Origin of the sequence: Cupriavidus sp. SW-Y-13 (assembly GCF_009793345.1) — a bacterium.
Classification (GTDB): Bacteria; Pseudomonadota; Gammaproteobacteria; order Burkholderiales; family Burkholderiaceae; genus Cupriavidus.
The window spans coordinates 517,656-632,998 of the sequence record NZ_WHLX01000002.1; the positions used below are offsets into that span (position 1 = coordinate 517,656).

Sequence of the window (115,343 nt, forward strand, 5' to 3'; positions counted from 1 at the left end):
CCGAGCGCCACGCAGCCGCCAGCCAGCCAGCGTTGCCGGCGTCCGCGTTCGGCGTCTGAAGGAATCCGTGCGGCAAGCTCCAGCGCGGTGTACGCGGCCAGGGTTGCCACCATGACGGAAAGGAGCACAAATAGGGGGTGATAGCTGCCGCTCATGCGTCGTCTGCCGTCTGGAAATTCGGACAATGCGCCCGTCCTGAAACCGCCGCGCGGTGCGTCTCCATGAGAAAGCCACCCACGTGACGAGGGGTCCCGCCCAGTATGTGCGGCCACCGGAACCCGGTGAATAACCCGGTTTGGTTAATTTCCGGTTTCTAAGGGTTTCCCTGGGATGCGCTGCGCATTGTCCTGCGGAAGCACGTCAAACGGACGTTTTGCCGTGCGCGGAACCCGAACCAAAAATTCCGAATCCCCGCATTCGTCGATTTGGGGGATCTGTCAATTGGCCGAAAACGTCACCCCGTACGCTGCCGTCCTGTCAGACCGACGATGCCACGCGCCAGTTGGCACGCGCACTACAACAGCGACAGGGAATCCCGACAATGAGCAGAAAGCACCAAGGCCGCGCCGCACGCGTGGCCGCTGGCCTGGCCCTCACCACCGTACTCGCCGCCTGCGGCGGCGGCGGCGGCAGCAACGGCGCCACCACCAGCCCCGCAGCAGACACCCCCGGCACGTCCACGGCACGCAAGGTGCTGCTGATCGGCGTGGACGGTGCTACCTATGCCCAGGTGCAGGCCGCCATGGCGCGCAAGACCATGCCCAACCTGGCACGTCTGGCCGTCATGCCATCCCACACCGGCGGCACGCCGGCCACGTTGACGGCCCAGCCGCCGCTGCCATCGGCAAGCTGGGCGACGGTGCTCACAGGTAGCTGGGCCAACCGCCATGGGATTGCGGATGATGGCGACCTCGCTGCAACCGTCGATGCGCAGGGCAACACGGGTCCGAATGTCCCGACACTCTTCGAGCGTATGCGTATGGCTGACGGCGCACGCAAGCTCGGCGCAGCCACCACGTCGCCGCTGCTTCCTGCATTGCTTGCCAAGGCACGCACGGGCAGTGCGCTCGATACCGCCATCGATTGCGCGGGCGTGGATCGCTGCGTGGCCGAACAGGGACTGACGATGGTGCGCGCCGGCTACGATCTTGTGCTCGCGCAGTTCGGCGCCCCGGCGTTGGCCGCTGCGGCCGACGGTTATCAGGCGGGCAGCTACACCGCAGCGCTTTCCGCATTCGATCAATCGCTCGGCCAGTTGCTCGATGCGGTGGATGCACGCAAGCAGGCCAACGCCGGGGAAGACTGGCTCGTGGTGGTCACCACGCCGTATGGGCTGGACCGCACCGGTGTGCCCACCGCCGTGCCCACCTTGCAGAACCGCACGGCCTTCATTGCGTTGAACCAGCCGGTCGATATCAGCAACAATCGCGTTGCCGCACCGGTGCCCGATAGCGATCAGGTATTGGCCGATACGCCTGCCGAGGCGGACATCCTGCCGACTGCGCTGTCCTTTGCACGCATTGACGTGGCCGCGTCCGCGCGAAATTTCGATGGCATCGCGCTCCAGACACCGCGCGGTACACGCGATATCGGCATCGCGGCCGGGGATTACAACGCTTCGCTCGTGCTGTCGTGGACCAACCCCGCCACGGCGGCCGACAGCATTGTCGTGCTGCGCGACGGCGTGCAGGTGGCCACGCTGGCAGGAAATGCGACGAGCTTCACCGATAGCAACTTCGACCTGCCCACCGGCCTGCATCGCTTCAACTACACGCTGCTGCGCAACGGCATCGCCACCTCGTATCTTGCGCAGTTGAACTACACGCGCCCCATGCTGCTGGCCGATACGCTGCGCAATCAGCTCGCCATCTACTACTCGCTCGATGCGAAGCCGCCGGTGGATGTGAAGAATGGCTCCACGCTGACCGCGGCTGTTGCGGGTATCGACGGGGGCAGCCTGGTGACCGACAACTTCAAGACCAACGCATTGCGTGTGGATTCGCGCACGGGCAGCTATCGCTTCACACCTGCCGCTGCGGATTTTGCGCTGTCGCCCCAGTTCACCCTGGGCTTCTGGTTCCGCACCGACTGCACGCAGGGCAACAGCATCGGCGAGCCGGTCATGTCGAACAAGAACTATGCATCGGGTGGCAATGCGGGGATCGCCATCGGACTGTTCGGCAGTTGCGAACTGCGCTTCAACATCGGCAGTGGCAGCGGCAAGCGCGATGACATCAACGGCCTGAAAGTCAGCGCCAATCAGTGGGTCTATGTGGCACTCGTGGTGGACTCGGTGGCCAGGCGTTTCAGCGGCTACATCATCGATCCGCTGCGCGGCATGCAGAAGGTGGATAACAAGGCGATTGCCAATACCGATGTCACCAAGCTCAACGGGCTGGGCGTGGGCTGGGCGCTGAACAACGACGCCACGTTCAACTACGTGGCAAACAACGCCGGGGCGTTGAACGGTGCGATGGACTTCAACGACGTAGCCGTCTGGACCCGCGCGTTGACCGCCGACGAGTTGCTGAGCATCGACGGATCGCACAAGCCGCTGTCTTCACTGAACCCCTGATCCCCTGATTACCTGCGGCCCCTTGCGTTCTCCGCATGGGGCGCTGCCTCACGGAACTGCCGAACATGAACCTCACTCGTCCTTCGATCGACGCGCGCACCATCTTGCGCCGCATGCTGACCGGCGCGCTGTGCGCCGCCGCCATTGCCACGCTGGCCGCCTGCGGTGGCGACGGTGGCAGCGATAGCGGTAGCGGCGGCACCACCGCCACGCCGGCTTCCGAACTGCGCCCCATCGACGCGCCGGCCCAGAACACGCCGACCACCCGTTGCGCTCCCTGAACAACTCCGAGAATCCAAGAATCATGACAACAAGCAGCAGACGTCAATTCCTGAAGCTGGCCGGCACGGGTGCCGCAGCCGCCGGCCTTACCGCACTTCCGCCGTCCATCCGCCGCGCGCTTGCCATTCCCGCGAACAACGCCACCGGATCGATTCGCGATGTGCAGCACGTCATCATCCTGATGCAGGAAAACCGCTCGTTCGATAACTACTTCGGCACCTTCAAGGGGGTGCGCGGTTTCGGCGACCGGTTCCCGATTCCCACGGCGGGTGGCCGTAACGTCTGGCAGCAGCAATACACGGTGGGCAGCCCCGCGCGCGACATCTATCCGTATCACCTCGACAGCACCGCGGGCAACGCACAACGTGTCAGCGGCACGCCGCACACGTATCCCGATGCACAGGCGGCATGGGACCTGGGTCGCATCGCCAAGTGGCCGGATTCCAAGAACACGCAGTCGATGGGCTACTTCAAGCAGGCCGAGGTGGACTTCCAGTTCGCACTGGCCAACGCGTTCACGCTGTGCGATGCGTACCACTGCGCGTTCCACGGCGGCACCAACCCCAACCGCGTGTTCCACTGGACCGGCACCAACGATCCGCTCGCCACGGGTGGCGGCCCGGTGATCGACAACAGTCAGGACACCATCGGCGCATCCACCAGCGGCTATCGCTGGACCACGTATGCAGAGCGCCTGCAAGCCGCAGGCGTGACGTGGAAGGTGTACCAGAACATGCCGGACAATTTCAGCGATAACCCGCTGGCCGGCTTCGTCAAGTTCCGCCAGGCCAACGAAGCCCGCGGCAATGCATCGAGCGGCAGCCCGTATCCGGCCTGGACACCGGCTGACGATGCAGTCACGCCGCTGCTACGCGGCATCGCCAACACCATGCCCGATAGCGGCTTCATGCAGAGCCTGCGCGACGATATCGCGGCCGGCACGCTGCCACAGGTATCGTGGATCGTGGCACCGGCCACGTACTCGGAACATCCGGGGCCGTCGAGCCCGGTGCAGGGCGCGTGGTACACGCAGCAACTGCTCGACATCCTGACCAGCAATCCCGATGTCTGGAGCAAGACCGTCCTGCTGATCAACTTCGACGAGAACGACGGCTACTTCGATCACGCGCCGCCGCCGTGCGCACCGGCCAGCAAGACCGATCCGCTGACGGGTGGCTCCACCATCGACAAGATGGATGCCGAGTACCACACCGATGGCAAACCATATGGTCCCGGCCCGCGCGTGCCGATGTATGTGGTGTCGCCTTGGAGCCGGGGTGGATGGGTGAACTCGCAGGTGTTCGATCACACGTCCGTGCTGCGCTTCCTGGAGCAGCGCTTTGGCGTGCTGGAACCGAATATCAGCGACTATCGGCGCGCGGTCTGCGGCGACCTGACCTCCGCGTTCAACTTCGTCAATCCAAACAACGAAGTGTTGCCCACGCTGCCGAGCCGCACGAAGACGTCGGCCGATGCGGTACGCGCCGCGCAGCAGGCGCTGGCACAGGTGCCGCTGCCTTCCGCCGCCGCGCAGCAGAGCAACGCGGCGCGCCAGGAACCGGGTTCGCGACCGTCGCGTGCCTTGCCGTATGAGTTGCATGTCAGCGCGCGCGAGAACGCCAACGCCGCCAACCAGATCGCACCGAACCAGCTCACGCTGATTCTTCGCAACACGGGACGCGCTGCGGCGGTGTTCCACGTCTACGACCGTCTGCATCTGGATCGCGTGCCGCGTCGTTATGCGGTGGAGGCGGGCAAGGAACTCTTCGGCGTGTGGGACACGCTGGCCGATGGCGGCTAGTACGACCTGTGGGTGCTGGGGCCGAACGGTTTCCACCGCAGCTTTGTTGGCGATACCTCGGCATCGTCCGGCGCAGGTCGTGCCTCGCCGGAAGTGCGGGTCTGCTACGACCCCCCGCTCGGTACGGTGCGCCTGACGATGATGAACCTGGGCACGGCCACCTGCCAGTTCAGCATCAAGGCCAACGCCTATCGGAACGGAGAAACGCTGACGTTCGATATTCCCGCCGGCATGCAACTGGACCAGAGTTGGCCGGTTGGACGGCAGGGCAACTGGTACGACTTCACTGCGAGCGTGCCGCAGGGCGGCTTCCAGCGGCGCTTTGCAGGCCGGATGGAAACGGGCGCCGATGGCGTGTCTGATCCGGCGATTGCCAAGTCGGTGATTGATGCGACCGTGATCGAGTAAAGCGCGAAGGAAGTTGAGCGACTGGTAGTTTTCCCCTCTCCCTCCGGGAGAGGGGCAGGGGAGAGGGCAAGCGGTTCAAATCCCGAGGCGCTCGGCAAGCAGACCCTCCGGCCCTCTCCCCCGACCCCTCTCCCGCCTTGCGGGAGAGGGGAGCAAACAAGAGGAGAGTTGATGCTAACTCGCATCCGCCAGCAAATGCCCATCCACCTCCACCAGCCGATCCAGCCGAATACTTTCGCCGGAATCCAGCAGCAGGAATTCTTCTTTCTTCAGATTGACGATGTCCGCGATCCTCGCGGTGCATTGCTGAATATCACCGTTGGCGTCGCGATAGCGGATCACTGCCTGTTTGCGCAGCGTGGCCACGTCTTCCAGACGGTCATGGAATTCGCAACTGATCGGGGTGTAGTCCATGGCGAAGCTCCGGTTACTCGCGCGCTTCCACGGCGCGCAGCAGGTTGTTTCGCAAGGCCACGACCGACGCTTGCAGTTCGGCGAAGGCTTTGTCGTCGAGTCCGGTTGCGCCGCCGAGTCCTGTTTCCGACTGTCGTTCGCGCAGCTCGCGGCCGTTCGCGGTCAGCCGTATACGGACGAGCCGTTCGTCGGCCGGATCGCGGCGGCGTTCGACGTAGCCCATGGCTTCGAGTTTCTTGAGCAGTGGCGTTAGCGTGTTCGACTCCAGGAACAGTTTCTGTCCGAGGTTGCCGACGGTCTGGTCGTCTTCCTCCCAGAGCGCAACGATGGTGATGTATTGCGGATAGGTCAGCCCCAATTGTTCGAGGATGGGCTTGTAGGCTTTGCCAAAGGCAAGGTTCGCGGAATAGACCGCGAAGCAGAGAAAGTCTGACAGCCGCGCGGGCTTGGCCTTGGGTACGGACGGTTGCTTGCTGCTGTCAGTCATGATGTATCCCGTTGAGAGTCGGATGCGAGTGTATCGCATCCGACTGATTGGGGTTGATTACGCGGTCACTACGTTGATGGCCACGTCGATGTTGCCGCGGACAGCCTTCGAGTACGGGCAGATGGCATCGGCGGCGTGCGCCAGCTCCGTGGCCTGTTCGTGGGCGATGCCAGGCAGCGTCACGTTAAGGCGAGCCTGGAGAAAATACTCGGCGCCGCTCTGGCCGAGATCCACTTCGATATCGACGGCCAGGCCATCGGGCAATGCAATCTTGCGCTGCTGCGCGGCGAGGCCGATGGCAGCGATATAACAGGCCGACCACGCACCGGCAAAGAGTTGCTCGGCCGTGGGATGCGACTCGATGGATGTGAAGACGTGTTCCGGCGCGGCGTCGCGGCCGGGGGAGAGCTGGATATCGAGCTTGCCATGTGCGCGGCGCACGTTGCCTGCGGCCGGAGTGGTGTGGGTCTTGCCGGTGAAGAGGACTTTTTCGATCTTGCTCATGATGTCTGGCCTACAAAGTATTTCGGGTGGAGTTCCATCGCAAGCGACACAATCGCATACGATGGAAATTATCTTGGTGCATGGCAAAGCCAATGTCAAGGAGGAATTTGCACCGGGCGGCGGACGGCCGGGGCAGGCGCCGCGTCGCTCACGCGAGCGTTAAGCAAAGTTAATCCTCTGCCGCTTCGAGTTCTCTAATAATGCGTTTTTGGCAGACCCAAAGCGGTGGATGCATCGCAGTAACTTCAAAATTAACCCATTTTTCGGTACAAATGAGAATGAGTCTCATATAGAATTGCGACCGAGCTGGTACAGATTGCATCCAATCCAGCCACAAACACCGGGTCGAAGTCGTTGGTCAGCAGGAAAAGGGGGAATCTGTCATGCGCGTTCTGATTGTGGAAGACGATTCGCGAGTGAGTCATTGGCTCAGTGCCAAACTTCAACAGAACGGGCACGACTGCCGCCTGACGAATACTGGCGAGCAGGCGCTGGAATTGATCGGCAGCGAAGCCTTCGACGCCGTGCTGCTGGACCGCATGCTGCCCGGCATCGACGGTATCAGCGTGCTGAACGCGCTGGCCGACTATCCGCATCCGCCGGTGATGGTGCTCTCCGCCGTGGACCAGCCGAGCGACCGTGTAGAAGGGCTGCGCGCTGGCGCTGGTGACTATCTCGGCAAGCCATTCGATTTCACCGAACTGCTGCTGCGGCTGGAAGGCATGGTCAAGTGGCGCGCCACACCGAACGATCCTGACTGGATCACGCGACTGGAAGACCTCAGCATCGACTGGCGCGAGCGGCGCGTGACGCGTGGCGGCCAGTTGATCGACCTCACCGAGAAGGAGTTCGCGCTGCTGCAGGTGCTGGCCACCAATGTTGGCCGCACGGTGACCCGCGCGATGCTGCTCGAAAAAGTCTGGGGATATCAGTTCGATCCGCAAACCAATCTGATAGACGTCCATGTCTCCAAGCTGCGCAGCAAGATCGACCGGAATTTCCCCCGGTCGTTGCTGCGTACGGTGCGCGCGGTCGGTTATGTCCTGGGCTGAGCGCGTTGCCCACCTGCTGGAAACGAGCACGTTCCGCCATGCGTCCATGGTGGCGTTCATCTTCCTGCTGGTGGCCGTTGGCACGGTGCTGCTGAGTGCGCATCAGATCGACGCGTTGCTGCACAGCCACGTGCGCGATATGGTCTTGGCCGACGTCCGCACGCAGGAGCGCAGTCATCATTTCTCCGATGCGCAAAGCATGGCCGTGGCTCTCGCGCGCGACGACAGCCGCGAGCGCGAGGGCAGCAAGTCATTGGTGGTGTCGCCTGCGGGCACGCTGCTGTTCGGAGACCCCCAGGTCAGGACCGCGCTGCAATGCGAGCCGCCCTGTGCCTTGCAATGGCGCAACGTGACCGTCAGCGATACCAGCGCGCGACTCGCGCAATTGTTCGGCGTGCAGGTGCCGCTGGCCGATGGCGGCGTGTTCTTCAGCGGCTACGACATCCTGCCGATGCGCGAACGCCTGCGCGTGATTCCACTGGTGGCGGGCGCTGGCCTGTTCGCCGTGCTGCTGTCGAGCCTTGCGATCGGACTCTATACCAGCGTCCGCAGCATGCGGCGTGTGGACCGCATCCGCAGTGCACTGCGCCGCTATGTGACGGGCGAGCGTGATGCCGTAGTGCCGTGCGGACGCGATGGTGACGAGTTCGACCTGTTGGGTCAGGACATCAATCACGTGTTGCACCGCGTAAATCGGCTGATGGAAGAGGTCAAGAGCGTGAGCAGCCATCTTGCGCACGAACTGCGTACACCGCTGACGCGCCTGCACAACCGGCTGGAAACGCTGACGGAGAAAGTCGATCCCCAGATGCGCGACGATGTGGTGGGCGCGCTGGAAGAAGCCGAACGCATCCAGCGCATGTTCCGTGCGGTCCTGCGGATCGGCGAGGTGGAAGCGGGCCGTTGCGAGCATGCGTTCGAATGGTTCGAAGCCCGCACGCTGCTCGAAGATCTTGCCGAATACTATGCGCCGCTGGTGGCGCTCTCGGACATGGAGTTGCGCATCGAGACCGAGCCGGGGCGCGAACTCTATGGTGACCGCGCGCTGCTATTCCAGGCGTTGTCGAACCTGCTTGAAAACGCCATCAAATACGCGAGAAAAGACGGGGCGGGGAAGGGCGAGACACTCGTGCTGCTGGCGCGGCGCCGTGGCGATGGCATCGCACTGGGCGTGGCCGATCATGGTCCGGGCATTCCGCCCGGGCTGCGCGGGCAGGCGGTGGAGCGGTTCCGGCGTCTGGGCGGGACCACGCAGTCGGGCAGCGGTCTCGGCCTGGCATTGGTCAATGCCATTGCGCGATTGCACGGTGCGCGCCTGTCGCTCGAAGAAAACGAGCCGCATGGGTTGCTGGCCGTGCTGCTGCTCGACCGCCGCCACTGGAATGCAAAGACCGGGCTGAAGGACGCGCTCACGACTTCGTAGCGCGCCCGCCGATCCTGCGATATCAGGCCGTCTCGAACATCTCGGCCAGCAACTGTCCGAATCGATCGTAAGCCGCATTCGCACCGGCGATCACCGCATCGTGCGCCTGTGCCGGCACGGCATCGCTATCGAGCGCGGCCACGAAATTGCGCCATGCTACGGCACGGCCTTCCGGATACGCAGCGAGGTTGCGTGCGCCGAACTCGGCTGACAGGCCCAGGCTTTCTTTCGCGGCCTTGAACAGGAAAGCGGCGCCGAGCGTGGAGCCTTCGGAAACATAGAGCCAGCCCAGTGCCTCGGGCATCGCCACGCCTGCGCTGGCGATGTCGCCCGTCGGCGCGTCCCACTCCAGATCCTTCAAGTCCGCCAGCGATGCCTCGGCGCGTCCACGTCCGTCGAGATCGGGCACCGCAGCGCGCACGGCGGCATCCGCAAACAGGTGCTCCACATCGCGCTGGAACAGATACTGCGCGGCAACAAAGCGCGCATAGCCTTCGCGGCTCGCAAACGGATCGGCGCTTTCCATCAGCGTGTGCATGCGCTCATGCTGTGCAGCGGTCTCTTGCTTGAGGCGGGAAGACAGCGTGGGCTGCGCGACTGGGTTCGTGGTCATCGGCGAGACACTCATAAATGATTCGAGAGGGTGAACAGCGGTCACTCTTTTTACGTGATCGCACTGCGCAAGGCACGTTAACCTTGCTTCATGTTGGATACGTACTTAATTCGCCTGCGACAGTGTGTGTGTCTGCGCGGGCAGGTCGCCCAGCAAGTGCTGGTACTGGTAGCGGAATGCCGTGCCGTCTGTGCCCAGCAGGCGCGGTAACGGCGTGATGAAGTTCTTGCGGATCTCCACGGTGATGCGCCAGACCGGCACGGTGCGCGTCGGCGCCGTCTTGGCCTTGCGCGCGTCGTTGCCATCCAATGCATCGAGCGATGTGAAACTCTCGACGGCAACAGTAGCGATATCGCTGTCACCCAGATAGCCATGCGAGGCGGCGGCCATGCGCTGGCGCACCATCCGCTCCATCTGTCCGGCTTCGATGGATTCCGCAGGGTCCTCGCGGAACTGCGCGATGGCATGCTCCAGTGCCGAACTGCCCATGTTGATGGCCAGGCCGATGTTGCCCAGCTCCATGAACATCATGGCGCCGGCGATGATGACAGGCAGCGCAAACGCTGCCTCGACGGCCAGTGCGCCACGGTTGCGGCTGGTGGGGGGAGTGCGATGACGCATAGCGAGGGAGATCAGCCGTGAAACAGCACGAACGCCGCGCCGGCAGCGATCGCGAAACCATAGGGGATGCCGGGCGTAGTGTGCGAACTGAGCGCCAGCGGCGTGGGTAGCGGCCGATGCAGCCATGTGCCGAGCCGTGACACCCGTGCGGCCAGGAATCGCTCGATCCTGCGCAGCAAAGGCAGGCCAAGCGCCAGCACACCGCCCGCCAGCGATGTGACCACGAGGAACGCGGATACCTCGTTGCCCATCCACAGGCACAGCACGGCCACCAGCTTCACATCGCCCGCGCCCGCCCAGTGCATGGCAAACAGGCCGTAACCGACTATCAGCACGATGGCAGCGGCAAGGACGCCGCGTGCAATGCCGGGCCATGACAATGCTTCCGATCCTTGCAGGCCGAGCCACGCAAGCTGCATCAGCCACAGCACGAGCAACCCCAGCACCAGACGATTGGCAATGCGTCGGTAAAGCAGGTCGGAGAAGCCGACCCAGAGCAGCACAGGCGGCAACACCCACCCGGCGAACGCCAGCGACCCCGTCATCAGCGCACGTGAACGCCACACCGGGCGTACGGAAATTGCGGAAAACGGGGCGACATGAGCGAACTCCGAACGAAACTCGAATGAATAGCGGACCCGGCCGAGACATATCGGCCAAGTCCGTATTGAGAATCAATGTTGTTCGTGAGGCAAGTTACGGATCATTAAGAATTTTTGTGGTTTGAAGCTGGCGGGGGCGCATAGCAGCGGGCGAGGGCTTGTTTGCTCCCCTCTCCCGCAACGCGGGAGAGGGGCCGGGGGAGAGGGCCAGCGGTGCAATCACCAACAGGTCGCAATTTGAACTGCATGCCCTCACCCCCACCCCTCTCCCACTTACGCGGGAGAGGGGAGCGCATAGCGGAGGGTGTCGGTCTCTATGACACGCTCGGCAAGCGCATCACAGAAACATCCCGCCCGACACTTCCATCCGCTCGCCAGTCATCCAGCCCATTTCCGGCGAGAGCATGGCGGCTACTGCACCGCCGATATCGTCGGGCTGGCCGACGCGGCCCAGTGCGGTGTTGGCGGCGACGAGGGCATTGACCTGCGGGTTGTCGCGGACCACCCCGTTGCCGAAGTCGGTGGCGATGGCGCCAGGGGCCAGCGTGTTGACGCGGATGCCGCGTGCGCCGAGTTCCTTGGCCAGGTAGCGGGTGAGCACCTCCACGCCGCCCTTCATCGTGGCGTAGGTGGTCTTGCCCATGCCGTAGAAGCGGGCCAGGCCACTGGAGACATTGATGATCCGTCCGCCATCGGCAAGCATCGGCACCAGGGCTTGCGTCAGGAAGAACACGCCCTTGAGGTGGATGTTCATCAGGTCGTCGAATTCCGCTTCGGTGGTCTCCATGAACGAGACGTTGGAACCCGTGCCCGCGTTGTTGAACAGCGCGTCGAAGGTGTCGCGACCGAACGTTTCGGAGAGCGTCTGGCGCAGCGTTTCCGCGAACGCCTTGAACGTGCTGGCCCGGCCGGTGTCGAGTTGCAGCGCGACGGCCTTGCGTCCCGCGCGTTCCACGGCGGCGACGGTTTCCTGCGCGGCGTCGGCGCGCTGGGCGTAGGTGATGACCACATCCCAGCCTTGTGCGGCCAGATGCAGTGCGGCGGACTTGCCGAGGCCACGGCTGCCACCGGTAATCAGGGCGATGCGCGAGGAGGAAAGGGTCGGGTGGGTCATGGTCGGGCTCCTGGGTAGTGAGATCTGACTGGATCAATTGGGTCGGTCCAGTTACTCTACTGTTCGAGATGGCGCGGATAAATCACGCCACACCGACATCACTGGTCGAATTTCGCGATCAATGGTCTTGCCCCATTTTTCACGCGCCCCCACGCCCCACGCCCCATGACCGCCGAACTTCCGTCCACCGCCGACCTGCGGGTTTTTGTCCTCGTCGCACAGCAAGCCAGCTTCACGCAGGCGGCACTGCGCTTGCAGGTGCCGCGCTCCACCGTATCCACATCGATCAGCCGGCTGGAGAAGCAGCTCGGTGCGCGCCTGCTGCAGCGCACGACGCGTCGCGTGGTGCTGACGAGCGAGGGCCAGGAACTGCTCGGCCGCAGCGAACGGTTGCTGGAGGAATTCGAGGAACTGGCAACGCTGTTCAGCACAAGCCATCAGCAGTTGAGCGGCCTGCTGCGCGTGGATATGCCGCTCGGCATGGCTGCCGGTGTCGTCATGGCCGCGCTGCCTGAATTCATGGCGCGGCATCCCGCCTTGCAGATCGATGTCTGCAGCACGGATAGGCGGGTGGATGTCATTGCAGATGGGTTTGACTGTGTGGTCCGGGCCGGGAGCGTCGTGGACGAGTCACTGGCATGCCGGCCGATTGGCCAGATGCCGCTGGTCAACGTCGTCAGCCGCAGCTATGTGGCAGCGCACGGCGTGCCCGAGAAGTTGGACGATCTCGCCATGCATTGGCTGATCCATTACATGCCCAACCCGTCGAGCACGCCCATGGGATTCGAGTACGAGGAGGGCGGCGTGACCCGCAGCGTGCCGATGGCCCATCGGGTGACCGTGAACAACAGTGCCGCATACAGCGCGGCATGCCGGGCAGGATTCGGCCTGGCCCAGATTCCGCTTGCCACGGCGGCGCCCGATCTGGAGACGGGTTTGCTTGTCGAAGTGATGACGCGCCACGTACCCGCACCGATGCCGATCAACCTGCTGTATCCACATCGCCGTAATGTTCCGGCCCGTGTCCGTCAGTTCGGGGATTGGTTGAGCGAGAGGCTCGGCAACTTGCTGTCCTGAGTGTTAAACCGGAAAGCAAAAACGCCCGCAGCATTGCGGGCGCCTTGTCGTGGCGAGGCGGGTCAGGCGGCCTGACTCACACGCTTCGCCCCAGACAACTGGTTCGCATAGTCATGGTTGACATCCCTGTGCCCGACCTCATCGGCGCGCACTACCAGGACCACATCGCCCGGATAGGGAGGAAAAGGGCAGGAAAATGCCCCGGCCATTCAGCCGGGGCGCCAGACTCACTCGGGCATGATGTCAGGCCGGTCGCGCGGGAACTGCGCGAGGGTTTCGGCGCTGATGTTCAGCGTCTGCATCACCATTTCCGGCGGCGTGTGGGCGAGCCAGTCGGACAGCGAGACTTCCGCGAAGTGATCGGCCTTGAAGACCTCGACGAAGATCAGGTCGGTATCGCCCACGTTCTGCACGTAGTGGCCCAGGCCCTTGCGGACATAGCCGATATCGCCCGCGCGGAAGTCGGCGGTCATCGCCTTCGGTCCCGTATCGAACACGGTCACGCGGCCCTTGCCCTTGACGTAGTACTGCCATTCGTCGGCATTCGGATGCCAGTGCAGTTCGCGCAGCCCGCCGGGATGCACGGTGACCAGCGCCGCCGCGATGTTCTTCGAGATATGGAAGTTGCGGCTGTCTGCGATCTGCACCTGGCCGCTGCGGGTTTTGCGCACCGGCACGGAGTCAGAGAGCGAGAACGTCACGGGGAGCGCCGGCGGACCCTTCTTCGACGACGCCGCGCGCTGGGCCGCGGCAAGGGGGCCGGGCTGCGTGCCCTGGAAGATCCACAGGTTATCGACCGGGATGTTCTTGAACGCTTCCACGGGCACGCCGAAGTTGGCGGCCAGGATCTCGGGCGGTGTGTGCGCAACCCAGTCTGTGAGCAGCAGCGTGTTGAATTCCGATGCCATGCCGCTATCGAACGCGATCAGGAATTCGGCGCCCGTGGTGCCCGCCCCTTGCAGCGAATGGGGGAGTCCGGGTGGGAAGTACCAGAGGTCGCCGGCCTTCACGTCCTGCACGGAAGGACGGCCTTCCTCGTCGAGCGTGGTGATGCGGCATTTGCCGTCGAGCATGATGGCCCACTCGGCCTGCTGGTGCCAGTGCATCTCTCGAATGCCACCTGCGGAGAGCCGCATGTTGACGCCGGAGATGTCCTTGGAAATCGCAAAGTCCTCCTGCGTGACCTCCCGCGCCCAGCCGCCGTTCTGCACGCGCTTGTGCGCGTTGTTGAACGACGCCCAGAACTGCGGCATGCCGTTGACATCGGTAGGCGGCGCGTTCTGCGCGGACGGGAACTGATCCGCCAGCGCGCGGTTCTGCGGGCCTGGGTCAGTGAGGTCCTGCGGATTGCGTGCGTTGATCGCGCCTTCAGGCGGACGATCGGGGTTGCCGAATGTCGCGGCATGCGCCGTGGCGGCCGCGGCGAGCGCGGCGGCCGCCGCACCCATCATTACGTTGCGTCTGGCCAGGTTGGTCATGGTGTACCTCGCGGGAAAGTCAGAGGAGGACAGGAAGCCCTGCGCGGGCTGCGCCGATCAGGCCCCGTTGTAGTTGATCTTCAGCGTCTGGTCCTGCAGCGACTTCTTCACGTGCGTGGCCAGCTTCTGGCCAGGGGCCTTCTTGCAGGCTTCGACAACGTGTTCGACGGTGCGCGGCGTGTCCACCGTGATCTCGTCGTTCTCGCGCACGCCGAGTTTGTCCTTGCTGGCGATCCAGTACACCACGGCGGGCTTGTAGGCCTCGCTGACCGACAGGAATTCCTCGCAGGTCATCTTGAACGGCTTGACGGTCTTCACGTCTGCAGGGGCTGCGGCGCTGGCGATCAGCGGCGTGGCGAGCACGGCGGCGAGCAGGGAGGCGAGGATCGGAGTCGAGGCTTTCATTTGCAGTTCCTTGAAAGTGAATGAGGGAATCTTCGAAGGGAAGGGCATGTCTGCATGGCCATTCCTTGAGACCGATCATAGGAGCGGCGCCGCCACCGACATTGCCCCAATACATGAGCGATTGCCGAAACACATGGTGGTGCCGGGCACGAACCCTGCTATACCTGGCCAGACGTGATTTGATAGGCTGTGGCACGGGTATGTGCGCATTGCAGTGGTGCGCGAGCGCGATACCGTGTTGAAAACAATGACTGAACTGGCGCCGCCATGGCCGCCATCCGCCCCCGAATGGATACACCTGATCGCCTGCTTCGCTGTTTTCTTCGCATTGCCGAACTCAAATCGCTGTCACGGGCCGCCGAGGATCTGGATCAGACGCAATCGGGTGTCAGCAAGCAACTGTCCACACTGGAGGCGCAACTGGGCAAGCCCTTGTTCGTGCGCACCGGGCGCGGCGTGGCCTTGACGGAAGCCGGGCAGAAGCTGCAGGAGGCCATCGAGGGACCGTACCGCGCCATCGATCAGGCCGTCGATGCCATACGCCAGGCGCATGGCACCACGCAGGGCACGGTCAGGCTGGCCATCGTGCATACGGTCAGCTATTACTTCATCGCCGATGTAGTGGCGAGCTTCGTCAGCACGCATCCGAACGTGAATCTATCGCTGATGGGGCGCAGTTCCGCCGATGTCGTGGCGTTGGTGGAGGGGGGCAAGGCGGATCTCGGCGTGGTCTACGACACGGCCGTGGACACCGCAGCGCTGACCGTACATCCGCTGTTCGAGGACGAGATGTGCCTGGTGACGCGGCAACCTTCCCATGGCACACCGGCGGAAGACGGGGTGGACCTGCGGGACCATTCGCTGCGTCTCGTCGGTTTTCCGCAAGGCTATGCCTTGCGTCGAATGATCGAGAGCGCGGGGCTGCGGCCTGTGTACGTGACCGAGGCTGAGACCGTGGATGCGATGCTCAAACTGGTCTCCACCGGCGTGGGCGAGTGCATCCTGCCTTGCCGCCTGCCCGAGCGCCTGCTCAATGAATACGGGCTGCACAAGATGAAGATCCGCGCACCGCTGCTGCGCCGCCGCATGGTGGCGGTCACGCACGCCGCGCGCCACGCGCTGCCGCTGGCCGATACGCTGCTGGAATGCGCGCTGCAGGTCGCACGCTCCCTCGACACACCGACGCAGCCGTGAAGGCTGCTGTGGTGAAAGCCATGACCAACCTGTGACCAGATGAGATAGCTGCTATGAACACCACGTCATAGCACGTGCGAGGTCTGGTTTTCATACTTCTTCCTGCATCGCCGGGTTTCATGCCGGCGAGCCCACCACGGAGAGAAGACATGAACGCCCCCCTCAGAGACAAATCCTACTTCGACACGCGCGCCACGACCGAGATGGCCAGGCACCTGCGCAACAAGCCGCGCACGATGCAGGAAACCATGGCCTATGCCTGCCGCATCCTGGCCATGACCGAGCAGGAAGCCGGCCTGGCCGGGCAGATCAGTGTGCGTTCCGAACGTCCGGGCGCCTACTGGACGCTGCGCTTCGGACTCGGCTTCGACGAAGCCACGCCAGCCGATTTCATCGAAGTGGACCGCGATCTCAATACGCTGACCGGCGACGGCATGCCGAATCCGGCTACACGCTTCCACCTGTGGGTGTATGACGCAAGGCCCGATGTCCATTCGATCATCCACACGCACTCGCCCTGGGCCTCGGCACTTGCCGCCGCGCGCCAGCCGCTGGTGATCTCGCAGATGGACATGACGCCGCTGCACGACGATTGCGCGTTCCTGGGCGAATGGCCCGGCGTGCCCATTGCCGACCAGGAAGGCGTGATCATCTCCGAGGCGCTGGGTGCCAAGCGCGCCATCATCCTCGCGCATCACGGCTACCTCACGGCAGGCAAGAGCTGCGAGGAAGCGACCTATCTCTCCGTCTACCTCGAACGCGCCGCGCGCATGCAGATCCGTGCGCAGGCATTCGGTGCGCTCACACCCGTCGACGACGCACTCGCTCGCGAGGCCCACGACTACCTGCTCAAGCCATCCATCGTCAACGCCACGTTTGCGTACTGGGCACGGCAGACGCACGGCATTGCGCCGTTGCCTCCCGCCTGAACCGCCGCTGTTCACCCAGAATCCAAAAGGAGCGTCACGATGAACACCATACCGACCACGCGCTCACGTCGCGCGTATGTCACGGCGGGCCTCGCCAGCATGATGGGCACCACCATAGAGTGGTACGACTTTTTCCTGTACGGCACCGCTGCCGCACTGATTTTCAACAAGATCTTCTTTCCCGCATTCGATCCGCTGACCGGTACGTTGGCGGCCTTTGCCACGTACTCTGTGGGGTTCTTCGCCCGTCCGCTGGGCGGCATCGTCTTTGGCCACTTCGGAGACAAGGTGGGCCGCAAGTCGATGCTGCTCATCACGCTGTTCATGATGGGCATTCCCACCATCCTGATCGGCCTGATCCCGTCGTACGAGAGCATCGGATACTGGGGCGCCGTGGCGCTGGTGCTGCTGCGCCTGCTGCAGGGCGTGGCAGTTGGCGGGGAGTGGGGCGGCGCCGTACTGATGGCCGTGGAGCACGCGCCGGAAGGCAAGAAGGGCTTCTTCGGCAGCCTGCCGCAGGCGGGCGTGGCGCCGGGACTCGTGCTGTCCTCGCTCGCGCTGGGCATGGTGGCGACGCTGCCGGAGAAGGACATGCTGACGTGGGGTTGGCGTATCCCGTTCCTGGCCAGCGTGGTGCTGTTGGCAGTGGGCTGGTTCATTCGCGCGAAGGTGGCCGAGTCGCCGGACTTCGAGCAGGTGCAGAAGAAGGGCGACAACGTGGAGATGCCAGCGCTGGTAGTGCTGCGCCGCTACCCGCGCCAGGTACTGACCGTGGTGGGCGGTCGGCTGGCCGAGGTGACGTGGTTCTACACGGTGGTCACGTTCTCGCTGGCCTATGCCACCGGCACGCTCGGTATCCCGAAGACCGTGATGCTCGATGCCACGGTATGGGGAGCCGCCATCGCGCTGTTCACCATGCCGCTGTTCGGCATGCTGGGTGACCGCATCGGTTTCAAATGGGTGTTCATGGCGGGGACCGCTGGCATCCTGCTCTTCGCACCGCAGTTCTTCGCGCTGCTGCAGACACTCGATCCGCACAACATCACGATTGCGCTATCGATTGCCATCGGCCTGGTCTACGCTGCCTTGTACGCGCCGGAAGGCAGCCTGTTCTCGGCGCAGTTTCCGGCGGAGGTGCGATACAGCGGGATTTCGATCGCGGTGCAGGTATCGGGCGCCATCGGCGGGGGTTTGGCGCCTATCGTGGCCACGTCATTGCTGGCATACGGCGGCGGCAATCCCACCTATATCGTGTGGTATCTCGGCATCCTGAGCGTCATCGCCTTCTTCAGCGCGGCCTGCATGCGTGGCTCGGATTTCGTCAGTGCGCCCATCGCGGCAGTCCCTGGGAGCAAGCGCGTATGAACCGGCCCGCCATCGACTATTACTTCTGGATGAATTCGGACTGGGCCTACCTGGGCGCGGATCGACTCGATGCACTGGCCCGTCGCCACGACGTGGAGATTCGCCACAAGCCCGTGGACCTGCCCGATGTGTATGCGCGCACTGGTGGCATGCTGCTGGGAAAGCGCTCTGCGGAACGGCAGCAATATCGGGTGACCGAACTGGCACGCTGGTGCCGCAAGCTCGGTATCCCGGTCAATCCGCAGCCACGGTATATGTGTCCCAACGCCGATCTGGCTTCGCGCATCGTCATCGCCGTGGACGCGCAGAAGCAACCCGTGCTGGAGTTGTACAAAGCGATCCTGCGTGCGGAGTGGTGCGAGGAACGTGACATCTCGTCGGAGCAGACGCTGCGCGAGGTGCTGGCCGATCAAGGCTTCGATGCAGATGCCTCGATTGCGCGCGCAAACCTGCCGGAAATCGAGGCAACGTATCGCCGCAACACGGACGAGGCCGTGGCTGCAGGGGTGTTTGGGTCGCCGTCTTACGTGTTCGAAGGCGAGTTGTTCTGGGGGCAGGATCGGCTGGAGATGCTGGAGGAGGCGGTGGTGGCGCGGGTTTGATGTCCTTGCTCACCGCTTGTGTTGCTCCCCTCTCCCGCATGCGGGAGAGGGGTTGGGGGAGAGGGCGAGCGGTGCAATCACCAACAGGTCGCAATTTGAACTGCATGCCCTCTCCCCCACCCCTCTCCCACTCGCGCGGGAGAGGGGAGCGCATAGCGCCGGGTGATGGCTTTCTTGACGTTCTCGTTTACCGTCCCCGCTCCAGAATCTTGTAAAGATGCGAGCGCGAGATACGTAGTTGTTCCGCGGCGCGCTTCTTGTTGCCGCCGTTGCGGGTGATGGCGTCGAGCACCGCCGCGTGGGCAACCTCGTTCATGTCCGTACCGATGATCTGCAACGCATCGGCAGGCGGCGTGATCTGCGGTTGCACGACCTCCGTCACAGCGACGTTCCGCGCTGCATCGCCTCGCGCAAAATCCGCAACCCGAAGTGTCTGTCCATCGCAGAACACCAGCGCTTCCTCGATGCGTTGCCGTAACTGCCGCACATTGCCGGGCCATGGTTGCCCCGCGAGGTGGCGTGCCACGTCGTGATCGATCTGCGGCGCCGGCATGCGGTTGCGCGTGCAGAACGCTTCCACGAAGTGCTGCAGCAGCGCCGGGATATCCTCGCGCCGTTGCCGCAGCGCCGGAATGCGCAACACCACGCCGCTGAGGCGGTAATACAGGTCGAGTCGAAAGCGCCCTGCGTCGATCAGTTCCGAGATATCGCGATTCGTGGCCGACACGAGCCGGAAATCCACGCGTTGCGCGCGGCGGCTGCCGAGCCGTTCCACCATATGGTCTTCCAGCACGCGCAGTAGCTTGACCTGCATTTCCATGGGGATGTCCGCGACTTCGTCGAGGAACACCGTACCGCCTGCTGCCTGTTCGAGCTTGCCCGCCTGTCCCTGCCGCTGGCTGCCCGTAAACGCACCGGGCGCATAGCCGAACAACTCCGATTCGATCAACGTGGCGGGCAGGGCGGCAAGGTTCAGACTGACCAGCGGACGCTCACCTTGCTGTGCGTCGTTGCCCGCCGCATGAATCGCACGCGCCACCAGTTCCTTGCCCGTACCGCTTTCTCCGAGGATCAGCACGGGCACGTCGAGCCGTGCGACGGTCTGTATTTCTCGCCGCAGCCGCTGCATCGGCGCGCTCTCGCCGATCAGGCCGAGGGAGGGCGCATCGTTGCGCACGCCCGGCACGCTGGCGAGAACGTCGCGCAGCACGGTCTCCGGTTCCGCGCGATGCAACACGATCAGCCGGCAAGCGCTGTCTTCGAGACACACGCCAACGTAGCGTTGGTCGTTCACCGTGACGGAGAAAAGCGTGCGGCCATCCTCCGCGCGATCTGCAGTGCGGAATGCTGCTTCGGTGGCCGCCGCAACGGTGGCGTCTGCGCAGAGGCCCATGGCAAAGCGCGGCTGCTGCGGATCGAGGGGATAGGCAAGCACGCCAAGTGCCGGTGCGGCCTCCTGCGTCGATGCCTTCGGTGTAGTCAATGCGGACACCGTGTCTCCTGAAGCGTCCTGTGCGCGGACACTTTTCTGTCGTTGTGGCGGACATGGTAGCGGCGGCTGGCAGAAACCTCAATGAAATCAGCACACGGCACGCCTGGCATGACTCATGCGCTATATGGCAGACGGAAGATCGTGAAGACAGGGAGACACATGTGAGCTGGCAGCCTGAAGTCGATGAACTGGCGCACCGCCGGCGGTTAGCCGCGCGGATGGGCGGCGAGGACAAGGTGCGACGGCATCGTGAGGCCGGCAAGCTCACCGTGCGCGAGCGCATCGATCAATTGGCCGATGCGGAATCGTTCCGCGAAGTCGGTGGCCTGAGCGGCAGTGGACGTTATGACAGCAACGGCCGCCTCATGGACATGACCCCGTCGAACCTCGTCATGGGCCGTGCGTGCGTGGATGGGCGCCCCGTGGTGCTGGTGGGCGACGATTTCACCGTACGCGGCGGCGCCAACGACGGGGCCGTGGGCGACAAACTGGTTCACGCCGAGAAGATGGCGCACGACCTGCGGCTGCCGATGGTGCGGCTCGTCGATGGCACAGGTGGCGGCGGGTCGGTGCGCAACGTCGAGATCAAGGGCCATACGTTGATTCCGACCATGAAGGTGTGGCAGCACGTGGTGGAGAACATGGCGGTGGTGCCGGTGGTATCGCTCGCGCTGGGTTCCGTGGCGGGCATGGGTGCGGCGCGCGTGGCCGCCAGCCATTACTCGGTCATGGTCAAGGAGACCTCGCAACTGTTCAACGAGGGGCCGCTGTCCGTGGAGGCGCGCGTGGGCCAGACCGTGACCAAGCATGAACTGGGCGGCAGCCAGGTGCATACGCGCAATGGCGTGGTCGATGACGAGGTGGCCACGGAGCAGGAGGCCTTTGCGCGGGCGCGGCGCTTTCTCTCGTACCTGCCGCCGTCGGTGCTTGAACTGCCGCCGCGCGTGGCCGTCGAGGACAGTGCGACGCGTCGCGACGACTGGCTGCTGTCTGCCATTCCCCGCGACAGCCGCGCCGACTATGCGATTCGCCCGATCATTCAGGCACTGGTGGACCACGGATCGTTCTTTGAAATGGGGCGGCAGTGGGGCTGCGCCGTCGTGACCGGGCTCGCGCGCCTGGATGGCTGGCCTGTGGCCGTTATCGCCAGCGATCCTTCCTTCCATGGCGGCAGTTGGGATAGCGCCAGCGCAGACAAATTCACGCGCTTCGTCGATCTGGCGCAGACGTTCCACCTGCCCGTGGTGAACCTCGTCGATACGTTGGGGTTACAGGTCGGTCTGGAAGCGGAGATGGCAGGCGTGATGCGGCAGGGTGTGCGTGCGCTGGCCGCCGTCTACCAGACCACCGTGCCGTGGTGCTCCATCCTGCTGCGCCGTGCCTATGGCGTATCGGCCGCCGGCCACCAGCATATGGGCCGCTTCAACTTCCGTTACGCATGGCCATCTGCCAACTGGGGCGCGCTGCCCATCGAGGGTGGTCTCGACGTGGCCTACAAGGCCGAGATCGAAGGCGCCGATGATCCCGTGCAGAAGCGCGCAGAGATCGAGCAGCGCGTGCGCAGCCTGAGTTCGCCATTCCGCAGTGCGGAAGCCTTCGTCATCGAAGACATCATCGATCCGCGCGATACCCGCACGTTGCTATGCGAGTTCGCCAATCTTGCGGCGCCATTGCGCGAGGCCGGCGAGAGCCGCTTCGGCATCCGGCCCTGACACCACACACATTAGAAAAACGGAGACAACCGAATTGAAAAAGCTCTTGATTGCCAATCGGGGGGAGATTGCCCTGCGCGTGATTCGCGCCGCGCGCGATCTCGATATCGCCACCGTGGCCATCTACTCGCAGGATGACGCCACGTCGCTGCACCGCATGCTGGCCGACGAGGCCGTGGCGCTGAACGCATCCGGGCCTGCGGCCTATATCGATATCGCAGCCGTTATCGCTGCGGCGGCATCCACGGGTTGCGACGCAGTGCATCCCGGTTACGGCTTCCTGAGCGAGCGCGCGGACTTTGCGCAGGCGTGCAAAGCCGCGGGCATCCGCTTCGTGGGTCCTGATGTCGAGCACCTGGCGCTGTTCGGTGACAAGGGACGTGCGCTGGAACTGGCTGCGCAGAACGATGTGCCGGTGATGCCGGCCACGCATGGCGGGGCATCGCTGGACGATATCGAAACATTCTTCGATGCCCAGGGCGGTGCGGGTGTGGTGATCAAGGCCGTGGGCGGCGGCGGTGGCCGTGGCATGCGCGTGGTGCGCAAGCGCGAGGATCTCGCGGAAGCCTATGCACGCTGCCGTTCCGAGGCTGCATCCGCGTTCGGTGTGGAGGCGCTCTATGCAGAGCGCTTGGTGGTGCGTGCACGCCATATCGAAGTGCAGATCGCGGGTGATGGTGAACAGGTCATCGCACTGGGCGAGCGCGACTGCACATTGCAGCGGCGCTTCCAGAAACTCGTGGAAATCGCACCGAGCCCGGTACTGAAGCCGGCGTTGCGAGACGCCATCATCAAGGCGGCGTTGCGTCTGGCCCGTCGCGTGAACTACCGCAGCCTGGGCACGTTCGAGTTCCTGGTGGAAGAGACCGAGCGCGGCGAGCAGAAGGATTTTGTCTTTATCGAAGCGAATCCGCGCTTGCAGGTCGAGCATACGATCACCGAGCAGGTGACTGGCGTGGACCTCGTGGCGCTGCAACTTGCCATCGCCGCAGGCGGCACGCTGGCCGATGCGGGTCTCGATCCGGCAGCGCCGCCGCAACCGCGCGGCTTTGCGATTCAGGTGCGGATCAACGCCGAGACGACCGATGCGCAGGGATTGGCGCGTCCGGCGCACGGACGACTGGAGCGCTTTGACGCGCCTTCGGGTCCGGATGTGCGTGTCGATTCGCACGGTTATGCGGGCTATGCGCCGTCGCCGAACTTCGACACGCTGCTGGCCAAGCTCATCGTGCGTAGCGCCACGCCAAAGTTCGAAGCGGCCGTCCGGCGCCTGCAGCGCAGCCTTGCCGAGTTCCGTATTGCCGGTGTGCCGACCAACCTGGAGTTGCTGCGTGCGCTGGTGCAGCGCGATGACTTCCTCGCGCAGGATGTCCACACGCGGCATTTCGAGGCGATCCTGCCCGAACTGACCGCAGCCGCCGAAGCGATTGCCAATGCGGATCGCGCGCAGCATTCGCTGTTCAATGCCCCGGATCGCGCACAAGCGACGACGCACCACGCGCATCCCGAAGAGACCGTGGATGAAGGACTGGTTGCCGTCCGCGCGCCACTGACGGGGCGCGTGGTCGAGATCACGGTGCAGTGGAGCGATGTGGTCAAGCCGGGCCAGACCGTCGCGGTGCTCGATGCGATGAAGATGGAACACGCGATCGTTGCCGAGGGCCATGGCCGCGTGGTGGATCTTCGGCTGGAGAAGGGCGCCATGGCGTCCGAGAACCAGATCCTGATCGTGCTGGAAGAGGCCGAAGGCGACGGCGTGGCCGTGGACGCCACGGGCAAAGTGGATCGCAATGCCATCCGCGCGGACTTGCAGCGCGTGCTGGATCGACACGCATGGCTCGACGATGCCAATCGTCCGCAAGCCGTGGCGCGTCGCCGCGCACGCGGGCAGCGCACTGCGCGCGAGAACGTGGCCGATCTCTGCGATGCGGATACGTTTGTCGAGTACGGTGGACTGGCGCTGGCTGCGCAGGCATCGCGCCGCAGCCATCAGGACCTTGTGGAGAACACGCCGGCCGATGGCCTGATCACCGGCATCGGCAATATCAACGGCGATCTCGTGGGACGCGAGAACGCGCGCAGTGCGGTGATGGCCTATGACGCCACGGTGCTGGCAGGCACGCAAGGCAAGCGCAACCATATCAAGACCGACCGTATCGTCGAGGTGGCATTGCGCGACGAACTGCCGCTCGTGCTGTTCGGCGAAGGTGGTGGCGGACGACCCGGCGACGTGGACTTTCCCTCGGTATCGGGCCTGTATCAACCTTCGTTCGCCGCGTTTGCCGAGTTGAGCGGCAACGTACCGGTGGTGGGCATCGTGTCGGGCCGCTGCTTCGCAGGTAACGCCGCATTCGTGGGCTGCTGCGACGTGATCATTGCCGACAAGTCCACGAACATCGGCATGGCAGGACCCGCGATGATCGAGGGCGGTGGTCTCGGTGTTTATCGTCCTGAGGACGTGGGGCCGGCTGCCGTGCAGTATGCAAACGGCGTGATCGACGTGCTTGTCGAGAATGAAGCCGAGGCGGTGCGCGTGGCGCGTCACTACCTGTCGATGTTCCAGGGACGCGTGGCGGACTGGAGCGCCCCGGACCCGATGGCATTGCGACACGTGGTGCCCGAGAACCGGCTGCGCGTGTATGACACGCGCAAGGCCATCGAAGGCATTGCCGACGTGGGCAGCGTGCTGATGCTGCGCGGCGGTTTCGGCGCGGGCATCCACACCGCGTTGGCGCGTGTGGAGGGGCAACCTGTTGGTGTCATCGCCAACAATCCGTACCACCTTGGCGGGGCCATCGACGCCGATGCGGCAGACAAGGCCGCGCGATTCATGCAACTGTGCGATGCCCATGGCCTGCCCATCGTGTCGCTGATCGACACGCCGGGGTTCATGGTGGGGCCGGATTGCGAGGCGCAGGCCCAGGTGCGCCACGTCTCGCGCATGTTCCTGACGGCGGCCAAGCTGCGCGTGGCGCTACTGGCAGTGACGTTGCGCAAGGGCTACGGGCTGGGCGCGATGGCCATGGCGGGTGGCGGATTTCGCTCGGCGAGCTTCACGGTCTCGTGGCCGACGGGCGAGTTCGGGCCGATGGGATTGGAAGGTGCGGTGCGCCTCGGCTTCAAGAAGGAACTGGAAGCCGTACCGGACGGCCCGGAACGCAAGGCACTGTTCGATCGATTGGTGGCGCAGTCTTATGAGCGCGGCCACGCAGTCAACACGGCGGCTGCCGTGGAGATCGATGCCGTGATCGATCCGGCCGAGACCCGCAAGTGGATTGCGCAGGGCATGGCATCGGCGGCATTGCGCGGCAAGCGGGAACGTCGCGGTTTTGTCGACGCCTGGTAAGCGGGGGCGATGCCATGACACATCAGGTTCCTGATCTGGATGCGCTCGCACTTGGCGGCCTGCGCGTGCTCGAAGTGGGCACCGGTCCCGCGCTGGCCTATGCGGGCAAGCTGTTCGCGGACTTCGGCGCCGAGGTCATCAAGGTGGAAAGCCCCGCCGGCGATGACTGGCGCGGCATGCCGCCGTTGATCGATATACCCGGTGCCCAGCCGCAGAGCGCGCTGTTTGCGTGGCTCAACACGAACAAACGGAGTGTCACGGCCGATGCGAAGGATCGCGCGTGGCTGGCGCAACTCGCGCAGACCTGTGATGTCGTGCTCGATGGTCGTGCGCTGGGCGAGGGCTTGCAGGTGCTGGCCGCGCCCGTTTGGTCGGACGCCGAAGCGGCGCCACCACGGCACACGCCCATCGACATCGTCCTGACGTGGTTCGGGGAAAACGGACCCTACAGCGAGTACAAAGGCAGCGAAGCCATTTGCCGCGCGCTGGCGGGCGCGGTGCATGGCAGTGGTCCTGTGGAAGGGCCGCCGCATATGCCGCACGACATGCAGAGTGCGATCGTGTTCGGTCTCACGAGTTTCTCCGCTGCGGTGGCGGCGTTGATCGGGCGGGCCGATGGCAGCCGCCGCTACGTGTTGAGCGCGCACGAATCGATCTTCAGCGTGGTGGAGATGGAAGCGGGCATGGTGCAGGACAATCGCCACCCGCTGCGGCGTCTTGGCGTGAACCGTTTCTGCGGCACGCATCCGGCCGGCATCTACGAGACTGCCGAAGGGTGGATCGGCATCTTCACGCATACGTTGCCGCAATGGCAGGCGCTGTGCGAAGCCATCGGTCGTCCGGATCTGGCCGGCGACGAACGCTACAGCAACGGGCCGGAGCGCATGGCGCGCGCCGACGAGATCGATGCGCTGCTACGGCCTGCGATGTTGCATCGCACGGCCCGCGAGTGGTTCGAGATGCTTGGGGAGATGAAGCATCCGGCCGTACTCGTGCCGACCATGGCGGAACTGCTGCAGCAGAAAGTCCACAGGGAACGGGGCGCCTTTGTGCCGGTGGAGACTGGCGGCGTGACGTTTGAAGGTCCGGTAGTGCCGCTGCGGCTCGACACGGCCGGTCCGCTGCCGGGTGGCAAGGTGCCGAAGCTGGGCGCTCACGACGCGCTGTATCGCGCCACGGGTCTGGATCACCCCCCATTTGCTGCACTGCAACGCACGGCGGCCGGAAAGCTCCCGCTCGAAGGTATTCGCGTGATCGACCTGACGATGGGATGGGCGGGGCCGCTGGCATCGCGCACGCTGGCCGATTTCGGTGCCGAGGTCATCAAGGTGGAGAGCACAGGTTACCCGGACTGGTGGCGCGGCGCGCATTTCACCGAGGCGTTCTATCGCGACCGGCTTTACGAAAAGAATGGCAACTTCAACCTGATGAACCGCAACAAGCGGGGCATCACGCTGGATCTGACGCGTCCCGAAGGCAAGGCGCTGCTGCTCGACCTCGTGGCGCAGGCCGATGCGGTCATCGAAAACTACTCCGCCGAAGTGCTGCCGAAACTGGGCCTCGACTACGCCGCGCTGCGTGCGCGCAACGAGAGACTGGTAATGGTATCGATGCCCGCGTTCGGCCTGGGCAACGCGTGGAGCAATACGCGCGCCTACGGCGGCACACTGGAGCAGGCCAGCGGGTTGCCGCTCTATACGGGGCATCCGGATGGCCCGCCCGCGATGACGTCCTACGCTTATGGCGACCCGGTCGGCGGCCTCAATGCCGGCGCAGCCATCCTGCTGGCGCTGTTCGCGCAGCAGACCACGGGCAAGGGGCGGCACGTCAACCTGTCGCAGGTAGAGGCGATGCTGTCGATGGCAGCACCGTTCATCGTCGAGCAGTCGGTCACCGGGAGCGTCGCGCCGAGACAGGGCAATCGGCATCCGGTGAACGTGCCGCACGGTTGCTTCCGGACGGCTGGCGACGATGCATGGGTGGTCCTGAGTGTCACCGATGCGCAATGGCCCGCGCTGTGCGAGGTCATCGGTCGCGCCGATCTGGCGGCGGATGCTCGGCTGGCGAGCGCATCGCAAAGACGGGAAGCGGCACGCCGGATCGATGAAGCCATCGGTGCATGGTGCGGCACGCTCGGCGCCGATGCAGCCATGCAGCGCCTGCAAGGTGCCGGCGTGCCCGCTGGCGTAGTGCGGCCCATGTGGCAGGTGCTGCAGGACCCGCATCTGGTGGCGCGGGGCTTCTGGTGCGGGCTTGAACGCCAATACGGCGGCCCCTATGCGGCCAGCACCGCATGGTTTCGCGAGACGACCGAGGCCATGCCCGTGCGGAATCCGGCGCCGACGCTGGGCGAGCACTCCGACGAGGTGCTGGCACGCGTGCTTGGCCTGAGTCCGGACCAATTGGCGGCACTCGACGCAAAGGGCATCACAGGCACGGCCGCGCGGCCCAAGGGCGCCCGTAACGCTTGATATCCGTATTGCACATAACAACGAAGGAGACAAAAGATGAGCGAGAAAGCACTGGCACGGAAGTGGGGCATGGCGATGGCATCGGCACTGATGCTCGGCGGGATGATGCCGGGGGCAGTCATGGCGCAGCAAGCCGCCTGGCCCGGCAAGCCGATCCGGCTGATTGTGCCGTTTCCTGCGGGGTCGTTCACGGACACCGTGGCGCGCGTGGTGTCGGAGCGGCTGACGAAATCGCTTGGCCAGCCCGTGGTGGTGGAGAACAAGGCGGGCGCCAACGGACTGATCGGCGCCACCGAGGTGGCCCGTTCGGCGCCGGACGGGTACACGGTGATGGTGACCAATTCGAGCAGCGTCACGATCAATCCGCAGGTGTACAAGAAGGGCGGCTACAAGCCAAAGGACTTTGCACCGGTCACGCTGATCCTCGAAGCGCCGTTCATCCTGGTCACCAACCCGGACTGGGCGCAGAAGCATGGGGTGAACACGGTGCAGGACCTGGCGCGATACGCGGCGCAGCAGCCCGGCAAGATCAGCTACGGCTCGGCGGGGCCCGGCAACATCGCGCATCTGAGCTTTGCCATGCTCAACAACCGCGCGAAGATCCAGACCACGCACATTCCATACAAATCGGCGGCGCAGGCACAGATGGCGGTGATCAGTGGCGAACTGGACACCGCCTTCGATACCTGGAGCGCGCTGCCGCAGATCAAGGCCGGCAAGCTGAAACCCATTGCGGTCAGCGGCGTGAAACGCATGGCCCAACTTCCGGACGTGCCCACCGTGGAGGAAGCGGGCTACAAGCCCTTCGACGCCACGTTCTGGATCGGACTGCTGGCCCCGGCCGGCACGCCGCCGCAGATCGTGCAGAAGCTTTACTCCTCAATGCAGGGCATTCTGGAGGATGAAAAGGCCCGCGCGGCCTTGAGCCAGCAGGGCGAAGTGGTGATGATCGATCCCGCCCGCTTTGCGAAACGCGTGGAGCAGGAGGAAGCCAGTTGGGGCGCCGTGATCCAGAAGGAGGGGATTACGCTGGATTAAGGAGCGGCTCCGCTGATCCATCCTCGATCGCCGCGCCAGTGTGCGAGAATGTGCGCGTCCTGGCGCTGGAGCATTGCCTCCGGGCGATTGAGAGAGGCGTTCGTGGAAGTATTTCGTTTTTTCCGCAGGAAGCGATCCAAGCCTGCACCCGTGTCCAAGCCCAGACCGGCAATCGTGCCGGCTGCTGGGACGGAGAGCCGTTCCCGGGATTTCCAGGACACGGCAGGCTCTTATGACCGCGTCTTTGCGCGGGTCATGGCCACGGTGGAGGGCATCTCCGAGGCCGAGTCGCAGGAAATCCTGGCGTTCGTGAAGAGTAGCGGTTCCGACGGCCTGAACCTTGCCGGCTACTTCGAGCAGGTCTATGCGCGCTATTTCAAGGGCCGCGCGTGGACCTGGACCGAGTACGACGACTGGGCGCGCATCTTTGCCCAGATGGGCCAGTTTCCCTCCACCTGGACGGATATCGACAAACCACGCAAGCCCAAGACCCGTGCCGAGGAACTGCTCGGGCAGCGCACGGCGGATATCCGGGCCTTCCTGGATGCCGAGGGCGTGCAGTACCTGCCGACGGCAAAGAAGGAACAGCTTGTTGCTATCGTGGAACTGACGCCGGCGCTGGCGGACTCTGCGCTCTGGCAGGCGGTGCTGGCGAAACGGCGCGAGGAAGCCGATGCCGCGCTGGAGCGTCGGCCCCGCCTGCTCTATGACCTGCTTATGCGGACGATTGCCTATCGCGCCAAGAGCGAGCGGGAGTTGCAGCGCGCCAAGGCAGCGGGTGTCAAGCGCTTCGATGTCATGCTGGCCATCGAGGCGGACCGCAAGTTCGTGGAGATCGCGCGCCAGAAGGACCCTCAGGCCGTGCCCCCGTTCTATCCCAACGATTTCACCTTGCTGCGGCCCATCATCGATAACAACAATACCGGCCGATAGTTAGGTCCAATCGTTCGGCCCAACAGTTTTTTTACGTGATCGCGCCGAGCGTCACGCGTGTGGCAGTTACAATTTGGCGATGCATTGTTATCTCGCCGCCTCTCGCCTTACCTGCCCCCGCTGACACATGGATCACAACCTAAGCCTCATCACCACCCTCGCTGCCGGCTTCGGTATTGCACTCGTCCTGGGATTTCTCGCCGAGCGCATGAAGATTCCGGCCCTGGTCGGCTATCTTGTGTCTGGCATCATCATCGGCCCCGGCACGCCCGGTTTTGTCGCCGATGTCGACCTCGCTTCCCAACTTTCCGAAATCGGCGTGATGCTGCTGATGTTCGGCGTGGGCCTGCATTTCTCGTTGCGTGACCTGCTGGCCGTGAAGCGTATTGCGATTCCGGGTGCCGTGGTGCAGATGGGTATCGCCACCGCGCTGGGCATGCTGATTGCCTGGGCGTGGGGCTGGAGCTGGGGCACCGGGCTGATCTTCGGCCTGTCGCTGTCGTGCGCCAGTACCGTGGTGCTGCTCAAGGCGTTGGAAACCCGGGGTGTGCTCGAAACGATGAACGGGCGCATTGCGGTGGGCTGGCTCGTGGTGGAGGATCTGGCCACGGTGCTGGTGCTGGTGTTGCTGCCGCCGCTGGCGGGGTTGCTGGGCGGATCGACGGAAGGGCATGCGCAGAGCACGCACGGGATCGGCATGACGATCGTGCTCACGCTGCTGCAGGTGGTGGCCTTTATCGCGCTGATGCTGATTGCTGGCCGACGCGTATTGCCGTGGCTGCTGTGGCAGATCGCCAAGACGGGCTCGCGCGAGCTGTTCACGCTGTCGGTTGTGGCGGCCGCCATCGGCATTGCCTTCGGCGCGGCGCAGATTTTCAGCGTGTCGTTTGCGCTAGGTGCATTCTTCGCGGGCATGGTGATGCGCGAATCGGAGTTCAGCCACCGGGCCGCCGAGGAATCTCTGCCGCTGCGTGACGCATTCTCGGTGCTGTTCTTCGTATCGGTCGGCATGCTGTTCAAGCCGGCGATCCTGCTGGAGCAGCCGCTGCATGTGCTGGCCGTGGTGGCCGTGATCATCGTGGGCAAGTCGCTGGCCGCGTTCGGTCTGGTGCTGGCCTTCCGCTATCCGCTGAATACGGCGCTGACCGTATCGGCCAGCCTGGCGCAAATCGGCGAGTTCTCCTTCATCCTGGCCGGCCTCGGCGTGGCGCTCAAGCTGATGCCACCAGACGCCATGAGCCTGATCCTGGCCGGTGCGCTGATTTCGATTGCACTGAATCCGCTGCTGTTCGCGGCGATCGAGCCGGTACGGAACTGGATTCTCTCGCGCTCGGCCCTGGCGCGCGACCTCGAGCAGCGCGAAGATCCGTACGCCGAACTGCCGATGACAACCGAGCGCCGGTTCCTGGAGGGGCAGGTTGTGCTGGTGGGCTATGGCCGCGTAGGCAAGCGCATCGCCAAGGCCATGCAGGAGCGGGGCATTCCGTTCGTGATCGCCGATGAGAACCGCGAACGCGTGGAGGGCCTGCGCAAGGCCGGGTTTGCGGCAGTATCGGGCAATGCGGCGGACCCTGCCGTGCTGATCCAGGCTCACATCGCCAATGCCGCCATGCTGGTGGTGGCCGTGCCCGAGCCGCTCTATGTGCGGGCGATGGTGGAGACGGCGCGCACGCTGAACCCTGGTATCGAGATCGTGCTGCGCACGCACAGCGAGGATGAATCGGAACTGCTGCGCAAGGAGAATCTCGGCGCGGTGTTCTATGGCGAGGAAGAACTCGCCAAAGGCATGACCAGCCATGTGCTGGGACGTTTCGTGCCCGCGGAAGCGGCGGCCGGCGCCCATTGAGGGACTGGCATCGAGCCTTCAACGATGACGGCGGCTGACGAATTCCGCCGTCATCACTCTCCTGTCATCTAAGTCGTTCACCATGTGCGCCCGTAGAACCAGCCTTGCCAGCGCGGCAGGACCGGCGGGCGACTGATGCGAGGGACCCCCTGGCCGAAGACGCGCGGCACTACGGGTCAATCAGAACTCAAGCATCAGGGAAGTCTCAATGCGTTACCTCAAGTCTGCAATCGGCATGGCAGCAGCCATGACCGTCGCCTTTGCGTTTTATGGCTGCAATGGCAGCGACGACAACACCAGCAGCAACAGCGGCACCACCACGCCGCCTGCAACCACCACGCCCACCCAGCCGACCAATCCGGCGCCCACGCCCGAAGTGACGGGCCGCTGGACCACGGGTGACCTGCACGTGCACACCACCCAGTCCGACGATGCGCGCAGCAAGCTTGTCACCGTGCTGGACGAGGCGCTGGTGAAGAACAGCCTGGACTGGACCGCAATCACCAATCACCTGCGCACGGCGCTGCGCGACGACAACGACGTGGCCATCGTAGGCGGCCCGGTGGCGTTCTCGAAGGCAATGGCCGATATCGAGATTCCCGCCGTGAAACAGTTGCAGGCCAACGGCAGCTATCCGAACAAGCTGATTTTCTCGGCGTTCGAATGGGACATGCCCACGCACGACCATATGAACGTGGGCATCTTCACGGGCGCGCCGCTGGCCACCGCCACGAAGGCCGCCAACCAGTTCGAGTACTACTTCACGAATCGTGCCGCTTCGTTCTTCAATGCCGCTGACGTCGCCGCCTGGGATGCCGCCGGCACGCGTGCCTACACCACGCATGCGGATGCGGTGAAGGCCGTGGCCTGGCTGCGCGACAACTATCCGGACACCAGCTACGCGCTGATCAACCACCCGTCGCGCAATAGCGGCAAGTACACGGTGGCGGACTATCGGGATTTCAACGATGCGGCGCCGCGCGTGGCATTTGCCGTGGAAGGCATGGTCGGTAACCAGATGGAACCGGATCGCGGTGGCTACACCACGGCCTATGTCGATGCCAATCTCAAGAATCGCGTCTACGGTGGCGTCGATTACGTGGTGGCGCAGGTCGGCGGCATCTGGGATGCCCTGCTGGGCGATGGCCGCCGTTTCTGGAACGTCGGCAATTCGGACCACCACTTCAAGACCGTTGGCACCAACAGCAGCGGCTATTTCCCGGGCGAGTACTCCAAGACCTATGTGTGGCTGGAGAACAAGTATTCGGGCGTGCAGGCTGTGTTGGAAGGCGTGCGCTCGGGCCGCATGTTCTCCGTCTACGGTGACCTGATCAATGCGCTGGACTTCAACGCTTCGGGTGCTGCAGGCAAGTCCGAGATGGGCGGTGAACTGAAGGCCAAGGCTGGCGAGACGGTCACCATCACCATCCGCTTCAAGAGCCCCGAGCGCAACAACTACCAGTATCCGATCGACAGCGGCATCAATGTCAACGTGAAGCCCACGGTAGACCACGTCGACCTGATCGCCGGCGATGTCACGCCGCGCGCGGCAGTGGGCACGCCAGGCTACAGCAAGGAGACCAATGATTCGACCAAGGTCATTGCCACCTTCACGTCTGCCGACTGGAAACTCGATAGCGAGGGGTACAACACGGTCACGTACACCTTCAAGGCAGCCAGGAATCAGTACTTCCGCCTGCGCGGCACGAACCTGGGCATGAACGTGGCCGGTGAAACGCTCAACGGCAACCCGCTGCCCGATGCCAAGGTAACGGTGGCCGAAGATCCCGCACGCTTCAACGCGATCAACGCGCGTAACTACAACGACCTGTGGTTCTATTCGAACCCGGTGTTCGTGAGCATCGGCTCGTAAGATCGAGTCTGACTGTTGGCGGCCCGTTCCGGTTGCACCGGGGCGGGCCGTTTTGCTTTCCACGACGCAATAAGCGAACGGCAACGGACCGCTTGCCAGTTTGCAACCCGCCTGGCGCCTCGTCCGCGCATCCTTGAAGCGTTGGTCCCCTCGCCGACGCATACCCATAACGACCACCGCATGGAAGTGGGCGCATTGCCCCTGCCATCGATCCGGGTCGAACATTCAAGGAGACATCCATGAGAGACCGACATGGTTGCGGGCTACGTGCGCGCGCCAGTTCCCGCGTGCGCCCGCTGCTCGCGTATTTCGCGATTTGCGCGCTGACCGTCGCGGTCAGCGCATGTGGCGGCGATGACAATAGCAGTAGCACATCGGGCACCAGTACTTCGACGGGATCGGATTCTGCCGGCACCACGACGACAGCCACGACGCTGGCGGTGGTCAAGCCCGTAGTGGACTGCTCGCAGCTTGCTGGCGTCGATCTCACAGGAATCGGTGGTGTGGGCAGCACGATCACGTCGGCCACGGTCACCACGGCCACGATCAACGGTGCGGCGGTGCAGTACTGCATGGTGAAGGGCACGCTGGCCCCTGCGAACACCTTCCAGGTGGCACTGCCGGTCAGTACGTGGACACAACGATTTGCGGCGCTGGGCTGCGGCGGCCTGTGCGGCAGCGTCAGCGATCCGAGCCAGGATACGTCGTTCAGCTTCAGCTACAAGTGCCCGCTGGTGCAGCAGGGCGGCTTCGTGACGGCGGCGACCGATATGGGGCATACCTCGTCCGATGCAACTTGGTCGTCCGATCCGCAGAAGCAGGCGGATTTCGCCTATCGCGGACAACACGTCACCACGCTTGCGGCCAAGAAGCTGATTCAGGCGTACTACGGCCAGGTGCAGAAATACGCGTACTTTGTGGGTTGCTCCGATGGCGGTCGCGAGGCACTGATGGCTGCGCAACGTTATCCGTCCGATTACAACGGCATCATCGCCGGTGCGCCGGCCGCCCACTTCCAGACGCAGAACTCGCTCTATCACGGCTGGAACGTGATCTCGAATAGCACGACCGGCGACAACACCGGTAATGTGGTGCTGTATGCCGACAAGGCCAAGGTGCTGCACCAGGCAGTGGTGGCAGCGTGTGGCGGCACGAGCGGTGCGCCGGACGGTCTGCTGGCAGACCCGCGCGTCTGCAACTTCAACCCCGTCTCGATCCAGTGCGCGGCGGGTGCAACGGATACCAGCAACTGCCTGACCGCGGCGGAAGTCACGACGGCCAGCCGCATCTATAGCGGTCCGCTTGACACCACCACGGGCAAGCGCATGCTGGCGGGCTCGCCGCAGTTCGGCTCGGAGGCGAACTGGATCGGCGTGGAAGTGCCGAACTCCAATTCGACTGCCGCAGCCGTACCGGTGACCGGCCTGTTCAGCAACATGATCGTGACGGGTGCGTATAACCTGATCTTCACGGGTTCGCCGACGATGCCGAACATCAACACCTTCGGCTATCACGACGGGAATTTCTTCCTCGACTACCTGCAGGCGAACCACTCGCTCAACGATGCCACCAATCCGGACCTCTCGGCATTCAAGCAGGCGGGCGGCAAGCTGATCTTGTGGCACGGCTGGGCAGACCAGCACATCTCGCCGCTGTTCACGATTGCCTACTACGAGGCGATGCAGGGGACCATGGGCAACGCAACCGTCGACGAGTTCACGCGACTCTATCTGGTTCCGGGTGTCAGCCACTGTGGCGGTGGTGAAGGCAATCCGAACATCGACCTGGTTTCGCGCATCACGGCGTGGGTGGAGCAGGGGGCCGCGCCCAGCGATGTGATGACGTACCAGACCGATGCCACGAATGCCGTCACCGCATCGCGGCCTGTGTATCCGTACCCGGCCGTGGCCAGGTACAAGGGGTCAGGCGATTGGCACGATGGTGCGAACTACGTCTCGGGAGCTGCGCTGTATAACGTGGCCACGGCAGCGTGGGCGGGTTCGAGTTTCTACACGCCGTACTCGGCGAAGACGCAGGGCGTGGCAGCGCCTTAATTGTTGGGCTTGTTTTTCTCCCCTCTCCCGCTTGCGGGAGAGGGGCGGGGGAGAGGGCCAGCAGTGCAAGTTGCGACGATTTTGGCAAGCAGAGCCTCCGGCCCTCTCCCCCAGCCCCTCTCCCATTTCATGGGAGAGGGGAGCCCAACCCCAACCGCACCATCATCCCCGCAAGCACCAGCATCGTCACGCCGATCAGTCCATCCAGCACTCGCCATGCAGCGGGACGCGCAAACCAGGGCGCCATCCAGCGTGCGCCATATCCCAGTGCAGTGAACCACAGCACACTGCCGCTGCTCGCGCCCGCGATGAACCAGCCGCGCATTGCAGCGGGCTGCTGCGCGCCGATGCTGCCCATGAGTAGCACGGTATCGAGATAGACGTGGGGATTCAGTAGCGTGAAGGCCGCCGCCTGTGCCAGCGCTGCGCCACGGCCGATCCGCTTGGCGCCGGATTCCGCAGTGGCCTGCATCGCCTGTGGCCGACGCGCGCGCCGGAGTGCCTGCCATCCATAGAACGCGAGAAATGCCGCGCCCGCGAACGCCAGTGCCCGCGCCAGCCCGGGCCGATCTCCAAGAGCTGCCGCCATCCCCATCACCCCAGCCGCGATCAGCAAGGCATCGGCCACGGCACACCAGAGCACAACGCTTCCCACATGTTCGCGGCGCAGTCCCTGGCGCAGGACGAAGGCGTTCTGTGCACCGATGGCGATGATCAGGCCAAGGCTCAATACGAGCCCTTGCAACATCACGGCAGAGGCAGAAGGCAGGAAATCAGGCAGGTTCATGCCACGCAGCTTGCTGTGCGCATGCGCTTCAGTCCAGCGCCCGGTTTCGCGATTCCACATTGACCGCTGCCACCGCAACGGCTGCCGCCAGCAACATTGCCGAGATCATCGCCAGTGCCAGCGTGAAGTGGGTCGCCATCACAGGCGCGATGATCGACGGTGCGAACAGTCCGCCGAACCGAGCGACCGCGCCTGCCGTACCCATGCCGGTTGCGCGCAAGGAAGTGGGAAACACCTCGGGTGTGAACGCGTAGAGCCCGCCCCAGGTGCCCAGCAGCGCAAAGCTCATCAGCAGCGTGGAGCCGATGACTACCACCGGCGATGTACCGAGGCTATACAGCAGGCAGCCCAGCGCACTGAGCAGCAGAAATCCGATCAGCGTGGGCTTGCGTCCCCAGCGTTCCACGCCATACGCCGCCAGCGCGTAACCCGGCAGTTGCGCCAGCGCCAGCACCACCAAGAAGACCTGTCCGCGCATGAACGCGAAACCCTGCGTGCTCAGTCGGATCGGCAGGTAGACGAATACGCCGTAATACGCGATGGAAATCAGCAGCCACGCCAGCGCGAGCGCAATCGTGCGGCGTCGCAGCGTCGTGGTGAACAGCGCGAATACCGATTGTTTGACGCTCGTATCGGCCTGCAGTGCCGGGATGTCCACCGTGCGTCCGTTCTCGCGGGCCACGCGTTCGAGCACGCTGCGCGCCTTGTCCGGTTGCCCATTGCGATTCAGGAACAGCGGCGATTCCGGCACGTGAATGCGCAGCACGATGCCGATCAGCGCGGGAATCCCGGTCACGAAGAAAATGATGCGCCACGCATCGTTGCCATAGTCGCTGGCCACCAGGGCGAGGACGGCGAGACAGATCGTGCCAAGTGCCCAGAATGCCTCCAGCAACACCAGCCAGCGTCCGCGCCGATCCTTCGGCAGAAACTCGGCCATCATCGTGTAGTCCACCGGCAGCGTGCCGCCCACGCCAATGCCGGTCAGCAACCGCAGCGCCAGCAGCCAGGTGAGATCCGGCGCGAAGGCCGATGCCACGCCACTTACCGCGTCGATGCAAACCGCAAGCAGCAGCGCAGGCCGGCGACCCACGCGATCGGCCAGTCGCCCGAACGCAAAGGCGCCCAGCACCATGCCGATAAAGAAGAACGTGCCAGTCTGAAGCGCCTGCGGCACCGTGATGCCGAATGTCTTGGCGATCGACGGCGCGCTGAAGCCGATGGATAGCACCTGCATGGCGTCCGCCGCCCAGACGAGTCCGAAGATCACGAAGAGGCGGCGCTGGAATTTACCGACACCAGCGGTTTCAATGGCCTGGTCGAGGCCCATCAGGGTAGATGACATTGGAGGCGGCATGTCAGGTTGTTGCGGCAGGCAAACATTCTAACTCGCGCCCCTTACATCGGCTTCATCACCATCAACGCAAAGACAACCACCATGGCGATGAAGGCCGGATAGCCCAGCAGTTCCCAGCGGCGCGCGTAGCGCCAGTACAGATCGGGCAGTGCGGTACCCTGCGCGTGCGCCTCGACAGCCATGCGATGCATGCGGATCTGATACCAGACCACGGGCAGCCAGCAGATGCCAGCCAGTGCATACAGTGCGGCTGAAGCCACGATCCAGAACGCGTTCAGTGGATACCCGGCCAGATGAAGCATGTAGGCACCGGACAGCGGCTGGATGATGACGGCCGGCGTGGTGAACCACCAGTCGGCCCGCACCACGAGCCGTGAGACGACGGCAATGGCTTCCACGGATCGCGAGCGGTTGGCAAAGAACAGGTAGAACGCCGTGCCGAATCCCGTACCGACCAGCAGCACCGACGAAATGATGTGAACGACCTTGATGGCTAGGTATTCCATGATGGTTGCTCCGTGTAGAGGATCAGAAGGATGGCGAGGATCGGCAGGTTCTTGAGCACGGGTCCGAACGGGTGCCACAGGAACTCGGGCATTGCGATGGCGATCACGAGCGAGTAGCCCAGCACGATTGCCGCCTGCAGCGCCCAGAGTCCGCGGCCCCGATAGAAGAGACAGGCCATGCCCATCGCGGCGTCCACACCCACCGCGCCGTAAAGCGCCACGGTGGCTAACGTGCCGTCGAGTCCCACGGCGTGGAGCATCGCGAGGCTGTCTGCAATCGGATAGGCGAACAGCGTGACGAATGCGGTTGCCAGCCAGATCATCGCCATCACGGCGCGCAGCATCGGCAATCGCCACGCGGCCATAGCGTGCTGGCGCAGTGCCGGTGCGTCGTTGCGCGATATGAATTGATCGATTGCCAGCGGCGGACGGCCGAGCGTTTGCGTCATCGGTGCAGCATCGGCATGACAGCCGTACTGCAGCATCCGCCAGTTGTCAGTTGTGAGCTTCGAGCCAGGTACGAATCCCGCCACGCGGGCTGCAATCGTCATGACGGGGCGCGGGATCGTGATCCAGCGCGCAGGCGGGAATTGCATGCCTGCGCGGTAGGCGTCGAGCATCGCGCGATAGGAAACCGGGTGCAGGCCTACGACGTCAATCGATGAGGCCGAGGCAGTTGAGGATGCAATCGCCAGCATCGCAGCGTCCACGACATCGTCCACATGGACCGGCTGGAACTTGGCATCGCCCAATGCGGGCACGGGAATCAACGGCAGGCTGGCAAGCGTGCGGAACATCCGCGCGGAGTCACCGTCTTCTGCGTAGACGAGCGAGGGATACAGGATGCGCGACGACACCGGCAACTGGCGCAGCACATCGTCGGCGGCGCGCTTGCTCTGGAAGTAGGGCGTGTCACCGTCGATTGCGCCAAGCGCCGACACCTGGACGATCCGTGTGACGCCGGCTTCGGCACTGGCACGAAACAGGGCGGCCGGTGCGCGGTGATGGATGGCGTCGAAGCGATTGGCGCCTGTCTCCACGATGATGCCCACGGCATTGACGACGACATCCATCCCTTTCACGCGCGGCAACCAGTCTTCGACGCTGAAGTCGCTGGTGTAGTCGATCGCTATGTCGTTCGCAAAGATCGGCGTCCGCATGCCGCGAAATACTTCATGACCGCTTGCTTCCAGGCGCGCACACAGTGCCCGACCAATGAGGCCCGTCGCCCCACACACCAGAATCCGAAGCCGTCCGTCCGTTGCCATGTTGGCTATCCCCTGAAAATACTGTTGTTTCTGTAAAGACAGAAATCTATCGACAAAAAGAAACGGGCTGACCATGCCCGTTACCGCTGTTTCCGTGTCTTCAGTTTCGTCTGCGTACCGCGTTGCTGATCTTCGCCGTCAGGCCCAGCGTCTTCATCAACGTCTCGGGTTTCAGACGCAGCATTTCGTCGGACAGCGTGCTCATGGTGTCGATGAACTTCAGCGTGTCCTCGATCCGCTCGCGCGTGCCGTCGTCTTCATCGGCCATGCCGGGATTGTCGAGACATTCACGCAACGCCACGGCAGTGGGATCGATTTCGCGCTGCCGGCGACCTGCCACGATCAGCTTGAACAACTCCCAGACATCCGTCGACGTCTCGAAAAAATCGCGCCGCTCACCCTTGATATGCACCACCTTGACCAGATGCCACGACTGCAACTCCTTGAGGCTCGTGCTGACATTGGAGCGCGCCACACCCAGCGTATCCGTGATTTCTTCGGCATCCATGGGACGCGCGGCCAGGTAGAGCAGGGCATGAACCTGCGCCACGGTGCGATTCACACCCCAGCGCGAACCCATCTCTCCCCAGTGCAGCACAAAGCGTTCGGCAATCGGTTTCAGTTCCATGTGCTGAAGTCTATACCTTCAGTTGTTTCTGTCAAGACTGAAATTACCAACTCCACCGCACCCCCAGATTCCCGCCGATGTTGTTGCGGCGTACGCCATCGCCGCTCGCTCAAGCGGTCACGCGTACCCGCCCATCCTCCGACCACAGCAGTTGCACGCGCTGTCCCGGGTAGAAACTGCCTTCCGATGCCGGCTGCGTGATGGCCTGCAGGCGGCCGTCGGGAAGCCGGACGGTGATTTCGTAGCCGGGATGACGGTCCACGGCGGATTCGATTTCGTGCCCGGCGAGGCCGCCGGCGAGTCCACCCGCCACGCCTGCCAGCAGCGAACCATGGCCGTGACCGATGGCGCTGCCCGCGACCGCACCAAGCAGGCCGCCGCCGAGTTCGCCGACGAGGCTTGAGCCCTGGCTGCTGTCGTTGATCTGCACGCTGCGCACGCGTTCGACCGTGGCCATCGTCACGGTTTGGGGCAGCGAGGTTTGTCCCGCGCTGTAGACGCTGCCGGGCGGCGCGAATTCGGCGCAGCCTGTGGTGAGCAGCGCGCTTGCCACCAATGCGGCAGCAAGCGGCAGGTTCAATGATGCGAGGCGACGTGTGGAAGGCATGACCGGCTCCTATCCCGATGATCCGATGTTTGATAGGAACCACTCTACGGCGCGCCGTTGTGCCGACATTTCCGGAACGCCGGGGTTTTGCGCGTCTGCCGCATGCATGGCGATGCATCGGCAACAAAAAACCCCGGCGCCAGGCCGGGGTCGGTACGACGGACTATCGGTGGATCAGGCGCGGCGTGCCGTCAGCCACTGGTTCGACGCCAGCGGCTCGGTGCACATGCGCACTTCACCGATCTGGCCGAGGAAGCCATTCGACGTCACGTTGTTGTAGACACCACCGCCAATCAGGAAGCGGCTTGCGGCGCTGACGGTGGCAATGCCGCGCGTGTTCGACGTATTGCGCAGCACGGGCGCACCTTCCACGTACATCACGGTCTCGTTGGTCGCGGGATCGTTGACCACGGCCACGTGTACCCATTTCTCGGCAATGATCTCGCCGGACCAGCTTGCCGCAGCGTTCCTGGTGCCTGCCGTGCTGGGCGTGACTTCCCACTGCACTTCGCGCAGGCTGGAAATCGCGAAGATCAGCGGGCTTTCGTCGCCATCGCCGCTGACGGAGCCGGCGATATCACCGCGCCGGCCTTCGCGCTCCATGATGTTCATCCACGCGTTGTTGCCGGCTGTCCACGAAGCGGGCACCTTGATGAAGGCTTCGATCGTGTAGCCGTTGTCGAAGGTCTGCGCGTTGAGCGCCGCAGTGGTCTGCGTGGCGAAGAAGCTCATCCGCTTGGGTGAGTTCGTCGAGTTGGCAAACTTCACGCTGCCCGGCGCCGCCGACAGGTAATGGTGGTCGTTGGACCACGTCATGTCGCCCAACTGGGCCGTGCCGCCGTTTGCCAGGGCTTCACGCGAGATCGGATTGGCACCCGTCTCGTCGTTGATGACCTGCCCCACCGGCACTGCTGCACCATCCGTGCCGCCGAAGAAGCGCCAGTGCGCCACGGTGGATGCCACAAGCGGGTAATCGCTGCTATCCGCAGGCGCTTTCTTGTCCGTTGTGCTGGGCTCCGTGTAGTTGGCCAGGATGGCGGCCTTGGCGCGATCGTTGATCGGATCGTTGCCGGCAGTCGGGGTGGTGAAGTCGGGGTTGAAGCGTGCGAAGCGCTTGCGGAAATCGAAGTCGATCTCGAACTGCTGGTTCTTGTCCGTCAGCACTGCCACGTCGAACTCGTTGAGCGTCTCGGTAGGCTTCTGCGGCACCCACGGCGAGAACGAGATCACCTTGATCTTGTTGTGGGTGAGATCGAATTCGTAGAGACGCATCAGGCCGTTGCCGCCCATGTACGCCATCTGGTAGTCCACCACCATTTCCTCGACGGGGTTGCCGAAGTCGTTGGTCTTCGTGAGATGCGCCGCGCCGTGGTAGTGGCCGTTCAGCGTCATGAAGATCTGGTCGTTGTCCTTGATGAGCTTGTCCCAGAGCATCAGGCCATAGGGCACTTCCAGCGGGCTGACGCCATCCGGACCAATGTTGAGCAACTGGTGCGTGGACAGGATCACCGGGACTTTCGGGTAACGCTTCAACACATTGCGTGCCCACGTGATGGCCGCATCGGAGGCGCGCCACGACATCGACAGCACCATGAAGCGGTTGCCGTCCACTTCGAAGAAGTGATACTCGTGGAAGCCCGACGGATCGCGGCCGCCGAAGGTAGCCTGACGCTGCGCGCGCGTGGTCGGGAAGGTCTTCAGGTACGGCTCGTTGGCGAGGTTGCGCTGTGCATCGGTGTTCGATGCCTGGCTGCCAGCGTTGACGTAGTCCACATCGGAGATCACGTCGTGGTTGCCGGCCAGGATCGAGTACGGCGCGCGAGCCGCCTCCATGACTTCCATGGCTTCGTCGGCAATCTGCCATTGCAACGGCTTGGACTGCTGGTCTACCACATCGCCCAGGTGAATCGTGAACGGGATACGCAGGGCAGAAGCGTTCTGCGTGATCCACTTGGTCTGCGCGAGGAACGGCGTGGAGCCGTATTTACGCTGGAACTGCAGGTTCTCGTCGGTGGTGGCGTAGCGCGAATAGAACTGGGTGTCCGGCAGCACGGCCAAGGCGAAGCTCGATACCTTGCCATTGGGTGCAGTGCCGCCCGGGGTCGTACCCGGCGTGGTGGCCGGCGTACCCGGTGCCGCATCGTCACCGCCGCCACACGCAGCCAGCAGTGCCGAGCCGCCGAGTGACAAGCCCAGACCCGCCCTCAGCAGCAGACGGCGCTGCCGGTCCGGAATGCCTTCGAGCGTTGCGGTATCGATGGCGGCGTGCTGCTTCCCCGTTGTCTTGCTTTGCATTTCAACTTCCCTGTTGACCCACGAAAACCGAAGATTCTGTGTGGCTTGCGTGACAGGGTGTTGATTGGAATGTGAAGGTTTGGTTGCGGTGGGCTTTCGGTTTGCTTGTGTTTGTTTCCCCTCTCCCGCGAGCGGGAGAGGGGTTAGGGGAGAGGGCAGGAGGTTCTGCTTGCCGACTTGTCGAAATTTGAACTGCTGGCCCTCTCCCCCGCCCCTCTCCCGCAAGGCGGGAGAGGGGAGCAAACAATCGGAGTACGAATATCACTCCGGCTGAATATTCGCCTCCTTCACAACCTTCCCCCACTTGTTCAGGTCCGATTGAATCAGCGCTGCGTACTGCTGCGGCGTGCCGCCCTGTACCTCGATCCCGGCAGACTCCAGCTTCGCGCGAACTTCAGGCAGCTTCAGCGCCGCATTGATCTCGGTGTTCAGCTTCGCGACGATGTCCTTCGGTGTACCGGCCGGTGCGAGGAAGCCGCCGTTGGTGTTGGCATCGTAGCCCTTGAGACCCTGCTCTTCGGCGGTCGGAACGTTCGGCAGCGTCTTGGAACGATTGCGCGTGGAAACGGCCACGGCGCGTACGTGTCCGGCGCGTACCTGTTCCTGAATGGCGCTGATGGTGTCGATGTAGAGCACGGTGCGCCCCGCGATCAGGTCGGGATGCGCGGCGGACGAACCCTTGTACGGCACCAGCAGCGTGGGCGCGCCGCTGACCATGTGGAACATCTCGGCGGCCATTTCCTGTGCGCTGCCACGGCCCGACGTGGCGACCTTGGCCTCATTTGGATTGGCCTTCATCCACGTGACCAGTTCGGGCAGCGTCTTGGCGGGCAGCTTGTTGTAGACCGCGAACACGAGCGGAATCTCGTGCGTGTAGACAATCGGCTCGAAGCTCTTCTGCGGGTCCCAGCCCAGATTCTTGAACAGGAACTTGTTGATGTTGTGGCTGCCGCCGACGATGCCGATGGTGTACCCATCGGGCTTGGCATTGGCGAGCAGTGCAGTGCCCAGGTTGTTCGATGCGCCGGGGCGGTTATCCACCACGAACGGCTGGCCCATTTTCGTCGTCAGCTTCTCGGCTACCACGCGCGCAACGAGGTCGATGCCGCCGCCTGCCGGTGCGGGCACGATGATCGTGACGGGGCGGGTGGGATAGCTGCCTTGTGCTGACGCGATGCCAGCGGCCATGCACAGTGCGGCGGGCAGGGCCAGGGTCTTGATGAGGGGAAGGATTCGCATGGTTGTCTCCGATTGCGTACTGGTGTTCTGGTCAACTTGTGTCAACTCTGGTCTGCGCATCGGGCTCACCCGATGCGCATGAATAGGGGTGCGGTGCGTCAGCCGCGTCCGACGTAAGGCATGTGGCTCGCCATGACGGTCATGGTCAGCACATTGGCATCGAGCGGCAGCGATGCCATGTGGCGCACGGCGTTTGCGACATGGCGTGCATCCATCATCGGTTCCGGTGCTGTCGTGCCATTGGCTTGCAGCACACCGCGCGTCATGCGCTCGGACAACTCCGTCAATGCGTTGCCGATGTCGATCTGGCTGGCGACGATGTTGAACGCGCGGCCATCGAGCGCCAGCGCCTTGGTGATGCCGCTCACGGCGTGCTTGCTTGCGGTGTAGGGTGACGTGAACGGACGCGGCACATGGGCCGAGATCGATCCGTTGTTGATGATGCGGCCACCTTGTGGCGATTGCCGGCGCATCAGGCCGAACGCGGCGCGTGCGCACAGGAAGACGCCGGTGACGTTGGTGTCGATGACGCTGAACCATTTTTCCAGCGGCAGTTCGTCGATGGGCACGGCGGGTGCGTTGACACCGGCGTTGTTGAACACCATGTCGAGCCGTCCGAATTCGCGTTCGATGGTGTCGAACAGTGCCTGCACGCTCTCGGGATTCGTGACATCGGCGGGCACAGCCATGGCGGTCTGGCCGCGCGTGGCGGCATCGGCCACCAGTGCCTGCAGCGGTTCCGCGCGACGGCCCGCCAATACCACGGTCCATCCATCGTCGAGCAGGGCCAGCGCGGTGAGCTTGCCAACGCCGCTTCCGGCGCCGGTAACGAGTGCGATCTTGCGAGGGGTGTTCAAGGGTGTCTCCTGTATTTGTTCTGGATGTTCTGCAAGGTTGTCAGTGGCCCACCGTCATCGACAGGTCGCCGATACCTGCCACGCAGGCGGTGATCACGTCGCCGGGTTCCAGCGCGGCCACGCCCGATGGCGTACCCGTGAAGATCAGATCGCCGGGCATCAACGTCACGGAGCGCGACAGCATTGCCACGAGTTCGGGTATCGGGAACAGCAGTCCCGACACATCGCCGCGCTGACGCTCCACGCCATTGACCGCGAGCCGGATCGTCCGCTCGCGCGGATGGCCGCAGACGGCGGCAGGCACGATGGGGGTGCAGGGCGCCGAAGCATCGAATGCCTTCGAAGGCTCCCATGGGCCGCCAACTTGCTTGGCTTCGAGCTGCAGGTCGCGCCGCGTCATGTCGAGCCCCACGGCGTAGCCCCAGATATGGCGGGCTTCCACGTGCGAAGGATCGATGTCGCGTCCGCCCTCGCCAATCGCGACGACAAGTTCCACCTCGTGGCAGAACGATGTCGTCTCGGGCGGATAGGGCAGCGTGCCTTGCGCGGGCACGATGGCCGTGGCCGGTTTCATGAACCACGCAGGCATTGCCGTGGGTGCGGGTTCGTCGGGCTGCCAGCGGTAGTTGCGGCCGATGCAAAAGACGCGCGCCAGCGGAAAGCGCGCAGTGCTATCGGCCACGGGAAGCCAGGGCTGTGCGGCGGGCGGAAACACGAAGTCGGTCATGTTGATGTGTGCCGTGCGCGTCAACGTATCAAGTGGTCAGGCTCATGGCCGGACGCTCGCCCGCAAGCGCCTGCGCCACGCTGTCGAGCACCATCTGCGCCATGGCGCCGCGTGTTTCCCACGTGGCGCTGGCGCGGTGCGCCTGCAGCGTGGTGCGGTCGGAGTCGCGCAGCGTCTGCGGTACGCGCGGTTCGTCCACGAACACATCGAGACCGGCACCGGCGATGCGGCCACCTTCGATGGCTGCCACCAGATCGGTTTCATTGACCAGTCGTCCACGTGCCACGTTGACGAGGAAGCCTTGCGGACCCAGTGCATCGAGCACGGCGGCATCGACGATGCCTTCGGCCTTGTCGGCGGCAGCGCATAGTACGAGTGCGTCGCTGGCACGCGCCAGCTCGCGCAGGTCGGCCACGAATTCGTACGAGAGATCGTCCATGCGACGCAGGTCGGTGTAGCGGATCGGGCAGCCAAAGGCTGCAGCGCGTGTGGCCACTGCACGGCCCACACGCCCCATGCCGACGATGCCGATGTTCATGCCGCTGAAGCGGCGCGCCAACGGAATCGCGCTCGGTTGAGGATGCAGTTCCCACTGACCGTCGCGCACGAATCGATCGCCCGCTGCGATGTTGCGGCACGCGGCAATCAGCAGGCCGATGGCCAGATCGGCCACGTCCTCGGTCAGCGCGCCCAATGTGGCAGTCACCGGCAGACCGCGCTCGCGGCAGTACGCCAGGTCCACCGCATCGGTGCCCACGCCGTTGACCGCCACCACCTTCAGGGCAGGCAATTGTTCGAGCATGGCCCGCTGGATACCCGTATGGCCGCCCGTGATCACGGCTTCGACGGCGCTGCCATGCTCGCGCAGCCACGCTGCCTGATCGGCGATCTCGAAAAACTTGTGGACGGTATAGCGCGCGGCCAGTTGTTCGTTGGCGGCCGGGATGAGGATGGGATTGAGCTGCAGTACCTGGGGCTTCATGTCTCTCTCGTGTGGATCGTGGCGTCTTGCACGTTGAGGGACATAGTAGTGATGACTTGATTTATGACGCAATATTGATCTATAAAATCAACATAACTTTTTTTTGGCGAGTGATGGGATGAGTTCCTGGATTTCGATGGATGAGGTATGCAGCCGCCTGGGTGTGCGCCCGCAGACCATCTATGCGTATGTGAGTCGCGGCAAGCTCGAAGTGATGTCCGATCCATCTGATTCCCGCCGCAGCCTGTATCGTGCGGAGGATGTGGCGGGGCTCGCCAGGCGCAAGCAGGCGGGCCGCAAGCACGAGACGCTGGCAACCAATACGCTGTTTGGCGCGGAGCCGAGCATTCCCACCTCAATATCGACCTTCCTGCGTGAGCGGCTCTACTACCGGGGGCAGGATGCAGTGGCGCTGGCAAAGACGGCCAGCGTGGAAGAGGCGGCGCAACTGTTGTGGAGCGCGGGGCAGCCCGTGGATTTCTCGTGCGGGGATCGCGTCACTACGCCGGGACGCGTCGCTGCGTTCACGATGCTCGCGGGCCTCGCCGCGACGGGACATTCGACCCATGGCCGCATGACGCGGGTGCTGCATCAGGAGGCGCAGGGTCTGGTGGGGAAGATCGCCAATGCATTCGGCGCGGCAAAGGTCGCGCAGCCGCTGCATCTGCGATTCGCGCAAGGCTGGAAGCAACCGGCGAAAGTGGCCGAACTCCTGCGGACGGCCATGGTGCTGCTCGTCGATCACGAACTGACGAGTTCAGCGTTTGCATCGCGCATCGCGGCGTCTACGGGTGCCTCGCTCCCGGCGTGCTTGTTGTCGGGCATGACCACGCTGTCGGGGCCGCTGCACGGCGATGCCTCAGGGCGGGTCAAGGCATTGTTCGACGAGGTGGAGCGGCAGGGCGAGGATCACGTGATCGCGCATCACCTGTCCACCGGCGTACCACTGGCCGGCTTCGGCCATCACCTCTATCCGGATGGCGATCCACGCGCCACGGCGTTACTGGCGATGATCGATTTGCCTGAAAACATTGCGCGCTTTATCGAGAAAGCCAGCGGCCTGACGGGCCTGCAACCCAATATCGACGTGGCACTGGCCGCGCTGGTCACGCACTACGGATTACCGGATGACGCGGCGTTCGCACTGTTTGCCACGGCGCGAAGCGTGGGGCTGCTGGCACATAGCCTGGAACAGTTGGGCGTGGCGCAGGTGATACGACCGAGAGGACGGTATGTGGGGGTGATGCCGGAGCGGTGAATGAGTAATGCGAGGAGGGGGTTTTGCTCCCCTCTCCCACTTCATGGGAGAGGGGAGCAAACCTGCAGCGGGGGCAAGCCTGCAGGTTCGCGCTATCAATAACTCGCCGTCAACCCCAGCCTGAAACTACGCGGCGCACCATAAAACGCCGAGCCGGTGCTGGTGTAGTAGTTCTTGTCGAACAGGTTGTACAGGTTCAGCGTGACGGCCACCTTCTTGGTGATCGGATAGCGCGCCATCAGGTCGACGATGGAGTAGCTGCCTTGCGTGAATCGCACCTTCTGCGGGCCCTGGTTGTTGGCGTAGATGCTGCTCTGCCAGCGCAGGCCGCCACCCACCGTCAGGCCATTGCCGATGGCGGCGATGCGGTAGGTGGTGAACAGCTTGAACGAGTCTTGCGGAATCGTGGTGTTCAGCGGTGCGCCGTCGCGGTCTGACGAGATGTTGCGCGTGAAGCCGGCGGACGCTTGCCAGTCGGTGGCAAGGCGGCCCGACAGTTCCAACTCATAGCCCTTGGTCTTGGCGCCCGATGCCCCGTAATAGGCTTGCGAGCCGTCCGGTGCCAGCACGCCCGGCAATGCCACGGCCAGGTTGTCCTGCTTGACCAGGTACGCGGCGGCGCTGGCGTTCAGTGCGCCGTCGAAGAAGCTGGCCTTCGTGCCGACTTCGTAGCCATTGCCGACGAGCGGATCGAGGAAGCCGCCGTTGACGTCGCGGTTCGACTGCGGCTTGAAGATGCTCGTGTAGCTGGCGTAGGCGGAGAAGTTCTTGTTGAAGTCGTAGACGATACCTACGTACGGCGTGATCTTGCCGCGCTCGGAGCGGTTGCTGTTTTCCGACGGCGAGCCGTCGAGGTACGACTGGGTCGTATCGTTCTTCCACGAAGTGATCCGCGTACCCAGCAGCACCGACAGCGAATCGGTCGGACGCAGACGCGCCGTGGCGTAGGCGCTGGCCGTCTGTTCGAAGAAGTCATAGGTGCCCTGGCGCGGGTTGTACGGAGCGGCCGGGTCCGTGCCATTCCACGTATAGATGTTCGGTACCGCGCTGCTCCAGTCATCGAAGAACCACGCGCCGAACGTCGGCGCAGCAAACACGGTACGCGCCAGCGTCGTCCCCACCACCAGTTCATGCGTGCGGCCGAACAACTGGAACGGACCCGTGGCGTAGAGGTCGAGCGAGGTCTGTTCGGGTTTGCCCATCCAGCGCGACGCCCACAGGTTGACACCGGAGCCCGTGGCGCGGTCCGGATAGCCGCCGGCTGCGTAGCCGAGCACTTCGTCAAAGGTGTTGCGGTCGTGGCTCAGCGTGCCCTTGATACGCCACCCATTCGTGAAGCGATGTTCGAGCGAGCCAAAGAACGTCTGGTTCGAGCGGTACGAGTAAGCCCAGTCCGCAGCAGCCGATTTGGAGCGTGCCCAGTTGGTCGTGCCGCCATCGGCAAAGAACAGCGGCAGTCCGGAGCGTGCGTGGCCGGTCAGGTCGAAGCTCTGCCAGGAGAAGCCCACTGTGGCCAGCGTGCGCGGTGTCAGGTCGGCTTCCACTACGCCATAGAAAATTTCGCGACGTTCGTGCAGGCGCTCGATATAGCTGTTGTTCTCCTGATACGCGGCAACAAATCGGCCGCGTACGGAGCCGGACTTGTTCAGCGGCGTGGAGACGTCGGCCTCGGCGCGGCGGTAGTCCCATGATCCGCCTTCCACCGAAGCGGATGCTTCGAATGTCGACGTGGGCTTCTTGCGTACGAGGTTGATGGTAGCGGCGGGCGAGCCCAGGCCGTTCATCAGTCCCGTGGCGCCGCGCACCACTTCCACGTGATCGTAGATGGCCATGTCGGCCGACTGGAACAGCGAGTTGTAGTTGCTGTTCAGTTGCGGCACGCCATCGATCTGATAGTTCTCGACGGCAAAGCCGCGCGAATAAATGGCGCTCGAATCCGAACCCAGGTTGCCGCTCTGGTTGATGGTCAGGCCGGGCGTTTGCGCGACCACATCGGCCAGTTGCGTGAGGCCCTGGTCCTGCATCTGCTGGCTGGTGATGATGCTGATGGACTGCGGCGTTTCGCGCGGCGAGAGACCGAGCCGCGTAGCGGTGCTGGAATAGTCGCTGGTGTAGGAGCCGGTGCCCTCGGTCACGCCGTCGCGTAATCCCGCCGCGCTGACCGTCACGGGCGCGAGCATCACGCCACCTTCGCCGGACCCCGCACCCGCACTGGCATCCACGGCACCGCTTGCGGCTTCCGTGCGGCGCAGGCGATAGCCGCCGCTGGCGCCATGCACGGCCTCCAGTCGATGTCCAGCCAGCAACGCGGACAAACCGGCATCGACGGAATAGCTGCCCTGCAGCCCGCCGCTTTGCAGGCCCTGCGTGAGCGCGGGATCGACAGCGATCAGGATGCCGGCTTCCCGGCCGAAGCGTGTCAGCGTCTTGTCCAGCGGACCCGCCTCGATGGCGTACGAACGGGCGCTCGGCTGGGCGTCCTGGGCCATTGCCACGGCGGGCAGGAGCGCCGCGCCGCCAACGGGCATGGCCAGCAATGCCGCCTGCAAGGCGCGCACGATCGGCTTGCGGGCAAATCCGTGGCCGGGAAGTCGATGAAGCATGGTGCAGTGTTCCTCTGTGTTTGGGTGTCGGCGACCTGCGTGGCTCCGCAGAGAGGTCGCTATGTACTTGACCCGCGAATCGAAGAAACCTGCCGAAGAAAATGAAAAATTCTTGAACGCCGCCTAGCGCGGCAGCACCGTGACCCAATACCGCGTCACCGAACGCGTGCGCACGGGCAACGCTTCCTGCAGCAGCGCGAGCACTGCGTCGGTATCCTGCAGCGGAAACGCGCCCGATACCGTGAGGTCGGACAGCGCGGGATCGCAGCGCAAGATGCCACGGCGATAGCGTCCCAGTTCGGCGATAAAGCGCGGCAATGGCATGTCGCTGGCGACGATCATGTCGTCGAGCCATGCGGCGTTGGCGGGATCGAACGCTGCCGGAGGCTCCACGGCAGTCGCCGTGAAGCGCGTCTGCTGACCGGCTGGCAGGCGCAGCGTGATGCCACCGAGTTTGGGCGATATGGCTACCGCACCTTCGGTCACGGCCACCAGCACGGGATTGTCGTGCGACTGGCCCGCGTCCTGGTTGACATCGCGCACCGTGAAGCGGGTGCCAAGCGGCGCGATGCGGCCGAGCCGGGTGGCCACTTCGAACGGACGCCCACGCGGATCGTGCGCAGTGACGATTTCGATCTCGCCTTCGCGCAGCACAAGCTGGCGCTGCGTGGCGCTGAAGCGGACATCGATTGCGGTGGCGGTGTTGAGCGTCACGCGTGTGCCATCCGCCAACGTGACAGTGCGCTGTTCCCCGGCGCGCGTAGCGTGATCGGCGGTCATCTGGCCGAACGGCAGCGGGTCTGCCACTATCCACGCCCCGGCACCCGTCAACGTCAGCGTGCCGAGTCCGGCCAGCGCCTTCATGGCCTGACGGCGCGAGGCCTGGTTCTTTACAGTGTCCAGTGTCTGGCGTGCCATCTCAGGCGGTACGTGCCGAAGTCCGCTGCGAAGCTGCTCACCCATGCCTGACATGCGTTGCCACGCAAGTTCGTGCGCCGGATCGGCTTCGCGCCAGCGCGCGCAAGCGGCTTCATCGTCTGCGGAGGCTTCGCCCGACTGCAGTACGGCCATCCAGTGCGAGGCCTGGGCGATAACGGTGGGGGCGGGTGCGTTCATCCGCTCAGCCGTACACCGCGTGATAGCAGTGTTCGAATGCCTTGCCCATCGCCTTCTGCACCACGTTGACCGTGACGTCGAGCACTTCGGCAATTTCGCGATAGGTCATGCCATCGAGTTGCGACATCAGGAAGGCGTCGCGCGTGCGCGCCGGCAACTGGTCGAGCACGCAACTCACGGCGGTCAGCGCTTCGAGGACCAGCGCACGGGTCTCGGGGGATGGGGCAGTGGCTTCCGGTTGCAGCGCCAGCGCATCCAGGTAGGCACGTTCGAGCGCGAGCCGCCGGAAATGATGGGCGGCCAGGCGGCTCGATACGGTAGTCAGATAGGCGCGCGGTTCGCGCAGCGCCGAGGCATCGTTCGCGAGCAGCAGACGCGCGAAGGTGTCCTGCGCGAGATCTGCCGCATTGTCCACATTGCCGAGCTTGCGCCAGAGCATGTTCACCAGCCAGCTGTGGTGATTGCGGTAGATCGATGTGAAAGCATGCCCCGCGGATGCGGCGCTGAGGTCAGCCAAGGCCATGGCGCACGTAACGATACCGGCGTCAGGCGCCTGTCGTAATTGAGAATTATTTGCATTCTAATTCCATCGTTCCGATGCCACAAGCGCCGTGCAGCCGGTGTCGTAAGCAGGTGACAGACGCCATGTTTGTCTTGTTGCTTCAGACCGGACGCTGCCATCCGCCGCCAAGTGCCTTGTACAGCAGCACGGATGCCTGCAGCGCGGACAGACGCAACGTTGCAGCGGCATCCTCGGCATCGTGCAGCGTGCGCTGGGTGTCGAGCAGCGTCAGCAAGGTTTCGGCTCCGGCGCGGTAGCGATGCTCGGCCAGCACGAACGCGCGCTGTGCCTGCCTCAGTTCCTCGTCCTGCTTCTCGCGCTGTGCGGCGACCCCGTCGATCGTATTGAGCGCCAGTTCCACGTCGGCCGTGGCGGCGACGATGGCACCCCGGTAATCGGCGAGCAGTTCCTCGCGGCGAGCTTCGGCCCGATCCTTGCCCGCCGACAGCCGGCCGGCGTTGAAGATCGGCGCGAGCAGGCCAGCGGCGAGTGCGTAGGCCGGCTGGTCGAACATCATGCGCGGACGATCCGCAGAACCGGACGCGCTGGCCGTCAATGTCAGGCGCGGCAACATCAGCGCACGGGCCACGGCGATATCGGCCTGCGCCGAGGCCAGCCGTGCTTCGGCAGCCGCCAGGTCGGGACGGCGAGCCATCAAGGTGACAGGCAGGTCCGGCGAGACGAGCGGCGCGCGCAGACCATTCAGCGATGCGGTTTGCATCTCGATCTGCGTGACGGGACGGCCCAGCAGCGTGGCCAGTGCCACGAGGCTGTCGTTGGCGCGCTGCCGCAACAGCGCTTCCGAACGCGCCTGACGCGCCACGAAGCCACGCTGCTGCGCGAGTTCGAGCAACGTGGCTTGTCCCGCAGCGCGGCGCGCTTCGACGATACCGAGCACACGCTGCGCGTTTTCCGTCAGACGCTGGGCGATCACCACGCGTTCGCGCAGGCTCGCGGTTTGCAGCCATGCCAGTGCCACTTCACTGGTCAGCGCCAGATGCGTGGCGTCGCGGTCGAAGCCGCTGGCACGCCATGTTTCCAGCGCGGCAGTGCGACCCGCGCGCACGCCGCCCCAGAGATCCACTTCATAGCTGGCCGCCAGCCCCAGCCGGAAATCATTGGACGTGGTGCCCACGGCATCGGAGCGATAGTAGTTGCGGCCGGCATCGGCATTGGCATTGAGCTCCGGCCACAGCGGCGCGGCAGCGATGACCACGCCCGCGCGTGCCTGTCGCAGGCGCGCTTCGGCGGCGGCGAGTCCGGGATTGTCGGCCAGGGCCTGCTGCACAAAGCCATCGAGTTCAGGGCTGCCGAGCGATTGCCACCACGCGGCGCTGAGTGCATCGCGTCCGCCTGCCGCACCAAAGCGCCAGGCGTCAGGCAGGGTGACGGGTAGCGGAGCAGGATCGGCAGCCTGCGTGGCACAGCCCGATACTGCCGAGAGGAGCGCGGCCATTGCCGCCGTCTTGCGCAGGAACATCATCATCAATCTTCAATCGCTGTTGAGTGCCTGCACGGGGTCCAACCGTGCGGCATTGCGGGCCGGCATGTAGCCAAACAGGAGTCCCGTGGCCACGGCGCAGCCGAACGCGCCGAGGATGGCCGTCAGGGAAAGGATGGCCGGAATGCCCGCCAGTCGTAGCGCGATGCCGACCAGTGTGCCGCCCACCACGCCGACCACGCCACCGATGACGGAGACCACCACGGCCTCGGTCATGAACTGGCGCAGGATGTCGCGCTGGCGCGCACCGGTGGCCATGCGGATGCCAATCTCGCGCGTGCGTTCGCGCACCGTCATCAGCATCACGTTCATGACGCCGATGCCGCCAACGAGCAGCGAGATCGCGGCGATCAGTCCGAGCATCATCGTCATCGTGCGTTCGGTCTCCGCGCTGGCGCGGATCGATTCCGCACGGTTATAGACGCGCACATCGCGCTGGCCGCGCTGCACGGCCATGGCGTCGATGATCGCGTCTTCGGTCTGCTTGGCAAGCTGGAGCTTGCGAATGGCCACGGCCACCCACGTGGGATATGGCGTGCCGAAGATGCGCGCGCTGGCCGTGGAATAGGGCACCACCACGCGGTCGTCCTCGTCGGCGTTGCCAGCCAGCGCGCCTTTCTCCTGCAGCACGCCAATGACCTGGAAGGGCACGCTGTCCAGCAGGATGGTCTGGCCTACCGGATCGGTGCCGTCCTCGAACAGCGCTGTGCGTACGCGCTTGCCGATGATTGCCACCTTGGCCAGCGTGCGTTCGTCTTCGTCATCGAAGAACACGCCTGCGGCCAGGGGCCAGTCAAGTGCGGCCTCGAACTGCGTGGTCACGCCGCCCACCTCGGTGCGATGGTCGATATTGCCGCGACGCGCGATGGCGAAGCCTTCGAGATACGGCATGGCGATATCGACATTCGGTATCTCGCGCATGGTCTCCACATCGGCCAGCGACAGTGGCCCGGTGCGGTCGCGGCTCGTGGCCGGTGTGGCCGCCACGTACATCTTGTTGGCGCCGAACACCGCCATTTTCTTCATGACCTGGAACTGCGAACCGCTACCCACCGCCAGCATCACGATCACGGACGCCACGCCGATGATGATGCCGAGCAGCGTCAGGCCCGTGCGGAACGGGTTGATCCATAGCACGCGCCACGCCGCGCGCAGGGCTTCGTGCAGGTCGCCTACCAACCCGGTAAAGCGCGTATCGGGATGGTTCGATGCGCCGAATAGCGGCGGCCATGCATCGGCCGCGCGTGCAGCGGTGTCGGCCACGGGCGCGGGGCCGGTGTCCGCGATGATCTCGCCGTCGCGGATTTCGATCACGCGGCGCGCCCGCGCGGCGATTTCGCGGTCGTGCGTGATCAGGATGACGGTGTGGCCGGCATCGGCCAACTCCACGAGCAACTGCATCACCTCGGCACTGCTGTGCGAGTCGAGTGCGCCCGTTGGCTCGTCGGCCAGGATGATGCGGCCGCCGTTCATCAGCGCGCGGGCAATCGACACCCGCTGTTGCTGTCCGCCAGATAACTGGCCCGGACGATGATCGAGCCGCTGTCCCAGCCCGAGCCGGGCGAGCAGCGCCGTGGCGCGGGCCTCGCGTTCGGATGCGGGCGTTCCTGCGTAGAGCGCGGGAATTTCCACGTTTTCGCGTGCGGATTCCGTCGCGATCAGGTGATAGCCCTGGAACACGAAGCCGAATGCCTCGCGCCGCAACCACGCAAGCTGGTCCGCGTCGAGTGCAGCCACATCGCGGCCAGCTACCTGATATGTGCCGGAAGAAGGACGGTCCAGCGCGCCGAGCAGATGCATCAGCGTGGACTTGCCCGAGCCGGAGCTGCCGACAATGGCGACGAACTCGCCGGCATGGATATCGAGCGACACGCCGCGCAGCACTTCGGTGGCCGGCGCGCCATCGTGCCCGCCATAGTGCTTGCGCAGGCCGCGCAGCGACAGCAGGGGCGTGGAATCGGTATCGGTCACAGATTCGGTCACAGGCGGAACCCCGGCATGTCGTCGTCGGGCTGGCGCTCGCGTACCACGACCTTGTCGCCTTCGCGAAGGCCATCAATGACCTGCCCGTTCAGGCGATCGCGCACGCCCACGCGCACGGTGCGCTCCTGTGTGCGTCCGCTGGCATCCATGACGCGCGCGGTGAAGGTGTCTTCCTTGCCGGTGACAGGACGCAGCGCCACCATCGGCGCCACGGGCACGTCGCGCGCTTCGTTGACGACGAACGATACCTGCGCAGTCATCTGCGGCATCAGCGCGTCGTCGGCATTGTCCACATCGAACAGGGCCGTGTAGAGCACCACCTTGCTGGCCGGCGTGGCGGGTTGCGAGGTCTGCGTGGAAGCGGCCGGTGTGGCGGTGAGCGGCGGGGCGGGCAACACTTGGCGCACCGTGCTTTCCCATTTGCGCGTGCTGGCGCCCAGCGTGTTGAATCGTGCGCGCATGCCGGGCCGCACGCGGCGCACATCGGCCTCGGAGACCTCGGTCCAGACGGTCATCGTGGACAGATCCGCCACGCGCAGCAGCGTGGGTGTCTGATAGGTGGCGTTGAGGGTCTGGCCGAGACGCGCTTCCAGCGTGACCACCGTGCCCGACATCGGCGCGTAGATGCGCGTATAGCCCAGCCGCGCAATGTCGCCGTTCAGCGTGGATTGTGTCTGCTCGATCTGCGCGCGCAGGCGGTCGATGCGTGCGGCGGTGGCGCGCATATTGGCCGTGGCGGTCTGCACGTCTTCCTCGCGCGTGGCGTCGTGGCTGGCCAGGCTGCGCTGGCGCGTATCCTGCTGCGTGGCCAGCCAGTGCAGCGCCTGCTGTTCTGCGAGTTGTGCCTTGAGTCCTGCAAGCTCGGCGCGGCCTGCATCCACCGTGGCGCGCGGCACGCTGGGATCGATCTCGGCCAGCAACTGGCCTTTCTTGACCTGATCGCCCACCTTGACGTGCAGTTGCGTGATCTGGCCGGAGACCTGCGCGCCCACATCGACATAACTCAGCGGATGCAGCGTGCCGATGGCGGTGACGCTTTGCGTGACGGTGCCCTTGGCGATGGTGGCGGTGTCGTAGCTGGTGCGTTGGCCGTTCTGCCACCACGCGAGCGCGCCGGCCGCTGCCAGCAACAATGCCGCGCCGAAGGCAAGGCGGACGGTCTTACGGGAGGTTCTGATGTTCTGCATGATGGGTAGCTCAGGCGGCAAGTTCGGGCAGCAAGTTCGGACAGGAAGTTCAGGCGGCAAGCAGCCATCCGCCACAGCCCAGCGCCGCCGCCACGGCGCCAGTGAGCGGAACCAGGCGCGGCGTCCACGTGAGTAGCGAGGTAGCGGCGAGCGCGCCGAGGGACACGCTGCTCACCCATACGATGATCCCGATGCTCAGGCCCCATCCCTGCACGCAGGGCACCAGCAGCGCGGCAAGACAGGCCCACGCGGCCAGACGCAGACCGCGCACGGTGGTGTCGGACGCAGGCTGCCCATATACGCGCTCGAAATGGCGGTCCATGGCCAGCGCGAAGCAGATCGTGCCGGCCACGGCGCCACCGAGTACGCTGACGATGTGAAGGGTATTGGCGCTCATCGGCGGCCTCCGGTGGCGAGACGAGGTGCGGACGCGCCCGTACCGAGGCGATGGCGCAGATACGTGGCGGTCCACAGCAGCGCTGCGCCGCATGCCAGCGCACCGAGTTCCACGCCCGCAGCGCGCCAGTCGCCGTGATAGAGATAGCGTCCGAGGTGCCACGGCGTGGTGATCGCGTTCAGTACGGGCAAGGCCACGCAGAGCAGGCCCGCGCCGCCTAGCTGGAGCCGCCACGCGCGCGCGGGCGGCGTGACCGCTGCATGGAGCGCGGCGGCCAGCCAGATCGCGAAGAACGCGCCGATCTCCCATTCGTGGCGCTCGTCGAGCGATACCGGCAGAAGACGGTTGGCCCACAGGAAGCCGATGCACGCGATGCACAGGCTGGCCACGGCGGCCACGTTCAGGCGATCGATGGCGTCGTAGACGCGTGCGCTGTGGCGGCCGAATTCTTCGAGTTTGCGATTGCGCCGCTTGACCGAGAACAGCAGCAGGCCGGTGGCCATCACGCCCGCACCCGCCAGGCCGCTCAGGAAGTAGAGCCAGTCCACCATCGTGCCGCCGAAGCGCGCCAGATGCAGCGATCGCAGTACGGAGCCGGCGATCAGCGGCGCTGGCGCGTCGCCGTTGCCCACCATCTCGTCGTCGAATTCGGCGGAGCGGAAGGCGCCGGTGGCGGCGTCGTAGTGATAGTGGCGCGCGGCGGCAAAGTCGATGCCGTCGTAGTGGTAGGGGCCGCTGAACTCCACTTCGGCATTGGCATGGCCCGGGTGCGTGATCGATACGCGCTCGATGCTGTCGTTGCCCTGGCTGTCACGCGAGAGCCTGGCTTGCGCGTCCGCGAACATCGCCGGCAGATTCGGCAGCGCACCTGTCCGCGTGCCTGCGGATCTTGACGCGGCTTCTCGGAAGTGCGCGCCACCCATTTCGTCGAACAGGGCGCGCTGGTCGGTATAGAACATGCGCACGCCGGCCGGCATCGTGTCTGGCCACCAGATGATCAGGCCCGTGTACGAGATCACGAACAGGAAGGGCAGCACCAGCACGCCTAGCGCGTTATGGGCGTCGAGCCACGAACGCTGCCCCTTGCGCGGCCGGAACGTGAAGAAGTCCGCAAAGAAGCGCTTGTGCGTGACGATGCCGCTGACCAGCGCCACGAGCAGCGCCATCGTGAAGAAGGCGACGATCCAGACGCCCACCATGCCGCTGTGCAGCTCGTAGTGGAAGGTGATGAAGTGGCGTCCGCCTGCCGTATCCCGGGCGGGCGGCAACAGTGCGCCCGACTCCGGGTCCATGCGGATCTCGGGGCCACGCTGGCCATCGTAGTGCAGGTGAACGGCGTAGTCCTCGTCGCCCGGCAACTCGATCTGCCAGTGCCCGGCATCGGCGGCGTTGAGTGCCAACAGGCGCTGGGCATTGGCCAGCGCGCGCGGGATATCGACGGCAGGGCGTGCCACCGTCTGGCGCTCGGGCTGCATCCAGTGCGTGATCGGTTCGTAGAACACGCTCAGGGCGCCGGTCAGGAATACGGCGAACAGCAGCCAGCCCATCCAGAGTCCGACCCACGTATGCAGCCACGCCATGCGCTGGCGGAAGCCGCCGGTCATGCCAGCCCCCGCGCGATCCAGGCCACGGCGGCAACAGCCAGCACCAATACCGATGGGGCCAGCACGCCGAACCAGGCGCCGCGCGTGGTGCGGGCGGCGAAGGCCCAGATCACCGCTGCGGTGTAGATAGCGTAGCTCGACAAGCTCGACGCCATCACGGCACTGGCGCGTTGGCCGGGTAGCAGCGCGGCGGAGGCAACGATAATCGACGAAGCCAGCAGATAGCCGCCGAATACAGCGGAAAATAGTCTGGAAATGACAGGGAACGCAGGGTTGGACGTCATCGCGGGAGTCAGGCGGCACCCGTCGATATGACGGGTCTCACCTTACATGACCCGCGAGATGGCGAAACCTGCCAACCGTTCTTGAAAAAAGTGGTGCCCGGCGCGCTCGGTGCGGTGTTCCTTCATTCCAGATTCAGCGCGTCCGGGTAACATTCGCGCTGACATAGATATCGGGGCCAACGTCCGTATCGATCCCGCACCCATGAAAATCCTTATCGTTGAAGACGACCCCATGCTTGGCGACGGCCTCCAGCGTGGGCTGAAGCTGATCGGGCATGCCGTGGACTGGTTCCGCACGGGTGCGGAAGCGGACAGTGCCATGGCGGTGATGCACTACGACGCGGTGGTGCTGGACCTCGGCCTGCCGGACGACGATGGCGTGGCGCTGCTGACACGCTGGCGCCGCCAGGGGCGCCTGACGCCGGTGCTGGTGCTGACGGCGCGTGACGCCGTGGCGAGCCGCATCGGCGGGCTGGACGCCGGCGCTGACGACTACCTGATCAAGCCGGTGGCGCTCGACGAACTGGCGGCACGCTTACGCGCGGTGAGCCGTCGGACGGCAGGAATGCCCGAGCCGGTCTGGAGCCATGGTCCGCTCGAATATCATCCGGCCGCGCGGCTGGCGCTCTGGCACGGCAAGTCGGTGGACCTGACGAGCCGGGAGTCTGAACTGCTGGAAATCCTGCTGAGTCATCCGAATCGTGTGCTGACCCGGGATTTCCTGCGCGACAAGCTCTATGCGTGGGACAAAGGTACGGAGAGCAATACGCTCGAAGTGCATATCCATCATCTGCGCCGCAAGATCCATCCGGCCATCGTCCGCACGCTGCGCGGCGCAGGCTACACGCTGGGCGCGCCCGATACGCTTGACGCGCCGCCAGCGGACCTTGCCGAGGGAGGCAAGACATGACGCTGCAGCGCCGGCTGATACTGGCCGTGCTGGCGGCGGTGGCCTTTGCATGGCTGCTGACGAGCGCGCTGGTCTACCTGAGTGCCCACGAAGAAATCAACGAGTTGTACGACACCGCCATGGTGCGCATGGCCCAGCAGATGCAGGCGGTACTGCCGTTGATGAACGCCAACGCGAAATCGCCGCTGCCATCGAGCGGGCCGCAACCAGGCGATACGGATCTTGGCGATCTGGGCGACGCGGGGCTGGGCGACCTCGCCATTGCCGCATGGCGCCCGGGCGGCGAAGCCCTGCACATCGATCCCGATGGCGACCGACTGCCCCGCATGCCCGCGATTCACGGTTTCACCAACATGACGATCGATGGAGCGAAGTGGCGCCTGTATTACCTCGACGATCCCGCTGCCGGCTGGCGGGTGTGCGTGGGGCAGATCGTGGCCGAGCGCAACGAGCTGGTGGTGTCCTATGTGCAGGCGCAGGCCCTGCCATGGCTGTTCGGTCTGCCGCTGCTGACCACGCTGCTGGTCTGGGCGATCCGGCGCATGTTGCGTCCCCTCCTGGCGCTCTCCCACGCCATTGCCGCACGCACGCCGGGCGATCCCACGCCGATGTCGCTGGAGGGTGCGCCCCCCGAATTGACGCCATTGGTCCGCGCGATGAACACGCTGCTGGAGCGGGTTTCCACGCTGCTCGAACATGAGCGCCGCCTGACCGCCGATGCCGCGCACGAGATGCGCACACCGCTGGCCGCGCTGAAGGCACAGTGGGAGGTGGCGCGCCGCTCGCCCGATACGGAAGAACGCGCGCGCGCTGCGGTCAATGTGGAAGTCGGCATCGAGCGGCTGAGCCATCTGGTGTCGCAGTTGCTCACCATGAGCCGGCTGGAGGACGAGGAACCGCTGGCTGCGGGCGAAGCCGTGGATTGGCAGCAGATTTCGCAGCAGGTTTTCAGCGATTGCCTGCAGCTCTCCGACCGGCGCCATGTCGATATGGAAATCCTGTGGCCCGCGGATGGCGGCAAGCCGCTGGAAATCTGCGGCGATCCGGTGCTGCTGGGTACGATGCTGCGCAACCTGCTTGACAACGCGCTGCGCTACAGCCCGTGCGGGTCCGTGGTGACGCTGGCCTTCGGGACCGACCATATCGAGGTGGCGGACCACGGCCCGGGCGTGGCGCCCGAACATCTGGAGCGTCTCGGCAGCCGATTCTTCCGGGCTGCTGGCCAGCAAGAGCAGGGCAGCGGGCTGGGTATTTCGATTGCCCGGCGCGTGGCCTATCTGCATGGGCTGACTGTCGAACTGTCGAACCGGCCGGCTGCGGCGGGCACCGGGCTGGTGGTGCGCATACGCCGGCTACTCCCGGAAGCCACGTGACCGCTGTGCCTCCGGGCCGGTGGGTGCTCTCGGTTTCCGTCAGTCCGGCTTGATACCCGCGCGTGCCACGATCGGCTTCCAGCGCTGCTGCTCTGCGGCAATGAATCGGGCGAATTCCTCGGGTGTACTGCCCACCACCAGCGCCGCGTCGGCGCCCAGGCGCTCCACGGAAGACGGGCTCCTGACCGCCTTGATCGTGGCTTCGGCGAGCTTGGCGGCAGCCGGTTGCGGCAGCGTCGCGGGCGCCATCAGTCCATACCATTGCGTCATTTCAAAGCCGGGATACCCTTGCTCGGCCACGGTGGGCACGTCCGGCAGTTGCGGGATGCGCTGGGCCGTGCCCGTGGCGATGCATCGCACCTTGCCCGTCTTGATGAACTGGAGAATGGCCGGTGCACCGATGGCGGCGGCATCGAGCCGGCCCGAGAGCAGGTCGGTGATCTGCGGACCGCTGCCGCGATACGGCACGTGCGTGATAAACGTGCCCGTGGTTGCTTTCAGGTATTCGAACGCCAGGTGCCCGGCGCTGCCATTGCCCGCGGAGCCGTAGTTCAACTTGCCCGGCTTGCTCTTGGCGAGCGCGACGAACTCCTTGAGGTTTTTGGCCGGCACGTCCGGATGTACCACATACAGGCTTGGCACCTTCGACAGCAGCGAGATGGGCCGGAAATCCTTGACCGGGTCATAGGGCAGCTTCGGAAAAATGTACGGATTGACGGCGAGCGTGCCGATATGGCCGAGGATCAGCGTGTGGTTGTCATCGGCGCGCGCCACCTCGCCCATGGCGATATTGCCCGCGCCGCCCGGCTTGTTCTCGACGAACACGGACACGCCAAGCAGCTTGGTCAGTTCTGCGGCCGTGGAGCGCGCCACGATCTCGGAACTGCCACCCGGTGCAAACGGCACGACGAAACGGATGGTCTTGGACGGCCACGCCTGCGCGCGGACCAGGGACGGGGCGAGGGCGCTGGCGCCAAAGGCGGCGAGCAGCGACAGCGCGTGCCGGCGATCGGACTGGAAATTGGACATGGTTGCTCTGCCAGGTTGTCTTACTCGGGTTTGACGTTGCCGTCCTTGATGACCTTCGCCCATTTCCGGGTCTGTGCGTCGATGAAGCGCGCGGCTTCGGCCGGAGGCGCGGCCACCACCTCTCCGCCGAGTTCGGCGACACGCTGCTTGATTTCCGGGCTGCCCATGACCTTGTGGAGCGCATCCGAGAGCTTCGCCACCACGGCATCGGGCGTGGCGCTGGGCAGGAACGCGGCGTTCCATTCGTAGACTTCGTAGCCGGCCACGCCGGCCTCCTGCATGGTCGGCACGGACGGCAGCGCGCTGGTGCGCGTGTCGCTGGTCACCGCGAGCGGGCGCAGTTTCCCGGCCTTGATGTGTTGCAGGCTCGACGCCACGTTGGCAAAGAACAGCGGTACCTGGCCCGCGATCACGTCGGTCATCGCGGGACCGCCACCCTTGTACGGCACGTGTAGCAGATCCACGTTGGCGCGCTGCTCGAACAGCACGCCGGAAAGGTGCTGCGCCGATCCATTGCCCGACGATGCATACGCCACGGTGCCGGGTTTCTGCCGGGCCAGTGCGAGCACTTCCTTCACGCTGCTCGCGGGAAACGAGGGGTTGGCGACCAGCACGTTGGGATAGCGCGCGAGCACGCCTATCGCGCGGAATGCCTTGGCCGGATCGTAGGGCAGGCGCGGATAGAGGCTCGGATTCACGGCATAGGACGACGCATCGACCATCAGCGTGTAGCCATCGGGCGCCGCCTTGGCTACGTAGGACGCGCCGATCTGGCCGCCCGCGCCGGGACGGTTCTCCACCACCACGGTCTGTCCCAGTTCGCGTCCCAGCGCAGGGGCGATCAGGCGCGCCATCAGGTCCGCGCCACCGCCGGGTGGGTAAGTCACCACGATGGTGATGGGGCGCGCTGGCCATGGTGCGTCGGCGGCATGCAGCGGGGCAGCAGGCAGCGCCAGGCATGCGCCGCTGGCGAGCGCGAGGTGGGTGAAGTAACGCATGGTGTCTCCGTCGTGTTTTATGGATTGCGGTGGGCGGTGGGCGGTGGGCGGTGGGCGGTGGGCGGTGGCGCGTCAGCGGATATCGGCCGTGTAGCGGAACGCGTAGGCGTCGCCACGGGTGAGCCGGTACTCGACGCATTGGCCCTGGATGTCATAGGCCTGCCGGGTCACGAGCGCGCAGGGGTGGCCGTCGGGCAAGGCGAGCGATGCGGCCTCTTCGGCGTCGAGCGGGCGGAACGTCACCTCGTCCATCGCGCGATGCACGGTGATGCCGCATTGCTGCCACAACAGCGGATAGAGCAGATCGCCCCAATCCGAGACGGGCAGGTCCTGCAAGGGGGCGCAACGCGGCAGCGGCAGCCAGATGGATTCGATCAGGCGCGGTTGCTCCGCCACCCAGCGGCGACGCGAGATGGCCAGGCCACGTGCACCGGTCTCCAGCCCGAAGCGGCCGGCCATGGTCTTGTCGAGGCGCACCGCGCGGCACGACAGGATTTCCGAACGCGGGATGGCGGCGGATGCCGTTTCGGCTTCGCTGCGGAAACGGAAGAAGCGCATCATGCTCGCGCCACTGAGCCCCGTGCGCACGAAGGTGCCCTTGCCCTGCAAGCGTTCGAGCAGGCCCTCCTGCACCAGCACGGCAATCGCTTGGCGAATGGTGCCGAGCGCGATGCCGAACTCGGTGGCCAGCGCACTTTCCGCAGGAATGGCCGCGCCGGGCATCCATTCGCCCGAGACGATCTTCTGCTGTAGCCGGGCAGCAATCTGCCCATAGCGGCTTAATCCGGGGGCAGGGGTGGCAAGGTCTGGCATAAGGTTGGCGTTGTGAAGTCTGGAGCGTCCGTGTTAGATTCGACTCCTATAGAGGACTAGAGTACCCGGATGGGCCGTCGATGCCATATCAGGGCTTACCCGCACAGGAGATTTCCCCGTGTCCGAGACGAAAGACGCCACGCTGCTGGTCGATTGCCATTTCCATGTGTTCGATGCCGGCATAGCCGTGGCCGGCGCGCGCTATCGCCCACCCTATGGCGCCACGCTGGAGGGCTGGCAGGTGGCGATGGGGGGGCATGGCGACCTGCATGGAGTGGTGGTGCAGACCAGTTTCCTCGGCACGGACAACGGCGCGTTGCTTGCGGCGCTGCGCAGCATGCCGGAGCGGTTGCGAGGCGTGGCGGTGGTCGATCCCGGCATTGAAGACACGCAACTGGCCGTGCTCGACGAGGCCGGTGTGCGGGGCATCCGCCTGAACCTGTACGGTGACGATGGCTGGCGACGCATCGCGACTGCGCCGTGGCGCGCGTTGTTCGGCCGGATTCACGAACTCGGCTGGCATGTGGAAATCCATACGGGCAATGGCGAGGGTGCCGCCGTGTTGTCCGCGCTCGATGCTGCATTGGGCGCGACGCGCGTACCGGTGGTGCTCGACCACTTTGGCCGGCCCGGTCCGGCGGGCGCGGATGACCCTGTGTTCGACGTGGCGGCTGACGTGCGCACGCGCCGCGCGCTGTGGGTCAAGATCAGCGCGCCCTATCGACTGGCGGATGTGCAAGGCTGGCCGATGCTGATCGGGCGATGGGCCGAGGTGGCCGGGACCAATCGTCTGCTATGGGGCAGCGACTGGCCGTGGACCAACCACGAAGCGCCGGCCCGCGCCGACGAATGCCGCGCCGTACTGGCGTGGATCGCCGCGCAGCCTGAACTGGCCGACGCACTGCGCTGGCGCAACGCCGCCGCCCTCTATGGATTTGACGGAATTGCCGGATTTGCACGGCGTGGGGACGCGCAGCGCCTATAATGCACCGGCTCCCCGATTCCCCTTCGCGCCATGCCTGATTTGCCGGTTTCTCCCATTCGCCATGATGGCGCCATCGTCATCGGTGGTGGCCCGGCTGGCCTCATGGCGGCCGAGATGCTCGCCGCGCAGGGCGTGTCGGTGGAGGTGTACGACGCCATGCCATCGGTGGGGCGCAAGTTCCTGATGGCAGGCCGGGGCGGGATGAACATCACGCACGCCGAGGCTGCCGACGCCTTTCTTGGCCGCTACGGTGCACGCGTGGACCGGATCGCGCCGCTGCTGGAGACTTTCGGCGCCGACAAGCTGCGCGCCTGGGTGCATGACCTTGGCATCGACACCTTCGTCGGCAGTTCCGGGCGCGTGTTCCCCACCGACATGAAAGCAGCGCCGCTGCTGCGCGCATGGCTGCATCGCCTGCGTGAAGCGGGCGTGGGCATTCATACGCGGCATCGCTGGATCGGGTTTGCGGATGCTGTCGATGGCTGGCACGTGCTGCGTTTTGCCAGCCGCGACGGCGAGATCGAAGTGCAGGCGCGCGCCGTGGTGCTCGCGCTGGGCGGCGGCAGTTGGGCCCGGCTCGGCTCCGATGGTGCATGGCTGCCGATGCTGGCCGCGCGTGGCGTGGATGTGGCACCGCTGCAGCCCGCCAACTGCGGCTTTGATATCGCGTGGTCCGAACTGCTCCGCACGCGGCATGCGGGCGAGCCGGTGAAGGCCGTGGCGATGGATGTGACGCTCGACGATGGTACGACGCTGCATCGGCAAGGCGAATTCGTGATCAGCGAATCGGGTATCGAAGGCAGTCTTGTCTACGCACTCTCCGCGCCGATCCGCGATCTCATCACGGCGCACGGTTCCGCCACCATCACGCTCGATCTCGCACCGGGACGATCCGCCGAGGCGGTAGCTGCCGAAGTGGCCCACCCGCGCGGATCGCGCTCGGTGTCGAGCCATCTGCAAAGCCGGCTGGGCATCACCGGCGTCAAGGCGAGCCTGCTGCGCGAGGTGCTGTCGAAAGAGGCCATGCACGATCCCGTGGCGCTGGCCGCAGCGATCAAGGCACTGCCGCTGCGCCTCGAGCGCGCACGGCCCATCGACGAAGTCATCAGCACGGCCGGCGGTGTTCGTTTCGAAGCGATGAACGACCAGTTGATGCTGACCGCGCTCCCCGGCGTGTTCTGCGCCGGAGAAATGCTCGATTGGGAAGCGCCGACTGGCGGCTACCTGCTGACTGCCTGCTTTGCGAGCGGGCGCGTGGCGGGGGCAGGGGCCGGACACTACCTTCGAGGGTGATGCCGACCCGCAGCCGTTAGCGCACCGGACGGAACGCTTTGCGCAATTCCTCAGCGAACAGTTGCGGCTGCTCCCATGCCGCGAAGTGGCCGCCCTTGCTCACCTGGTTGTAATAGTTGAGCGACGGGTAAGCCTGCTTGCTCCAGCTCTCCGGCGCCCGGTAGATTTCATGCGGGAAAACGGTGATGGCAACTGGCACCTTGATCTCGCGTGTCTTCTGCGCATCGGCGCTGAAATTGTTGTTGTTGTTCTCCCAATAGAAGCGTGACGACGCGGCGCCCGTGTTCGTGAGCCAGTACAGCGTGATGTCGTTCAGGATGGCATCGCGCGTCAGCACATTTTCCGGCACGCCATTGCTATCGCTCCAGGCGGCAATCTTTTCGTACGTGAACGATGCGAGGCCAGCCGGCGAGTCGGAGAGCGAATAGCCGATGGTCTGCGGACGCGTGACCATCATCGCGCCATACGCGGCGTTGCGGCCGAAGAACGTGCTCAGCGATTGGAAGGCGTCGCGCTCGGGTGCCGTCAGGCTAGCCGGCGCCGGATCGCCCGCGAGGATCGACTTCATCAGCGGTCCGGGCACGGTAGCCGGCATGTTCAGGTGAATTGCCAGCAGCCCCGGAGGCGCCAGACGCGCCAATGCATCGGAAACCACCGAGCCGTGATCGCCGCCCTGCGAGACGTAGCGCGTGTACTTGAGGCGCTTCATCAGCACGTCCCAGGCACGCGCGGTGCGATCCGGACCCCAGCCCAGTTCACGCGGAATGCCCGAGAAGCCGTAGCCCGGAATCGACGGGATGACCACATCGAACGCGTCTTCGGCTCGGCCACCATAGGCTGTCGGGTCCGTGAGCGGGCCGATCGTCTTGATGAACTCGAAGATGGAGCCGGGCCAGCCGTGCGTCAGGATCAGCGGCATGGCGTTGGGATGCTTCGAGCGGACGTGGATGAACTGGATATCCACGCCATCGATCCGCGTGACGAACTGGGGCAGTGCATTCAGTTGCGCCTCGGCCTTTCGCCAGTCGTAGTCCTTGCCCCAGTACTCCACGAGCGATTTGACCCGCGCAAGCTGGATACCCTGCGAATCGTCTGCAACGGTTTCCTGGTCAGGCCAGCGGGTGGCGGCGATGCGGCGGCGCAGATCGTCGAGCTGCGCTTGCGGGACATGAACCTTGAACGGGCGGATGCTTTCGTCGCCTGCCGCTACCTTGCTGGCGGGCGGCGTGGCCGAGTTGGCGGGCTCTGCCGCGTGAGCGTGCGGTGCGTGGGCAACCAGCGCCAGGCTGGCCAGTGCGGCGCTGACCGCGAGGGCAAAGCGAGTGGAAGACGTGCGAGGGATGCTGCGGATCGAGACGCGTGACATGGATGGGCTCCTTCCTGAACTGCGCGTTGTGTTGGTGTTGGTTTTCGACCGTTGGGATCGTTCACGAACTGTCGTGACGGACGGAGTCTAGGGAGCCAGTGGTTGTTGAACGTGTCGCGTTACGCACGATTTGAACCGCTGTGTATCTATCCGAGGCCGAGATACAGAGCGATACGGAAGTGCAATGGCAGGCGGTCGTTTCGCCATAGGGCAACGGGATTTGGCTTTTCGCAACGCTCTTGGATCTCCATCCTTTATCTGTAAATGAGAATCGGTTACATTGTCGGGACTTGTCTCAGGTTGTCCTGTCATGACCGCCATCGATCCCGGCGCGCACTCCCACGTTGAATCCCTGTACGGACGCCATCACCAATGGCTGCAAGGCTGGCTGCTGCGAAAGATTGGCAATGCCTGCGATGCGGCCGACCTGGCGCAGGACGTGTTCGTACGCGTGCTGCACCGGAAAGTGGCCGACATCCGCGAACCGCGCACCTATCTCGGCACCATCGCCAACGGGCTGGTGATCGATTTCTGGCGGCGGCGCGAACTGGAACAGGCATGGCTGGAAACACTGGCGCATCTGCCCGAGGCCCACGCGCCATCTCCCGAGAGCCGGCTGCATTTCCTTCAGACCCTGATGGAAATCGATCGCATGCTCGACACGCTGAAGCCGCGTGTCCGCACTGCCTTCCTGCTTGCACAACTGGATGGGCTGACTTGCCCGCAGATCGCCGAGCACATCGGCATGTCGTTGGCCACCGTCGAGCGCTACATCGGCCAGGCATTGCGCCGATGCTACGAACTGCGGTTCGGCACCGAGTAGATGCCGGCTTCGCAGGCAGACCTTTCTTCGGAGATCGTCGATCAGGCCATCCAGTGGGCTGTGCGACTACTCTTCAATGATCCGAGCGATGACACGCGGCAGCGCTTCCTGGCATGGGAAGGCGCGGACCCTCGGCACAAGCTGGCATGGCAGCGCGTGCAGTCACTGCGCGAAGATTTCCCGCGCATTCCCGCACCGCTCGCGCTGGAGACGCTGCAGACCGCCGATGCCATCCGTGGCCGCCGACAGACCGGGCGCCGACAGGCGCTCAAGGTGCTGGCACTCGGTGGCGTATCGGTACTGGGGCTGTCCACCGGCTACCACTACACGCCATGGCAACGCTGGCTGGCGGAAACCAGCACCGGCGTGGGCGAGCAGCGTACGTTGACGCTGGATGACGGCACGGTCATCGTGCTCAACACGGACACCGCAATCGATATCCGCTTCGATGCCGAACGGCGGGACGTCCTGCTCCGTCGCGGCGAGATCCTCGTCACCACCGGCCACGACGCCACGCGACCCTTCCGCGTCCGCACAGCGTTCGGCACGATGCGCGCGCTTGGTACACGCTTCACCGTAAGACTCGATGAGGACGTGGCGCGCGTGAGCGTGCAGGAAGGCGCCGTGGCATTGCATGACGGCACCGCTGCGACGGCCGTTGCCCAGACAGGTACGACCTGGGACATGTCGCAGGTCACCAGCACGGAACGCCCCGCCTCCGCCATATCGCCCGATAGCTGGGCCAACGGCCAACTCTCCGGCAGCAACATGCGCCTGGCGGACGTACTGGCCGAACTGGCGCGATACCGGCATGGCCGCATCGATTGCGATCCCTCGGTGGCAGACCTGACGGTGTCAGGCGCCTACCGCATCGACGACACGGACCGGACTTTGCGCTTCCTGGAGAAGGCGCTGCCGATCAAGGTGTCTTATTTCACGGGGTATTGGGTGAAGGTGGGGAGGGGGTGATGGCCGTCCGCATGGACCAACGCCTGTCGCCATGCGCTCCCCTCTCCCATGAAGTGGGAGAGGGGTGGGGGAGAGGGCAGGAGGTTCTGCTTGCCGACCACGTCGCAATTTTCATCGCTGGCCCTCTCCCCCTGTAGTGGTCCAATAAACCTGGACACCTCAAAAGGTAGACTTCGAGTCAACTGGAGAGGTGAAAAAATGGCACGCAAGGGCTTTACGGAAGAGTTCAAGGCTGACGCCGTGAATCTGGTACTGGAGCAAGGCTATTCGGTTACGCAGGCGGCCAAGGCGCTCGGCGTGGGTGAGACGGCGCTGAGACGCTGGCTTGGCGACCGGCAGCCGAAGGCAGCGCCGGTGGTTGTTGGACCGACGAACATGTCGCCAGACCAAGCGCGTATCCGCGAGCTGGAGAAGCAAGTGGCACGACTCGAACGGGAGCGTGACATCCTAAAAAAGTCCACGACCTTCTTCGTCAAGGAACTCGATCGCAATACGAAGTGATCGAGCAGGCGGAGAAGGTCTGGCCGGTGGCGGTCGTGTGCAAGGCGCTTGGCGCGCCGCGCAGTAGCTACTATGCGTGGAAGGCTCGGCGAGCCAGGCCCAACATGCAGAGCGAGGCGCTCGTGGATAAAGTCAGGCAGATACACGAGGAATGCGGTCAAAGCTATGGGACGCGCCGCATGTCTAAAGAGCTTCGCCGCGCGGGGCACAAGGTGGGGCGGCATCGGGCCAGGAGCTTGATGCAGCAAGCGCAGGTGGCGGTGCAGCGCAAACGGCACCACTACTACTCGAAAGGCGGCAAATCCTCGGCAATCGCGCCGAATCGGCTGAACCGGCAGTTCATGGTGTCGCTACCCAATCGGGTGTGGGCGGGCGATATCACGTTCGTGTGGACGCAGCAGGGATGGATGTACTTCGCTGTGGTGATCGATCTGTTCTCGCGTCGAGTGGTCGGCTGGGCCTTCTCGGCGTGCGCCGACACCAGCCTGGTCACACGGGCACTGAACGTAGCCCTCGGCAACCGAAGGCCAACGGATGGATTGCTGTTCCATTCGGATCAGGGCAGTCAGTACTCAAGCCTGTCGTTCCAGGCCAAACTGCAGAAAGAAGGCATTACGCCAAGCATGAGCCGGGCGGGGAATTGCTGGGATAACGCGGTGGTGGAGCGATTCTTCTGTGCACTCAAGGGCGAGCGCATCAGGGACCGTGCCTACCGCAATCACGCGGAGGCGAAGGCGGACATCACGGACTACGCGTTGTTCTTCTATAACCATCGCAGGCTTCACTCGGCGACGCAAGACATGCCGCCGGCCGAGTACGAGGCTTTAAAGAGTAGGTCTGCCTGAAAAAGTGTCCAAGATTACTTGACCACTACACCCAACCCCTCTCCCGCACGCGGGAGAGGGGAGCAAACAGGCAGGAAGCTCCAGCGTCGTTACAAATTTATTCGCTATGAATTGAGGGGATTGGCTTGGCTGTCCGGCTTGGTAGGTAGGAACACCCTTCAACCTGCCTGGACTCCGAACCATGTCGCAACCGCAATTCCGCCGTCAGCTTTCCCGTTTTCCTTCCTCATGTCGCTTTCCCCTGAAGCCTGTCACCGCCGCCGTGTATCAGGCGATGCTCTGCCTTGCCGTTGGCTCGGGAGCGGTGTCCTTCGATGCCTACGCGCAGACCACGGAAGCCACGCTGCCTACGGTCACAGTGAGCGCCGCAGTGCCCAATGAAGCCAGCGAGTTGCCCGCACCCTATGCCGGTGGCCAGACCGCACGCGGTGGCCGTCTCGGCATGCTGGGAAATCGCGGCAACATGGATACGCCGTTTTCCACAAGCAGCTATACCGCGCAGCGTATCGAGGACCAGCAGGCTGTGACGTTGGCCGATGTCCTGAATGCGGACCCGTCGATTCGATTCACCGGCCAGACCGGTGGCGTGACCGATTCGTTCATGATTCGCGGCTTCCCGATCAACGAGGGCAATCTGTCGGAAATCGCCTTCGACGGCGTGTACGGTGTCTCGCCGAACTATCACCTGTTCCCCGAATACATCGAACGTGTGGAAGTGCTCAAGGGTCCGGCTGCGTTGCTCTATGGCATGTCGCCGAATAGCGGCGTGGGTGGCGTGGTGAACGTGGTGCCCAAGCGTGCCGGCGATGTCGATCTGAACCGCTTCACGCTCGACTATGGTTCGGACGCACAGGTGGGCGGTGGTGTCGATCTGAGCCGTCGATGGGGCAAGGACAAGGAGTGGGGCGTGCGATTCAACGGCCTGCATCGGCAGGGCGGCACGGCGCTGGATAACCAGAAGTCGCGCAGTGAAGTGGCTGCCGTGGGGCTCGACTATCGTGGCGAACGCCTGCGAGCTTCGCTGGATCTGATCGAGCAGTATCAATGGATCGATGCACCGACGCGGCCGTTCCTCGTGGCGTCCGGCATCAAGGTTCCTGCGGCGCCGGACGGGCGGCGCAATGTCACCCAGCCGTGGACCTGGTGGAAATCCAACGATGTCTCCACGCTGCTGCGTGTCGAGTATGACGTGGCCGACAACGTGACTGTCTATGCCGATGCCGGCGGCACGCGCTCGGACGTCTCCCGTCTCTCGGATCAGACCCCGACCATCCTCAACGCCGCTGGCGATACGTCTGCAGCGGTGCAGAACTGGCGCTTCCAGATCAACCGGATGTCGTTCGATACCGGTGTGCGTGCGAAGTTCGATACGGGTCCGGTCAGGCATTCGTTCGCCGTGCAAGGCAATTTCTATTCAGACCGTATCGCCAATGCGAACGTGGCGGGCACGCCGGTCCAGTCGAACATCTACAACCCGGTGGTACGCCCGGCGCAGTCCATTGCGCCGCCGAAGTATGTGCCGAAGGTGTCGGACTCCACGCTGTCCGGCGTGGCGCTGGTGGATACGCTGAGCGCGCTCGACGACCGCGTCGCGCTGACGCTCGGCCTGCGCTATCAGCAGGTAGAGTCGAGCAACTACAACACGGCGACGGGCGCGAAATCCGCCAGCTACGATGAAAGCGCCGTGACGCCGCTGGCCGGCATCGTCTTCAAGCCGTGGCGTAATGTGTCGTTCTATGCGAACTACGTGGAAGGGCTGAGCAAGGGCGATATCGCACCGGCCACGGCGTCGAATGCCGGGCAGGTGTTCGCGCCGTACAAGACCAAGCAGCAGGAGGTGGGCGTCAAGGTGGATTCTGGCTCGCTGCTGGCAACCCTGTCCGCGTTCCGCATGACCAAGCCCAGCGGCCAGTTGTACGGCACCGTCTATGCGATCGACAGCGAGCAGCGCAATCAGGGTCTGGAGTTGACCGTGGCCGGTGAAGTGGTGCGCCGCGTTCGCCTGCTCGGTGGTGTGACGTGGATCGACGGCAAGCTGACGCAGACCAATAGCCCGACAACGCAGGGCAATCGTCCGGTCGGCGTGCCAAACGTCATGGCGAACCTCGGTGCCGAATGGGATCTGCCGTGGCTGCAAGGGCTGACGCTGACCAGCGGGATGAACTACACGGGCCGCGTCAACGTCAACCAGGCCAATACTCAGCAGGTGGCATCGTGGACGACGTTCGATTTCGGTGCGCGATACCGGACGAAGGTGGCGGGCAAGGCCACCACGTTCCGCGCCACGGTTATCAACGCCTTCGACAAGAACTACTGGGGCGGCGTGGCGTCGTACAGCACCATCTCGCAAGGCGCACCGCGTACGTTCCTGGGTTCGGTCACGGTGGACTTCTGATGCAAGGTCCATGTCGATGAGCTATCGCGCGGTCTTCGGCGCGATCGTTGCCACGATGCTCGTTGCCGTGGGCACGCCGGCATGCGCGGCTGCGGAATCCGTGCGCGACGGTGCAGCGGAGGTGCGTTTGTACGCGATACCGCCGGGGCCGCTCGACAAAGTGCTGATCCAGTTTGCGTCGGCTTCGAAGATCGATCTGGTCTTCGAGGCTGACGCGCTGCCCAAGCGCCAGAGTGCCGGGCTGGCCGGGCGCTTCGGCGTGCTCGAAGGCATACGCAAGCTGCTGGAGGGCACGGATCTCGACGTGGCCGATCTGCGCGACGGCGGTTATGCAATCCGCAGGACGTCTGCTGCGTCGACCAATGGCGTGGACGCACCGCTGACGCTCCCTACCGTGACGGTGTTTGGCCGGCGCACGCCCGTGCGGGTTGTTGAAGGAGGCGAGGCTGGTCTGGGACTGCTGGGCAATGTCGATGCATTCGACGCGCCCGTCAGCACGCGAAGCTTCGATGCACGTGCCATCCAGGACCTCCTGGCGTACAGCGTTGCGGATGTGGTCGAGACTGATGCGTCGGTGCGCTCGGTCAGCAAACCAGGCGGCATTCTCGACGCCTTCACGATTCGCGGATTTCCCTATAGCAACGGGAATTTCGGGGAGATCGCGTTCGATGGGGTCTACGGCATCGCATCGAACTATCGCGTGGCCACAGGCTATGTCGAGCGCATCGAACTGATCAAGGGGCCGACCACGCTGCTGTACGGCATGTCGCCGGGCGGTGCCATCGGCGGCGCCATCAACATCGTGCCGAAGCGCGCGGAAGAAGATCGTACCGAAGTCGGCGTGGACTACGGCTCGGTCAATCAATTCGGCACCTCGGTCGATGTCAGCAAGCGGTTCGGCGACGATCGGGAAATCGGGGTGCGTGTGAATGGCGGGTATCGGTTGGGAGACACCGCGCTCGACAATCAGCATCGCAGTGCAGGTTCGGGAGCGCTGGCGCTCGACTATCGCGGCAGCCGCCTGAAAGCGAGTCTCGATGTGATCGGCCAGCACGAAACAATCTCGGCGCCGTTCCGGCTGGTGCATATCGTGCCCGGTATCGCAGTGCCGGCCGCGCCCGACGGACATCGCAATATCTCCCAGCCTTGGGAGACCTCGCGCATCAACGATGGCTCGGTGCTCGCCCGCGTGACCTACGACGTGGACGATCGCTTCCAGCTCTATGCCTATGCGGGCGGTGGCCGCACGCGCGTGGCCCGTGTGTTCCCTATCACGCCGACCATCCTCAACGAGACCGGCGATGTGTCGGTCTTCGATACGAATTACCGGTTCGAGGTGGATCGATCCAGCGCGGAGGCCGGTGGACGCTGGAACTTCGACACCGGCCCGCTGAATCATCGGCTCGCGCTCGCGCTGAGCGGCTACCGGGATCAGCTCAACCGGGGGCTGGTGAATTCATCGATCACCTCGCTCACCAACCTCTATGCGCCGGTTGCCTTGCCGCAGCAATTCATTCCCGAACCGGCCAGCGTGCCCAAGGTGTCCTCGACGTTCCTCACCGGCATCTCGCTGGCTGACACCATAGCCATGCTGGATGGCGCGTTGCAGTTCACGGCCGGTTTGCGCTACCAGCGGATACGGTCCGACAACTTCAATCCGGATGGCGGCACCATCGCCCAGTACGACAAGGGCGCCGTCTCGCCAATGTTCGGTATTGTGTTTCGGCCGAGCCAGTCGGTGTCGCTCTATGCCAACCGCGTCGAGGGCCTGAGCAAAGGCGAAGTGGCGCCGACGAGTGCCTCGAATGCAGGAGAGGTGCTTGCCCCGTATCGCACGACGCAATACGAAATTGGCTTGCGGTTTGCGCGGCAGCAATTGGCGGCCAGCTTGAGTGCATTCCAGATCAGCCGTGTAAGCGGCGTGATGTCGGGCACGCGCTACGGTGCCGATGGAGAGCAGCGCAATCGCGGACTGGAGTTCGCGGTGCGCGAAGAGTTGCTGCCCGGTGTGCGTCTTAGTGCCAGTGCCATGTGGGTGGATGCCGCGATTACCGAAAGCCCGGCATTGAGCGGGAAGCGCCCCATCGGCGTGCCGTCATGGCAAGCCAACGTTGGCGTGGAACTGGATGCGCCACCCGTTCCGGGACTGACCTTCACGACGTTCCTGACCTACAGCGGATCGCAGTATGTGGATGCGTCCAATACGCAGCGCATCCCGTCGTGGACGCGATGGGATCTCGGCCTGAGATATCGGCTGGAAGGCGGGCGTTATCCCACTACGCTGCGCCTTGCCGTGCGCAATGTCCTGAACCGGCGTGGATGGGTGGCCGTGGATGCGTATGGCGGGTTGGCGCAGGCTGATCCGAGGACGGTGTTGGCTTCGGTGACGGTGGGGTTTTGAGGTGGGTATTCAAACACCGCTGGTTTGCTCCCCTCTCCCATGTCATGGGAGAGGGGAGCAAACCGAGAGATGACGTCGAACGTCTTCTGGCGGAGCGCCGCGCGCAGCGGTCAAATGTCCAAAGTGTCCATACACGACATTTGTACCGTGCCGTTCAATTGCCCCCCACCAACGTCCGCGCTTCCACCACCTTGTCGCGATACGCTTCGAAGATCCGGCGCAGCGCCTGTTCCATGTTCAGTTCAGGCTTCCAGCCCAGTTCCTCGATGGGGTTGTCGATCTTCGGCACGCGGTGCTGCACGTCCTGGTATCCCTTGCCGTAGAACTCGCCCGACGAGGTCTCCACAATCTTCGTCTGCTGCGCGTACTCGGCGTATTCCGGATACTCGGCAGCCATCGACAGCATCATCTCGGCCAGTTCGCGCACGGAGTGGATATTGGCCGGGTTGCCGATGTTGAAGATCTTGCCGCTGGCCACGCCGTTCTTGTTCTCGATGATCTGCATCAGCGCCGAGATGCCGTCCGAGATATCGGCGAAGGCACGCTTCTGCGCACCGCCATCGACGAGCTTGATCGGCTCGCCGCGCACGATGTGACCCAGGAACTGGGTGACCACGCGCGAGGAGCCTTCCTTCGATTCGAAGATCGAGTCCAGCCCGGCACCAATCCAGTTGAACGGACGGAACAGCGTGTAGTTCAGGCCCTGCTCCATGCCATAGGCGTGAATCACGCGGTCCATCAGTTGCTTGGAGCAGGCGTAGATCCAGCGCGGCTTGTTGATCGGGCCGTAGACCAGCGACGAGGCTTCGGGGTCGAATTCGTCGTCGGTGCACATGCCGTAGACCTCGGAGGTCGAGGGGAAGACCAGATGCTTGCCGTACTTCACGGCGCTGCGCACGATGGGCAGGTTGGCCTCGAAGTCCAGCTCGAACACACGCAGCGGGTTACGCACGTAGGTGGCCGGGGTGGCGATGGCCACGAGCGGCAGGATGACATCGCACTTGCGGATGTTGTACTCGACCCACTCCTTGTTGATGGTGATGTCGCCCTCGGAGAAATGCATGCGGGGGTGGTTCACCAGATCGCCAAGGCGGTCGGAGGCCATGTCCATGCCGTAGACCTCCCACGAGGTGGTTTCGAGGATGCGGCGCGTCAGATGGTGGCCGATGAAGCCATTGACGCCGAGGATCAGGACTCGCTTTTGCTGCATAAGAAATTCGAAAAAATGGAGTGAACAAAAAAGAATTCAGCGGGAGGGGAGCGGTACGGGCCTGTTGCTCACGACCACCCGGCGCCAGTCGCGGTCCACGACGTAGAAGCGCAAGGCTGGCGAGAGTTCCAGGTAGGTCTGGGGCGACATCACGGCGAGCGCCGGAGCCTTGCCGGCCCAGTCCTTCGCAAACGTGGCAATGTCAGGCACTGCACGTTGCGGTTCCATCTCGGCGCCGAAAGTCAGCTCGTCCGCCGAGCCCACCATGGTGAGCGGATGCCCGACGTAGAACGGCAATGTATGGTCCAGCATTTCCAGGGCATAGAGCTTCATGCCGGGTGTCAGGATCTGCTTGACCTGGGGCGCAAGGCTGGCGCCGGAGGCCGGCCCGCCTACGGTCTCATGACCCAGCAGCGCCACGGTGAAGCCAACGTACATGCCGAGCGCATACACCGCCACGCTGCGCAGCACGCCACGATGGAGCAAGAGGAACGAGACGGCGATGGACAACAGCATCAGCACAAATGCCAGCGCGGCCCAGATCGCATAGGCGCGCCAGAACATGTTGGGCGTGTGGTTGGCGTTGAGCGTGGCCACCACGGGGCTGGCCAGCAGGCCACAACTGGTCAGCACGGCCATGCCCATCAACTGCTTGCGCCATGCGCGGGCGTCGATCTTGTCGAGCGCCACGCCCGCCAGGATGCCCAGTGCCGGAAACACGGGCACGATATAGCCGGGCAGCTTGGAATGCGACAGGCTGAAGAACGTGAAGATCGCGATGGCCCAGACCCCGGCCATCAGGGCCGGGCGGAACGTTGTCCGGCGATGCGCGGCGGGCAGGCGGATGGCGGCACAGATGCGCGGAAACAGGCCGATCCATGGCAGGAATCCACCAAGAATCAGGGGTACGAAGTACACGATCGGTCCGCCCCGCGCATGCAGGTTGGAGGTGTAGCGCTGCCAGTGCTCGTGGATGAAAAAGAAGTGCAGGAACTCGGGATTGCGGGTGGAAACCAGATAGAACCACGGTGCACTGATCGCCATCATGAGCGCGGCACCGGGCAGCAGGTACAGGCGTCGCCACAGGTTCCAGTCGCGCGTGATGCAGGTATAGACCACAAGGACCAGGCCCGGCAGTGCGATACCGACAAGACCCTTGGTCAGGATCGCCACCCCCATCGCCGCCCAGCTCGCCAGCATCCATGTCCTGCGTTGGGACGCGGTGTTATCGGGGTGTTGGGCGATCAGCATGCAGGCCAGGATGCATGACATGACGCCGGCCAGGGTCATGTCGAGCGTATTGAAGTGCGCCGCCACGCTCCACATGGGCGCGGCCAGCAGCGCCAGGCCCGCAAACGCTGCGGCACGCGGGCCGAACCAGCGCCAGGTGGCAAGCATCGTCATGACAATGCCCAGCAGCCCGGCCAGTGCCACGGTCAGACGCGCCTGCCATTCGCCGATGCCGAACAGCGCGTAGGCGACCGCCGTTGCCCACATATGGAAGGGCGGCTTCTCGAAGTACTTGAGTGCGTTGTAGCGGATGGTCACCCAGTCGCCGGTGGTGAGCATCTCGCGCGAAATCTCTGCGTAGCGGCCTTCGTCCGGACCCACCAGATGGCGCAACCCCAGCGTGCCAAACCAGAGTACGAGCGCCACGCCGACAAACACCGCAATCCACATCAGATAGGCGTTGCCCGTTGCGAGCGGCCGATAACGGGGCAACGGTACGTCATGCGAAATAAGCGGGGGGCGCTGGGCCTCTCGTTGCAGCATCGATGAGTGTCAGGAAACGGTGATGTCGATCGCGACGGACCCGTGAGAACACAGGCCGGCACGTTTTTCCCGAGACTATCGAATGGACCTTAATCGAACATTAAGCTGTGTGGTTTCCAACACCAAAGCATCAGACCGTGACAGGAACGGCGCGCTTGCGTGCTCCCTGTACGGCGCCAGGCGCGTCGGCGCGGCATAGTAGTTAAGCTAGAATCGCGAGGAATGATTCTTATTTGTAAGTTCGAGGGGTATGGACGCGCGTCCCAGCATTCTGATCGTCGACGATCACATCAATATTCGTGACCCATTGGCCACATACTTCCGCCGCTTCGAGTTCGAAGTCGAGACCGTGGGCGACGGCAAGGCCATGCGGCAACGGCTGGAGGAACGTTCTTTCAGCCTGATCGTGCTGGACATCATGCTTCCCGGCGAAGACGGCCTGTCGTTGTGCCGCTTTGTGTCCGAGCGTGTGGGCACGCCAGTCATTCTGCTGACGGCGGTGGCCGAACAGGCCGATCGCATCGCAGGCCTGGAAATCGGCGCGTCCGACTATGTGGTGAAGCCTTTTGATCCGCGCGAACTGGTGGCCCGGATTCGCAGTGTGCTCCGGCGCAATCGACCCGCGGAACATCGCGATATGGCGCTTCCTCCTGCGCAGCCCGAGTATCGATTCAGCTTTGGCGGATGGACGTTTGATACGCGATCCCGCGAACTCCGGAACCCCTCCGACACCGATGTGCCGATCAGCACCGCCGAATTCCATCTGCTCCGCGCGCTGGTGGAGAACGCCAATCGTGTGCTGAGTCGCAGCCAGTTGCTGAATCTCACGCAGCGGTCCGATACCGCCACATTCGATCGCAGCATCGACAGTCAGGTCAGCCGCCTGCGCAAGAAATTGGAGCCGGACCCCCGGCGTCCGGAAATGCTGAAGACGGTGCGCGGCGACGGCTACCTGCTGACGAGCCGGGTGCTGGCCGAGCCGGTATGAAGTGGCTGCCGCGCAGTTTGTCGGGGCAACTGATTGCGCTGTGGCTCCTCGCGCTCGTTGCCGCGCACGTGATTGCCGTGGTGGCGCTGACGTGGTGGCGCGCGGACAACGCGACCATCCATCCGCTATCGATTCGCACCATCGAAACACGCGTGCTGTCGGCCTATCGGGTAGCCGAGCGCTCTGCCGACGCCGAGGCCGTGCTCAAGGACATCAGCCTGCCCGATACCACGTTCACGCTGGCCATCCATCCCTTGGCCGGCTTTCCGGAGACTGGCGAACAGGAAGCGGCGATAGCCAAGCGACTGCGCACGTTGCTGGGGATATCGAACGATGTGCCGGTGTATGTGCGGCTGGAGCGGGTGGGGCCGGGCGCGCTGGAAGGCGGGCGTCCCGCGCACCGGAACGGGCTCGACCATGCGTTTCGGAGCGATCACGCATGGGGACTCGACATCGACGTCAGGCTGCCGAATGGCCAATGGCTGTTGAGCCGCAGTCTGCCGACGATGTTGCCTGCGCACTGGTCGCGCGTATTGAGTTTCTCGTTGCTCGTGGGCATGTTGCCCACCGCGCTGATCGCGCTGCTGTTTGGCCGTCGCATCATGCGTCCGCTCAGGAATCTGACGGAAGCATCGAAGCGCGTGAGTCGTGGCGAACAGGTCATCCTGCCCGCGCCTGACGGACTCAGCGGCATCCGCGAGATTACGCAGGCATTCAACGACATGCAGGCCAGTCTCACGCGCTTCGTGAACGGCCGCACGCAGATGGTGGCGGCCATTGGCCACGATCTGCGCACCCCGCTGACGTCTTTGCGCATTCGCGCGGAGTTCATCGATGATGAGCCGCTGCGCGATGCCATGGTGCAGACGCTGGACGAGATGAGCATCATGGTCGAGGAAATCCTGGGCTTTGCGCGTGACGATGCCCTGCGCGAGCCGACGCAAGACGTGTGCTTCGAGGAACTGGTCCGAGAGGTAGTCGATCAGCAGACCATTCAGGGACGATCAGTGAGCTTCAAGAGCGAACTGGCCTCTGACGTGTTGTATCGCTGCCGCCCTGTGCATCTGAAGCGTGGACTGGGCAACATCATCGACAATGCGACGCGCTTTGGCGAAGTTCGCGTCAAGGTCCGGTCCGATGCTGTACCGGGAGCGTTGCGCATCGAGGTGGATGACAGCGGGCCGGGTATCGATCCCGAACATCTGGAACAGGTCTTCGAGCCCTTTGCGCGGCTCGATGCGGCCCGCAGCACCGAGACCGGCGGTCTTGGCCTGGGCCTGGCCATTGCACGCTCGTGCATTCGCGCGCACGGTGGCGATGTCACGCTGCATAACCGGGAACCAGGCGGCTTGCGTGCCGTGATCGAGCTACCTGCCTAGGCGGCGATTGTGGCGAAACGTGGTAGTCGATCCGGCGTTGCCACATTTCGCCACAATTCAACAAATCCCAGCAACACCAAATAGTAATCATTCGCATTTTGACGGGTATGCCCGCTGTCTGGCGGCGTCGATTTGCAGTGATGACCTCTTTTGACGGGGAGGGTGATTGCTCCAGCGAAGGCTCGGCTGCACGTCAAGACCGAATGTCCTTCCTCTGGAGTTTTCCGTGCAGCAAAGAAAAATAGCCAATGCCATCCGCCTGCTGGTCTCGGGCGCGTCCGCCGGTCTCGTCCTGTTCCCGCTCGCCGTCCATGCCCAGTCCGCCACCGAATCGGTATCCGGCGCGGCCAGCGGCAACGTGCTGCCGCAGGTCACGGTCACCGGTCGTGGCATTGAAAACACGAACGATGCATCGCTCGGCATTTCGCGGCTGCCGGAAACGGTCAAGGAAACGCCCAAGACCATCAACGTGGTGCCGAGGGAAGTCATCGAGCAGCAGCACGCCACGTCGCTGGAGCAGATCCTCAAGAACGTGCCGGGCATCACGATCTCCACCGGCGAAGGCAACGGCGGCCAGAACGGCGACCAGTTCCGGATTCGCGGCCTCTCGGCCAAGGGCGATATCTACGTGGATGGCCTGCGCGATTTTGGCGCGTACAAGCGCGATGCGTTCAATACGGAAAGCGTCGAAGTCATCAAGGGGCCGTCGGGCGAGAGCTTCGGCGTGGGTAACGTGGGTGGCCTGATCAACCAGACCACCAAGAAAGCCAACCTCAACACCAGCACCAGCATCGATCAGGGCATCGGCTCCGATGCCACCTATCGCACGACGCTGGACAGCAACTTCAAGCTAAACGACACCTCGGCCCTGCGCATCAACGGCATGTTCCAGAACGGACGCGTGGCCGATCGCAACAACGTGGACGATGACCGCCGCGGCGTCGCCATCGACTTCGGTACGGGCCTGGGCACCAGCACGGAATGGCACCTGAACTATTCGTACCTGCATCGCAGTGGCGCGCCTGATTTCGGCGTGCCGCTGGCCGCGGGGTCCGATGGCATCCTGCGTCCGCTCACGCAATACGGCGTGCCGGGTATCTCGTCGTCCACCTCGTACGTGCGCAACACCGACCGCGATACCACCGATGCGCACATCGTCTCGTCGAACTTCTCGACCAGGCTCGACAACGGCATCACCATCAGCAACGACACGCGCTTCAGCTTCTACGAGCGCGATTTCTCGTCAACCAATCCGGCCTCGCTGACGTACGCCAACCTGCAGACGCTGCTGTCGGGACGCAACGTCGCGCTGCCGTATGGCGCGGGCGGAGGCACCACCTACCTGCAGCGCGGCTGGGGTGTGCAGAACGTGTTGAGCGCCAAGGGCGAGTTCATGACCGGCAGCATCCGCCACAAGGCGATGGTCGGTCTCGACACGATCTACCAGCGAGATCATCGTGACCAGGGTAGCTGGACGGGCCGCAACAACAACCAGACCGTGGTCAACCCGGTGTTCTACAACAGCCCGAATGCGACGGTTGCCTACAACAACACGCGCGACGCCAACGCCACCAACGTGGGCGTGTTCATGAGCGACCGCGTTTACTTCAACGACCAGATCTCGCTGCTGGGCAGCTTGCGCTGGGACTACTTCCGCAGCGAATACGCCACCAGCGCATCGACGCTGGGCGGCAGCGCAGACTCGAAGAAGCTGAGCCCGGCCATCAGCGCCATCTGGGAGCCGACCAAGGACTACATGTTCTACACGTCGTTCTCGCGCACGTATCGTCCGGTGGGCACCGACATCGCCGTGGCAGTGGGCGGCGTGGGTTCCGAAGTGCCGCAGAACGGCTTCAGCAACGAGCCGGAACGCGCGGACACCATCGAAGTGGGCGCCAAGCTGGACTTCCTCGACAAGCGGCTCGGCCTGACCGGTGCGCTGTTCCAGACCAAGAAGAGCAATGCGTACACGGTGGACCCGGCCACCGGCGACATCACCAATGGCTTCTCCGATTCTGGCGAAGGCCGGCGTATTCGTGGCGTCGAGCTTGGCCTGAGTGGCCGTATCGTCGGTGGCTGGACGGCTAGCGTGGCGTATGCCTATCTGAACGGCGAAGTCACGTCGGCCTCCACGGCGACTACCGTCGGCAACACGGCGCCGGGCGTGTCGAAGCACAACATCACGCTGTGGACGGCGTATGACATTCCGCACTCGCTGCTGCCGGTGCCTGGCCAACTGACGATCGGCGGTGGACTGCAGTACGCCACGGGCTACTGGGCGGATTCGGCGAACACCGCCAAGATGCCGGACAACTTCTCGCTCGACGCAATGATCGCGTACAGGCAGGGCAAGTACCGTATCTCGCTCAATGGCTACAACCTGACGAACCATCTGAACTATCAGTCGTCGTTTGGTGCCGTGCGTGCGGTTCCGACTTCACGTCGGACGGTGCTGCTGAACGTTGGCATGACGTTCTGATCACGGGCAACTGCGTGGCGATTGTCGGGCTTTGCGCAGACGCAAGGCCCGGGGGGGCGGAGCCGCTACCATACGGAGTCCGCGCCCCTCCACCTGCTTACCTCCGAACGCATCATGCTCGTACAGATTCCAGATGTCCTGACGCCCGAACAGATCCGCTATTGCAGGGAACGGCTCGAAAGCTCGCCATGGGTGGACGGGCGCGTCACGGCGGGCGATCTCGCTGCCAAATCCAAACACAATCTCCAGTTGCCGGTGGACAGCGCCGAGGCACGCGAACTCGGGGAACTGATCCTTACCGTGCTGGGCGGGAATTCCACCTATCACTCTGCGGCATTGCCGCTGCGCGTGTTGCCGCCGATGTTCAATCGCTACGACACCGCGATGACGTTCGGCAGTCACGTGGACAACGCGATCCGCACCGTGCCGGGCTCGGGCGGCATGCGTATCCGTGCCGATGTATCGAGCACGCTGTTTCTCTCCGATCCCGATGAATACGAGGGTGGCGAACTGGTCATCAAGGATCTCTATGGCTCGCACACCGTCAAGCTGCCGGCGGGGCACATGGTGGTCTATCCTTCGTCCTCGCTGCATGAGGTCACGCCCGTGACCAAGGGCGCGCGATGGGCATCGTTCTTCTGGGCGCAGTCCATGGTCAAGGACGATGGGCAGCGCAGCATGCTCTACGAACTGGATCTCGCGATCATCGATATTCGCCAGCGGCTCGGCGATGACCAGGCATCCGTGCTGGCATTGGTCAACCACTATCACAACCTGCTGCGTCGCTGGGCCGAACTGTGAGCAGCATGCACATTCCCCCTGACACCGTTTCGCTGGACGACTACGAACGTCGCTTCCACGAACGCGTGGACGCGCCGATACGAGCCTACATCTCGGGCGCCGCCGCCGATGGCGTGACGCAGCGCGACAACCGCGCCGCGTTCGACCGGGTCAAGCTGATGCCGTGTGCGTTGGCCGATTTCTCCAATGCTTCCGCACGATCGATTCTGCTGGGTGAAGTCCTCGAATCGCCCATCCTGATTGCACCCACCGCGTATCACAAGCTGGTGTACCCGGCGGGCGAGTTGGCAACCGCGCAGGCCGCATCGCTGACGCGCACGTGGATGACGGTCAGTACGCAGGCCAGCACGCCGCTTGAGGAAGTGGCGCGCATCGGCAGTGCACCCGTCTGGTTCCAGCTCTATTTCCAGCCGCGATGGGAAGACACGCTGACACTGGTGAGACGGGCGGAAAACGCGGGATACAAGGCGCTGGTCCTGACCATCGACGCCACGATCAGCGGCGTGCGCAATATCGAACAACGCGCGGGCTTCCGGTTGCCGCCCGATGTCCGCCCCGTCAATCTCGATGGCATGGCGCCGATGCCGACATTCGATGCGCGCAACGGCAGTCCGGTCTTCAAGGGGTTGCTCGACAACGCGCCCACGTGGGCCACCCTGCAGGCGCTGTGCCGTGAAACCCGCTTGCCCGTGGTGGTGAAGGGCCTGCTCAATCCGCTGGATGTGCCGCGCGCCATCGAGGCTGGTGCGGCAGGCATCATCGTGTCGAATCATGGAGGCCGCACGCTCGATACCGTACCGGCGACGCTGGATTGCCTGCCGGGTGTGGTGGCGGCGGTCAACGGCGCAGTGCCTGTACTGCTCGATGGCGGTGTCCGACGCGGGACCGATGTGTTCAAGGCCATCGCGCTCGGCGCCTCCGCCGTTATGATCGGTCAGCCCGTGTTGCATGCACTGGCCGTGGGTGGCATGCCGGGCGTAGCCCACATGCTGACGTTGCTGCAAACCGAATTCGAAATCGCCATGGCCCTGATGGGTTGCGCGACGCTCGATACCATCGATCGGTCGAAGGTCATCACGGCGCTGTAGGTCCTGCCATATGTCGATGCGATCGATGCAATAAAAAAACGCCAACCCGCGAAGGTTGGCGTTTTTCTTGGAACGTACTACCGGAACAGACGCGATCAGAACTGGTTCATCGTGTTGTCCTTGCCCGCTGCCTTCAGGGCGGCGTCGCCGCTGAAGTATTCCTTGTGGTCGTCACCGATGTCCGAGCCGGACATGTTCTGGTGCTTCACGCAGGCGATGCCTTGGCGGATTTCCTTGCGCTGCACGCCAGCCACGTAGCCCAGCATGCCCTGGTCGCCGAAGTATTCCTTGGCCAGGTTGTCCGTGGACAGTGCGGCGGTGTGGTACGTCGGCAGCGTGATCAGGTGGTGGAAGATACCGGCTTCGCGTGCGGCATCGGCCTGGAACGTACGGATTTTCTCGTCGGCTTGCTTCGCCAGTTCCGTGTTGTCGTACTCCACGCTCATCAGTTGGCTGCGTTCGTAGGCCGACACATCCTTGCCTGCGGCTTGCATCGCGTCATAGGCTTGCTGGCGGAAGTTCAGGGTCCAGTTGAACGACGGGCTGTTGTTGTACACCAGCTTGGCGTTCGGGATCACCTTGCGGATTTCCTTGACCATGTTGCCGATCTGCGCGATGTGCGGCTTTTCGGTTTCGATCCACAGCAGGTCGGCGCCGTTCTGCAGCGCGGTGATGCTGTCCAGCACGCAACGTGCTTCGCCCGTACCGGCGCGGAACTGAAACAGGTTGCTCGGCAGGCGCTTCGGACGCAGCAGCTTGCCATCGCGCTTGATGATCACGTCACCGTTGCCCAGTTGGTCCGGGGTCAGTTCTTCGCAATCGAGGAACGAGTTGTACTGGTCGCCCAGGTCGCCCGGCGTGTGGGTCACGGCGATTTGCTTGGTCAGGCCGGCACCCAGCGAATCGGTACGCGACACGATGATGCCGTCGTCCACGCCCAGTTCCAGGAACGCGTAGCGAATGGCGCGGATCTTGGCCAGGAAGTCCTCGTGCGGCACGGTGACCTTGCCGTCCTGGTGGCCGCACTGCTTCTCGTCGGACACCTGGTTTTCAATCTGGATGCAGCAGGCACCGGCTTCGATGAACTGCTTGGCCAGCAGGTACGTTGCCTCGGCATTGCCGAAACCTGCGTCGATGTCTGCGATGATGGGCACCACGTGCGTCACGTGGTTGTCGATCTTTTCCTGGATCGCAGCCTTGGCAGCGCCAGTGGCAGCGTCCAGTTCGCGGAACAGACCGCCCAGTTCACGGGCATCGGCCTGGCGCAGGAACGTGTACAGCTCGCGGATCAGCGCGGTCACCGACGTCTTTTCGTGCATCGACTGGTCCGGCAGCGGGCCGAACTCCGAGCGCAGCGCAGCGACCATCCAGCCCGACAGGTACAGGTAACGGCGTTCGGTGCTTTTGAAGTGCTTCTTGATGGAGATCATCTTCTGCTGGCCGATGAAGCCGTGCCAGCAACCCAGCGACTGCGTGTACTTGGACGAGTCGGCATCATAGGCGGCCATGTCGGCGCGCATGATCTTGGCCGTGTACTTGGCGATGTCCAGACCCGTCTTGAACTTGTTCTGGGCGCGCATGCGTGCGGCGTATTCGGGATTGATGGCATCCCAAGCGCTGCCCTGCATTTCCTTCAAACCAGCAACTGCCTTGATGTCGTCTTGATATTGGGCCATGTGTCTCTCCTAAGGGCTTGAGCGCTTCCGCAAAAAGTTTTTGGGGGTGCTTCACGGTTTGTCGAAGCGAACCGCATGGACAAAATTGTAGTCCTCGCTTGATGCGTTGCAACAAGGTCTTATATAAGACATAAGACTTAATTTATCGTTATATTTCAACGGGATAGCTATTGTATTTCGCGATGTGGAACGATTTTTCAGGCCACGAAAACATCGCGCCGGAGAAATCCGGCGCAAATCCCGCAATGTGAAACGTGCTTTCAGGTGTCGAAGCGCGGAGGTCAGGCGGCCATGCGTTCGGTCACCTCGCAGGAAGGTCCGTCGGTAAGGGCGAGCTGGTCGGCCAGTTTGCGCAATTCGAGAGGATCGGGGCGAATCCGCAGCCAGAGTGAACGGCTGCGCGGCTAGTGAATGTGGCTGCGCACGAGGAACGATCCCCAGACCCAGCCTCCCTCGACGCGGCACCAGTCGTCGGCCTTGCATTCGTAGAGGCGCAGGATCTGGCCTTGTCTGAGGATGCCGATTACCCGACCGACGCCGCCTGGGATGTCATAGAGATCGACGTCCGAGATGATGAACGTGTTCGTCTGCGGCGAGGCGCTTCGACCCAACGCCATCATCGGGGCCAGTCCCTGGATGGGTTTCGGCACGTTCTGAGCCAGCACGCCAGGTTCTGCGGCATTGAAATTTCCGGTCGGGTCATATTCGCAGGCCCAGAGCGTGCCTTGCGTCTGACCCTGCGAGCAGGTGTTCTTGGCGCAGCCCAGCTTCGTGGTCGCGCGCCATATCACCTGAGTAAAATGGCCGGTCACTTTCTTGGGGTTATTCGCAGGGTTGCAGGCGTCTCCGAATACCGATCCGGAATCGTCTTCCCCAGCCAGTTTCGGTGAGGGGTTGTCGAAGTTGTAAACATTGCTCTCGCAATACCACTGCCGGGCAGCCTCCTTCGCGGTGCGGCTGGGCCATCCGAATGAGAGATTCTCGCCATAACGATAATTGGGATCGGCCCCACATCCGCGCGGACTCTGGTGGCAGAAATACTCGTCGTTATTGGCGTTCTTGGCCTTGTGGCAGCCGGCCACCCATGCCTTCGCGTTATTGGCCAGTTCGGTCGACCATGTCAATGGCGCCACGCCGTGCCTGGCGCGATAGGTATTGTGCTCGGTGCACATTTCCAGGTCGTCGCCGGACAGGCCCGCGCATCCTGTTCCGGTCGACCCGGTTGATCCGGTCCCAGGTCCTGTACCGGGAACCACCTGCGCGAAAGTGCCGCAAATCAATCCCAACGCATTGACGTGCCGGCCGTATCGACCTTGCACACCGACGGCCGCCTCGCCGTTCGGGCACGGCTGAATCTCGGTGGGGAAACGGGAAAATCCCGGAGGCTCCTGACCGAGCCTGAAATTGCTGCGATCCGGGCCAGTGGTGGAGCGGCAATTCAGATCGATGGTCAGGACCTGACGATTCCCCTCAGTGAATAACATGCCGAGGCCCGACACGATTTTGCCGGCGCCGCACGTACCTTGAGAGGGGCCGCCCCCATTTCCGCCGCGCGTTGGCCCATTCGACTGCGTGCCGATCGAACCGTCAGGGTTGATGGCGCCGCAGGTAATCGACATCTGATCCATCCACGCACCCGAACGCACGCGCATGCCAATCAGGAACTGGCCGGCAGGGCATACATCCCGGGCACTGGAGTCGCCGCCTCCGCCCACCGGCGCATATTCCTTGGCGGCGAGGGCGGGAAAGGAGTGGAAGGCCGTGAGCCAGACCAGAAGGATCATCGAAACGATCGCAATCCGGTTTGGCGAGGTGGTGTCTGCTGCCGTGCGCGTTGTCATCGCAGGCCCCCCATTTGTTGTTTCTTGTTCTTGCACGCGGGACATGTGGATGCGGGTCCGGGCAATGGCTCCAGCCTAGAAACGCGCGTTCGAAATGCAAATGCACTTCGCTTCCATCTGATCTGCAAGACGTTTCAACGATAGATATCTGTCGGGGTGTTGCTGTGCGGTGAACGGCGCATCAAATATCGTGCGGCGGTTCTGATACCGAATCATTCTGTGTAATATCGCCATTACTCAATTTCTGACCTGACCGGGGTATGGCGGATCTTTCAGGCGAATCGTCGCTGCTCGAGATCGCGGATCGTTCGATCCAGAATGTCTTCCTGGTAGATGCCTCCGGGAAGATTCAGTACGTCAACCGGAACTGCTCGGCCACGCTGGGTTTTGCGGCGTCCGACCTCATTGGTCTTCCCATCCTTGATCTCGTGGTCCCGGGCGATCGTACAAAGACGCTGAACGAGGCCCAACAAGTCCTGGCCGGCAAGCGTCGCGAGGGATTCGAAAACCGCTATCAGCACCGCAGTGGTGCCGATGTTCATTTCCGATGGTCCGCGCGATGGCTGGAAGCCAACCAGCTACGACTCGGCATCGCCCAGGATGTCACGGACCTGCACCACAATCGCTGCGGCTTGCTACTGCCCGATACCGTGGTGGACGCATTGGCGTCTTCCGAACGCGATGTGCTTTTTCTATTATTGACGTCGGCATCCGAAGCGCAGATTGCGGATCGGACAGGCATGAACCAGCGCGAGGTGCTGACGTGTGTTGCCAGCATTTATCGCACGCTCGGTGTCAGAGGCAGGCTGGGATTGTTCACGCTCTGCCTGGGCGGACTGGAGTCCGCGTCGCCGCATGGTGGCTAGCGTGATCGATGGTTGTGCTTCAGTAGTGACGCATCAGGCAAATCAAGCGGACCGAACGCGGAAAGGCCATGTGTCCTGTCCCATCGCCGCACAGAAAGGATGGATATGGACTATCAACTTCAAGGCAAGTTGGCGCTGGTCAGCGGATCGAGCAAGGGTATCGGATTTGCCATCGCGGCAGGACTGGCACGCGAAGGCGCGGAAGTCATCCTGAACGGGCGATCGGATCGTTCCGTGGCCGAGGCGCTCGATAAACTGGCGGCCACGGTGCCCAACGCGCGCGTGCACGGCTATGCAGGCGACCTGTCGACCGTTGCAGGCGTGGAAGGTCTGGTCGCAAAGTTTCCCACGGTCGACATCCTCGTCAACAACCTCGGGATGTTCGACCCCAAGCCGTTCGAGGACATCCCCGACGCTGACTGGCAGATGTTCTTCGACGTCAATGTCATGTCTGGTGTACGGCTGTCGCGCGCCTACCTGCCTGCGATGAAGAAGAAAAACTGGGGACGCATCGTATTTATCAGCAGCGAGAGCGGCGTCCAGATTCCCGTCGAGATGATCCACTACGGCATGACCAAGACCGCACAGCTCGCCATCTCGCGCGGCTTGGCGGAATCGTGCGCGGGCACGGGTGTCACGGTGAATGCCGTGCTGCCAGGACCGACAAGCTCGGAAGGCGTCAGCGATTTTGTGGAGAAGCTGTCCGGTGGCCAGTCGTTCGAAGCCTTCCAGAAGCAGTTCTTCGAACAGGCTCGTCCCTCATCGCTGCTGAAGCGCTTTATCACACCGGAGGAAGTGGCGAACCTGGTCGTCTATGTCTGCTCGCCCGCATCGGCGGCCACCAATGGCGCGGCATTGCGTGCCGATGGCGGGGTGGTGCGCTCGGCGTTCTGACGTTGGCCCGAGTCCGCGCCGAGGCCATCGGCGCGGGTTACCCTGCGGTGCGCTTCATGCGCGTGGTGACCGAGAACGTCTCTGCCGGATGGATCGTTACCGATACCTCGAACGTTTCACCGGCCTCATCGAAATAGCGACGCACGATCTTCAGGACCGGCGCGCCCAGTTCGAGCCCAAGCGCATCGCCAATGCGCACATCCTGCAGCGTCGAGGCGCGCACCTCCTGTTCGATCTCCGCAATCGGGCGGCCATGACGTGATTCGATCAATGAGCTGACCAGCACGTCGGGTGTATCACGCACAGTGGCTCCGATATCGGCATAGCTGGCATCGACATAGATGTCGGTCCACGCCATCGGCGCAGCACTGTCACCATCGTCCAGCCGGACGCTGGAAATGCGCAGCCACTGCGTATCGGGTGCGCCGCCCAGGTCGGCTGCCACTTCGGCTGGCGCGGTCACAGTCTCCACCGACTGCACCACGCGGCGGTGCGCTTCACCAAATTGCATCAGGTCTTCCACCGACGCCAGGGTCGGCTTGAACACGGCTTTCGGCCGGGTGGCCTCCACGCGCGTGCCCACGTTCTTGCGGCGCGACACCAGCCCCATGTCCTGCAACTCCTGCAACACCGCCCGAATCGTGTAGCGGCTGGCCTGGAATTGCTCGCATAGCTCGAACTCGGTAGGCAGCAGGGCGCCTACCGGGAAACGGCCCGTGGTGATGCCGTCCAGCAGCGCGCGGCTGATCTCTGCGGAATTTGTCTTGCTCATTGGCCCTTTCACTGCACGTGCACCATTTCAGGGTTAACACTGATTTCTCAAATATGTTCGAACATATTTAATGGCGTATATGTTCGAACATATACGAATTTCTGCACGATTGCCACAAGGTCGCACCATGCCCAACTACACGATTCCCGCCGCCAGCACCGTTGTCGATTCCGCGTTGTTCCGAGATGCCTTCGGCACCAAGGCCATGCGCGAGATTTTCTCGGACGGCGCGCTGGTCCAGCGATACATCGACGTCGAAGTCGCCCTGGCCAAGGCCGAGGCCCGCGTCGGCGTCATTCCCGCGGATGCCGCCGAAGCCATCGCCCGGGAATCGCGCATCGAGCGGATCGACTTCGACCACATGCGCGAGGAAACCGACATTGTCGGCTATCCGATCCTGCCGCTGGTGCATCAACTGGTGGAAATGTGCGGTGAAGCCGGTCGCTACGTCCACTGGGGTGCCACCACGCAGGACATCATGGACACCGCCGTGGCGCTGCAGGTGCGCGATGCGCTCGACAGCATCGATGCCGATATCCGCGAGCTGCGCCGCATCCTGGCCGACCTCGCCGTGAAGCATCGCGATACCCCGATGGCTGGCCGTACCCACTTGCAGCAAGCGCTGCCGGTGACGTTCGGCTACAAGGTGGCGATCTGGCTGGCGATGTTCGATCGCCATCAACAGCGACTGGCCGAACTGCGCCCGCGCGTGGCCGTGGTGGAGTTTGCCGGTGCTGCCGGCACGTTGGCGTCGCTGGGTGACAAGGGGTTCGACGTGCAGCGTGCGCTGGCTCAGGAACTGGATCTTGGGGTGCCGGCAACCACCTGGCACGTAGCACGTGACGGGTTTGCCGAAGCCGTGAACCTGCTGGCGCTGATCACCGGATCGCTCGGCAAGATTGCGCTCGACATCATGATCATGGCCTCCACGGAATTCGCGGAGGTCTACGAGCCTTTCGTGAAGGGGCGGGGCGCCAGCAGCACCATGCCGCAGAAGCGCAACCCGATTTCGAGCGAACTGATGCTTGCCGCATCCAAGGCCGTGCGCCAGCACGCCGGCCTGATGGTGGATGCCATGGTGCAGGACTTCGAGCGCGCCACCGGCCCGTGGCATGCCGAGTGGATCGCCATTCCCGAGAGTTTCATCCTGACTGCCGGCGCACTGCATCAAGCGAAATTCGCGCTGGGCGGCCTGATCGTCGATGTGCCGCGCATGGCGCAGAACCTCGGCATTTCCAAGGGTTTGATCGTGGCCGAGGCCGTGATGATGCGCATGGCGCCCCATATCGGCCGCCAGCAGGCGCACGACGTGGTCTACGACGCTTGCCGCACCGTGAACGAGAAGGGCGGCACGCTGGCCGAAGCACTGCTCGCATTGCCCGCTGTCACGCAGCACTTCGACCGTGCGGCCATCGAACACATGGTGGACCCGGTGAACTATCTGGGCCTCGCGCCGCAAATGGTGGATCGCGCCATCGCGCTGTCTGGCGAAGTGGCCTGAGGGCCGGCATTCGGCTACCCGTCCAGAGGAGACAGACATGAATACCGCATCCACACAGATTCCAGACGTTCCAACACCCAGGCGCCTGCCCTGGTATCGCCGCCTTGGCATGCAGGTGCTGGTGTCGCTGATACTCGGCATCGCGGTGGGCTTCGCGTTTCCGGCATTCGCGGCCAAGCTCAAGCTGCTGGGCGACATGTTCCTGTCGCTCATCAAGGCCGGCGTCGCGCCGCTGGTATTCCTGACCATCGTCCATGGCATTGCTTCGGCGGGCGACGTCAAGAGTGCGGGGCGCGTGGGCTGGCGATCCATTCTCTACTTCGAGGTGATCTCCACCATCGCGCTGATCCTCGGCATGGTGGCTGGCAACCTGCTGGAGATCGGCAAGGGCATGAGCAGCGTTGGCGCGGCCAGTGCGGCGCCAGTGGTCAAGGCGGCTGCACCGCAGGGCTTCCTGGAGTTCATGGCGCATATCGTGCCGGACAACTTCGTGGGCGCATTCGCCAAGGGCGAACTGCTGCAGGTCGTGGTGCTGGCCGTGATGGTCGGTATCGGCATCCTGGCGATTCCCGAGACACGTCGCGTCAAGATCAATGAAGGGCTCGACAACATCTCCGAGGTGCTGTTCTCGTTCATCAATCTCGTGATGAAGCTCGCGCCGATCGGCACGTTTGGCGCAGTGGCCTACTCCGTGGGCAGCAACGGCTCCGCCGTGCTGCTGGCGCTGGCCGAGTTCGTGCTGAGCTTCTATGCCGTGGTGATCGTGTTCATCGCCGTGGTGCTTGGCCTTGTGGCGCGACTGGCAGGGTTCAGCCTGTGGCGATTCCTGCGTTACATCAAGGACGAGATCCTGATCGTGCTGGGCACGGCATCGTCGGAGAGTGCGCTGCCTCGCCTGCTGATCAAGCTGCAACGCCTGGGCTGCGCCAAGCAAACGGTTGGACTGGTGCTGCCCACGGGTTATGCCTTCAACCTTGATGGCACTTCCATCTTCATGGCGATGGGGGTGATGTTCATCTCCCACGCCTACGGTGTGCCGTTGTCGCTCGATCATCAGCTTGGCATTCTGGTGCTGATGCTGCTGACGTCGAAGGGGGCCGCAACGGTCTCCGGTGGTTCCTTCGTCGTGTTCGCCGCCACGGTGACATCGACGGGCGTGTTGCCGGTGGAAGGGCTCGCGGTGATCTTCGGCGTCTACCGTTTCCTGTCGATGGCGATCTCCACCTGCAACACCATCGGCAACAGCGTGGCGACGGTGGTGGTAGCCAAGTGGTCCGGCACGTTCGATGCCGACACTGCGAAACGTCATCTATACCCGGAGCTGTATCCGAATACCGCGCAGGCCGATGCCGCACTCGACGACGGCAACCTGCTGGGCGAGGACGCCGATCAGGTCGGCCCGCATTCCAGCGGCATACCGCTGGCGCGCGCCACGGCCCGCTAATCCCATTTCATAAAAAATTCAGGCAGGAGACAACCCATGCAACCCTTCACTCCCTTTGTGCGCGCCGCACTGGCAGTCGTCACGCTTGCTGCCGCTACGTCGGCCCACGCACAGGCGTGGCCCAACAAGCCGATCACATGGATCGTGCCGTTCGCGGCGGGTGGTCCCACCGATGCACTGGCGCGCAATATCGCCGAGCGCGTGTCACGCGAGGTGGGGCAGTCGATCATCATCGACAATTCGCCTGGAGCGGGCGGCACCGTTGGCGCGACCAAGGCTGCGCGCGCACAGGCAGATGGCTACACGATGCTGGTGGGCCACATGGGGTACATGGGCGCAGCGCCCGCGCTGTACAAGAAGCTGCCCTATGATCCGGTGAAGGATTTCGCGCCGGTGTTTCGCTTCCCGGACACGCCGATGGTGCTGATGGTGCGCAAGGACCATCCTGCCAAGGACGTGAAGGCGCTGGTCGAGTACGGCAAGCAGAATCCCGGCAAGCTGTTCATCAGCAATGCGGGCATGGGCTCGACGTCCCACCTCATCGCGGCGATGTTCGCGTCGGCGGCGGGCATCAAGGTATCGCTGGTGCCGTACAAGGGCGCAGGACCGGCGCTGATCGATGTGATTGGCGGTCAGGTCGATGGCATGTTCGACCAGACCAACACCGCGTTGCCGCAGATCACGGAAGCGAAGGTGCGCCCGCTGGCGGTGACATCCGCCACGCGCGTGTCCCAACTCAAGGATGTGCCGACCCTGGCTGAAACCGTGGTCCCTGGCTTCGAGGCCGCTACGTGGTACGGCATCTATGCACCGAAGGGCACGCCGCAGCCGGTGATCGACAAGGTGCAGGCGGCCTACCTGAAAGTCATGAACGACAAGGCATTCACGGATCGACTATCCGCCCAGGCTATCCAGATGCTGCCGGCTGACAAGTACACGGCCAGTGCGCTGGGAAAGCACACGGAAACCGAAGTGGCGCGCTGGAAGGTGCTGGCAGCCAAGGCGAACATCTCGCTGGATTGAACGATGACGATGACGCGCACAGAGCACGACGCCTTTGGGCCAGTGGATATTCCTGCTGACCGGTACTGGGGTGCCCAGACCCAGCGCGCGCTGGCCGTGTTCGATATCGGCACCGAGCGGCTTCCCGAGTGCCTGATCCATGCATTCGGGCTGCACAAGATGTCGGCGGCAGTTGCCAATTTGCAGTGCGGCCAACTCGACGCCGATATGGCGCAGGCGATTGTTGCGGCAGCGGCCGAGGTGCGCAGCGGTGCATTCGATGCGCACTTTCCGCTGACGATATGGCAGACCGGGTCCGGCACACAGACCAACATGAATGCCAACGAGGTCATCGCCAATCGCGCTAACGAGCGTCTGGGCGAACCGCTCGGCACCAAGCGTCCGATCCATCCCAACGATCACGTCAATCGTTCGCAGTCGTCCAATGACAGCTTTCCGACCGTGATGCACCTGAGCGCCGTGCTCGAAATCGAGGATCGGTTGCTGCCTGCATTGGCTGCCCTGCGCGATAGCCTGCAATCACGCGCGGTGGCGTTCGCGGACATCCTCAAACTGGCGCGCACCCATCTGATGGATGCGGTGCCCACTACGCTGGGCCGCAGCTTCGAGGGGTTCGCGGCGCAGGTCGGGCATGGCATCGAACGCGTGGAAGCCACGATGCCGCGCCTGCTGTCGCTCCCGCAAGGCGGCACGGCGGCGGGTACGGGACTCAACGCACCCGCAGGATTCGCGGAAGCATTCTGCGCGGAGGCGAGCCGCCTGACTGGACTGCCATTCCGCCCGAACCCGTGCAAGGTGGAGGGCATGGCCGCGCACGATGCGTTGCTGGAGCTGTCCGGCGTGCTGAACGTCATCGCGGTCTCGTTCATCAAGATTGCGAACGACCTGCGATGGATGAGTTCCGGGCCACACTGCGGAATCGGCGAACTGCTGATGCCCGATGACGGCCTGACCTCATCCATCATGCCGGGAAAGCGGAATCCCACCATCCTGGAGGTGATGGTGCAGGCCGGCATGCAAGTCGCTGGCAATCACGTCACGGTCACGATGGCGGGGGCATCGGGCAGCTTCGAGCTGAATGTGGCGAAACCAGTGCTGATCCACAACGTGCTGCAGTCGATCCGTGTACTGGCCGACAGCGCGCGCGCCGTGGCGGAACGCGTGATTCCCGGACTGGAGCCGGACCGCGAGCGGCTTGCGCGCCAGCTCGACAGCCCGCTACTGGCTGCTACAGCGCTCAATCCACACATCGGCTACGACCAGGCCGCGCGCATCGTGGCATACGCCAAGGCGCATGGCGTGGCCGCACGTGAAGCGGCCATTGCGCTCCAGATCCTGAGTGGCGACGAGTATGACGCGCTGGTGGATCTGGAGCGGATGGCGCGGGGAGGCGGCTGAGTGCTTTGGCGAAGGCGTATCTAAACTTCCTTCGTCTCGAAAATCAGCAACTCCATCCCGGCCTGTGCGAAGTTTGCCAGGTCAGCCACTGCGGCAGCACCTTCTGGCGAAGCAAGCGATGCCTGAAGGTCTGCCATCGAATCGAAGCTCAGTATCGCTGCCAAATGGAACGGACCATCCCCTCCGATGGGCCCGTCGTTGACCTCGTAGCTGCGCAGGCCGGGCATCGTCTTGGCGATGGGGATGTGTCGGGTGAAGTAGTGGGAATCGAACTCGGCCGTGTCGGCGGGCGTCTTGTATAGCGCGATGAGCTTTGCCATTTGCTTTCTCCAGTGACGAAGCGCACTTGGGTGCGCGCTTCCTGGAGCGAAGCATAGGGGCGTTCACGCGGCTGGCGTATGCGCCGTCCGCATGATGATTGACGATGGTCAGAGGAGCCCCAGAGCGCGCAGCCTGGCATGAACGCGATGATGGGCGACGTCATCAATGTGGCCGGATGGACATCGGGTCTGGCGCCGCGGTGGGAGGGCGTGGCGAAAGACGCCAACATCAGCCTCGATTGACTGCCTGCGGCGCGTTACAGCCGATATTGCTGCGCCTGCAGATAAGCGTCGCGGGAGGGCAAGAGATGCGCGGCGCAGAGGGACACCAAGGCATCGATATCTCCCTTCTGCAGCGCCGCGATCATTTGCCAGTGTTCCTTCTGCGCGCGCTCGCGATACTCGGCAGAAACAAGCGAGGCAAAGCGGATCGGGTGGGTCTGTCGTGCAAACTCGGCAATCGCCTTTTGCAGCGTCTGGTTGCTGCAAAGGCCGAAGAGTTCGCGGTGGAAGGCCAGGTTGACGCGGAACACGGTGCGCGCATCGCCTGCTGCGACGGCGGCATCGTGTTGCTTCTGGATGGCAATCAGATGCTCGATGCGTGAAGGGACGCGTTCCATATCGATGCGCCTGGCCGCTTCGGTCTCCAGCATGGTCCGGACTTCGTACAGTTCCTTGACCTCCTGAGCCGAGAAGGATCGGACGAGCGCGCCCACATTCTTGCGCCGCTCGATCAGTCCCATGCGATCCATGGCGGCCAACGCATCGCGTACGACGTGACGTTTGACGTTGAACCTGACCATCAGGTCGTCTTCGACCAACCGCTCTCGCGGATGAAGCCGGCCGAAGACGATGTCTTCCTCAAGGGCGGCAACCATGCCGCTCAGCACATCCAGCGTTGTAGGAGAGGCTTCACCGCCCGTTTCGATGGCGGCGCTCAGCGTGTCGGAGATGGACATCGGGCGAGTCGCGCCGGGCCAATGGCCCGGCACAGGATGACGTGGCGGAAGGAAAGCCGTCATTTTGACCTATTTTTCGATGCCCCAAGCGTCGCGAGGTTACTCTGCCTTGCCCGGTACTTTCCCTCGCGCTTCCACCGCTCGCAGGAAATCAAAGTCCACGCCCTGATCCGCCTGGTTCACGCTGGTGAGAAACAGCTTGCGATAACCACGATCCGCAGTGGGTACGGTCACCGGGTTTTCCTGCTGCCGCCGGGCCAGTTCTTCGTCGCTGACATCCAGCGTCAACTCCCGTCGCGCTACGGACAGGCGAATGCGGTCGCCGTTCCGGACCTGAGCCAGCGGACCGCCAATCGCGGCTTCCGGTGTGACGTGCAGCACGATAGTGCCGAAGGCCGTGCCGCTCATGCGGCCATCCGAAATCCGCACGATATCCTTGACGCCGGCCCGCGCCAGTTTGCGCGGAATGGGGATGTAGCCTGCCTCGGGCATTCCGGGCGCACCCTTCGGGCCGATGTTCTTCAATACGAGGATGTCGTCGGCGGTGACATCGAGATCATCGCTGTCGATGCGGTTTGCCAGATCCTCGGCGTTCTCGAAAACCACCGCACGACCCTCATGCTCCATGAGCTTCGGATGCGCGGCCGACTGCTTGATGATCGCGCCACCGGGCGCAAGATTTCCTTGCAGCACGGCGATGCCACCTTGCGGATAGATGGGGTTGTCGCGCGAACGCACAACGTCCTGCTGGAACCCCGGGCCGGCTCGTTCGATTTCTTCGCCCAGCGTACGGCCCGTCACCGTTAACGCATCGAGCTTGAGCAGCGGCTTCAACTCGCGCAGCAGCGTTGCCATGCCCCCGGCATGGTGGAAGTCCTCCATGTAGTGATCGCCGGAAGGTTTCAGGTCCAGCAGCACCGGCGTATCGCGCCCCATCCGGTCCAGGGCGGCCAGATCGATGTCATAACCCATGCGCCCTGCGATGGCTGCCAGGTGCACGATGCCATTCGTCGAGCCGCCAATCGCCAGAAGCACCCGCATCGCGTTTTCAAAGGCAGCGGGGGTGAGGATCTTGTCGATGGTCAGCCGCTCCTTCGCAATGCGGACCGCTTCGGTTCCCGTCTGCTCTGCCACGCGGATGCGGTCGGCTGTCACGGCTGGCGGGGACGCACCACCCGGCACGGTCATCCCAAGTGCCTCGGCAATGCAAGCCATCGTGCTGGCCGTGCCCATGACCGAGCAGGTCCCAACGCTGGCCACCAACTGATTGTTCACGTCCGAGATCTCTTCCGCATCGATTTCCTCCGCGCGGAACTTGCCCCAGTAGCGTCGGCAATCCGTGCAGGCGCCTACACGTTCGCTGCGGTGCGAGCCGGTCAGCATCGATCCCGTGATCAGTTGAATGGCAGGGATACCGGCGGAGGCCGCGCCCATCAACTGGGCAGGCACGGTCTTGTCGCAACCGCCGATCAGCACCACGGCATCCATCGGCTGCGCGCGAATCATCTCCTCGGTGTCCATCGACATCAGGTTGCGCAGATACATGCTCGTGGGCGCCGAGAAACTCTCGTGAATGGAAATCGTCGGGAAGTCCATCGGCAGGCCGCCGGCCAGCATCACGCCGCGCTTCACGGCCTCGATCAGTTGCGGCGCGTTGCCATGGCAGGGGTTGTAAGCGCTGCCGGTGTTGACGATGCCGATGACAGGACGATCCAGCGCGGCATCGGTGTAGCCCGCGCCTTTGATGAACGCCTTGCGCAGGAACAGCGAAAAACCGCGGTCGCCGTAGTTGGTGAGGCCCTTCGATATGCCGGTGGCTGCGGCTTCGGGAGCGATGTCATGGCGCGAGGCGGCGCCTTTGGGGTCTTGGTCTTCGTTGGGCATGGGGTTTCCTGCTGGTACTGGGGACAGGCTCGCACCTGATGTTTCGTTGGACTGAAGCATAGCCCATGTCCCCTCAGATTGTCGTCAGTGATATCACCTATATTATTAATAATATGGTTGACTAGGATTCGGCCTAGCCTCGGCGCCTGGCCGAGTGCGCTTCTATACATAACGACATGGAAGGAGATCCTATGCATCGACCATCTAAATCAGGCGGTATTCACCGTCGACAACTGCTGGCAGGGGCGATTGCCCTGGCCAGCACCATCGCGTTTCCTGCGCTGGCAAGGGCCGACTATCCGGAGAAGCCCATCAAACTGGTGGTGCCCTACACCCCAGGAGGTGCGACGGATGTCATCGCTCGCGTGGTGGCGCAAAGACTGACGGTTTCGCTCGGGCAGCCGGTCGTGGTGGAGAACAAGGCTGGCGCTGCAGGCAACCTGGGTGCTGCCTATGTGGCGCGAGAGAAGCCCGATGGCTACACGCTGATGTTGGGCGCGCTGACCAGTCACGCCATCAACAGCGTGTTGTTGCCGGCGTCCGCAGGTTTCACGATGGACAAGAGCTTTGCGCCGGTTGCGGTGGTGGGGCGCGTGCCGCTGGTCGTGGCGGTCGGGCCTTCGTTCAAGGGCAAGACGCTGGCCGACTTCATCGGTACGGCAAAGGCGAAGCCTGGCGGTTTGAACTATGGGTCGTCGGGCAATGGTTCACCGCAGCATCTTGCGGCGGAACTGTTCAAGCGCCAGGCCGGTGTCGACCTCACCCACGTGCCATACAAGGGCAGCAGTCCCGCGCTGAACGACTTGATGGGTGGGCAGGTGGACGTGGTCTTCGATACGCTGCCCGCCACCCAGTCGTTCATCAAGGGTGGCCGGTTGCGTGCGCTGGCTTCGGCCACGCCCCAGCGCGTGCTGCCCGATGTCCCCACGGCAGGTGAGGCGGGGCTATCGGGGTTCGAAGTCAGTTCGATGTTCGGCCTGCTGGCGCCTGCAGGCACGCCGCCGCCGGTCATCGGCAAGCTGAGCGCCTCGCTGAAAGACATCATGGCCCTGCCGGAGGTCAAGGCCGCGCTGATTGGCCAGGGTGTCGTGCCGGTCTACACGACACCGGACCAGGCCCGCACGCAGATTGACGAGGAGGTGGGGCGGTGGGCCAAGGTCATCCGGGAGTCGAACATCCGGGCCGACTGAGAGGCCGACTGAGAGCCTGACCGAGTGGCCGGCTCAGACCGAACGCATGAGTCCACCGTCGATGCGGATGTTCTGGCCCGTGATGTACCCCGCGCCCTCGGACAACAGGAACGATATGGTCGCGGCCACTTCCTCGGCGGTGCCATATCGTCCCATCGGTACGGACTCCCTGCGCGCATCGACCTCGGGAAGGCTGTCGATCCATCCGGGCAGCACGTTGTTGATGCGGATGTTCTTCGGCGCATAGGCGTCGGCGAACAGCTTCGTAAAGCTGGCCAGACCGGCGCGGAACACGGCGGATGTCGGAAACATCGATGCCGGTTCGAACGTCCACGCGCTGGTGATGTTGACGATCGCACCGCGGCCTTGTGCTTCCATGAAAGGCGTCACCAGACGGATGGCACGGATCGCGCTGAGAAAGTACACATCCATGCCGATGTGCCAATCCTCGTCGGTGATGTCGAGTACCGGGCCTCGGGGGCCGTGTCCGGCGGAATTCACCAGCGCGTCGATCCGCCCCCACTTATCCATGGCCAGGTCCACCAGGCGCCGAACATCGTCATTGGACTGGTTCGATCCGGTGACACCGATACCGCCCAGCTCTTTGCCAAGGGCTTCGCCCTTGCCGGATGAGGACAACACGGCAACGTGGTATCCGTCCTGTGCGAGCCGGCGCGCGGCTGCTGCGCCCTGGCCGGAGCCACCGGCAGTAATCAAGGCAACCTTTGAAGCGGTCATTTCCTCTCCTGAAATATTCGAGGATGGTAGCGCTATCCGGCCAGCCTTTCACGCGTCACTCCGGGTGCACACCCGCTTCTCGCGTGACCTTGCCCCACTTTGCTATCTCCGCCTTCTGAAAAGCGGAAAAGGTGGAAGGGGTCATCGCGTCAGGTTCCACGCCGAGCGCGCGCAGCCGCTGCAGCACAGCAGGCGTGTTGACGACCGCGGAAATCTCGGCGGACAACCGCTCGACGATTGGCTTCGGCGTGCCAGCCGGCACGAAGATTCCCTGCCACGACTGCATCTCGAAACCCTTGAGACCCTGGTCGGCCAGCGGCTGGATGCCCGGCAAGCCCGGCAGCGGATGTTTGGATGACACGCCAATGGCTCGCACGCGTTTGCCGTCGAGCATCGGCTTGGCAGCGGCCACCGTTTCGAATACCAGATCGATCTGGCCGCCGATCAGGTCGGTCATCGCTGCGGCGCCACCTTTGTAGGAGATCTGCTGCAGCTGCGTGCCGGTGATGCTCTGGAATAGCTGCCCCGACAACTGCTGCGAGCTTCCCGGTCCTGCCGTGCCAAATGTCAGCGAACCGGGCTTGGCCTTGAGTGCAGCAACAATTTGCTCGACTGACTTGTAGGGACTCTCGTTGGCTACGACCAGCACGTTGCTGACCGTGCCGACCAGGTTCACCGCGATGAAGTCTTTCAACGGGTCATAGTTGAGCTTCTTGTAGAAGAATGGATTCACCGCATGCGTGGTGATCGTGCCTTCGATGATCGTGTACCCGTCCGGCTCGGCCCGTGCAGCCAACTGCGTGCCCAGGATGCCGGACACCCCCGGCTTGTTGTCGATAACCACCGGCTGCCCCAGCCGCTTCGACAAACCTTCGGCCACGATACGCGCCGTGGCATCCGTCACGCCGCCCGGCGAGAACGGCACGACGAGCTTGATGGGCTTGCTAGGCCACGTATCGGCCCGGACGCCTGTTGCAACTGTCGCCAGCGACATTCCGGCCATTGCCAGGACAATGCATACGGCACGACGGCCCAGGGTTTTCATGATCAGTCTCCATCTTGTTATAGGAAGGTGTTGAAGGGGTTTGCCCGTCAATACTGTGGCCGTCCGGCGTCCCCGCCTTGCGCGGCCTGGCGGAACGCCTGCGTGATCAGGCTGGTGGCGACCGTGGCGAAGTAGCGGGCGCCGAATGCGCCGTAGTGCCGTTCGTCCTCGGGGGTGAGCGCAATGATTCCCGCGCATTTGTCCTGCGCCTGGATGGCACGCAGCGCTTGTTCGATGGCGGCCGCCACGGCAGGGGCTTTCCAATCGTTGCCGTAGCCCATTGCATGCGCCAGATCGTTGGGGCCAACGAACACGGCGTCGATACCGTCCACGGCTGCGATGGCTTCGGCATTCTCGATGCCCGTTGGGGTTTCGATCATGGCGATGATGGCCACGCCCGCGTTGCTGCGCGTCGTGTGTGCCGCGCCGGGAAAGGCGCCGTAGCCTGCCGCCCGTCCACTGAACGCACTGCCGCGTCGGCCGATGGAGGGATAGCGCACGCGTTGCACCAGTTCGCGCGCATCGTCGGCTGTCTCGATCATGGGTATTTGCACGCCACTGGCGCCCATGTCCAGCACACGCGGGATGTCTTCCAGGAAGCAGCGCACGACGGGGATGATGCCACTGCCCCGCGCTGCGCGGAGCATGTGCTCGGTGGTCTCGAAGTCGGCTGCGCCGTGTTCGTTGTCGATGATGACGAATGTGAAGCCGGCATAGGCGCACATTTCAACGATGGCGGGACTGGGCAATGCGGTGAAGATGCCGCGCAGAGGCTGACCACTGCGGAGGAGCGCCGGAAAGCGGTCGTCAATGGGATGCTGGATGGTCATGTCTCGCGCCTTGTCGGATTGCCGCGGCTCGTGGGTGGCCGGGTGAAGGCATTCTGCGACGAGGCGAGTTATATTTCCAATATTACTTCTGTATCTGATTTATACAGTTCCTGTATATGTACAACCCCATCGAACTCCGCGTCCTGACCTCGTTCCTGGTGCTGGCCGACGAACTCAATTTCACGCGGGCCGCGCGCAGGCTCAACATGACACAGCCTCCGTTGAGCCTGCAGATCAAGCAGCTCGAGGCGCAGCTCGGAGCGCAGCTGTTCGAGCGGACCAAGCGCAGCGTGCGGCTGACGCCAGCCGGGCAGGTATTGCGCGCCGAGGCGGAGAAGCTGTTCGACATCGAGCATCGCGCACGTCAGATGGTGATGCAGGCCAACCGCGGCGAGGACGTAGGCCACCTCGGCATTGGTCTGACGGCGATCTCGGCCATCGAACTCGTACCGGACATCCTGCGACGGTTCTCGGCGCGTGTCCCCGGCGTCCTCTACTCGCTACGCGAAATCAGTTCCGAAGCGATGATCGAGGCACTGCTGCGCAACGAACTCGATGTCGCCATCCTGCGGCCACCCGTCACGGACCCTCGTTTGCAGGCACGGCGCCTGATGTCGGAACCGTACGTGCTGGCCGTTCCCGTCGATCATCCGCTGGCGACGCAGCGCAAGGTTTACGCGCGCGATCTGGATGGTCAGAGCCTGGCCACGCTGGAGCGGCGCTTCGGCCAGTACGCCCACGATCTCATGATGACCTGGCTCGCCGAACACAACGTGGTGCCGGCGCGCATGCATGACGCCGCCCGCCACCACGCCATGATGTCCATGGTGGCAGCCGGCATTGCTGTGTCGCTGGTGCCGGCATCGGCCGCAGCGCAGCCGATCAAGGGCGTGATGTATCGCCGGCTGGCGGATCGGGATGTGCCTGCGCTGGAGTTATGGGTGGCATTCCACAAGGAAATCGGCAATCCCATGACCCTGCCATTCGTCACGCAAGCCGTCGAATCCGCGTCAACGTACAAGGTTGCTGCCAAGTAATGGTGTTGATACGGCTTGGCGAGCAGGTGGGATTCGCTAGGAAGCCGACTTGCGACACAGGCAATAGACGAACTCCTGGGAACTACCCCATGGGGTACGGTGGTACTCGGTTTTGTGTTCCACGAGTTCGAACGAATCGCCAAACTGGCTGTGCAGCGCTTCGGCGGAGTACCGTTGGACTGGCAGGCCGCTGCATTGCGCAGGGCCGTTTTCGCCAAACGATCCGACGATGGCCCACCCGCCTTGTCGAAGTGCGCGCATCACTTGTTCCACATACTCGATACGCTGTGCAGGGTCCGTCAGGAAATGGAATACGGCGCGATCATGCCAGACATCGAAGTGGTTGGCAGGAAGGTCGAGCTTGAGTACGTCGCCTGCCAGCCAATGAACCTGGCCGGCGCGGGGGCCCAGACGCATGCGGCAGACATCAAGCGCTTTTTCGGAAATGTCGTTGACCGAAACATCGCTGTAGCCGTTGTCGAGCAGGTCATCCACGAGTGTCGATTCACCACCGCCAATGTCCAGCACGCGGGCAGCAGTCGACGGGCTTGCGGCGCGAATGTAATCCAGCGAGGTGTACAGGTGCGGCGCATACCAGCTCACTTGGTCCGCCGCCTTATGCTCGTAGACATCTTCCCAGTGCGATCGTTCGGTCATGGCGTTTTGAGTGTGTCCTGGCGGAGCGCAACGCCCTCGTCAGCCTGTTCAATCCTGAGCCAGTCACCCGACGGGCGCCCGTGCCAGCCCTTGCGCCGCTGCGCGGCCAACCAGAGCAGTGCAAGTGCCGCTGCGCCAAGCCACGGTAATAGCAGGAGATTCATTGTCTGCCAGCCGAGTTCTCTCAGCAAGCCTCCCGCGCCGAACGAGCACGACAGTCCGACGGCAAAAATGGTCATGTCGTTAGTCGCTTGGGCTCTGCTCTTCTCGGCGGCCGAGTAGGTCTCGGTCAAGAGGCTGGTGCCGCCGATGAACAGGAAGTTCCAGCCTACGCCGAGTAGTACGAGCGCACCTGCGAACGATGCGAATCCCGTGCCGGTCCAGGTGGCAAACACATGAGTCGAAAGCAAGCAGACGCCGGCCAGCATCACGCGGATGGCGCCAAACCGCGCGATTAACGTGCCGGTGACGAAAGAGGGCAGGAACATGCTCAGCACATGGAACTGAATGACAGTTGCCGCATCGCTGATCGCGTGATGATGGTGGATCATGGCGAGCGGCGTCGCTGTCATGGCCAGGATCATGATCCCGTAGCCAGTGGCGGCGCCGAACAGCGCCACCAGATAGGCCGGTTGGCGAACGATCTGGCGCCACGTACGCGCGGCGGTGGCGCCCACCTCACGCGTTGCGATGTCCGGCGGCATATGCAGGAAACCCAGCACGCCGATGGCCACGGCGGAAACCGCTGAGAGCAGCACGAACGATCCAGCGAACATGACGGGCAGCATCGTGCCGCCCAACCTCGCCAGCGCAGGGCCGAGCAGCGCTGCGATTACCCCGCCTGCCATCACCAGCGCGATGGCACGTGGACGAAACGACTCGGTCGCCACTTCGCTGGCTGCAAACCGGTAGAACTGGGCGAACGCCTGGTAAGCCCCGACGAGGAACGTCCTGATGCTGGTGGCCACCCGGCGTGGCATCGCGGTGTTGCCACGATGGGCCGTGCAGAACTACCTGCAGAGGCAGTACGTCACAGCCAAACCACTGACTCGCGACGGATTGATGTCAGAGATCTGGGCGGCTACCCTGCCGGCCAGCGACACCCGTCCCTATATCGCGGAGTTCGTGGCATTGATCCGTGAAACCGGTGCAGCGGCGTTGCCGGACATCGAACTGACACACTGACGGGATGCGGCACCACGGCGCCACGCAGCGGGCGGCATAATGAGCGATCGCAACTTTGTCCCGGCCTCCCATGCGCATCCCACCCATGAAGTCGATCATGGCCTTCGAAAGCGTTGCCCGCAACAAGAGCGTGGGCAAGGCCGCGGAGGAACTGGGGCTGACTGCCTCCGCGGTGAGCCACCAGCTTGGAAACCTGGAGGATGTCATCGGTCAGCCGCTGTTCTTCCGGCAGGGGCGTGGTCTGGTTCTCACGCCAGTCGGTGAACAGTATCTACGGGATGTGACGGGCGTCATCGCGGAACTGAACCGCGCCACGGAACGTGCCGCCACGCCGTCTGCCATTGAAATCCTGCGCGTGCATACCAGCCCGAGTTTCGGGCTGATGTGGCTGCTGCCCAGGCTTGCATCGTTCCAGGCGGACAACGGTGACATCCAGTTGAACCTGTCGTGCTCGTACGAGGATGTCTCGTTCACGGCCGGCTTTTACGATGTGGATGTGCGGCACGGCCACGCGCACTGGCGTGATACGGAAGTCAGGACGTTGCGCAACGAACGCATACTGCCGCTGGCCTCACCGGACTATCTGCGCAAGCATCCGGTGAAAGATCCATCGGCGCTGATCGGACATCGGCTCATCCATTCGGAGACGCCGCTGGTGCGCTGGCACCAGTGGTTCGCGCGCCATGGTGTGGCGGGTGCGCAGAAGACTTTCGATTTCTCGTTCGACCGTTCCTACATGTCGTTGGAAACCGCCGCGCTCGGTCTTGGCGTCGCACTCGAAAGCTCCTTGCTGGCGTCCGTGCTGTTGCGCAAGGGAGCATTGGTGCCAGTGTTCGAAGCCCAATACGCGGTGGAAGTCGCCAGCCATCACGTGGTGTACCCCGCTCAGAACGCCGACCTGCCTCGGGTAGCGCGCTTCCTGTCGTGGCTGGACCGCGAAGTCGGCCGGCCACAGGAAGGCGTGGCGATCTAGCGGAGTACTTAGGGTTTTCGCTCTGCTCCGCAACCCTCGATATCTGAAAATTTCTCAACGATAGTTGAGCCCGAATGCGTTGATCGGCGCCCTGCGCCAGACAACACTGGATCCATCGTCAAGTCGAAACAAAGGAGACACGAGATGCTGGTCCAGAACAAGGTGGTGATCGTCACAGGTGCGGCTTCGCCGCGCGGTATTGGCAAGGCCACGGCCCGCGCGTTGGCCGAACAGGGTGCCAAGGTTGTGATCGTCGACCTGCAGCTTGGCGCCGCACAAGATGCCGCGGCGGATCTGGGCGAAGGCCACCTTGGCCTGCGCTGTGATGTGACGGACAAGGCGTCATGCGACGCTGCTGTCCACGCCACGATTGCCCGATACGGGCAGATCGACGGCCTGATCAACAATGCCGGTATTACTCAGCCGATCCGCACGCTCGACATCGGCGCCGTCAATTTCGACGCCGTGGTCGATGTCAACCTGCGTGGCACGCTCTACATGTCGCAGGCAGTGCTGCCGCAGATGAAGGAACAGAAGCGCGGCAGCATCGTGTGCATGTCGTCGGTGTCCGCCCAGCGAGGCGGGGGCATCTTCGGCGGTCCGCACTACAGTGCGGCCAAGGCCGGCGTGCTGGGGTTGGCCAAGGCGATGGCCCGCGAGTTTGGCGGCGATCACATCCGCGTGAATGCCATCACGCCTGGCCTGATTCAGACAGACATCACCGGCGACAAGCTGACGCCGGAGATGCGCGCGGACATCATCAAGGGCATTCCTCTCGGCCGTCTTGGTGACGCAGGTGATGTCGCCAACGCTTGCCTGTTCCTGGTCAGCGATCTCTCTTCCTACCTGACGGGCATCACGCTCGATGTCAATGGCGGCATGCTGATCCATTGAAGCCACGCGGCCGCGGGCCGCGCCTAACATGTCAAGGCACCCGGGACCACCCGGGGCACCGGCAGGAGACATTCCATGAAGACCAAATACGCAGCGTCGCCCGTTGGGGCTGACGCAGTGATGCCGCACGCCGCTCAGGCGTCGTTCGAATCGCGCACCTATGGCAAGGTGATGCGGCGCCTGATTCCATTCCTGATGCTGTGCTATCTCGGCGCATACCTGGATCGCGTGAATGTGGGTTTTGCCAAGCTGCAGATGCTCAATGACCTCCAGTTCAGCGAAACCATCTATGGCCTGGGCGCGGGCATCTTCTTCCTTGGCTACTTCATCTTCGAAGTCCCGAGCAACGTGATACTCCACAAGGTCGGTGCACGTAACTGGCTGGCGCGCATCATGCTGACTTGGGCGGTTATCTCGGCGGGCTTTGCGTTCGTCAGTACCCCTACGCAGTTTTACGTGTTGCGCTTCCTGCTCGGCGTGGCCGAAGCTGGCTTCGCGCCAGGCGTGATCCTTTACCTCACGTACTGGTTTCCGTCGGAACGCCGTGCCAAGGCGCTGTCGCTCTTCTTCATGGCCATCCCGCTCGCAGGGATCGTCGGCGGGCCGCTGTCGGGCTGGATCATGCATGCCTTCCATGGCGCGCACGACCTGGCCGGCTGGAAATGGCTGTTCCTGATCGAGGCATTGCCGTCGCTGATGCTGGGCGTGGCGATCCTGTTCTACCTCGACAACGGTATCCAGGGCGCAAAGTGGCTGACCGACCAGGAGAAGGCGCTGCTGCAACGCAACGTTGAAGGCGACAACGCGCAGAAGGTGCAGCACGTGTCGATCCGCGCCTTCATGGCCGACCGTCGTCTCTGGCTGATGTCCGCGATCTACTTCTGCGTGGTGTTGGGACAGTATGGCCTGACGTTCTGGCTGCCTACCATCATCCGCAAGACCGGTGTGGCCGATCCGGTCTGGGTGGGCATGCTGACGGCGGTGCCGTATCTGTGCGCCATCGTTGCGTTGCCGCTGATCGGCCTGTCCGCAGACCGCCGCCGCGAACGCAGGTTTCACCTCGCCATTCCCATGCTGGTAGCTGCCGTGGGATTCGCGGCGCTCCCGTTGCTCGGCAGCGTGACCGCAGCCATCGTCTGCCTGTGTATCGCTGCAGCCGGAATCATGGCTTCGTCGTCCCAGTTCTGGGCGCTGCCCACCGCCATGCTGGGTGGCATGTCGGCGGCGGCTGGCATTGCGGCTGTGAACTGTGTGGCAAACCTCGCAGGCTTCTTCTCCCCGGCCATCGTCGGCTATCTCAACGATCTGACCGGCAAATCCACCGCGGGGCTGCTCTTCATCTCGGCAACGGTCGTATTCGGCGCGCTGCTGGTGTTCTTGGTGCCGGCCAAGGCCGTCAACCGCTGATCCCATTTTCTGTCTGGAGTCATCATGAGTCTTACCAATCTCGATGTGGAGGTGCCCGTCTCGTTGGCCGAGCGCGCCTACCGTATCCGCCGCAACGCCATTCTGATGGGAGAAGTGCAAGGGCAGGGTTATGTCGGCCAGGCGCTCGATATCGCTGACGTGCTGGCGGTGTCCTACTTCGGCGCCATGCGCTATCGCCCCGAGGACCCCGAGTGGGAAGGGCGCGACCGCTTCCTGCTGTCGAACGGCCACTATGCGATTGCGTTGTATGCAGCGCTGCTCGAAGCCGGCATCCTGCCTGCAGAAGAGCTTGAAACGTACGGAAGCGACGACAGCCGCCTGCCGATGTCGGGTATGGCGAGCTATACCCCTGGCATGGAGATGTCGGGCGGCTCGCTGGGCCAGGGCCTGACCATCGCCGTGGGTCGCTGTCTGGGCCTGAAGCGCAAGCAGTCGGATGCCTTCGTCTACACGCTCTTCTCCGATGGCGAGCTTGACGAAGGTGCCATCTGGGAGGGCCTGATGTCCGCAAGCCACTGGAAGCTCGACAACCTGATCGCGATGGTCGACGTCAACAATCAACAGGCTGACGGCCCCTCGACACAGATCATGGCGTTCGAACCGCTCGTGCCCAAGCTCGAAGCGTTCGGGTGGTATGTGCAGCGAGTGGATGGCAACGATATCGACGCGGTAGCCGCCGCTTTCGACAACGCCCGCCATCACAAGGGCGAGCAGCCGCGCATTATCGTATGCGATACCCGCATGGGCTGCGGCGTACCGTTCCTCGAAGAACGCGAGAAGAATCACTTCATCCGGGTGGAAGCCCACGAATGGCAACTCGCGCTGCAGGCGCTGGAAGCCGGGAGACAAGCATGAGCCGCACCGCCGATACGGGCAAGACCCGCCTCAAGACGTCCGCAATGATTGCGTCGATCGCCGCAGAAGGACAGGCCACGCGCGCTGCACCCTTCGGCCATGCATTGACCGCGCTGGCCGCGCAACGTCCCGACATCGTCGGCATGACGGCAGACCTGGGCAAATACACGGACCTGCATCTCTTTGCAAAGGCATATCCCGAACGGTATTACCAGATGGGGATGGCCGAGCAGTTGCTGATGGGCGCGGCAGCGGGTCTTGCGCACGAAGGCGCGGTGCCGTTCGTGACCACGTACGCGGTATTCGCCACGCGACGTGCATACGACTTCATGCACCAGACGATTGCCGAGGACAACCTCAACGTCAAGATTGTCTGCGCATTGCCCGGCCTGACCACCGGATACGGACCCAGCCACCAGGCTGCCGAGGATCTGGCCCTGATGCGCGCGATGCCGAACATGACTGTCATCGATCCGTGCGATGCCATCGATATCGAACAGATGGTGCCTGCCATTGCCGCGCACGATGGGCCTGTCTATGCGCGTCTACTGCGCGGGAACGTGCCCGTCGTGCTCGATGAGTACGACTACCAGTTCGAACTCGGCAAGGCCAAGCTCCTCCGAGATGGCGCGGAGGTGCTCATCATCTCGTCGGGAATCATGACAATGCGCGCGCTGGAAGTGGCCAGGACGCTGGAAGCGGATCGTGTGGGCGTTGCGGTGCTGCACGTACCGACGATCAAGCCGCTGGACACGGAGACCATCCTGCGCGAAGCGCGCAAGCCCGGACGCCTTGTGGTCGTGGCGGAGAACCACACGGTGATCGGCGGACTGGGCGAGGCGGTAGCGGGAACTTTGCTGCGCGCCGGCGTGAACGTGCCGTTCCGACAGATCGGTTTGCCCGATGCTTTTCTCGATGCCGGCGCACTACCCACCCTGCACGACCGCTACGGCATTTCCAGTTCGGTGATGGGAGGAACCATCAAAGCCTGGCTGGGATAACGCACCACGATACTGCATGCGCTTGCGACGGGTGTTCGATGTTCCGGTCAATCGCTGGCCGGCATTGAACACCAGGGCGCATCGACTTTCCTGTCGGCACTGGACTTGGAGTGCGCTTGCGTAGGGGGCCGTCCGACATCGGGTATCCTCCGCGGTGCATTTCGTATTGCTTTGAGAGGAAGTTGTGTCGCGCAGCAGTTGGGTCGTGGCGGTTGGGCCACTTTTAGGGTTGTTCATTGTCAGCTTGGGAAGCGGCTTCATGTCTTCCCTCACGTCTCTACGGCTCGACGCCGCAAGCGTTTCGGCAACGATGATCGGCGCCATTTCGTCTGCGTATTTTGTCGGGCTGACTCTCGGTGCGGTAACCAGCGACCGGCTGATTTCCCGAATCGGTCATATCCGCTCATACAGCAGCTTTGCCTCCCTTGTCGCCATCACCTATCTGCTCCAGGGTCTGGTTTTCGATCCCTGGATCTGGCTGCTGCTGCGCCTTGTGAATGGCTGGGCGATGGTAGGGATCTACCTCGTCGTGGAAAGCTGGTTGCTGCTCGTCGGAGATACGAAGTCCCGGGGGCGATTGCTGGCGATCTATATGATCGCGCTCTACGGTTCCATCATGCTCGCGCAGATGAGTCTGGGCGCCATTGGATCTGCGGCTGAGAGCGCGCCATTCATGGTGGCCGGTGTACTCGCGTCCATGGCGGTGTTGCCCATGGCCATTTTGCCGAAGACTGCACCGGACGTAAGTCATGCCGAACCCCTGATGCCACAGGATCTCGTTCGCATGACGCCCGCAGGCGCAATCGGCAGCTTTGGTTCCGGTGTGGGCATTGCGGCGGTCTATACGCTACTGCCGATCTACCTGCAACGAGAGGGCATGAGCGTTGCCCAGGTTGGCCAGTTGATGGCCAGTGCCATCTGCGGCGCGATGGCGTTGCAATACCCGGTAGGACGATGGTCCGACAGGAAAGACAGGCAGAGCGTCCTGCTTGCATTGAGCGTGGGCTGCGCAGCGGTCTCGTTGGCTGTCCTGATCCTTCCGAGTTATCCGCCCTTGTTAATGGTGCTGATGTTCCTGATCGGGGGCAGCATTTTCGCTATCTACCCGGTGGCGGTGAGCCACTCGGCGGATCGTGCAGAGGCCAGCGAGCTGGTACGCGTCATTCAAGGCATGCTCCTGATCAACTCGGTCGGTTCGGCGATCAGTCCCTTGATCATTTCTCCGCTCATGAATCGGTTAGGGCCCAGCGGGCTTTTCTGGGCATTTCTCGTCCTGCACGCTGGCCTGGCGTCCTTCTTCCTGTGGCGACGCAATAGCCATCCATCCCCGACATCGGCCGCGCCATTTGCGGCAACCGCGCAGATGACCCCGATCGGGGCAGAGATCCGTGTGACCGAGGAACTGGCGCAAGCCGTCTCGGAGGCGCGAACAGAGGCGCTTGTCCCGTAACCTTTATTTTTGCGTCCACACCGCAGGCAGTCTGCAGATGAAGCACGATTGATATGAACAGCAAGCAACGCCGCAAAGCATACCGACAAAGCCCCTATCAGATCGAAACGAAGTGGATCTTTCGAGGCGCGCCCGTAATCATCACCCGCATTGCGAGCCCCACCGCAGTCATTGTCGAATTCGAGGGGGCCGGCGCGCGTACCCATGTTCCGACGCGAGCACTGGAGCCTCGCGGCCATACGGGCTGGTGGCAGGCCGGCATCCTGTGAGGGGCCGCACCGTAATGTGCTGGTTGAGTCGCGCTGACTGTTGCGCCAATCGCTACGCACTATTACCTAATGCTGCAATGCGACAAACCTTCTGCTACAATCCGGGAAAACCCCATAAGGGTAAGCCCTGTAAGGAAGGACGCCATGAACACCCAATCCGATATCAAGCTGACCGATCAACTGGAACGAGACCTCATCGAGCGCGAGCTCGGTACCCAGCGTCTGGGCTTTGTGAACGACGCAAAGCGCGTGATTGCTACGGTGCAAAACGTTTTCGCCCGCCTGCAGGCGGAAGCGCGCAAGGCCAAGGTGGTCTACGCGAACGGCTGATCGACACAGCTGAATGAATGGGCGGTGCTCAAGGCGCCGCCAGCACTAAAAAGCCGGTCCTGGCCCGCTTCGAAAGAGGCGGGCCAGGACCGGCTTTTTGTTTGTATTGAGGCGGGCCGCGGAGCTAGCTGCCCGATTGCTCCTCTATCCAGAGCGTCAAGCGAGCCTTGTACGCCTGCTGGATATGGCGGCGCGTGATCTGTTCGGCTTGTTCGGGGTTGCGTGCTTCCAGGGCTTCCACCAGCGCCATATGTTCTTCGTACGAGCCGCGCGCACGTCCGGGGACGGCCAGTGTGGAGCGGCCCAGCAAGGCCATCGACTCGTGCAGCGACCGCAGCGTCTTGAGCAGATAGCGATTGTGGGCGCAGCGATGCAGGGTTTCGTGGAAGAGACGATTGTTCATCGCCAGCTTGTCCGGGTCTGTAGCGAATGACAGGTCGCGTTCGACGATATCGCGCAGCAACGAGATTTCCACGTCGGTGGCGTGTCGCGCGGCGAGCGCCGCAGCGGTGGATTCCAGGACCTCGCGCATCACATACAGTTCGCTGACCATGCTCGCGTCAAGGCGCGTAACCATCATGCCGCGATTAGGCTCATTGACTACCAGCCCTTCGGACTCCAGCCGCGAGAGTGCTTCGCGCACGGGGGTGCGGGACAGGCCGAGCGATTCGGCCAGCTCTACCTCGCGCAGGCGCGTGCCCGGCGGGAGCTGACCGGCCTGGATGGCGGAGCGCAGTTGCTGGTAAGCGCGCTCGGAGCGGGGCAGCGAAGCGCTCTGATCGCCGTCGGTGCCGGCGAGATCCGTAGGAAGCATGTAAGGACTGATGTGGGGATGACAGCAAGGCAGCCATCATACCCGGTCAGGCCTTGTCCTCACTAGTGTGCCGGGGTCTGCCCCCTCGCTTTCTCGCGGCGCCGCCGCGCCACCATGTTCAACGCTTCCACGGCGGTCGAGAAGGCCATCGCCGTATAGATATAGCCCTTCGGCACATGGTGTCCCAGGCC

At 63.7% G+C, this 115,343-nt stretch carries 100 protein-coding genes and 1 pseudogene (2 of these 101 cut by a window edge); 50 read left to right on the forward strand and 51 right to left on the reverse strand.

All coding sequences use genetic code 11. The annotated features are described in order from the left end of the window. Positions 1-155, reverse strand: the start of a protein-coding gene (locus tag GA566_RS18130; RefSeq protein WP_160473592.1) for a bifunctional diguanylate cyclase/phosphodiesterase. The gene continues 2,023 nt to the left of window position 1, outside the view; only the first 155 of its 2,178 coding nucleotides appear in the window; it begins with the start codon at positions 153-155; its stop codon lies beyond the left edge, outside the window. A gap of 386 nt (positions 156-541) precedes the next feature. Here GA566_RS18130 and GA566_RS18135 point away from each other — a divergent pair, with 386 nt between their 5' ends. From GA566_RS18135 to GA566_RS18140, 3 genes and pseudogenes are all read left to right on the forward strand, one after another. Beyond that, on the forward strand, positions 542-2,575 hold the full coding sequence (locus GA566_RS18135; RefSeq protein WP_160473593.1) for a LamG-like jellyroll fold domain-containing protein: 2,034 nt from the start codon (positions 542-544) through the stop codon (positions 2,573-2,575). A gap of 65 nt (positions 2,576-2,640) precedes the next feature. Beyond that, a complete protein-coding gene (locus tag GA566_RS32965) occupies positions 2,641-2,856 on the forward strand; it encodes a hypothetical protein (protein WP_137928373.1) in 216 nt (71 codons plus the stop codon). A 23-nt stretch (positions 2,857-2,879) separates the two neighbouring features. After that, positions 2,880-5,066: pseudogene (locus GA566_RS18140) on the forward strand (phosphocholine-specific phospholipase C). 174 nt (positions 5,067-5,240) lie between these two features. On the opposite strand, the gene GA566_RS18145 reads toward GA566_RS18140, so the two are convergent. Genes GA566_RS18145 through GA566_RS18155 form a run of 3 tightly spaced genes read right to left on the reverse strand, consistent with a single transcriptional unit; the run spans position 5,241 to position 6,471 of the window. Next, entirely contained in the window at positions 5,241-5,480 is a 240-nt protein-coding gene (locus tag GA566_RS18145; RefSeq protein ID WP_160473594.1) for a hypothetical protein, read from the reverse strand. A gap of 13 nt (positions 5,481-5,493) precedes the next feature. Continuing rightward, positions 5,494-5,967 carry a MarR family winged helix-turn-helix transcriptional regulator gene (locus GA566_RS18150; protein ID WP_160473595.1) on the reverse strand — a complete coding sequence of 158 codons (474 nt, stop codon included), beginning with the start codon at positions 5,965-5,967 and terminating at the stop codon, positions 5,494-5,496. 57 nt (positions 5,968-6,024) lie between these two features. Further along, positions 6,025-6,471, reverse strand: coding sequence for an Ohr family peroxiredoxin (locus tag GA566_RS18155; protein ID WP_137928369.1), 447 nt, complete (start codon positions 6,469-6,471; stop codon positions 6,025-6,027). Positions 6,472-6,854: 383 nt separating this feature from the next. Here GA566_RS18155 and GA566_RS18160 point away from each other — a divergent pair, with 383 nt between their 5' ends. Together GA566_RS18160 and GA566_RS18165 are read left to right on the forward strand one after the other, a co-directional pair. Continuing rightward, positions 6,855-7,523 (forward strand): response regulator transcription factor, encoded by a 669-nt coding sequence (locus GA566_RS18160; protein WP_137928368.1) that lies wholly within the window; start codon positions 6,855-6,857, stop codon positions 7,521-7,523. Then, positions 7,510-8,946, forward strand: a complete 1,437-nt coding sequence (locus GA566_RS18165; RefSeq protein ID WP_160473596.1) for a HAMP domain-containing sensor histidine kinase — start codon at positions 7,510-7,512, stop codon at positions 8,944-8,946. The genes GA566_RS18160 and GA566_RS18165 overlap by 14 nt, the downstream gene beginning before the upstream one ends. A gap of 22 nt (positions 8,947-8,968) precedes the next feature. Here the strand turns inward: GA566_RS18165 and GA566_RS18170 are convergent, their stop codons facing one another. From GA566_RS18170 to GA566_RS18185, 4 genes are all read right to left on the reverse strand, one after another. Next, on the reverse strand, positions 8,969-9,559 hold the full coding sequence (locus GA566_RS18170; protein WP_137928366.1) for a biliverdin-producing heme oxygenase: 591 nt from the start codon (positions 9,557-9,559) through the stop codon (positions 8,969-8,971). 105 nt (positions 9,560-9,664) lie between these two features. Beyond that, the gene (locus GA566_RS18175) at positions 9,665-10,180 is read right to left on the reverse strand and encodes a hypothetical protein (protein WP_160473597.1); all 516 of its coding nucleotides are present in this window, start codon (positions 10,178-10,180) and stop codon (positions 9,665-9,667) included. Between the two features lie 11 nt (positions 10,181-10,191). Next, complete coding sequence (locus GA566_RS18180; protein WP_160473598.1) at positions 10,192-10,725, reverse strand: prepilin peptidase; 534 nt, start codon at positions 10,723-10,725, stop codon at positions 10,192-10,194. A gap of 394 nt (positions 10,726-11,119) precedes the next feature. After that, a complete protein-coding gene (locus tag GA566_RS18185; protein ID WP_137928363.1) occupies positions 11,120-11,896 on the reverse strand; it encodes an SDR family NAD(P)-dependent oxidoreductase in 777 nt (258 codons plus the stop codon). Between the two features lie 165 nt (positions 11,897-12,061). Between GA566_RS18185 and GA566_RS18190 the strand changes: the two genes are divergently transcribed. Further along, on the forward strand, positions 12,062-12,973 hold the full coding sequence (locus GA566_RS18190; RefSeq protein WP_160473599.1) for a LysR family transcriptional regulator: 912 nt from the start codon (positions 12,062-12,064) through the stop codon (positions 12,971-12,973). 62 nt (positions 12,974-13,035) lie between these two features. Here the strand turns inward: GA566_RS18190 and GA566_RS33685 are convergent, their stop codons facing one another. From GA566_RS33685 to GA566_RS18205, 3 genes are read right to left on the reverse strand one after another with little or no spacing between them, the layout of a single operon-like run. Next, entirely contained in the window at positions 13,036-13,182 is a 147-nt protein-coding gene (locus tag GA566_RS33685) for an alternative oxidase (protein ID WP_202126828.1), read from the reverse strand. An 18-nt stretch (positions 13,183-13,200) separates the two neighbouring features. Further along, on the reverse strand, positions 13,201-14,451 hold the full coding sequence (locus GA566_RS18200; protein WP_137923518.1) for a cupin domain-containing protein: 1,251 nt from the start codon (positions 14,449-14,451) through the stop codon (positions 13,201-13,203). 57 nt (positions 14,452-14,508) lie between these two features. After that, positions 14,509-14,856: an HdeA/HdeB family chaperone gene (locus tag GA566_RS18205; protein WP_160473600.1), complete on the reverse strand. Its 348-nt coding sequence runs from the start codon at positions 14,854-14,856 to the stop codon at positions 14,509-14,511. A 288-nt stretch (positions 14,857-15,144) separates the two neighbouring features. On the opposite strand from GA566_RS18205, the gene GA566_RS18210 reads away from it, so the two are divergent. From GA566_RS18210 to GA566_RS18225, 4 genes are all read left to right on the forward strand, one after another. Next, positions 15,145-16,050, forward strand: coding sequence for a LysR family transcriptional regulator (locus tag GA566_RS18210; RefSeq protein WP_137923533.1), 906 nt, complete (start codon positions 15,145-15,147; stop codon positions 16,048-16,050). Positions 16,051-16,199: 149 nt separating this feature from the next. Beyond that, on the forward strand, positions 16,200-16,979 hold the full coding sequence (locus GA566_RS18215; RefSeq protein WP_160473601.1) for an aldolase: 780 nt from the start codon (positions 16,200-16,202) through the stop codon (positions 16,977-16,979). 39 nt (positions 16,980-17,018) lie between these two features. Beyond that, positions 17,019-18,344 carry an MFS transporter gene (locus tag GA566_RS18220; RefSeq protein WP_137923515.1) on the forward strand — a complete coding sequence of 442 codons (1,326 nt, stop codon included), beginning with the start codon at positions 17,019-17,021 and terminating at the stop codon, positions 18,342-18,344. Then, positions 18,341-18,946 carry a 2-hydroxychromene-2-carboxylate isomerase gene (locus tag GA566_RS18225; protein WP_137923514.1) on the forward strand — a complete coding sequence of 202 codons (606 nt, stop codon included), beginning with the start codon at positions 18,341-18,343 and terminating at the stop codon, positions 18,944-18,946. Before GA566_RS18220 ends, GA566_RS18225 begins: the two co-directional genes overlap by 4 nt. 187 nt (positions 18,947-19,133) lie before the next feature. Here GA566_RS18225 and GA566_RS18230 read toward each other — a convergent pair whose 3' ends face one another. Beyond that, on the reverse strand, positions 19,134-20,438 hold the full coding sequence (locus tag GA566_RS18230) for a sigma-54 dependent transcriptional regulator (RefSeq protein WP_160473602.1): 1,305 nt from the start codon (positions 20,436-20,438) through the stop codon (positions 19,134-19,136). A gap of 161 nt (positions 20,439-20,599) precedes the next feature. Here GA566_RS18230 and GA566_RS18235 point away from each other — a divergent pair, with 161 nt between their 5' ends. The 8 genes from GA566_RS18235 to GA566_RS18270 all read left to right on the forward strand — a co-directional run bounded on the left by GA566_RS18235 (position 20,600) and on the right by GA566_RS18270 (position 35,711). Then, positions 20,600-22,150 carry a carboxyl transferase domain-containing protein gene (locus tag GA566_RS18235; protein WP_160473603.1) on the forward strand — a complete coding sequence of 517 codons (1,551 nt, stop codon included), beginning with the start codon at positions 20,600-20,602 and terminating at the stop codon, positions 22,148-22,150. A gap of 34 nt (positions 22,151-22,184) precedes the next feature. Next, positions 22,185-25,496, forward strand: coding sequence for a carboxyl transferase domain-containing protein (locus GA566_RS18240; protein ID WP_160473604.1), 3,312 nt, complete (start codon positions 22,185-22,187; stop codon positions 25,494-25,496). 14 nt (positions 25,497-25,510) lie between these two features. After that, a complete protein-coding gene (locus GA566_RS18245) occupies positions 25,511-27,967 on the forward strand; it encodes a CaiB/BaiF CoA-transferase family protein (protein WP_160473605.1) in 2,457 nt (818 codons plus the stop codon). Positions 27,968-28,003: 36 nt separating this feature from the next. After that, on the forward strand, positions 28,004-29,005 hold the full coding sequence (locus tag GA566_RS18250; RefSeq protein WP_160473606.1) for a tripartite tricarboxylate transporter substrate binding protein: 1,002 nt from the start codon (positions 28,004-28,006) through the stop codon (positions 29,003-29,005). A 150-nt stretch (positions 29,006-29,155) separates the two neighbouring features. Continuing rightward, the gene (locus GA566_RS18255; RefSeq protein WP_160473607.1) at positions 29,156-29,938 is read left to right on the forward strand and encodes a hypothetical protein; all 783 of its coding nucleotides are present in this window, start codon (positions 29,156-29,158) and stop codon (positions 29,936-29,938) included. Positions 29,939-30,065: 127 nt separating this feature from the next. After that, on the forward strand, positions 30,066-31,784 hold the full coding sequence (gene ybaL, locus GA566_RS18260; RefSeq protein ID WP_137923508.1) for a YbaL family putative K(+) efflux transporter: 1,719 nt from the start codon (positions 30,066-30,068) through the stop codon (positions 31,782-31,784). 208 nt (positions 31,785-31,992) lie between these two features. Beyond that, positions 31,993-33,657, forward strand: coding sequence for a PHP domain-containing protein (locus GA566_RS18265; RefSeq protein ID WP_202126829.1), 1,665 nt, complete (start codon positions 31,993-31,995; stop codon positions 33,655-33,657). Between the two features lie 239 nt (positions 33,658-33,896). Next, positions 33,897-35,711 (forward strand): tannase/feruloyl esterase family alpha/beta hydrolase, encoded by a 1,815-nt coding sequence (locus tag GA566_RS18270; protein WP_160473608.1) that lies wholly within the window; start codon positions 33,897-33,899, stop codon positions 35,709-35,711. Between the two features lie 127 nt (positions 35,712-35,838). On the opposite strand, the gene GA566_RS18275 is transcribed toward GA566_RS18270, so the two are convergent. The 11 genes from GA566_RS18275 to GA566_RS18325 form a co-directional block, all read right to left on the reverse strand. Continuing rightward, positions 35,839-36,498: a LysE/ArgO family amino acid transporter gene (locus GA566_RS18275; RefSeq protein WP_160474648.1), complete on the reverse strand. Its 660-nt coding sequence runs from the start codon at positions 36,496-36,498 to the stop codon at positions 35,839-35,841. 28 nt (positions 36,499-36,526) lie between these two features. Beyond that, on the reverse strand, positions 36,527-37,843 hold the full coding sequence (locus tag GA566_RS18280; protein WP_137923505.1) for an MFS transporter: 1,317 nt from the start codon (positions 37,841-37,843) through the stop codon (positions 36,527-36,529). A 53-nt stretch (positions 37,844-37,896) separates the two neighbouring features. Further along, positions 37,897-38,361 (reverse strand): DUF2269 domain-containing protein, encoded by a 465-nt coding sequence (locus GA566_RS18285; RefSeq protein WP_202126830.1) that lies wholly within the window; start codon positions 38,359-38,361, stop codon positions 37,897-37,899. Continuing rightward, positions 38,349-39,629 carry an SDR family oxidoreductase gene (locus tag GA566_RS18290; RefSeq protein ID WP_160473609.1) on the reverse strand — a complete coding sequence of 427 codons (1,281 nt, stop codon included), beginning with the start codon at positions 39,627-39,629 and terminating at the stop codon, positions 38,349-38,351. The genes GA566_RS18285 and GA566_RS18290 overlap by 13 nt, the downstream gene beginning before the upstream one ends. 100 nt (positions 39,630-39,729) lie before the next feature. Next, positions 39,730-40,257 (reverse strand): GbsR/MarR family transcriptional regulator, encoded by a 528-nt coding sequence (locus GA566_RS18295; protein ID WP_137923503.1) that lies wholly within the window; start codon positions 40,255-40,257, stop codon positions 39,730-39,732. A 109-nt stretch (positions 40,258-40,366) separates the two neighbouring features. Beyond that, positions 40,367-40,864, reverse strand: coding sequence for a glycine zipper 2TM domain-containing protein (locus GA566_RS18300; RefSeq protein ID WP_137923502.1), 498 nt, complete (start codon positions 40,862-40,864; stop codon positions 40,367-40,369). A gap of 174 nt (positions 40,865-41,038) precedes the next feature. Beyond that, entirely contained in the window at positions 41,039-43,159 is a 2,121-nt protein-coding gene (locus GA566_RS18305; protein ID WP_137923501.1) for a LamG-like jellyroll fold domain-containing protein, read from the reverse strand. Positions 43,160-43,420: 261 nt separating this feature from the next. Continuing rightward, positions 43,421-44,398: a tripartite tricarboxylate transporter substrate binding protein gene (locus GA566_RS18310; protein ID WP_137923500.1), complete on the reverse strand. Its 978-nt coding sequence runs from the start codon at positions 44,396-44,398 to the stop codon at positions 43,421-43,423. Positions 44,399-44,496: 98 nt separating this feature from the next. Next, entirely contained in the window at positions 44,497-45,255 is a 759-nt protein-coding gene (locus tag GA566_RS18315; protein ID WP_137923499.1) for an SDR family oxidoreductase, read from the reverse strand. A gap of 40 nt (positions 45,256-45,295) precedes the next feature. Continuing rightward, a complete protein-coding gene (locus GA566_RS18320; protein WP_160473610.1) occupies positions 45,296-45,982 on the reverse strand; it encodes a fumarylacetoacetate hydrolase family protein in 687 nt (228 codons plus the stop codon). A 28-nt stretch (positions 45,983-46,010) separates the two neighbouring features. Continuing rightward, a complete protein-coding gene (locus GA566_RS18325) occupies positions 46,011-46,964 on the reverse strand; it encodes a 2-hydroxyacid dehydrogenase (protein WP_160473611.1) in 954 nt (317 codons plus the stop codon). Positions 46,965-47,082: 118 nt separating this feature from the next. Here GA566_RS18325 and GA566_RS18330 point away from each other — a divergent pair, with 118 nt between their 5' ends. Continuing rightward, positions 47,083-48,222, forward strand: a complete 1,140-nt coding sequence (locus GA566_RS18330) for a citrate/2-methylcitrate synthase (protein ID WP_160473612.1) — start codon at positions 47,083-47,085, stop codon at positions 48,220-48,222. 95 nt (positions 48,223-48,317) lie between these two features. Here GA566_RS18330 and GA566_RS18335 read toward each other — a convergent pair whose 3' ends face one another. From GA566_RS18335 to GA566_RS18375, 9 genes are all read right to left on the reverse strand, one after another. Beyond that, on the reverse strand, positions 48,318-50,825 hold the full coding sequence (locus GA566_RS18335; protein WP_160473613.1) for a TonB-dependent receptor: 2,508 nt from the start codon (positions 50,823-50,825) through the stop codon (positions 48,318-48,320). A 123-nt stretch (positions 50,826-50,948) separates the two neighbouring features. Beyond that, complete coding sequence (locus GA566_RS18340) at positions 50,949-51,941, reverse strand: FecR domain-containing protein (protein ID WP_160473614.1); 993 nt, start codon at positions 51,939-51,941, stop codon at positions 50,949-50,951. 4 nt (positions 51,942-51,945) lie between these two features. Then, the gene (locus GA566_RS18345) at positions 51,946-52,464 is read right to left on the reverse strand and encodes a sigma-70 family RNA polymerase sigma factor (RefSeq protein ID WP_160473615.1); all 519 of its coding nucleotides are present in this window, start codon (positions 52,462-52,464) and stop codon (positions 51,946-51,948) included. 139 nt (positions 52,465-52,603) lie between these two features. Continuing rightward, entirely contained in the window at positions 52,604-53,989 is a 1,386-nt protein-coding gene (locus GA566_RS18350; RefSeq protein ID WP_237380465.1) for an efflux transporter outer membrane subunit, read from the reverse strand. A gap of 6 nt (positions 53,990-53,995) precedes the next feature. Continuing rightward, a complete protein-coding gene (locus GA566_RS18355) occupies positions 53,996-55,987 on the reverse strand; it encodes a MacB family efflux pump subunit (RefSeq protein WP_370459323.1) in 1,992 nt (663 codons plus the stop codon). Continuing rightward, positions 55,984-57,174, reverse strand: a complete 1,191-nt coding sequence (locus tag GA566_RS18360) for an efflux RND transporter periplasmic adaptor subunit (protein ID WP_160473616.1) — start codon at positions 57,172-57,174, stop codon at positions 55,984-55,986. Before GA566_RS18360 ends, GA566_RS18355 begins: the two co-directional genes overlap by 4 nt. A gap of 49 nt (positions 57,175-57,223) precedes the next feature. After that, a complete protein-coding gene (locus GA566_RS18365) occupies positions 57,224-57,571 on the reverse strand; it encodes a DUF3325 domain-containing protein (protein ID WP_160473617.1) in 348 nt (115 codons plus the stop codon). Then, on the reverse strand, positions 57,568-59,175 hold the full coding sequence (locus GA566_RS18370; protein ID WP_160473618.1) for a PepSY domain-containing protein: 1,608 nt from the start codon (positions 59,173-59,175) through the stop codon (positions 57,568-57,570). The genes GA566_RS18365 and GA566_RS18370 overlap by 4 nt, the downstream gene beginning before the upstream one ends. Further along, a complete protein-coding gene (locus GA566_RS18375; protein ID WP_137923489.1) occupies positions 59,172-59,459 on the reverse strand; it encodes a hypothetical protein in 288 nt (95 codons plus the stop codon). Before GA566_RS18375 ends, GA566_RS18370 begins: the two co-directional genes overlap by 4 nt. A gap of 202 nt (positions 59,460-59,661) precedes the next feature. Here GA566_RS18375 and GA566_RS18380 point away from each other — a divergent pair, with 202 nt between their 5' ends. Together GA566_RS18380 and GA566_RS18385 are read left to right on the forward strand one after the other, a co-directional pair. Continuing rightward, on the forward strand, positions 59,662-60,369 hold the full coding sequence (locus GA566_RS18380; protein WP_160473619.1) for a response regulator: 708 nt from the start codon (positions 59,662-59,664) through the stop codon (positions 60,367-60,369). Continuing rightward, a complete protein-coding gene (locus GA566_RS18385) occupies positions 60,366-61,742 on the forward strand; it encodes an ATP-binding protein (RefSeq protein ID WP_160473620.1) in 1,377 nt (458 codons plus the stop codon). Before GA566_RS18380 ends, GA566_RS18385 begins: the two co-directional genes overlap by 4 nt. Before the next feature lie 39 nt (positions 61,743-61,781). On the opposite strand, the gene GA566_RS18390 is transcribed toward GA566_RS18385, so the two are convergent. The 3 genes from GA566_RS18390 to GA566_RS18400 all read right to left on the reverse strand — a co-directional run bounded on the left by GA566_RS18390 (position 61,782) and on the right by GA566_RS18400 (position 64,582). Continuing rightward, entirely contained in the window at positions 61,782-62,771 is a 990-nt protein-coding gene (locus GA566_RS18390) for a tripartite tricarboxylate transporter substrate binding protein (protein ID WP_160473621.1), read from the reverse strand. A 20-nt stretch (positions 62,772-62,791) separates the two neighbouring features. Continuing rightward, positions 62,792-63,769: a tripartite tricarboxylate transporter substrate binding protein gene (locus GA566_RS18395; protein ID WP_137923485.1), complete on the reverse strand. Its 978-nt coding sequence runs from the start codon at positions 63,767-63,769 to the stop codon at positions 62,792-62,794. 72 nt (positions 63,770-63,841) lie between these two features. After that, positions 63,842-64,582 carry a GntR family transcriptional regulator gene (locus GA566_RS18400; protein ID WP_160473622.1) on the reverse strand — a complete coding sequence of 247 codons (741 nt, stop codon included), beginning with the start codon at positions 64,580-64,582 and terminating at the stop codon, positions 63,842-63,844. 118 nt (positions 64,583-64,700) lie between these two features. On the opposite strand from GA566_RS18400, the gene GA566_RS18405 reads away from it, so the two are divergent. Both GA566_RS18405 and GA566_RS18410 read left to right on the forward strand, forming a co-directional pair. Then, positions 64,701-65,567 (forward strand): amidohydrolase family protein, encoded by an 867-nt coding sequence (locus GA566_RS18405; protein WP_160473623.1) that lies wholly within the window; start codon positions 64,701-64,703, stop codon positions 65,565-65,567. 30 nt (positions 65,568-65,597) lie between these two features. Then, entirely contained in the window at positions 65,598-66,860 is a 1,263-nt protein-coding gene (locus GA566_RS18410) for a TIGR03862 family flavoprotein (RefSeq protein ID WP_160473624.1), read from the forward strand. A 16-nt stretch (positions 66,861-66,876) separates the two neighbouring features. Here GA566_RS18410 and GA566_RS18415 read toward each other — a convergent pair whose 3' ends face one another. Beyond that, complete coding sequence (locus GA566_RS18415; RefSeq protein ID WP_160473625.1) at positions 66,877-68,226, reverse strand: epoxide hydrolase family protein; 1,350 nt, start codon at positions 68,224-68,226, stop codon at positions 66,877-66,879. A gap of 310 nt (positions 68,227-68,536) precedes the next feature. Between GA566_RS18415 and GA566_RS18420 the strand changes: the two genes are divergently transcribed. The 5 genes from GA566_RS18420 to GA566_RS18440 all read left to right on the forward strand — a co-directional run bounded on the left by GA566_RS18420 (position 68,537) and on the right by GA566_RS18440 (position 76,160). Beyond that, positions 68,537-69,049 (forward strand): sigma-70 family RNA polymerase sigma factor, encoded by a 513-nt coding sequence (locus GA566_RS18420; RefSeq protein WP_160473626.1) that lies wholly within the window; start codon positions 68,537-68,539, stop codon positions 69,047-69,049. Then, a complete protein-coding gene (locus GA566_RS18425) occupies positions 69,050-70,018 on the forward strand; it encodes a FecR domain-containing protein (protein WP_160473627.1) in 969 nt (322 codons plus the stop codon). A gap of 198 nt (positions 70,019-70,216) precedes the next feature. Further along, positions 70,217-71,364 (forward strand): IS3 family transposase gene (locus GA566_RS18430; protein ID WP_202126831.1). Its coding sequence is split into 2 segments (ribosomal slippage): positions 70,217-70,475 and positions 70,475-71,364, totalling 1,149 coding nucleotides; the frame shifts between segments, so codons are not numbered across the junction. A gap of 181 nt (positions 71,365-71,545) precedes the next feature. Next, complete coding sequence (locus GA566_RS18435; RefSeq protein WP_370459324.1) at positions 71,546-73,759, forward strand: TonB-dependent receptor; 2,214 nt, start codon at positions 71,546-71,548, stop codon at positions 73,757-73,759. A gap of 10 nt (positions 73,760-73,769) precedes the next feature. Continuing rightward, positions 73,770-76,160 carry a TonB-dependent receptor gene (locus GA566_RS18440; RefSeq protein WP_160473628.1) on the forward strand — a complete coding sequence of 797 codons (2,391 nt, stop codon included), beginning with the start codon at positions 73,770-73,772 and terminating at the stop codon, positions 76,158-76,160. Between the two features lie 154 nt (positions 76,161-76,314). On the opposite strand, the gene GA566_RS18445 is transcribed toward GA566_RS18440, so the two are convergent. Together GA566_RS18445 and GA566_RS18450 are read right to left on the reverse strand one after the other, a co-directional pair. Then, positions 76,315-77,370 (reverse strand): bifunctional UDP-4-keto-pentose/UDP-xylose synthase, encoded by a 1,056-nt coding sequence (locus GA566_RS18445; RefSeq protein WP_160473629.1) that lies wholly within the window; start codon positions 77,368-77,370, stop codon positions 76,315-76,317. 36 nt (positions 77,371-77,406) lie between these two features. Continuing rightward, positions 77,407-79,143 carry a glycosyltransferase family 39 protein gene (locus tag GA566_RS18450; RefSeq protein ID WP_202126832.1) on the reverse strand — a complete coding sequence of 579 codons (1,737 nt, stop codon included), beginning with the start codon at positions 79,141-79,143 and terminating at the stop codon, positions 77,407-77,409. A gap of 250 nt (positions 79,144-79,393) precedes the next feature. Between GA566_RS18450 and GA566_RS18455 the strand changes: the two genes are divergently transcribed. The 5 genes from GA566_RS18455 (at position 79,394) to GA566_RS18475 (ending at position 85,878) form a co-directional block, all read left to right on the forward strand. Next, positions 79,394-80,131, forward strand: coding sequence for a response regulator (locus GA566_RS18455; RefSeq protein ID WP_137923476.1), 738 nt, complete (start codon positions 79,394-79,396; stop codon positions 80,129-80,131). Continuing rightward, positions 80,128-81,510 carry an ATP-binding protein gene (locus tag GA566_RS18460; RefSeq protein WP_160473630.1) on the forward strand — a complete coding sequence of 461 codons (1,383 nt, stop codon included), beginning with the start codon at positions 80,128-80,130 and terminating at the stop codon, positions 81,508-81,510. The genes GA566_RS18455 and GA566_RS18460 overlap by 4 nt, the downstream gene beginning before the upstream one ends. A gap of 226 nt (positions 81,511-81,736) precedes the next feature. Continuing rightward, positions 81,737-83,989, forward strand: coding sequence for a TonB-dependent siderophore receptor (locus GA566_RS18465; RefSeq protein WP_160473631.1), 2,253 nt, complete (start codon positions 81,737-81,739; stop codon positions 83,987-83,989). A 114-nt stretch (positions 83,990-84,103) separates the two neighbouring features. Further along, on the forward strand, positions 84,104-84,790 hold the full coding sequence (locus tag GA566_RS18470; protein WP_160473632.1) for a Fe2+-dependent dioxygenase: 687 nt from the start codon (positions 84,104-84,106) through the stop codon (positions 84,788-84,790). A 5-nt stretch (positions 84,791-84,795) separates the two neighbouring features. Continuing rightward, complete coding sequence (locus GA566_RS18475; RefSeq protein ID WP_160473633.1) at positions 84,796-85,878, forward strand: alpha-hydroxy acid oxidase; 1,083 nt, start codon at positions 84,796-84,798, stop codon at positions 85,876-85,878. Between the two features lie 95 nt (positions 85,879-85,973). On the opposite strand, the gene GA566_RS18480 is transcribed toward GA566_RS18475, so the two are convergent. Then, on the reverse strand, positions 85,974-87,554 hold the full coding sequence (locus tag GA566_RS18480; RefSeq protein ID WP_137923471.1) for an isocitrate lyase: 1,581 nt from the start codon (positions 87,552-87,554) through the stop codon (positions 85,974-85,976). Positions 87,555-87,958: 404 nt separating this feature from the next. Beyond that, positions 87,959-89,395, reverse strand: a complete 1,437-nt coding sequence (locus tag GA566_RS18485; protein ID WP_160473634.1) for a CAP domain-containing protein — start codon at positions 89,393-89,395, stop codon at positions 87,959-87,961. A gap of 260 nt (positions 89,396-89,655) precedes the next feature. Between GA566_RS18485 and GA566_RS18490 the strand changes: the two genes are divergently transcribed. Together GA566_RS18490 and GA566_RS18495 are read left to right on the forward strand one after the other, a co-directional pair. Then, positions 89,656-90,261, forward strand: coding sequence for a PAS domain S-box protein (locus tag GA566_RS18490; RefSeq protein WP_137923469.1), 606 nt, complete (start codon positions 89,656-89,658; stop codon positions 90,259-90,261). Positions 90,262-90,366: 105 nt separating this feature from the next. After that, positions 90,367-91,155, forward strand: coding sequence for an SDR family NAD(P)-dependent oxidoreductase (locus GA566_RS18495; RefSeq protein WP_137923468.1), 789 nt, complete (start codon positions 90,367-90,369; stop codon positions 91,153-91,155). Between the two features lie 37 nt (positions 91,156-91,192). Here GA566_RS18495 and GA566_RS18500 read toward each other — a convergent pair whose 3' ends face one another. Continuing rightward, on the reverse strand, positions 91,193-91,927 hold the full coding sequence (locus GA566_RS18500) for a GntR family transcriptional regulator (protein WP_160473635.1): 735 nt from the start codon (positions 91,925-91,927) through the stop codon (positions 91,193-91,195). 127 nt (positions 91,928-92,054) lie between these two features. Here GA566_RS18500 and pcaB point away from each other — a divergent pair, with 127 nt between their 5' ends. The 4 genes from pcaB to GA566_RS18520 are packed head-to-tail and all read left to right on the forward strand — an operon-like array spanning position 92,055 to position 97,293. After that, positions 92,055-93,428: a 3-carboxy-cis,cis-muconate cycloisomerase gene (gene pcaB, locus GA566_RS18505; RefSeq protein WP_137923466.1), complete on the forward strand. Its 1,374-nt coding sequence runs from the start codon at positions 92,055-92,057 to the stop codon at positions 93,426-93,428. Between the two features lie 37 nt (positions 93,429-93,465). After that, positions 93,466-94,872, forward strand: a complete 1,407-nt coding sequence (locus GA566_RS18510; protein ID WP_160473636.1) for a cation:dicarboxylate symporter family transporter — start codon at positions 93,466-93,468, stop codon at positions 94,870-94,872. Between the two features lie 36 nt (positions 94,873-94,908). After that, a complete protein-coding gene (locus tag GA566_RS18515) occupies positions 94,909-95,895 on the forward strand; it encodes a tripartite tricarboxylate transporter substrate binding protein BugD (protein WP_137923464.1) in 987 nt (328 codons plus the stop codon). Between the two features lie 3 nt (positions 95,896-95,898). Continuing rightward, entirely contained in the window at positions 95,899-97,293 is a 1,395-nt protein-coding gene (locus GA566_RS18520; protein ID WP_160473637.1) for a lyase family protein, read from the forward strand. Positions 97,294-97,313: 20 nt separating this feature from the next. Here GA566_RS18520 and GA566_RS18525 read toward each other — a convergent pair whose 3' ends face one another. The 3 genes from GA566_RS18525 to GA566_RS18535 form a co-directional block, all read right to left on the reverse strand. Further along, the gene (locus GA566_RS18525; protein ID WP_137923462.1) at positions 97,314-97,613 is read right to left on the reverse strand and encodes an EthD family reductase; all 300 of its coding nucleotides are present in this window, start codon (positions 97,611-97,613) and stop codon (positions 97,314-97,316) included. A gap of 257 nt (positions 97,614-97,870) precedes the next feature. Further along, positions 97,871-98,491 (reverse strand): GntR family transcriptional regulator, encoded by a 621-nt coding sequence (locus GA566_RS18530; protein WP_137923525.1) that lies wholly within the window; start codon positions 98,489-98,491, stop codon positions 97,871-97,873. 180 nt (positions 98,492-98,671) lie between these two features. After that, positions 98,672-100,456, reverse strand: coding sequence for an IlvD/Edd family dehydratase (locus tag GA566_RS18535; RefSeq protein ID WP_160473638.1), 1,785 nt, complete (start codon positions 100,454-100,456; stop codon positions 98,672-98,674). 191 nt (positions 100,457-100,647) lie between these two features. Between GA566_RS18535 and GA566_RS18540 the strand changes: the two genes are divergently transcribed. Then, positions 100,648-101,646 (forward strand): tripartite tricarboxylate transporter substrate binding protein, encoded by a 999-nt coding sequence (locus GA566_RS18540; protein WP_237380468.1) that lies wholly within the window; start codon positions 100,648-100,650, stop codon positions 101,644-101,646. A 33-nt stretch (positions 101,647-101,679) separates the two neighbouring features. Here GA566_RS18540 and GA566_RS18545 read toward each other — a convergent pair whose 3' ends face one another. Genes GA566_RS18545 through GA566_RS18555 form a run of 3 tightly spaced genes read right to left on the reverse strand, consistent with a single transcriptional unit; the run spans position 101,680 to position 104,259 of the window. Beyond that, complete coding sequence (locus GA566_RS18545) at positions 101,680-102,384, reverse strand: SDR family oxidoreductase (RefSeq protein ID WP_160473640.1); 705 nt, start codon at positions 102,382-102,384, stop codon at positions 101,680-101,682. Between the two features lie 55 nt (positions 102,385-102,439). Then, positions 102,440-103,429, reverse strand: a complete 990-nt coding sequence (locus GA566_RS18550) for a tripartite tricarboxylate transporter substrate binding protein (RefSeq protein WP_137923458.1) — start codon at positions 103,427-103,429, stop codon at positions 102,440-102,442. A 47-nt stretch (positions 103,430-103,476) separates the two neighbouring features. Continuing rightward, positions 103,477-104,259, reverse strand: coding sequence for an HpcH/HpaI aldolase/citrate lyase family protein (locus GA566_RS18555; RefSeq protein WP_137923457.1), 783 nt, complete (start codon positions 104,257-104,259; stop codon positions 103,477-103,479). Positions 104,260-104,375: 116 nt separating this feature from the next. Between GA566_RS18555 and GA566_RS18560 the strand changes: the two genes are divergently transcribed. Then, on the forward strand, positions 104,376-105,296 hold the full coding sequence (locus GA566_RS18560) for a LysR substrate-binding domain-containing protein (RefSeq protein ID WP_137923456.1): 921 nt from the start codon (positions 104,376-104,378) through the stop codon (positions 105,294-105,296). A 36-nt stretch (positions 105,297-105,332) separates the two neighbouring features. Here GA566_RS18560 and GA566_RS18565 read toward each other — a convergent pair whose 3' ends face one another. Together GA566_RS18565 and GA566_RS33270 are read right to left on the reverse strand one after the other, a co-directional pair. Further along, the gene (locus tag GA566_RS18565) at positions 105,333-105,953 is read right to left on the reverse strand and encodes a class I SAM-dependent methyltransferase (protein ID WP_137923455.1); all 621 of its coding nucleotides are present in this window, start codon (positions 105,951-105,953) and stop codon (positions 105,333-105,335) included. Further along, positions 105,950-106,921 carry an MFS transporter gene (locus tag GA566_RS33270; RefSeq protein ID WP_202126834.1) on the reverse strand — a complete coding sequence of 324 codons (972 nt, stop codon included), beginning with the start codon at positions 106,919-106,921 and terminating at the stop codon, positions 105,950-105,952. Before GA566_RS33270 ends, GA566_RS18565 begins: the two co-directional genes overlap by 4 nt. Here GA566_RS33270 and GA566_RS18575 point away from each other — a divergent pair. The 9 genes from GA566_RS18575 (at position 106,908) to GA566_RS18615 (ending at position 114,338) form a co-directional block, all read left to right on the forward strand. Beyond that, the gene (locus tag GA566_RS18575; protein ID WP_160473642.1) at positions 106,908-107,138 is read left to right on the forward strand and encodes a LysR substrate-binding domain-containing protein; all 231 of its coding nucleotides are present in this window, start codon (positions 106,908-106,910) and stop codon (positions 107,136-107,138) included. The genes GA566_RS33270 and GA566_RS18575 overlap by 14 nt on opposite strands. A 70-nt stretch (positions 107,139-107,208) precedes the next feature. Next, on the forward strand, positions 107,209-108,111 hold the full coding sequence (locus GA566_RS18580; protein ID WP_160473643.1) for a LysR substrate-binding domain-containing protein: 903 nt from the start codon (positions 107,209-107,211) through the stop codon (positions 108,109-108,111). A 144-nt stretch (positions 108,112-108,255) separates the two neighbouring features. Then, positions 108,256-109,005, forward strand: a complete 750-nt coding sequence (locus GA566_RS18585) for an SDR family NAD(P)-dependent oxidoreductase (protein WP_160473644.1) — start codon at positions 108,256-108,258, stop codon at positions 109,003-109,005. A 75-nt stretch (positions 109,006-109,080) separates the two neighbouring features. Next, the gene (locus GA566_RS18590) at positions 109,081-110,412 is read left to right on the forward strand and encodes an MFS transporter (protein WP_137923451.1); all 1,332 of its coding nucleotides are present in this window, start codon (positions 109,081-109,083) and stop codon (positions 110,410-110,412) included. A gap of 24 nt (positions 110,413-110,436) precedes the next feature. After that, the gene (locus GA566_RS18595; protein ID WP_160473645.1) at positions 110,437-111,288 is read left to right on the forward strand and encodes a transketolase; all 852 of its coding nucleotides are present in this window, start codon (positions 110,437-110,439) and stop codon (positions 111,286-111,288) included. After that, positions 111,285-112,289, forward strand: coding sequence for a transketolase family protein (locus GA566_RS18600; RefSeq protein WP_237380470.1), 1,005 nt, complete (start codon positions 111,285-111,287; stop codon positions 112,287-112,289). Before GA566_RS18595 ends, GA566_RS18600 begins: the two co-directional genes overlap by 4 nt. A 205-nt stretch (positions 112,290-112,494) precedes the next feature. After that, a complete protein-coding gene (locus GA566_RS18605) occupies positions 112,495-113,739 on the forward strand; it encodes an MFS transporter (RefSeq protein WP_160474653.1) in 1,245 nt (414 codons plus the stop codon). Between the two features lie 53 nt (positions 113,740-113,792). Further along, positions 113,793-114,008, forward strand: coding sequence for a hypothetical protein (locus tag GA566_RS18610; RefSeq protein ID WP_137923447.1), 216 nt, complete (start codon positions 113,793-113,795; stop codon positions 114,006-114,008). Positions 114,009-114,152: 144 nt separating this feature from the next. Then, positions 114,153-114,338 carry a hypothetical protein gene (locus tag GA566_RS18615; RefSeq protein ID WP_137923446.1) on the forward strand — a complete coding sequence of 62 codons (186 nt, stop codon included), beginning with the start codon at positions 114,153-114,155 and terminating at the stop codon, positions 114,336-114,338. 124 nt (positions 114,339-114,462) lie between these two features. Here GA566_RS18615 and GA566_RS18620 read toward each other — a convergent pair whose 3' ends face one another. Then, a complete protein-coding gene (locus GA566_RS18620; protein ID WP_137923445.1) occupies positions 114,463-115,152 on the reverse strand; it encodes a GntR family transcriptional regulator in 690 nt (229 codons plus the stop codon). Positions 115,153-115,214: 62 nt separating this feature from the next. Then, positions 115,215-115,343, reverse strand: partial view of a TerC family protein gene (locus tag GA566_RS18625; RefSeq protein WP_137923444.1) — the 3' end only. Its footprint extends 630 nt past the window's final position; only the last 129 of its 759 coding nucleotides appear in the window; its start codon lies off the right edge, out of view; it ends in the stop codon at positions 115,215-115,217.

Excerpts from the sequence above, each read along its gene's own strand:
- GA566_RS18135 (WP_160473593.1), top strand. The coding sequence starts at position 542 with ATGAGCAGAAAGCACCAAGGCCGCGCCGCACGCGTGGCCGCTGGCCTG.
- GA566_RS32965 (WP_137928373.1), top strand. The coding sequence starts at position 2,641 with ATGAACCTCACTCGTCCTTCGATCGACGCGCGCACCATCTTGCGCCGC.
- GA566_RS18145 (WP_160473594.1), bottom strand. The coding sequence starts at position 5,480 with ATGGACTACACCCCGATCAGTTGCGAATTCCATGACCGTCTGGAAGAC.
- GA566_RS18150 (WP_160473595.1), bottom strand. The coding sequence starts at position 5,967 with ATGACTGACAGCAGCAAGCAACCGTCCGTACCCAAGGCCAAGCCCGCG.
- GA566_RS18155 (WP_137928369.1), bottom strand. The coding sequence starts at position 6,471 with ATGAGCAAGATCGAAAAAGTCCTCTTCACCGGCAAGACCCACACCACT.
- GA566_RS18160 (WP_137928368.1), top strand. The coding sequence starts at position 6,855 with ATGCGCGTTCTGATTGTGGAAGACGATTCGCGAGTGAGTCATTGGCTC.
- GA566_RS18165 (WP_160473596.1), top strand. The coding sequence starts at position 7,510 with ATGTCCTGGGCTGAGCGCGTTGCCCACCTGCTGGAAACGAGCACGTTC.
- GA566_RS18170 (WP_137928366.1), bottom strand. The coding sequence starts at position 9,559 with ATGACCACGAACCCAGTCGCGCAGCCCACGCTGTCTTCCCGCCTCAAG.
- GA566_RS18175 (WP_160473597.1), bottom strand. The coding sequence starts at position 10,180 with ATGCGTCATCGCACTCCCCCCACCAGCCGCAACCGTGGCGCACTGGCC.
- GA566_RS18180 (WP_160473598.1), bottom strand. The coding sequence starts at position 10,725 with ATGACGGGGTCGCTGGCGTTCGCCGGGTGGGTGTTGCCGCCTGTGCTG.
- GA566_RS18185 (WP_137928363.1), bottom strand. The coding sequence starts at position 11,896 with ATGACCCACCCGACCCTTTCCTCCTCGCGCATCGCCCTGATTACCGGT.
- GA566_RS18190 (WP_160473599.1), top strand. The coding sequence starts at position 12,062 with ATGACCGCCGAACTTCCGTCCACCGCCGACCTGCGGGTTTTTGTCCTC.
- GA566_RS33685 (WP_202126828.1), bottom strand. The coding sequence starts at position 13,182 with ATGGCCGGGGCATTTTCCTGCCCTTTTCCTCCCTATCCGGGCGATGTG.
- GA566_RS18200 (WP_137923518.1), bottom strand. The coding sequence starts at position 14,451 with ATGACCAACCTGGCCAGACGCAACGTAATGATGGGTGCGGCGGCCGCC.
- GA566_RS18205 (WP_160473600.1), bottom strand. The coding sequence starts at position 14,856 with ATGAAAGCCTCGACTCCGATCCTCGCCTCCCTGCTCGCCGCCGTGCTC.
- GA566_RS18210 (WP_137923533.1), top strand. The coding sequence starts at position 15,145 with ATGGATACACCTGATCGCCTGCTTCGCTGTTTTCTTCGCATTGCCGAA.
- GA566_RS18215 (WP_160473601.1), top strand. The coding sequence starts at position 16,200 with ATGAACGCCCCCCTCAGAGACAAATCCTACTTCGACACGCGCGCCACG.
- GA566_RS18220 (WP_137923515.1), top strand. The coding sequence starts at position 17,019 with ATGAACACCATACCGACCACGCGCTCACGTCGCGCGTATGTCACGGCG.
- GA566_RS18225 (WP_137923514.1), top strand. The coding sequence starts at position 18,341 with ATGAACCGGCCCGCCATCGACTATTACTTCTGGATGAATTCGGACTGG.
- GA566_RS18245 (WP_160473605.1), top strand. The coding sequence starts at position 25,511 with ATGACACATCAGGTTCCTGATCTGGATGCGCTCGCACTTGGCGGCCTG.
- GA566_RS18250 (WP_160473606.1), top strand. The coding sequence starts at position 28,004 with ATGAGCGAGAAAGCACTGGCACGGAAGTGGGGCATGGCGATGGCATCG.
- ybaL (WP_137923508.1), top strand. The coding sequence starts at position 30,066 with ATGGATCACAACCTAAGCCTCATCACCACCCTCGCTGCCGGCTTCGGT.
- GA566_RS18265 (WP_202126829.1), top strand. The coding sequence starts at position 31,993 with ATGCGTTACCTCAAGTCTGCAATCGGCATGGCAGCAGCCATGACCGTC.
- GA566_RS18270 (WP_160473608.1), top strand. The coding sequence starts at position 33,897 with ATGAGAGACCGACATGGTTGCGGGCTACGTGCGCGCGCCAGTTCCCGC.
- GA566_RS18275 (WP_160474648.1), bottom strand. The coding sequence starts at position 36,498 with ATGAACCTGCCTGATTTCCTGCCTTCTGCCTCTGCCGTGATGTTGCAA.
- GA566_RS18280 (WP_137923505.1), bottom strand. The coding sequence starts at position 37,843 with ATGTCATCTACCCTGATGGGCCTCGACCAGGCCATTGAAACCGCTGGT.
- GA566_RS18285 (WP_202126830.1), bottom strand. The coding sequence starts at position 38,361 with ATGGAATACCTAGCCATCAAGGTCGTTCACATCATTTCGTCGGTGCTG.
- GA566_RS18290 (WP_160473609.1), bottom strand. The coding sequence starts at position 39,629 with ATGGCAACGGACGGACGGCTTCGGATTCTGGTGTGTGGGGCGACGGGC.
- GA566_RS18295 (WP_137923503.1), bottom strand. The coding sequence starts at position 40,257 with ATGGAACTGAAACCGATTGCCGAACGCTTTGTGCTGCACTGGGGAGAG.
- GA566_RS18300 (WP_137923502.1), bottom strand. The coding sequence starts at position 40,864 with ATGCCTTCCACACGTCGCCTCGCATCATTGAACCTGCCGCTTGCTGCC.
- GA566_RS18305 (WP_137923501.1), bottom strand. The coding sequence starts at position 43,159 with ATGCAAAGCAAGACAACGGGGAAGCAGCACGCCGCCATCGATACCGCA.
- GA566_RS18310 (WP_137923500.1), bottom strand. The coding sequence starts at position 44,398 with ATGCGAATCCTTCCCCTCATCAAGACCCTGGCCCTGCCCGCCGCACTG.
- GA566_RS18320 (WP_160473610.1), bottom strand. The coding sequence starts at position 45,982 with ATGACCGACTTCGTGTTTCCGCCCGCCGCACAGCCCTGGCTTCCCGTG.
- GA566_RS18325 (WP_160473611.1), bottom strand. The coding sequence starts at position 46,964 with ATGAAGCCCCAGGTACTGCAGCTCAATCCCATCCTCATCCCGGCCGCC.
- GA566_RS18330 (WP_160473612.1), top strand. The coding sequence starts at position 47,083 with ATGAGTTCCTGGATTTCGATGGATGAGGTATGCAGCCGCCTGGGTGTG.
- GA566_RS18335 (WP_160473613.1), bottom strand. The coding sequence starts at position 50,825 with ATGCTTCATCGACTTCCCGGCCACGGATTTGCCCGCAAGCCGATCGTG.
- GA566_RS18340 (WP_160473614.1), bottom strand. The coding sequence starts at position 51,941 with ATGAACGCACCCGCCCCCACCGTTATCGCCCAGGCCTCGCACTGGATG.
- GA566_RS18345 (WP_160473615.1), bottom strand. The coding sequence starts at position 52,464 with ATGGCCTTGGCTGACCTCAGCGCCGCATCCGCGGGGCATGCTTTCACA.
- GA566_RS18350 (WP_237380465.1), bottom strand. The coding sequence starts at position 53,989 with ATGATGATGTTCCTGCGCAAGACGGCGGCAATGGCCGCGCTCCTCTCG.
- GA566_RS18360 (WP_160473616.1), bottom strand. The coding sequence starts at position 57,174 with ATGCAGAACATCAGAACCTCCCGTAAGACCGTCCGCCTTGCCTTCGGC.
- GA566_RS18365 (WP_160473617.1), bottom strand. The coding sequence starts at position 57,571 with ATGAGCGCCAATACCCTTCACATCGTCAGCGTACTCGGTGGCGCCGTG.
- GA566_RS18370 (WP_160473618.1), bottom strand. The coding sequence starts at position 59,175 with ATGACCGGCGGCTTCCGCCAGCGCATGGCGTGGCTGCATACGTGGGTC.
- GA566_RS18375 (WP_137923489.1), bottom strand. The coding sequence starts at position 59,459 with ATGACGTCCAACCCTGCGTTCCCTGTCATTTCCAGACTATTTTCCGCT.
- GA566_RS18380 (WP_160473619.1), top strand. The coding sequence starts at position 59,662 with ATGAAAATCCTTATCGTTGAAGACGACCCCATGCTTGGCGACGGCCTC.
- GA566_RS18385 (WP_160473620.1), top strand. The coding sequence starts at position 60,366 with ATGACGCTGCAGCGCCGGCTGATACTGGCCGTGCTGGCGGCGGTGGCC.
- GA566_RS18390 (WP_160473621.1), bottom strand. The coding sequence starts at position 62,771 with ATGTCCAATTTCCAGTCCGATCGCCGGCACGCGCTGTCGCTGCTCGCC.
- GA566_RS18395 (WP_137923485.1), bottom strand. The coding sequence starts at position 63,769 with ATGCGTTACTTCACCCACCTCGCGCTCGCCAGCGGCGCATGCCTGGCG.
- GA566_RS18400 (WP_160473622.1), bottom strand. The coding sequence starts at position 64,582 with ATGCCAGACCTTGCCACCCCTGCCCCCGGATTAAGCCGCTATGGGCAG.
- GA566_RS18410 (WP_160473624.1), top strand. The coding sequence starts at position 65,598 with ATGCCTGATTTGCCGGTTTCTCCCATTCGCCATGATGGCGCCATCGTC.
- GA566_RS18415 (WP_160473625.1), bottom strand. The coding sequence starts at position 68,226 with ATGTCACGCGTCTCGATCCGCAGCATCCCTCGCACGTCTTCCACTCGC.
- GA566_RS18420 (WP_160473626.1), top strand. The coding sequence starts at position 68,537 with ATGACCGCCATCGATCCCGGCGCGCACTCCCACGTTGAATCCCTGTAC.
- GA566_RS18425 (WP_160473627.1), top strand. The coding sequence starts at position 69,050 with ATGCCGGCTTCGCAGGCAGACCTTTCTTCGGAGATCGTCGATCAGGCC.
- GA566_RS18435 (WP_370459324.1), top strand. The coding sequence starts at position 71,546 with ATGTCGCAACCGCAATTCCGCCGTCAGCTTTCCCGTTTTCCTTCCTCA.
- GA566_RS18440 (WP_160473628.1), top strand. The coding sequence starts at position 73,770 with ATGTCGATGAGCTATCGCGCGGTCTTCGGCGCGATCGTTGCCACGATG.
- GA566_RS18445 (WP_160473629.1), bottom strand. The coding sequence starts at position 77,370 with ATGCAGCAAAAGCGAGTCCTGATCCTCGGCGTCAATGGCTTCATCGGC.
- GA566_RS18450 (WP_202126832.1), bottom strand. The coding sequence starts at position 79,143 with ATGCTGCAACGAGAGGCCCAGCGCCCCCCGCTTATTTCGCATGACGTA.
- GA566_RS18455 (WP_137923476.1), top strand. The coding sequence starts at position 79,394 with ATGGACGCGCGTCCCAGCATTCTGATCGTCGACGATCACATCAATATT.
- GA566_RS18460 (WP_160473630.1), top strand. The coding sequence starts at position 80,128 with ATGAAGTGGCTGCCGCGCAGTTTGTCGGGGCAACTGATTGCGCTGTGG.
- GA566_RS18470 (WP_160473632.1), top strand. The coding sequence starts at position 84,104 with ATGCTCGTACAGATTCCAGATGTCCTGACGCCCGAACAGATCCGCTAT.
- GA566_RS18475 (WP_160473633.1), top strand. The coding sequence starts at position 84,796 with ATGCACATTCCCCCTGACACCGTTTCGCTGGACGACTACGAACGTCGC.
- GA566_RS18480 (WP_137923471.1), bottom strand. The coding sequence starts at position 87,554 with ATGGCCCAATATCAAGACGACATCAAGGCAGTTGCTGGTTTGAAGGAA.
- GA566_RS18485 (WP_160473634.1), bottom strand. The coding sequence starts at position 89,395 with ATGACAACGCGCACGGCAGCAGACACCACCTCGCCAAACCGGATTGCG.
- GA566_RS18490 (WP_137923469.1), top strand. The coding sequence starts at position 89,656 with ATGGCGGATCTTTCAGGCGAATCGTCGCTGCTCGAGATCGCGGATCGT.
- GA566_RS18495 (WP_137923468.1), top strand. The coding sequence starts at position 90,367 with ATGGACTATCAACTTCAAGGCAAGTTGGCGCTGGTCAGCGGATCGAGC.
- GA566_RS18500 (WP_160473635.1), bottom strand. The coding sequence starts at position 91,927 with ATGAGCAAGACAAATTCCGCAGAGATCAGCCGCGCGCTGCTGGACGGC.
- pcaB (WP_137923466.1), top strand. The coding sequence starts at position 92,055 with ATGCCCAACTACACGATTCCCGCCGCCAGCACCGTTGTCGATTCCGCG.
- GA566_RS18510 (WP_160473636.1), top strand. The coding sequence starts at position 93,466 with ATGAATACCGCATCCACACAGATTCCAGACGTTCCAACACCCAGGCGC.
- GA566_RS18515 (WP_137923464.1), top strand. The coding sequence starts at position 94,909 with ATGCAACCCTTCACTCCCTTTGTGCGCGCCGCACTGGCAGTCGTCACG.
- GA566_RS18520 (WP_160473637.1), top strand. The coding sequence starts at position 95,899 with ATGACGATGACGCGCACAGAGCACGACGCCTTTGGGCCAGTGGATATT.
- GA566_RS18525 (WP_137923462.1), bottom strand. The coding sequence starts at position 97,613 with ATGGCAAAGCTCATCGCGCTATACAAGACGCCCGCCGACACGGCCGAG.
- GA566_RS18530 (WP_137923525.1), bottom strand. The coding sequence starts at position 98,491 with ATGGTTGCCGCCCTTGAGGAAGACATCGTCTTCGGCCGGCTTCATCCG.
- GA566_RS18535 (WP_160473638.1), bottom strand. The coding sequence starts at position 100,456 with ATGCCCAACGAAGACCAAGACCCCAAAGGCGCCGCCTCGCGCCATGAC.
- GA566_RS18540 (WP_237380468.1), top strand. The coding sequence starts at position 100,648 with ATGCATCGACCATCTAAATCAGGCGGTATTCACCGTCGACAACTGCTG.
- GA566_RS18545 (WP_160473640.1), bottom strand. The coding sequence starts at position 102,384 with ATGACCGCTTCAAAGGTTGCCTTGATTACTGCCGGTGGCTCCGGCCAG.
- GA566_RS18550 (WP_137923458.1), bottom strand. The coding sequence starts at position 103,429 with ATGAAAACCCTGGGCCGTCGTGCCGTATGCATTGTCCTGGCAATGGCC.
- GA566_RS18555 (WP_137923457.1), bottom strand. The coding sequence starts at position 104,259 with ATGACCATCCAGCATCCCATTGACGACCGCTTTCCGGCGCTCCTCCGC.
- GA566_RS18560 (WP_137923456.1), top strand. The coding sequence starts at position 104,376 with ATGTACAACCCCATCGAACTCCGCGTCCTGACCTCGTTCCTGGTGCTG.
- GA566_RS18565 (WP_137923455.1), bottom strand. The coding sequence starts at position 105,953 with ATGACCGAACGATCGCACTGGGAAGATGTCTACGAGCATAAGGCGGCG.
- GA566_RS18575 (WP_160473642.1), top strand. The coding sequence starts at position 106,908 with ATGCTGGTGGCCACCCGGCGTGGCATCGCGGTGTTGCCACGATGGGCC.
- GA566_RS18580 (WP_160473643.1), top strand. The coding sequence starts at position 107,209 with ATGCGCATCCCACCCATGAAGTCGATCATGGCCTTCGAAAGCGTTGCC.
- GA566_RS18585 (WP_160473644.1), top strand. The coding sequence starts at position 108,256 with ATGCTGGTCCAGAACAAGGTGGTGATCGTCACAGGTGCGGCTTCGCCG.
- GA566_RS18590 (WP_137923451.1), top strand. The coding sequence starts at position 109,081 with ATGAAGACCAAATACGCAGCGTCGCCCGTTGGGGCTGACGCAGTGATG.
- GA566_RS18595 (WP_160473645.1), top strand. The coding sequence starts at position 110,437 with ATGAGTCTTACCAATCTCGATGTGGAGGTGCCCGTCTCGTTGGCCGAG.
- GA566_RS18600 (WP_237380470.1), top strand. The coding sequence starts at position 111,285 with ATGAGCCGCACCGCCGATACGGGCAAGACCCGCCTCAAGACGTCCGCA.
- GA566_RS18610 (WP_137923447.1), top strand. The coding sequence starts at position 113,793 with ATGAACAGCAAGCAACGCCGCAAAGCATACCGACAAAGCCCCTATCAG.
- GA566_RS18615 (WP_137923446.1), top strand. The coding sequence starts at position 114,153 with ATGAACACCCAATCCGATATCAAGCTGACCGATCAACTGGAACGAGAC.
- GA566_RS18620 (WP_137923445.1), bottom strand. The coding sequence starts at position 115,152 with ATGCTTCCTACGGATCTCGCCGGCACCGACGGCGATCAGAGCGCTTCG.